The following is a 112859-nucleotide window of genomic DNA, read 5'->3' on the forward strand; positions in this document are numbered from 1 at the left end:
ATACATCGACAGGATGATGCAGAACGCCGCCACGAACAGCGCCACGTTGCCCAGGTGGCCCATGTTGGGTACCAGGCTGTAGAGGCCGACGCCCAGGGCGAAGAAGGCGAAGTAGGTGTTCTTGCGGCCGATGTAGTCGGAGAACGACGCCCAGAAGAAGCGGCCACCGATGTTGAACAGGCTCAACAGACCGGTGAATCCGGCAGCAATGGCGGCGATCTGCGCCAGTTGCGCCGCGTTCAACTCACTGAAGCTCAGCTCGTTGCCCAGCAGCTTGCCGGCGAACACCTCCTGCAGCAGCGGCGAGGCCATGCCCAGGATGCCGATACCAGCCGAGACGTTCAGGCACAGCACCAGCCAGACCAGGGCGAACTGCGGGGTCTTCCAGGCGACGCTGACATGCACGTGGCGATCGGTGACCATGCCGTTGCCGACTTTCTTCGCCGGGGCGGTCCAGCCTTCAGGCTTCCAGCCGGTCGGCGGCACACGGTAAGCCAGGGCACCGGCCGTCATGAACACGAAATAGATCGCGGCCATGGCGACGAAGCTCTGCCACACGCCCACTTCATGCGCGTTGCCGAAATGGCCCATCAGCGCGGTAGCCAGCGGTGCGCCAACCATCGCGCCACCACCGAAGCCCATGATCGCCATGCCAGTGGCCATGCCGCGCTTGTCCGGGAACCATTTGATCAGGGTCGAAACCGGCGAAATGTAGCCCAGGCCCAGGCCGATACCACCGATCACCCCGGAACCCAGCCACATCAGCCACAGCTGGTGGGTCTTCACGCCGATCGCCGAGATCAGCATGCCGCCACACCAGCACAGCGCTGAAACCAGGCCAGCCTTGCGTGGGCCGGCGTGTTCCAGCCAGCCACCCAGCACCGCTGCCGAGCAGCCGAGGAAGACGAAGAACAGGGTGTAGATCCAGCTCAGCATCGAGATCGGCCAGTCGCATTCGGCACTGAACATGCGGGCGATGAAGCCCATGTCTGCCGAACAGGCGACAGGCGCGGTAATGCCGATGGCTTGCGACAGTGGCAGCCAGAATACCGAGAAGCCATAGGCCATGCCGATGCACAGGTGAATGGCCAGGGCGGCTGGCGGGACCAGCCAGCGGTTGAAGCCCGGGCGGGCGATGATGCGCTCCTTGGACAGGAAGCTCGGCGCGCTGGCCAGCCCCCCTGCCGCGATTGTACTGCTCATGGATTCAATCCTTTTGTAGGTAGACAGTGCTGGCGGATAGCGTCCCAGGCTCTTGTTCTCGCACGCAGGGCGAACTGGCCTTGTCCCTGGGCAACGGCCCGCGACAATGGGTCGCGGCCGCTCCGCAAAGCGGCACAAGGGTACCAGCTCGCAGATGACATGAAAGCAATTTGATATCGTTATTTTTCGCGCAGCTGAAACGGTATTTCTGCGCCGTCTGCACTGGTCTCTTCGCGGGCAAGGCCGCTCCCACAGGTACAGCACAGCGTTCGAAAGCTGGGCAGATCCTGTGGGAGCGGGCTTGCCCGCGAAGCATCCAGCACAAATGGAACTGCCGAAACCACAACGGTCGAATCCCGCAATCATCGGAAATGTCCTGCATCGCTAGTCGAATACGCAGGGCCCACCCATGCGGCGCTATACTCAGCCGTTCGGAATTCACACTACGGACTACAAGGACTCGCCCATGAAAGCGTTCGGCAAAATCCTGGGACTGGGGCTTCTCGGGTTGCTGCTGATCATCGTGGCGCTGGGCTTCGCCCTGACCCACCTCTTCGATCCCAACGACTACAAAGACGAGATCCGCCAGTTGGCACGTGACAAGGCCCACGTCGAGCTGACCCTCAACGGCGACATCGGCTGGAGCCTGTTCCCCTGGCTGGGCCTGGAGCTGCACGAAGCCAGCATCGCCACCCTGACCAAACCCAAGGAACCCTTCGCCGACCTGCAGATGCTCGGCCTCTCGGTACGTGTGCTGCCATTGCTGCGCCGCGAAGTGCAGATGAGCGATGTGCGCGTCGAAGGGCTCAACCTGACCCTGGCACGTGACGAGAACGGCCACGGCAACTGGGAAGACATCGGCAAGCCGCTACCGGCTCCGACCGAAGGCGCTGCCAATGCCCCGGCCCAGGCACCTGTCGAGCAACCCGCAAAACCTGCTGAAAGCAGCAGTGAGCGCGCGGTCAAACTGGACATCGACAGCCTGACCGTGAATAACGCCCGGGTTTACTACACCGACGCCAAGAGCGGCCAGAGCTACAGCGCCGAAAGCATCCAGCTGAGCACCGGCCCGGTCCACGAAGGCACCAATATCGCCGTCAAAGCCAGCGCCTTCCTCAGCGCCAGCCAGCCGGCCATCAAGGCCCGCACCGAGCTGGCAGGCGAACTGCGCTTCGACCGCAAGCTAAAACGCTACAACTTCGAAGACATGCGCCTGACCGGCGAAACGTCGGGCGAACCTACCGCTGGCAAGACTGTCACCTTCGGTGCCCAGGGCCAGCTGCTGGTCGACATGGGGGCCAATGTGGCCTCGTGGAACGGCCTGAAAGTTTCGGCCAACCAACTGCGCGCCCTCGGCGAGCTGAACCTGCGCGACCTCGACAAGGCACCGCAACTGAGCGGCGGCCTGTCCATCGCCCAGTTCAACCTGCGCACCTTCCTCGACGGCATCGGCCACCCGCTGCCCGCCACCCAGGACCCGGCCTCGTTCGACAAGCTGGAGCTGGTCACCCGCCTGCAAGGCACGCCGACCAGTCTGACCTTGGCCGACCTTGCCTTGAAACTGGACGACAGCACCTTCACCGGCCGCGTCGCCATCGAAGACTTCGCCAAGCAGGCCCTGCGCCTGCAGCTCAAAGGCGACAAGTTCGACGCTGATCGCTACCTGCCAGCCAAGAGCGAACAGGCCAAGGGCGCCACCGCCGCGCGCCAGGCCGAGGTCCAGCAACAGGAAGCCACCGCCGTGGCCGGTGCCGGCAGCACACCGCTGCCCAACGCCCCGACCCAGGTGGCCTGGAGCGACGACAAGCTGTTGCCGGTCGACCGCCTGCGCGTGCTCGACCTGCAAGCCGACCTGGCCTTCGGCTCGCTGACCCTGGACAAACTGCCGATCAGCGACGCCCAGCTGCAGGCCACCGGCCAGGGCGGCCTGCTGACCTTGCAGGCCCTGCGCGGCGGCCTCTACAACGGCACCTTCGAAGCCAAGGGCAACGTCGACGTGCGCCCTGCCGTGCCGCAGATCGGTATCAACACCAGGATCAACCGGGTACCGGTCGAGCACTTCATCAAGGCCGAAGGCAAGGAGCAGACGCCGCCGGTCAAGGGCCTGCTGACCCTGGCCAGTGATCTGACCGCCACCGGCAACAGCCAGAAGGCACTGGTCGACACCCTCAATGGCAGCGCAAACTTCACCATCAACGACGGTGTACTGGTCAACGCCAACCTGGAACAGCAACTCTGCCAGGCCATCGCCACCCTCAACCGCAAAACCCTGAGTGGCGAGCCTCGTGGCAAGGACACCCCGTTCGAAGAACTGCGCGGCAGCCTGGTGATTCGCAATGGCGTAGCCAGCAACCCGGACCTCAAGGCACGCATCCCGGGCCTGACCGTCAACGGCCATGGCGACCTCGACCTGCGCGTGCTGGGCATGGACTACAACGTCGGCGTGATCGTCGAAGGTGACCAGCGTGCGATGCCCGACCCGGCGTGCCAGGTCAACGAACGTTTCGCGGGCGTGGAAGTGCCGCTGCGCTGCCGTGGCCCGCTGGAGCTCGGCGCCAAAGCCTGCCGCCTGGACCAGGACGGCCTGGGCAAGGTGGCGGCCAAGCTGGCCGGCAACCGCCTGAAAGACAAGATCGATGAAAAACTCGGAGAGAAAGTGAGCCCAGAACTGAAAGACGCGCTCAAGGGGCTGTTCAAGCGATGACCCCCACGCAGTTCTCCAGCGCCGTGCTGGACTGGTACGACCAGCACGGTCGCCACGACTTGCCCTGGCAACAGGGCATCACCCCATACCGGGTATGGGTTTCGGAAATCATGCTGCAGCAGACCCAGGTCAGCACCGTGCTCAACTACTTCGACCGCTTCATGCAGGCCCTGCCGACCGTGCAGGCCCTGGCTGAAGCGCCGGAGGACGAAGTGCTGCACCTGTGGACGGGCCTTGGCTACTACACCCGCGCACGCAACCTGCAGAAGGCGGCGAAGATCGTCGTCGAGCAGCATGGTGGCGAATTCCCGCGCAGCGTCGAACAGCTCACCGAACTGCCGGGCATCGGCCGCTCCACCGCCGGCGCCATCGCCAGCATCAGCATGGGCATCCGCGCGCCGATCCTCGACGGCAACGTCAAGCGCGTGCTGGCACGCTACACCGCCCAGGCCGGCTACCCCGGCGAGCCCAAGGTGGCCAACCAGCTGTGGGCCACCGCCGAGCGCTTTACCCCACAGCAGCGGGCCAACCACTACACCCAGGCGATGATGGACATGGGCGCGACGCTGTGCACGCGCAGCAAGCCCAGCTGCCTGATCTGCCCGTTGCAGCGCGGCTGCGAAGCGCACCTGCACGGCGAAGAAACCCGCTACCCCGAGCCCAAGCCACGCAAGGCGCTGCCCCAGCGGCGCACGCTGATGCCGTTGCTGGCCAACCACGAAGGCGCCATCCTGCTTTACCGACGCCCATCCAGCGGCCTGTGGGGCGGCTTGTGGAGCCTGCCGGAGCTGGACGATATCGCCCAGCTCGACGACCTCGCCTACCAGCACGGCCTGCGCCTGGCCGACAGCCGCGCGCTGGACGGCCTGACCCACACCTTCAGCCACTTCCAGCTGGCGATCGAGCCCTGGCTGGTGCGCGTCGACCCGGTCGGCCAGCACGTGGCCGAGGCCGACTGGCTCTGGTATAACCTCGCCACCCCGCCGCGCCTGGGCCTCGCCGCCCCGGTCAAGAAGCTGCTCAAACGCGCGGCCGACGAACTGATTGCAGGAGAAGCCCGATGACCCGCACCGTGATGTGCCGCAAGTACAAAGAAGAACTCCCAGGCCTGCCCCGCCCGCCTTATCCCGGCGCCAAGGGCCAGGACATCTTCGACCACATCTCGGAGAAAGCCTGGGAAGACTGGAAGAAACACCAGACCATGCTGATCAACGAAAAACGCCTGAACATGATGAACGGCGAGGACCGCAAGTTCCTCCAGGGCGAGATGGACAAGTTTTTCGCGGGCGAGGAATACGCCCAGGCGGAAGGCTACGTTCCACCCGCCGAATGACCCCACGAATCGTAAGCGACGGAATTAATTTAAAATTTTTTCAAAAAGTCGTTGACGGGCCGTCAGAAAATCTATTTAATTCACCTCGTCGCCCAGATAGCTCAGTCGGTAGAGCAGAGGATTGAAAATCCTCGTGTCGGCGGTTCGACTCCGTCTCTGGGCACCACCTTCAAGCTTCTGGTGGTTGCAAAGTTACCCGAAGCGACAACAAGAAACCCGCCTAGTGCGGGTTTTTTGTTGTCTGCATTTTTTGCTTTTGGGATGAGCAGCATCGATAGCTGCCACCCCACATCTCTAGCCCTACCCCGCAGTTCGCGGACACACCACCTCGGCATGTAGCCTCAGACCGAGTGCCGCCATCACTTTCATGATGGTCGCCAGGCTAGGGTTACCCTCCGCCGACAAGGCCTTGTATAGCCCTTCGCGAGTCAAGCCCGTATCACGCGCCAGTTGCGCCATGCCACGAGCACGCGCGATATCGCCCAAGGCAGCGGCAAGCAGCACCGGATCGTTTTCTTCAAGGCAGGCCTCAAGGTACAGAGCCATGTCTTCCTCTGTCTTGAGGTGATCTGCGGCATCCCACTTGGTCAATTTGGTATCAGTCATGGCGGCCTCCTAAAGCTCGCGTGCCAGCTTGAGGGCTGATCTGATGTCCCAGGCCTGAGTGGACTTGTCGCCACCCGCCAGAAGGATGATCACCTCGTAGCCTCGCTGAACGAAATACACCCGATAGCCCGGACCGTAATCGATCCGCAGCTCGGATACTCCTTCACCCACCGGCTTACAGTCCCCAATCACTCCAAGCTCAACCGCCGCAGGCGCACATTGATATGAGCCTGTGCACGAGCATCCCGCAACGCGGCGAACCACCTTCTGTAGGTGTCGGTTTGTAATAGTGTGTGCATGGGAAAAATGTAAACCGTAGTTCACACTACATCAATCTGGACGTGTTTCAAACTATTTGAATGCGCAGCGCCGCACCCTCCGCCCACCGGCATTGATCAGCATCAACGACCTCCCCCACACCCAAACTCACAATCAAAAGTGGACATTCGACCCAACCTCGCAAGGACCTCCATGAGCGAAGAAGCCACCCTCCTGCTCCCCGCCCCCGGCGAATCCTCTTCCCCCGCCCCTGCCGCACCTCGCACGCGCCGCCCTCGCCAACGCAAACCTGAACCCTCCATCACCCAGGTCAGCCAGGCCCCGGCCGCGCTGGAAGTGGCCAGCGCACCGAAAGGCAGTAACGAAAACAGCACCTCGGCGCGCCTGCCGGCCAGCTACCCGTACCGCACCCGTCTGCGCCGCCAGGATTACGAGAAGGCCAAGCATGCGCTGCAGATCGAACTGCTAAAGGTGCAAAGCTGGGTGAAGGAAACCGGCCAGCGTGTGGTCATCCTGTTCGAGGGGCGTGACGCGGCAGGCAAAGGCGGCACCATCAAGCGCTTCATGGAACACCTGAATCCGAGGGGCGCACGGATCGTCGCACTGGAGAAGCCCTCCGAGCAGGAACTGGGGCAGTGGTACTTCCAGCGTTATATCCAGCACCTGCCCACGGCGGGTGAAATGGTCTTCTTCGACCGCTCCTGGTACAACCGCGCCGGGGTCGAGAAGGTGATGGGTTTCTGCTCACCACTGCAGTACCTGGAATTCATGCGCCAGGCGCCCGACCTGGAGCGAATGCTGTGCAACAGCGGCATCCTGCTGTTCAAGTACTGGTTCTCGGTGAACCGCGAAGAGCAGCTGCGCCGCTTCATCTCGCGCCGGGACGACCCGCTCAAGCATTGGAAGCTGTCGCCCATCGACATCAAGTCACTGGACAAGTGGGAGGACTACACCGCCGCCAAGGAAGCGATGTTCTTCCATACCGACACCGCCGATGCGCCGTGGACGGTGATCAAGTCCGATGACAAGAAGCGTGCGCGGATCAATTGCATCCGGCATTTCCTGCATTCGCTGGATTACCCAGGGAAGGACCATCGCGTGGCGCATGCGCCAGATGAGCTGCTGGTCGGCCGGGCATCGCGAGGGTTCGAGGAGGATGAGCCGGCGGTGGTAGCCAGTTAGATGGCCGGGGCTGCTGTGCAGCCCATCGCCGGCAAGCGCGGCTCCCACAAGCATGGGAGCTGGCTTGCCGGCGATGGGCCGCACAGCGGCCCCTTTCAGCAACACTTGGGTTTCCCGGGCAACTGCGCTTCAATACGCGCACTTTTCAGCCACACCCCCAGGATGAGCCATGGCCACCACTTCCAAGCAACAGAAACGCGCCAAGCGCGCCGCCAGCAAGGCCAAGCAGAACCGCATGGTGCGCAGCGGCCAGGCGGTCAAGGCCAGCGCCGGTGACAGCGCCAGCATCGAGCAAGTATTCAACAAGGCCATGGAGACCGACAGCTACAAAGAGCTGTTCGCGAAGATGAAAACCGCCCAGGAAACCAGCCTGGTGGCGATGATCTCGGTATTCCTGGTCGACCCGCTGCTGGCCCTGGTACTCAAGGGCCACAAGGAAGAGCACGCCACCGACTACATCGTGCTGGTATTCAACGCCTACCGCACCTGGCTCGACGGCGCCGACGAAGACACCACCATGGCCTGGCTGGAAAGCGATGAATTCCAGGAAGCCTATATCGCGGCTTCCGAACTGGTGGCCAAGCAGCAACAGCAGCAGAAGCAGTTTGGCTGAACCGGCTGCATAACCTGCTCCGGCCCTTTCGCGGGACAAGCCCGCTCCCACAGGGGCCGCGCTACCCTCAGGCCTGTGGTTAACCTGTGGGAGCGGGCTTGCCCCGCGAAGAGGGCCGCACAGGCAATAAAAAAGGCCGCGCCCTACACAGGACGCGGCCTTTTCATTTCAAGCAGCGCGGATCAGTTGTCCAGCGCCACCCGCCCGGCAGCTTCACGCTTGCGGTGCACCAGCAAGCCCGCCGCCACCACACCAATGCTCAGCAGTGCAGTCGCGATGATTTCGGCACGGTGGTCTTCACGCAGCGCCATCACCGCCAGCACAGCAACGATGAAAGCGATGGTCGCCCAGGTCAGGCCAGGGAACAGCCACATCTTAAAGGCGATTTTCTCGCCACGGGCTTCACGCTGGCTGCGCATGCGCAGCTGCGACACGGCAATCACCAGGTACACCAGCAGCGCAATGGCGCCAGAGCTGGCCAGCAGGAACTCGAACACCTGGGCCGGGGCCACGTAGTTGGCGAACACGCAGAGGAACGCGGCAGCGGTCGACAGCAGCACGGCCACATGCGGGGTCGCCGCCTTGGTGGTGCGCTGGGCGATGGCCGGGGCGTCGCCACGCTTGCTCAGCGAGAACAGCATGCGCGAGGAGGTGTACAGCGCCGAGTTCAGGCAGCTGGTCACGGCAACCAGGACGACGATGTCGACGATCAGCTTGGCGTTCGGCACGCCAATGCGGCTGAGCACGGTCTGGTAGGAGCCGACTTCGGCCAGCGCCGGGTCGTTCCACGGCACCAGGGCCACAACCAGGAAGATCGACACCAGGTAGAACAGGCAGATACGCCAGATCACCGAGTTGGTGGCACGGCTGATCTGCTTGCCTGGGTCTTTCGATTCGGCCGCCGCGATGGTGACGATTTCGGTACCCATGAACGAGAACATGGTGGTCAGCATGGCCGCCAGCACCGCGCCCAGGCCGTTAGGCATGAAGCCCTGGGTATCGAACAGGTGCGCAGCACCGCTCACCTGGCTGCTTGGCACGAAGCCGAACATGGCGATACAGCCGACGACGATGAAGCCGATGATCGCCAGCACCTTGAGCAGGGCGAACCAGAACTCGAACTCACCGTAGTTTTTGACGCTGCACAGGTTGGTCAGGGTCAGCGCCAGGGTAATAAGGAGGGAGAAGGCCCACAGGTCCACGGACGGGAACCAGGCGTGGAGGATGGCCGCGGCGGCGTTGGCCTCCAACGGGATGACCAGCACCCAGAACCACCAGTACAACCAGCCAATGGTGAAACCGGCCCAGCGGCCAATGGCGCGGTCGGCATAGGTAGAGAACGAACCCGTATCCGGCGAGGCGATCGCCATTTCGCCGAGCATGCGCATCACCAATACCACAAGGGTACCGGCGGCGGCGTAGGCCAGCAGCACGGCCGGGCCGGCAGCTGCGATGGCATGGCCAGAACCCACGAACAGACCGGCGCCGATAACGCCAGCAATGGACAGCATGGTGACATGCCGTTGTTTGAGCCCCTGAGCGAGGTCATTGGAATTGTTACCGCTCATTAAAACTACCTTTGTAAGGAGTGGACCACTCCGACTGCGGAACCAGAGCGCGCCTGGGGTTGACCTAGGCGTCACTGCAATCGGCGGTTTCCAACTGGCAATAAGCGCGCCACATTCTGAATACATTCGTCAGATTGATACCACGACCTGTAAACGGCGCGGGTTGCAGGGCATTCGGCCAACCTCTGACCAAAAGGCCGCCAAATCTCCATGCCAAGTCCGGATTACGGAAATACCCACTTACAAACGCACCAAAGGTGCTCCCCGGTAACACCTTTGCACCAGTGCAACGCACAAAAGTGCAACCCAGCGGTACAACCCGAATACCCCTCAGGCACCACCCCAAGTCGCACCCGTTGCGGCAGGTTTCATCATCGCCAGGCCAAAAGCGCTTCCAACCACTGCGCAAAGCTGGCACCATCGCGCCTTTTTTCATCAAGGCTATGGAGCTGGGAGAGCCGCATTGCGGACATCTGCGCGACGTTGCGCTGCAGCGATGCGACAAACTGCCCCGGCAAGGCCTTGAGCCCCTGCGCCCCTGTTGGCCGTCACATTACCGCTATGCTAGCTTGGCGCTCGCCAGGAAGGCCGCCAACAGCTGGGAACGCACCCGATCACATGAGGACCGCACATGGCCCAGGCCACGCCCGCGCTGGAAATCCGCAATCTGCACAAACGCTACGGCGAGCAGGAAATTCTCAAGGGCATTTCGCTGACCGCGCGCGACGGTGACGTGATCTCCATCCTGGGGTCGTCTGGCTCCGGCAAGTCCACCCTGCTGCGCTGCATCAACCTGCTGGAAAACCCGCACCAGGGCGAAATCCTCGTTGCTGGCGAAAGCCTCAAGCTCAAGGCCGCCAAGAACGGCGACCTGATCGCCGCCGACAACCGCCAGATCAACCGCCTGCGCAGCGAGATCGGCTTCGTCTTCCAGAACTTCAACCTGTGGCCACACATGTCGATCCTCGACAACATCATCGAGGCGCCACGCCGCGTGCTCGGCCAGAGCAAGGCCGAGGCCATCGAAGCCGCCGAAGCGCTGCTGAACAAGGTTGGCATCTACGACAAGCGCCACAGCTACCCCGCCCAGCTTTCCGGTGGCCAGCAGCAACGTGCTGCCATCGCCCGCACCTTGGCCATGAAGCCCAAGGTCATCCTGTTCGACGAGCCGACCTCGGCGCTCGATCCGGAAATGGTCCAGGAAGTGCTTAACGTTATCCGCGCACTGGCCGAAGAAGGCCGTACCATGCTGCTGGTGACGCACGAGATGAACTTTGCCCGCCAGGTGTCCAGTGAAGTGGTCTTCCTGCACCAGGGCCTGGTTGAAGAGCAAGGATCGCCGCAGCAGGTCTTCGAGAACCCGACCTCGGCGCGTTGCAAGCAATTCATGTCCAGCCACCGCTAACGGAGCAATACATGCACACTTACAAGAAGTTCCTCCTGGCAGCCGCTGCCACCCTGGTGATGTCGGCAAACGCCATGGCCGCGGAAAAACTGCGCATGGGTATCGAAGCCGCCTACCCACCGTTCAACAACAAGGACGCCAGCGGTAACGTCGTCGGCTTCGACAAGGACATCGGCGACGCCCTGTGCGCCAAGATGAAGACCGAATGCTCGGTAGTGACCTCCGACTGGGACGGCATCATCCCGGCCCTGAACGCCAAGAAGTTCGACTTCCTGGTGTCGTCGCTGTCGATCACCGACGAGCGCAAGCAGGCTGTCGATTTCACTGACCCGTACTACTCCAACAAGCTGCAGTTCATCGCGCCGAAGAACGTCGACTTCAAGACCGACAAGGCTTCGCTCAAGGGCAAGGTGATCGGCACCCAGCGCGCCACCCTGGCGGGCACCTGGCTGGAAGACAACTACGGCAACGACGTAGAGATCAAACTGTACGACACCCAGGAAAACGCCTACCTGGACCTGGTCTCCGGCCGCATCGACGGCATCCTGGCCGACAAGTACGTGCAGTACGAGTGGCTCAAGAGCAAGGACGGCATGAACTTCGAGTTCAAGGGCGAGCCTGTGGTCGACAGCGACAAGATCGGCATCGCCGTGCGCAAGGGTGACCCGCTGCGCGAGAAGCTGAACAAGGCCCTGGCAGAAATCAAGGCCGACGGCACGTACAAGAAGATCAACGACAAGTACTTCCCATTCAGCATCGAATGATCCGCTTGACCTGCGCGCCCTCGCGGCGCGCAAGTCCCTAGAATGACCTGCCCATGAATATCGACCTGCACGGATTCGGTCCGGCCATGATGGCCGGCACCCTGATGACCGTAAAACTGGCGCTTTGCGCCCTGCTGCTGGGGCTGGTCCTGGGCCTGCTCGGCGCCCTGGCCAAGACTTCCTCGATCAAGCCATTGCAATGGCTTGGTGGCTTCTACTCGACCCTGGTGCGCGGCGTGCCCGAACTGCTCTGGGTCCTGCTTATCTACTTCGGCACCGTCGGCCTGATGAACAGCCTCGGCGAAGCCCTGAACATGCCTGGCCTGGAGCTGAGCGCCTTTGCTGCGGGCGTCATTGCCCTGGGCCTGTGCTTCGGCGCCTACGCCACTGAAGTGTTCCGTGGCGCGATCCTGGCGATCCCCAAGGGCCACCGTGAGGCAGGCCTGGCGCTGGGCCTGTCCAAGGGCCGCATCCTGTCGCGGATCATCCTGCCGCAGATGTGGCGCATCGCCCTGCCGGGCCTGGGCAACCTGTTCATGATCCTGATGAAGGACACCGCGCTGGTGTCGGTGATCGGCCTGGAAGAAATCATGCGCCACGCACAGATCGGCGTGACCGTGACCAAGGAGCCGTTCACCTTCTACATGGTCGCCGCCTGCATCTACCTGAGCCTGACCATCATCGCCATGACTGGCATGCACTTCATGGAAAAACGCGCCGCTCGCGGCTTTGCGAGGGCCGAATAAATGAATTGGGAAGTCATCATCAAGTGGCTGCCGCGCCTGGCCCAGGGTGCGACCCTGACCCTGGAGCTGGTGGCCATTGCCGTGGTCGCCGGGCTGATCCTGGCCATCCCGCTGGGCATCGCCCGCTCCTCGCGCCACTGGTACGTGCGCGCCGTGCCGTTCAGCTACATCTTCTTCTTCCGTGGCACGCCCCTGCTGGTGCAGCTGTTCCTGGTCTACTACGGCCTGGCGCAGTTCGACGCGGTGCGTTCCAGCTCGCTGTGGCCGTACCTGCGCGATCCGTTCTGGTGCACCGTGCTGACCATGACCCTGCACACTGCCGCCTACATCGCCGAGATCCTGCGCGGGGCGCTGCAGTCGATCCCCAAAGGCGAGATCGAAGCAGCACGGGCGCTGGGCATGTCGCGCGGCAAGACGCTGTTCTACATCATGCTGCCACGCGCCTCGCGCATCGGCCTGCCGGCCTACAGCAACGAAGTGATCCTGATGCTCAAGGCCAGCGCCCTGGCCAGTACCGTGACCCTGCTGGAACTGACCGGCATGGCCCGTACCATCATCGCCCGGACCTACCTGCCGGTGGAGATCTTCTTCGCTGCCGGGGTGTTCTACCTGGTGATCTCGTTCGTGCTGGTGCAAGGCTTCAAGCTGCTGGAGCGCTGGTTGCGCGTGGACGCCAGCCAGGGCCGCTGAACCCTACTGGCCTCTTCGCGGGTAAACCCGCGAAGAGGCCCTCGAAAACACCACACACCTCAAGCCCCGCCCCCATGTCCACCTACCTCCACAGCCACCAGTTGCACGACCGCTTCCAGGCCCTCGACCAGTTCCTGATCGAGCACCAGCCGCTGTGGAAACCTAGGCCATTCACCGCCCTGCGCCTGGACTGGGAAACTGAATACGCCGCACTCTCCGCTCACCTGCGCCAATGCACCCTGGCCGATGCCGAAGCCGACATCGACCCGCAAGGCCTGCCCGCCCCGTTCCCGCATCTGGCCGCGCAAGCTGCGCAGCTGTCGGCACTGGGCGAGCTCCCCGACGCCGGCCTGCCCAGCGCCGGCCACCGCCTGGACGTCAACGTCCCGGGCCGCAAATGGCAGCAGATCGAAGCCTTCAGCCGCCGCCTGGGCTTTCGCGAACAGACCCGTCATTGGCTCGACTGGTGTTCCGGCAAAGGCCACCTCGGCCGCCGCCTGCTGCAACCCGGCCAGCAGCTGACCTGCCTGGAGTACAACCCCGAGCTGGTCGCCGCCGGCCAGGCCCTGAGCGATCACCATCACCTGCCCGCGACCCACATACACCAGGATGTGATGGCAGCCGGCATTACCCAGCACCTGAACCAGGAGAAAAGCGTTGTCGCCCTGCACGCCTGCGGCGAACTCCACGTGCAGCTGTTGCGCCAGGCTAGCCGGCAAGGCTGCCGCCATCTGGCCGTGGCCCCTTGCTGCTACAACCGCATCACCGGCGAGCACTACCAGCCGTTATCCACCGCCGCGCAGCGCTCGCCACTGCAACTGAACGTGATCGACCTCGGCCTGCCACTGAACGAAGCCGTTACCGCCAGCGCCCGCGTGCGCCATCAACGTGATTGCTCCATGGCCCGGCGCCTGGGCTTCGACCTGCTGCAGCGCGAGCAGCGCCAGTGCGATGAATACTTGCCCACCCCTTCGCTGCCGATCGCCTGGCTGGCAAAGCCTTTCGAGCAGTACTGCCGTGATCTGGCCGTCCTGCGCAAGGTCGAGCTGCATGGCAACCCGGACTGGGCCGCGCTAGAGGCTGCCGGTTGGCAGCGCCTGGCCGAGGTGCGCAACCTCGAGCGCCTGCAGAAGCTGTTCCGCCGTCCGCTGGAGCTGTGGCTGGTACTCGACCGCGCGCTGTTCCTCGTAGAACAAGGCTATGACGTTCACCTGGGCACCTTCTGCGATTACCCGCTCACACCACGTAACCTGCTGCTGCTGGCTGAACGTGACCGTTAGCCGCAGTACAACCTGTGGATAACTCTGTGAACAAGCTTTTGATGAATGGATGGACCCAAGCGCTATTTCAAGCGTTTGGCTTATTCCAGCATCCGCCTCAAGCCCAGTAAAAACAGGTGTTTGCGCAAAGACCGGCGGTATGCGGCGGCGGCATGCCTTTCGCGCACGGCGACAATGCCTCTTGTGCATAAACAAAATTTCGATTAGGTAACGGCTCCCACAGAACTGCCCAGAAATGCGACTTTCATTGCATCCTCTGTGGGAGCAGGCTTGCCCGCGAATGGCCTCGAATCAACGCACCTTGTTCTTGCCCAATTCGATGTCATTCATCAGCGCCTTGGCCAGGGCCAGCAAATAGTCGGCAGCGCCTAATAGCTTGTGGTCGTCCTCTGCGTCCCCCTCACGTACAAGGTGTTTGATATAGCCGAGCAACACCGACACATGCTCGTAGGCATGGTCGATCGGGATACCCGGCTGCACGCGCAACAGATCGACTGTTGGGTTACCGGCTTCCAGGAAGGTCTGCACACCTGCGGTGACGATGGTTTCAACGGCCTCACTCATGGGCTGCCCCCTTTTCATCGCTCAAGCTCGCCAGTGCATGCTGGAACAGGATCAATGCCGAATCGGCCGCGTAGGCGGCATTGGCCAGCGTGTTCAAACCGGGCTCGCCGGCGTGGAGACGGCAATGTTCATCGATGGTTTCGGCGACGCCGCGGATAAGCTCGGCGCCGTGGGTGATGGCATCTTCGGGAGAGATATCGCTGTGGACGGAGAAGTACGGCGTTTGGATTAGAAGATGGGGTGGATCAGGAACGATCTTTTTCATAATGGAAATCCCTATGTTCATAGAGGGATTGCCACTCTCATTCTTTCTCACGGAACAAAGGCGGCAACCGTACACGGGGTGAGAAACCGAGTGAACATAGGAAGCTCGGCCAGACCGAAATCTGCCCGCGCACGGTCGCCATAACGCAGCCGCTACATTCAAATCGGGTTCTCACACCCGGTCACCAGAATTGGCGACCCGAGAACGTTAGCCCCGGGGCATTTCCCCGCCAACAGTGAACGGTCGACTGCGCTCGTAGGATAATTCCCAAATACCCAAATCCTGAAGCATTTGGTCTCAAGTTCAGAAATCCCTCACAAAATCACCACGGTCTCTGTGGGAGCGGGTTCACCCGCGAAGAGGCCCGACGGTGTATCATCCAAGCCCCAAATCATTAAAAAGCTACGTCGCACGCTGCCCGCCAGCCCTGCGACCGTCTGGCGTTGCGCCAGATTCGACAATGGACTAACGGACTACACCATCGTGACCTACACCAAACCCCTTGCCCTGCTGGCCTTCGCCCTGACCCTCGGCGCCTGCAGCAACAGCCCTGCCCCACACCCTGCCAGCAACCTGGACTGGAACACCCCGGGCATGCAACTGGGCGGCGACAACGGCCTGCCCCTGCGCGTCGAAAGCCCCTGCCGCAATCGCGGCTGCGACAACGACAAGCTGTTTTTCAACCCCGGGCAGACCGAGCCAAACGTCAACACTATCCACCGCGGCTGGTAGGAAAATTCTCCTTTCAGGCCGGTGACTTAGCTCATTTGCGCAGAATCGCAAGGAAGTGGTTTACAGGCGCCAACCGATCGTTATAATGACGCCCCATTGCCGGTATAGCTCAGATGGTAGAGCAACTGACTTGTAATCAGTAGGTCCCGGGTTCGATTCCTGGTGCCGGCACCATACGCAGTATCAAAAATGGCTCACCGCAAGGTGGGCCATTTTTGTTTGGGCAACCTACCCCTGCAGCATGTAGCGCCCAGCTTGTCCCGCCGTCATGACGTCACAGGAGCACCTCGATGCGCATCATGGATTGGTATTGGAATCGCTGGATTCGCCGGCACGGATGCAAGGTCAGCATCGCGCTGTCGCAGTTCCGCAAGAAAGCCACCCTGAAGCTTGAAGAACAGGTCAGGCTCGGCGAGGTGCTGCTAGATGCCCAAGCGCTCACGATCGGTGCCAGTACCTATATCCGCAGCGGTTGCCACCTGCAGCAGGTCGGTTCGGTGGGGCGCTTCTGTTCGATTGGCTCCGACGTCGTGCTCGGGCAAGAAAAGTACACCCATCCTTCGGACTGGCTGAGTACCCATCCCTTCCAGTACACCGATACGGGCCTGGAATATATCGCTCCCACAGAGCCCGCCACGATTGGCCATGATGTCTGGATTGGCCACAGCGCCATGGTCATGGAAGGTGTGACTGTTGGCACGGGTGCAATCATCGCGACCCGTTCGGTAGTAACTCACGATGTTCCCCCCTACGCCGTGGTCGCTGGCGTGCCTGCGAAGGTCATCCGATACAGGCATTCAGCAGAATTGATCGAGCAGCTGCTGGCCTCCAAATGGTGGGAGCGGGATCTTCAGCAGTTGAAAACCCTGCCGCTCAACGATCCCGCCGCGTGCCTGGAAGCACTCAAGCAGGTGCCCACTGCCCGCTATCGCCAGCTCCAGATCACGCGCAAGGGCTGCAAAGTGCTCTAGAGCGGGCCCCATCGATCAGAACGCAGTACTGACCGTCAGCGACATGTTCCGCGGATCGCCATAGATCGCCCCGGCATAGAACCCGTACTGGGTGTAGTAGTGCTTGTCGAACAGGTTGTCGACGTTGAGGCTCACCGAAGTGTCGTCGGTCAGTTGGTACTTGGCCATGGCATTCCAGATCGCATAACCGGACCAGTTCACATCGGTGGCCCCCGCACTCACACCATTCACTGGCTGCCCTGCCGGGCTGGAGATGGCGCGGATGTTGGTCTGTGCCTTCACCCCGGCGCCGAGGGTCAGGCGGTCAAGCGGGCCGGACAGGCGATAGGTGGTCGAGGCCTTGAACAGGTGCGACGGATCGCTGCGCCCGTCGCTGTCGACGCGGCGGAAGTGCAGGTAGGTATAGCCGGCGTAGATGTTCCAGTTCGGTGTCAGGGCACCGGCGATTTCCAGATCGATACCGTCGGTTTCCTGGCCGGTACCCGCCTTGTAGGCGTCACCACCGGTTGGCGTGGTCAGGCCGTCATCGAGTACCGCTTTGTTCTGCTGCTTGGTGCGGAAGTACGCCGCCGACGCATTCAGGCGCCCGTCCAGCCACTCACCCTTGATGCCGGTCTCGTAGCTCTGGCCACGAATCGGTTCGACCTTGGTACCGCTTTCGGTCTCGGCCGTCTGCGGGTTGAAGATGTCGGTGTAGCTGGCGTACAGCGAGTAGTTGTCGTTGAGGTCGTATACCGCGCCCAGGTACGGGGTGACGATGCCGTTGTTCTGCTGGTTGCTGCGCACGCCGGCCACGCTGTTGGTGGTTGCCGAATAATCGGTGGTGCGTACGCCGACGATCACCGACAGCGGGTCGGTGATGCTCAGCCGGGTGGCGGCGTACATGCCCTGCAAACGGGTGGTGGTCTTGCTGTGGCGGCCAGTGCGCGAGGCGATCATGTCGTAGTCGCTGTCCACGCCGTTGTGCCAGTCGGTGAGCGGGAAGCCGTTGTTGGCGCGGAACTGGCAGCCGACCGAGGGGGCGCTGACGCGGTCGTCGCTGACCATGGTGCAGCTGTATTCCGGCGACCAGGCCACGGTACGGCTGTCGTTGTAGCCGACCATCGCCTGGTGGGTGCGGCCGAACAGTTGGAACGGGCCGGACAGGTCGATCTGCGCAGACTGCTGGGTGGTGTCGCTGGAGCTGTGCAGGCCATTTAACACCGCACCGCTGCCGTCCTGGTCCCAGTAGCCGCCGTAGCTGCCACGGCCGGCCGAGTTGACCTTGGCCAGGCCACGGTGGTTGAGCACTTCGGCAGTGCTCTGGGCAGCCTTCAGGTCGAGAGTCCAGTCGTTGTCAAAACGGTGCTCCAACGAGCCAAAGGCGGTACGGGTGGTGTACTCGCCAAAGCTCCAGCTCGGCACCAGGTTGGTGCTGCGCGGCAGATCGGTCTTGCTGCCGTCCTTGTACCAGATCGGGATGTTGGCGCCCCAGCCGCCACCGACCACCTTGTTGTATTCGTACTGGTAGCCGGCGCCGAGGGTGGTCGCATCGTCGATGTCGAATGCGAAGCTGGCCAGGGCTGCGCGCGAGCGTCCGGACTGGTTGTCGCGGAACGAGTTGGCATCTCCCTGGGTCATCACGAAGCGCGAACGCAGGCGACCGTCTTCGGACAGCGGCAGGTTGAGGTCAGCGCCCAGGCGGCGCTTGTCCCAGCTGCCGTAGGTGGCGTAGGCACTGCCGCCAAAGGTCTTGGTCGGCGCCTTGCGGATCAGGTTGACGGTGGCAGATGGGTCTCCGGTGCCCCCCAGCAGGCCGTTGGCGCCGCGGACGATGTCGATGCGCTCGTAAAGGTCCATGTTCAGTGCATTACCGCCACCACTGAAGTCGGAGCCGCCCTGGAACTGCAGGCCGTCGACCTTCCAGTTGCTGATCGAGTAGCCACGGGCACGGAAGTCGGTACGCCCGCCCACTTCGGACTTGGTGGCACTCACGCCTGGCGTGGTGTCCAGCGCCTGCTCGATGGAATGCACATCGCGGTCATCCATCTGCTGCCGAGTGATGGTGGTGACCGACTGCGGCGTCTGCCGTGGGGTCAGTTTCAGGCCGGTGGAGCTGCGGGTACTTTCCACCGTATAGCCGAGTTGGCCGGTTTCATCTGCGGACACCAGCGCACTGTCCTCGATCTGTGTGGCATCCAGCTCCAGGGGCTGGCTTTCGGCAGCCAATGCGCTGCCACTGATGGCGACGGCAACGAAGAAGGCAAGCGGGTGCAGGCGGCTGCCGCCCCGGAAAACAGGCGTGAAGTCGTTCATGGCGCTCTTATGAATCATTTGGGAAGTCTTCGTATTTGCAGATGATTTTTTGTTACGATTCTAGGGATCCGCCCTTTGGGCTCCATACCCGGCTTGTACGGGGATGTAATTGAACGTAACGAGCGCTGCCGGCCCTCCCCGAACAGGTGTTTTCCCGATGAGCACGACCTTGCTGGTTGTCGACGATGACGACGAGATCCGCGAACTTCTTTGCGATTACCTTACCGATGCCGGCTATACCGTACTGGCGGCAGCAGACGGTGAAGGCATGCGCGAACAGCTGGCCGCGAGCAAGGTCGACCTGGTGGTGCTCGACCTCATGCTGCCCGGCGAAGATGGCTTGAGCCTGTGCCGCCAGCTCCAGGCAACGCCCGGCCTGGCGGTGATCATGCTGTCGGCCAAGGGCAGCACGCTGGACCGCATCATCGGCCTGGAAGTGGGCGCTGATGACTACCTGGCCAAGCCCTTCGAACCGCGTGAGCTGATCGCCCGTATCAAGGCGGTGCTGCGCCGCCCGCAGCGCCTGGATATCGCTGCCGAGGAGGTGGCTGCCGAAGCCCAGCGTTTCGCCGGTTTCAGCCTCGACCACGTCAAGCGGCTGCTGACTCGCCCGGACGGCGCAACCCTCACCCTGCCCCGCTCCGACTACCGGGTTCTGCGTGAACTGCTGGAGGCCAACAACCGCGTGGTCTCGCGCGATCAGCTGACACGCAGCGCGTTTGGCCGCGATCACCACCCCGACGATCGCTCGGTGGACATGTGCATCAGCCGCCTGCGCCAGCAACTGCGCCGTGCGCCGGCCAGCGACATACAGATCCTGACCATCCGCAACGAAGGCTATCTGCTGAGCATTGCCCGCGCCGAGGCAGACAGCTGAGATGCGTTGGCTCCATCGCCTGTGGCCACGCACGCTGTTTGGCCAGCTGCTGCTGATCATGGTCAGCGGCACACTGGTGATCCAGTTGATGTCGAGCAGCATCTGGTTCGATGTGCGTTTCGCCCAGGTGCTCGAAGCCCCGATCCGGCTCATGGCCGCTCGCAGCGCCCCGCTGATTGCCCAGGCCGATTGCCACACCGCACACCTGCAAGTGCCTGCGCACTATCAGCTGCGTTGCCTCGAAAGCGAACCAGCACAACAAGAGGAGCAGCGGCGCGGGCGGCGGCGCGTCGAGCTGCTGCTGCAACAGGCACTCAAGTACGAACTGGGCCATGCGCAGACGGTGCGCCTGCAGAAGGTGCAGCTGACTGATGAAGCAGGGCAGCCGATCGTCTGGCGCATCCTGTTTGGCCTGCGCACCGCCCAGGCGCACATCCAGTTCGCCGTGCCGTTGCCCGACGGCCACTGGCTGAGCATCGACGGCCAGGAGCTGCAGGGCTGGAGCGGCGAGTCGGCGTGGGTATTGATCAGCGACTACCTGCTGCGGGTCTATGCGCTGCGTATCGTCGCCGTGCTGCTGGTCTGCCTGATCGCCGTACGCCTGTGCCTGCGCCCATTGCGGCGCCTGGCCGACGCGGCGCGCGGGCTGGGCAGCAACCTCGCGCAGCCACCTTTGGCCCTGGACGGCCCGGAGGAAGTCAGACAGGCCGCACAGGCCTTCAATGCCATGCAGCAGCGCCTGATCGCCATGGTCAACGACAAGGCCTACTTCCTGGCCGCCGTGTCCCACGACCTGCGCACCCCGCTGACACGCATGCGCCTGCGCCTGGAGCGGCTGCCGGACGACGAGCAGCGCGAACGCCTGCGGCAGAACATCACCCAGATGGACAACATGATCGGCCAGGTACTCGACTACCTGCGTGCCGGCGAGCAGCAGAACCTTCAGCTGGTCGACCTCGACCGCCTGGTGGCGCGGCTTTGCGCCGACCTTGCCAGCAGCGCGGAGCCCTTGCCTGTGCATGGCAAGGGCGGCAGCCTGCGGGTCGACGCCTTGTTGCTGCAACGCTGCCTGCAGAACCTGGTGGTCAATGCCCTGCGCTATGCCAGGCAGGTATCGGTGACGCTGGAAACCGCCATTACCGGCGTGTACATCCACGTCGACGACCGCGGCCCCGGTATCGCGCCTGGCCTGCTGGCCACCATCAGCGATCCGTTCGTGCGGGGCGAAGGGTCGCGCAACCAGGCGTCCGGCGGCTATGGCCTGGGGCTGAGCATTGCCCAGCGCATCGCCAGCAGCCATGGCGGCGAATTGCTGCTGCACAATCGCGAGGGCGGCGGTTTGCGCGTCAGTGTATTGCTGCCCCGATGATCCAGCCCCCGTTGTTCGGGTAATAGTCTTTTACCGAAACCCCAGGTTTTCCCGACCCGGGGTTTGCCTATCCTAGGCCGCGTCATCCAGCCTGCGATGGACCCATGAAAGATTCGCTCCCCAGCCGTTATGCCTGCCTGGCCCTGTGCCTGCTGTTCAGCTTCGCCAGCATCCCCTTCCTTGCCCAGCACAGTTGGCTCTGGCCGCTGACGGTGGTCACTACTCTGCTCAGCCTGGTCGGCCTCAACGACCTGCGCCAGAGCCACCACGCGGTGCGGCGCAACTACCCGCTCCTGGGCAACATCCGCTACCTGATCGAAACCATCCGCCCCGAAATCCGCCAGTACCTGATCGAGGGTGACGACGACAAGCTGCCGTTCTCCCGCTCGCAACGCTCGCTGGTGTATGCCCGGGCCAAGAACGAGAGTGCCGAGAAAGCCTTCGGCACGCTCAACGATGCCTACAAGCCCGGTTTCGAATTCATCAGCCACTCGATGTTGCCGGTCGCCACACCCGACCCCGCGTCGTTCCGCATCGCCATTGGCGGGCCGCAGTGCCGCCTGCCCTACTCTGCGTCAATCTTCAACATCTCGGCCATGAGCTTCGGCGCCCTCAGTGCCAATGCGATTGCCGCGCTCAACCAGGGCGCGCGCCTTGGCCGTTTCGCCCACGACACTGGCGAGGGCAGTATCAGCCCTTACCACCGCGAACACGGCGGCGACCTGATCTGGGAAATCGGCAGCGGTTACTTCGGGTGCCGCACCGAAGACGGCCGCTTCGACGCGCAACGCTTCGCCGAGCAGGCGCGCAGCCCGCAAGTGAAGATGATCGAGCTCAAGCTCAGCCAAGGTGCCAAGCCCGGCCATGGCGGGATTCTGCCGGCACACAAGGTCAGCCCGGAAATCGCCGCAACCCGTGGTGTACGCGTGGGCGAGGACTGTATCTCGCCCGCCGCGCACAGCGCATTCCGCACCCCGGTGGAGCTGCTGCACTTCATTGCCAACCTGCGCGAGCTGTCGGGCGGCAAGCCGGTGGGCTTCAAGTTCTGCCTGGGCCACCCGTGGGAGTTCATGGGCATCGCCAAAGCCATGCTGGTCACCGGCATCACCCCGGACTTCATCGTCGTCGACGGCAAGGAAGGCGGCACTGGCGCGGCACCTCGGGAATTCAGCGACAACATGGGCGTGCCGATGCGCGAAGGCCTGATGTTCGTGCACAACACCCTGGTCGGCCTGAACCTGCGCTCGAGCATCCGTATCGGCGCGGCGGGCAAGATCGTCAGCGCCTTCGATATCGCCAGCGTGCTGGCCATCGGCGCCGACTGGGTCAACTCGGCACGCGGCTTCATGTTCGCCATCGGCTGCATCCAGTCGCAGAGCTGCCACACCAACAAGTGCCCGACCGGTGTCGCCACGCAAGACCCATTGCGCCAGCGCGCATTGGTGGTGCCCGATAAAGCCGAGCGGGTGGCCAGCTTTCATCGCAACACCCTGCATGCCCTGGCCGAGATGCTCGCTGCCGCTGGCCTAGAACACCCCTCGGAGCTCAAACCCAAGCACCTGGCACGGCGTATCAGCACCAGCGAGATCAGTCTGTTTTCCGACCTGCACCAATTCCTCAAGCCTGGTGAATTGCTCAGTGGCTCGATTGAAAGCGAATTCTATGCACGGATGTGGCGGATGGCGCGCAGTGACAGCTTTGCACCAGAGACAGGAGAGATACCGGTCACGCCGACAGCAGCCAGCGTGCGGCGCAAAGAAACAGCCCCGGCATAGGCCGGGGCTGCTCGGGACGCTCGGTCAGGATCAGAAGATGCTGATCGGGTACTCGACGAATACGCGGACTTCGTTGCCGTCGTCGTTGTAGCCGTTCTGCTGTACTGCGTTGTTGGTACGCAGCCAGGAACCACGCAGCTTGACCGACAGGTCCTTGGCCGGGCCGTCCTGAACGACGTAGCGCAGCTGGTTGAAGATTTCGCGCTCTTTACCTTCACCGAAGCCGTGGGTGTTGATGTTGTCACCCGCCACGTAGGCGATCTTGTAGGTCAGGCCCGGCACGCCGAAGGCGCCGAAGTCCAGGCCATAGGCGAGCTGCCAGGAGCGCTCGTCTTCGGCGTTGAAGTCGGACCAGTAGGAGTTGGCCAGGTAGATGGTCGAACCACCGTCACCCACGCCACCGCGGTCCTGGTACCAGCCGTAGTTGTAGCCGGTGCTGCCGGTGCTGCGCTGGTGCGCCAGGGTCACCGAGTGCGGGCCGAAGGCGTAGGTCGCCGCCAGGCTCCAGATGGTGTTCTCGTCACCGGTCAGCCCGGCTTTCTGGACGTACTTGCTGTTGATGTCCGACTTGTAGCCGTTGAAGTCCAGGGTCAGGGACTGGTCTGCCGCGATCGGGAAGACGTAGTTCATGCCCAGGTAGTGCTTCTTCATCACGTCTTCGATGTTCGACGTGTAGGCGGAAGCGGTGAAGTTATCGGTGAACTTGTAGCTGCCACCGAATACATCGATCGACTTCAGGTGGCCGCTGTCGCGACCTTCGGCGCTCTTGCGCGCTTGCTCGGTGAAGTGACCGGCATTCAGCTCCAGGCCTTCGATCTCCTTGGAGGTGATGAAGGTACCGGTGTAGCTCTCAGGCAGCAGGCGGCTGTCGTCGTACTGCAGCACCGGCAGCTCAGGCATCATGTCACCGTACTTGAGCACGGTGTTGGAGACGCGGAACTTGATGGCAGCGCCACCGCGGGCCAGGTTGTGCGGCGAATTGGTCGGCGCGGTGTCGCTAGGCTTGAAGAAGTCGATGCCAGCCCCGCCATTACGGCCTTTGCCGCCATCCAGGCGCAGTGCATACAGGCCGAAGGCGTCAACGCCCACGCCCACGGTGCCCTGGGTGAAACCGGAGGAGAATTTGCCGATGAACGCCTGGCCCCATTCGCTCTGATCGTTCTTGCCGTGCTTCTTGTCGCGGTTGATGTAGGCGTTGCGCAGAAGAACGTTGGCGTGGCTGTCCTCGAGGAAGCCCTTGCTGTCGGCCTGATCGTTGGCCTGAGCCTGGGTCGCGGCGATCATCGCCAGGGCGACCAGGCTGATCCTGGTTTTCAACATGTTGTTTTCCTTATTTCTAAATCAAAAACGCTTTGCACAATTACGCCTGGAACCAACGCCCCTTCGTAGGTTCGACGCTATGCGGATCCGAACTGAAAAGCCCGCCGATCAGTGTGTGGCGGGCCTTTCGCAGCAGCATGGCCATGGGTGGCCAGCAAGCGTTGGCCGAATCCTAGCTGTGTGCGATTACAAATGTCAAAAACTCGTGAATTGCAGGTTGATATAACCAATTTCGCAGCCATAGCCGGTGCATTTTCATGGCACCTGCGGCAATCGGCAGGCATTTTGTCTTCTGTGGAATTGTTCGGCATCAAACCGTGGAAAAAGCACAATTTACAAACAGACACATATGTAAAGACAAGTCTTTACAAATACTCAAGCAGCAGTAAATAGTAAGCATTACCATTCGCGCCTGTTTTTCATTTACTACAGTCCGGATGTTCTGATGCCTGCCCCAAACCGCCTGCCCTCACTTGGCCTTGGCCTGTCACTGATGATCAGCGCCAGCCTGGCCAGTGCCTCCAGCACCACACTGCCCGAACTCTCGGTGACTGCCGAGAGCGAGCGCGAAGAAGACAACCCACAGGTCAAGGAAGTCAGCACCGCGACCCGCACGTCGACGCCGGTGCGCTATGTGCCGCAAGCCATCGACACGGTGAAGACCTCAAGCGTGATGGACTACGGCAGCAATACGCTGGGCAAGGCGCTGGAAGGCATTCCCAACGTCAGCAGTGGTGCCGATACGCGCTTCGACAGCGTACGCATTCGTGGCTTCGAGGCCAGCAACGACTTTTACCTGGACGGCATCCGCGACGACAGCCAGTACATTCGCGACCTGCATAACATCGAACGGGTCGAAGTACTCAAAGGCCCGGCAGCCGTGCTTTATGGCCGTGGCAGCCAGGGTGGCATCGTCAACCGGGTGAGCAAGGCGCCAGAGCGCGGCCGGCGCTCTTCGATCGAGGCCCAGGGTGGCAGTGAAGACCTGCGCAGCCTGTATGCCGACCTCAGTGCCGACCCCAGCGACAGCATCAGCCTGCGCCTGAACATGGGCAACCAGGACAACAACAGTTTCCGCGACGGCGTCGACGGTAGCCGGCAACTGTTCGCACCGTCCATGAGCTGGCAGCTTTCACCCGACCTCAACTGGCTGGTGCAGTACGAGTACAGCCGCTACAACCGCACACCTGACCGCGGCATCCCCGGTGTCGACGGGCGCCCGGCGGATGTCGGTCGCAGCACCACGTACGGTGACACCCAGCGCGACTACATCGATGACCGTGCGCAATCGTTGCGCTCTCGCCTGAACTACCAGCTCGACGAAACCTGGCAATTTCGCCACACCCTCGGCCTGTTCAAGCTCGACAGCGAGTTCGACAACACCTACCTGACTGCCTACAACGCCAGCAACAAGACGGTTACCCGCCAGCGTTGGCAACAAGACCTGACCACCCGCAACCTGTTCAACAACCTGGAAGCCGAAGGCGATTTCGCCACCCTTGGCCTGGAACACAAGCTGTTGATCGGGCTGGAGTTCGGCAATCAGCGCCGTGACCCGACGCTGTATACCGCCGCGCCGGTCGCGGCTGGAGGCAGCCCGGTACCCAGCCTCGATGTCTACAATCCGGACCGCAGCCTGCAGCACAATGGCCGCATGGTGGTGTCGAGCGACAACCACACCGTGGTAGACAGCCGCGGGCTCTACCTGCAAGACCAGATCCGCCTGAATGACCAATGGCAATTGCTGGCCGGGGTGCGTTTCGACCAGTTCGAGGTAGAGACCACGAACAAGCTGCGCAACCTTTCCGAGAAACAGGACAGCAACACCACCAGCCCGCGCCTGGGCGTGGTCTACACCCCCTGGCGCGAACATTCCTTCTATGCGTCGTGGAGCAAGACATTCTCGCCAGTCGGCGGTGGCTTGATCGGCATTACCCCAGGCGCACCGGGCAACAGCAACGACACCAGCCCGGAGCTAACCCGGCAGAAAGAGATCGGGGTAAAGAGCGACTGGCTGGACGAACGCCTGAGCACCACCCTCGCCATTTATGAACTGGAGCTCTACAACCGCCGCACGCGCGACCCGAACAACCCGGAGATCACGCTGCTCAGCGGCCTCCAGCGCTCACGCGGCATCGAACTGACCGCCACCGGCAATGTCATCGGCAACTGGTACGTACGTGGCGGCATTGGCTTGCAGGACGCCACCATCGTCAAGGACAACAATGGCCTGGAAGACAATCGCATCAACGATGTAGCAAAACGCAACGCCAGCCTGTTCGTGACCTGGAAACCAGAACTGGGCTGGTATGCCGAGACCGGGCTGACACTGGTCGGTGAACGTTACGCCGATAACCAGAACACCACGGTCTTGCCAGGTTATGGCCGTTGGGATGCGCTGGCAGGGTTCCGTACCCATGACTGGGATGTGCGGGCAGCGCTGAGCAACATCACCGACAAGACCTACTACAGCTCGGCGACCAGCGCCGCGCAAATCCAGGTTGGCGACCCGCGCAGCCTGGTGGTTACCGGTACTTACCGTTTCTGATCCACTGTTTGCACCCTTCACAAACGAAAACGCCACCGCAATCACGGTGGCGCTTTTTCTTGGGGCGGGCTCCTGCCCTGGTCAGTGCCAGACCCCCAGCAGCGCATCCAGCTCAGCATCGCTGATCAGCCCTTGAGGATAGCGGCCGTCAAGCAGACGTCGAGGGTCGGTCGTCCTGACCCGTTTGCCTCCATGGTGTTTCAACCACTGCGCCAGAACCCTGAGCGATTGATGATTGACTGCCGATGGGCGCAAAGCCGTCTCACTTGCTGCGTTCATGTCCACACGTACTCCCTGGGCCCGTGAGCGGTTAATCTACGTCGTGATTGTTACAGTACGGTGTGCCCGGCCTGCTCAGTTAACTCCCTGAAAAACAATACAAAACCTATGCCATCCGGCCTTCCGGATATCGTCGGAGCAAAAAAAAGCCCGTCATCTGACGGGCTTCTTGGTTGGCATCTATCAGCGCTTGACCGGCGCCGGCTGCTGCTGGGTAAGGCAATGGATGTTGCCACCGCCGAGCAGCAGTTCGCGACCCGGGATCATCACCACTTCGTGGTCCGGGAAGACTTTGGCAAGAATCGCTCTGGCCTGAGCATCTGCCGGGTCGTCGAAGCTCGGCGCGATGATGCCACCGTTGACGATCAGGAAGTTCACGTACGAACCGGCCAGGCGCACCGACGGGTCGCGCTCCTGGCTACCGGCCACCTGATCGACACCGGCGCATTCTTCTTCAGTGGCAAACAGCGGGCCAGGGATCGGCATTTTGTGCACCACAAACTCGCGGCCTTTTGCGTCACGCGTGTTTTTCAGCACCTCGTAGGCAGCGTGGCAGCGGGCATAGTTGGGGTCGTTGGAATCATCGGTCCAGGCCAGTAACACTTCGCCAGGGCTGACGTAACAGCAGAAGTTGTCGACGTGGCCGTCGGTTTCATCGTTGTACAGGCCTTCGGGCAACCAGACGATGGTTTCCACCGCCAGTTGTTCGCGCAGGATCTCTTCGATCTGTTCGCGGTTCAGGTGCGGGTTGCGGTTGCGGTTGAGCAGGCACTCTTCGGTGGTGATCAGGGTGCCTTCGCCGTCGACGTGGATCGAACCGCCTTCGAGTACGAAGCCTTCGGTGTGATAGCGCTGGCAGCGCTCCATTTCCAGCACCTTGGCCGCCAGTTCCTCATCCCGGTTCCAGGGCGCATACAGGCCGCCGTCGAAGCCGCCCCAGGCATTGAAGCCCCAGTCCACGCCACGTACTTCACCGTGGTCGTTGATCACGAAGGTTGGACCGGTGTCGCGCACCCAGGCGTCGTCGTTGCTGATTTCCACCACACGAATGTTCGGCAGGTCGAGCTGGCGACGGGCGTTTTCGTACTGACCGGCGGAAACGGCCACGGTTACGGGTTCGAAGCGGGCAATTGCCTTGGCCAAGGTGACATGCGCTGCCTGGGCCGGTTTGCCGCCCAGGCGCCAGTTGTCCGGACGCTCGGGCCAGACCATCCAGACCTGGCTTTGCGGGGCCCATTCGGCGGGCATGTGGAAACCGTCGGCGCGGGGGGTGGAGTTGAGGGTCTTCATGGATAACCTCTGCAAAGGCACTAGGCCGATGGTCAATGGATAGCAAGTGAATGCGACATTTCCGAAGGTGTGTGATGCCCGCGGCGAATGGCTAATTTATAACCGATAGATATCGACATTAGAAGCCTTTACAACGATCAATACCTGCAAAACATCTATTTTTTACCGATATTGATCGACAAACGGTCTATCAAGATCAATCCTGACACGACGTTCGATATAATCGCTTCGCAGGCTGCGTCACTGTGCCAAAAAGCTTCAAGATGAAACCTGTTTCATTTTTCTGCTTGGGAACCCGGCCCTGTGGCCGATAACCCGGTGCAAACATGAAATCAGCAGGTGGGCTCGTGCTGGCTCACCGCCAGCCGATCTAGGCTCAGTTAGCCAGGGCGGCGGACTTAGAGCGGACCTTTCAAGGTCGGACCTTCAGCACACTGACCGAAGAATTTCCATGAATATCATAGCGACCGAGATACCCGACGTAGTCATCATCGAACCTAAGGTCTTCGGCGACAGCCGTGGCTTCTTCTTTGAAAGCTTCAATGCCCGCGAATTCAAGAAACAGACCGGCTTCGACGGCCATTTTGTCCAGGACAACCATTCGCGCTCCCAGCGCGGCGTGCTGCGCGGCCTGCATTACCAGATCGACAACCCTCAGGGGAAATTGGTGCGCGTGGTACATGGCGAAGTACTGGACGTAGCCGTGGACATCCGCCGCAGCTCGCCGACCTTTGGCCGCTGGGTGGCCCGTCGCCTTTGCGCCACTGACCACCTGCAGTTCTGGATCCCGCCCGGGTTCGCCCACGGTTTCCTGGTACTGAGCGAAACGGCCGACTTCCTGTACAAGACCACCGACTACTACAACCCCGCCGCCGAGCGCTCGATCCGCTGGGACGACCCTGATCTGGCCATCGACTGGGGCATCGAAAACCCGACCCTGTCAGCCAAGGACCAGGCTGCCGTGCTTTTGAAAGACGCGGACCTGTTTCCATGAAAATTCTCGTCTGTGGCCACCACGGCCAAGTCGCTCAGGCGCTGCAGGCGCAGTTGAACGGGCTTGGCGAAGTGCATGTGCTAGGCCGCGAACAACTGAACATGGCTTGCCCCGAGGACCTGCGCGAGCCACTGCGACGCCTGGCCCCGCAGCTGATCATCAACGCCGCCGCCCACACTGCGGTGGACCAGGCCGAAAGCGAACCTGACCTGGCCTTCGCGATCAACGCCGAAGGCCCAAGGGTGCTGGCCGAAGAGGCGGTTCGCCTGGGCGCGCCGCTCATCCACTACTCCACCGACTATGTCTTCGATGGTGAAAAGGCCCTGCCTTACACCGAACTCGACCACCCCAACCCGCTGGGTGTCTACGGGCGCAGCAAACTCGCCGGGGAGCAAGCCATAGCCGCAGTGGATGGCGAGCACCTGATACTGCGCACCAGCTGGGTCTATTCGCTGTACGGGCGCAACTTCCTGCTGACCATGCAGCGCCTGTTGCAGGAAAAACCGCAACTGCGTGTGGTCAACGACCAGATCGGCGCCCCCACCTGGGCCACGACCATCGCCGTCGCCACCCGGGCGCTGATCGAGCGTTGGCAAGCCGGGCAGCGCGGCGCCTGGGGCACCTATCACCTGACGGCCCAAGGCGAAACGTCCTGGTTCGGCTTCGCCCAGGCTATCGGTGAACAACTCAAGGCGCGCGGCCTGCCCTGCGCCGAACTGCTGCCGATTCCTTCCAGCGAGTACCCGACCCCAGCCCGCCGCCCGGCCAACTCTCGCCTGGATTGCTCGCGCCTGACCAAGGAGTGGGACGTACACCTGCCGCACTGGCAGCAAGCGCTGATCGACTGCCTCAAGTAGCGCATAATTGCGCCAGACCCATCTGGCGCATTTACGCGATGATTGCAAAACCCACACCCCCTCGCCGCCCCCGCTGGCGCAGCCTGGCCCTGCTGGCCCTGTGCCTGGCGCCCCTGCTATGGCCACTGCACCACCTGGCCGAGCGCTACTACCAGGAAGAACTGGCCTCGCAGAACCGTCAGACCCTCGACCTGTACGTCGCCAACCTGCTCGGCACCCTGCACCGATACGAAACCCTGCCGCAGATCCTCGGCGACCTGCCGGCGCTGCGCGGCGTGCTGGCCGACCCGTTCCGCCTCGAGGCGGTCACCAATGCCAACCGCCTGCTCAAGGACATCGTCCACCAGACCGGTGCCGAAGTGATGTACCTGATGGACGTCAGCGGCAACACCCTGGCCGCCTCCAACTGGGACAAGCAGGACAGCTTCGTCGGCCGCAATTTCTCCTTCCGCCCGTACTTCAACGAAGCGATGGCCGGCCACCTTGGTCGCTTCTTCGGCCAGGGCACCACTTCGGCCAAGCGCGGCTATTTCTTCGCTGCCGCCGTACGCGACAGGGAACGTATCGTTGGCGTGCTGGTGGTCAAGGTCGACCTCGACCACACCGAAACCCTCTGGGGCCGTACCCCCGAGCAATTGCTACTGACCGACCACAACGGCGTGGTGATCCTCACCTCGCGCCCCGACTGGCGTTTTCGCGCCACCCGCGCGCTGACCGAAGCCGAGCGCCAGGCGATCATCGCCATCCAGCCCTACCCGACCCAGGCGCCGCAGCCGCTGGTGCTCAACCAGGACGCCTGGCTCACCCAGACCCGCGACATCAAGGAAACCGGCTGGCAGGTGAGCATCCTCGCCCCACGCCTGCTGGTCGATCGCTCGGTGCAGACGGTCATGGCCATCGGCGCCGGCGCCCTGCTGGTGCTGATGCTGTTCGCCGGCCTGGTGATGCAGCGGCGCCGCCACTACATAGACCGCATCGACTTCGAGGCCCGTGGCCGCCAGGAACTGGAGTCACGCGTGGCCGAGCGTACCGCCGCACTCGAAGGCCTCAACACCCGGCTGAAAAGCGCCGTGCTTGAACGTGAGAACGCCCAGCAGGAGCTGGTACGCGCCCAGGACGAACTGGTCCAGGCCGGCAAGCTGTCGGTGCTCGGCACCATGTCGGCAAGCATCAGCCATGAGCTCAACCAGCCACTGGCGGCGATCCGCAGCTACGCGGAAAACGCCGAAATCCTGCTCGACCACCAACGCACCGAGGATGCCCGCGGCAACCTCAAGCTGATTGGCGAACTGACCGGGCGCATGGCCTCGATCATCGCCCACCTGCGCGCCTTCGCCCGCCGCGACCGCCACGCCCCGGAAAGCGTGGCCCTGCAACCGGCACTGGATGATGCCCTGGCCCTGCTCGCCAAGCGCCGCCGGGCAATGGCCGTGGAACTGATCCGTGACCTGCCCGAGGCCACCCTGTGGGTGCAAGCCGGCGAAACCCGTCTGCGCCAGGTGCTTGGCAACCTGCTGGCCAACGCCCTCGACGCCCTGACCGAAAAGGCCAACCCCCGGCGCCTGTGGCTGAGTGCCGAACAGCGCGATGACTACGTCTACCTGTACATTCGCGACAACGGCCCAGGCTTCAGCCGCCAGGCCCTGGAGCACGCCAAGGAGCCGTTCTTCACCACCAAGACCCGTACCCAGGGCCTGGGCCTGGGCCTGGCCATCTGCGAGAGCCTGATGCGCGCCCTGGGCGGTGAACTGCTGCTGGCCAACCACCCCGAAGGTGGCGCCCTGCTCACCCTGCAACTGCGCGTGGCCGCACCCGGCGCTACCTTGCCCACTTCGGAGGACCCCTCGGCATGACGACCGAGCCTTACATCGACAGCCAGGCCCAGGTGATTCTGGTCGATGATGACCCGCACCTGCGCCAGGCCCTGAGCCAGACCCTCGACCTGGCCGGGCTCAAGGTGGTCACCCTGGCCGACGCCCAAGGCCTGGCCGAGCGCATCGAGCCCGACTGGCCGGGCGTGGTGGTCAGCGATATCCGCATGCCAGGCATCGACGGCCTGCAGTTGCTGGAGCAGTTGCACGGCCGCGACAGTGAACTGCCAGTGCTGCTGATCACCGGGCACGGCGATGTGCCGCTCGCGGTACAGGCCATGCGCGCGGGCGCTTACGACTTCCTGGAAAAGCCCTTCGCCAGCGACGCCTTGCTCGACAGCGTGCGGCGCGCCCTGGCCTTGCGCCGCCTGGTGCTGGACAACCGCAGCCTGCGCCTGGCCCTGAGCGACCGCCAGCAACTGGCCACCCGGCTGGTCGGCCATTCACCGTCGATGCAGCGCTTGCGTGAACAGATCGGCGCCCTGGCGGGCACCCGGGCCGATGTCCTGATCCTCGGTGAAACCGGTGCCGGCAAAGAGGTGGTCGCCCGCGCCCTGCACGACCTGTCCAGCCGCCGTACAGGCCCGTTCGTGGCGATCAATGCCGGCGCGCTGGCCGAATCGGTGGTCGAAAGCGAGCTCTTCGGCCACGAGCCGGGTGCCTTCACCGGTGCGCAGAAGCGCCGTATCGGCAAGTTCGAGTTCGCCAACGGTGGCACGCTGTTCCTCGACGAGATCGAGAGCATGAGCCTGGACGTGCAGGTGAAGCTGCTGCGCCTGCTGCAGGAGCGGGTGGTCGAGCGGCTCGGTGGCAACCAGCTGATTCCGCTGGATATCCGCATCATCGCGGCCACCAAGGAAGACCTGCGCACCTCCGCCGACCAAGGCCGCTTCCGCGCCGACCTTTACTACCGCCTGAACGTGGCGCCGCTGCGCATTCCACCCTTGCGCGAACGCGGCGACGACATCCTGGTGCTGTTCCAGCACTTCGCCGACGCCGCCAGCCAGCGCCACGGCCTGCCGCCGCACAACCTGCAACCCGCCCAGCGCGCCATGCTGCTGCGTCATGATTGGCCGGGCAATGTGCGCGAACTGCAGAACGCTGCCGAACGCTTTGCCCTGGGCCTGGAGCTGGCCCTCGATGGCCAGGCGCCAGCTGCCCCCGCCCCTGCTGCGCCGATCCTGCTGGGCAATCTCAGCGAACAGGTCGAGCAGTTCGAACGTTCACTGATCGCCGCCGAACTGGCCCAGCCACACAGCTCCATGCGCAGCCTCGCCGAAGCCCTCGGCATCCCGCGCAAGACCCTGCACGACAAGCTGCGCAAGCACGGCCTGCATTTTGAAGGCGGTAGCAGCGGCAGCGACGACCACGAGGAAAATCGCCCATGAGTTCCGATAGCCAATACCTGCAGTCCGTGCTGCACGGCGACATTCCACTGACCCGCGAAATGGGCCTGGAAGTCATCGATTGGCAAGCCCAGACCCTGCGCCTGCAACTGCCGCTGGCCGCCAACGTCAACCACAAGAGCACCATGTTCGGCGGCAGCCTGTACTGCGCCGCAGTGCTGGTGGGTTGGGGCTGGCTGCACCTGCGCCTGCGTGAACTGGGCATCGGTGACGGGCACATCGTTATCCAGGAGGGCCAGATCAGCTATCCACTGCCGGTAACCGGCGCGGCGCTGGCGCGTTGTACGGCGCCGGACGAAAAGACCTGGGAGCGGTTCCTGACGATGTATCAACGCCGTGGCCGGGCCAGGTTGACGCTGGAAACCACGGTCAGCAATGTTGGCAGCGACGAACCCGCCGTCACCTTCAGCGGGCAGTACGTCCTTCACCGCTGACAGCGGCTGGCGCGATCCCTGTGGGAGCGGGCTTGCCCGCGAAGAAGACACCGCGATGGATGGCACGGGCTTCGCCCGTGTTCGCGGGTGAACCCGCTCCCACAATGGAGCTTCATATCAGGTCAAGGAACGCCTGGCGCCAGCTAGCGTTGGCAGGCAACGCGAGGAAGAACGGGTTTAACAGCGACTCGCGCGCCGGGTAACGGAACGGCTGGCCATCGACTTCGATCACCTCACCACCGGCACCTTCCAGCACGCCTTGGGCCGCTGCCGTGTCCCACTGCGAAGTCGGCGCCAGGCGCGGGTAGCAGTCGGCACTCCCTTCAGCCAGCAGACAAAATTTCAACGAGCTACCAATATTCGCCAGCGCCAGCTCACCCACTGCAGCGCTCAGGCCAGCCAGCAACGCCTCCTGCTGGGGGCTGGAATGGCGACGGCTGGCCACGACGGTGAACCGCCCATCGGCAGGCGGTGCGTTGCGCACCTGGATCGGCATGGCCTCACCGCCAGCCTCGGCACGCCAAGCCCCCAGCTCGCGACCGCCGAAATAGCAGCGCCCGCTGGTCGGCATCGACACCACGCCAAACACCACCTCGCCGTTCTCGACCAGCGCGATGTTGACGGTGAATTCCTCACTCCCGGCAATGAACTCCTTGGTGCCGTCGAGCGGATCGACCAGCCACCAGCGGCTCCAGCCCTGGCGCTCGGCCAGCGGGATATTGCAGTCCTCTTCGGATAGCACCGGAATCTGCGGTGCCAGCGCCAGCAAGCCATCGGCAATGACCCGATGCGCAGCCAGGTCGGCAGCCGTCACCGGCGAATCGTCGGCCTTGTTGGTCACCGCCACGTCGGCGCGCCAGAACGGCAGGATGGCCTCGCCGGCCAACAGGGCGAGCTTGACCACTTCGTGCATCAGTTGCAGGTCGTTCATGCTTCGAGCAGCCCCCGCTGGATCAGCAGGTCGCGGGCCAGGTACAGCGCCGCCAACGCCCGCCCCTCGGTGAACTGCGGGTGCATGGCCAGGGCCGAAAGCTCGCGCAGGTTGACCTTGTCGACCCGCATAGGCTCCGGCTCGTCGCCCTCCAGGCGCTCCTCGTAAAGGTCGCTGGCCAGCACCACCTGGATCTTCTGGCTCATGTAGCCAGGCGACAGTGACAGCTCGGTCAGGTGCTCCAGCTGGCGAGCGCCAAAGCCGGCTTCTTCCTTGAGCTCACGGTCGGCGGCGGCCAGCACGTCCTCACCCGGCTCGATCAGGCCTTTGGGCAACGACAGCTCGTATTCGTCGGTGCCGCCGCAGTATTCCTCGACCAGTACCGCATGCTCGGCGTCGAGCATGGCCACGATCATCACCGCACCGTAGCCATTGCCACGGCCAACCAGGCGCTCATAGGTGCGCTCGTTGCCATTGCTGAAGCGCAGCTGTACGGCCTCGACCCGGAACAGGCGGCTGCTGGCGACGATTTCGCGGCTGAGGACGGTGGGTTTCTGGCGCATGGGGCGGCTCCTTGGCGTGAACGCGTTACTATACCGTGGCTTGCCGACTGATCGAGAATTTCCCATGCCTGTTCTTCCCTGGTCTGCCATCGATACCGTCCTGCTGGACATGGACGGCACTCTGCTCGACCTGCACTACGACAACCGCTTCTGGCTCGACCACCTGCCCCAGCGCTACGCCGAGCTGCACGGGGTCAGCCGGGCCATGGCGGAAATGGAGCTGCTGCCACTGTTCGAGCGCAATGCCGGCACGCTCAACTGGTATTGCCTGGACTTCTGGAGCCGCGAGCTGAAGTTGCCGATTCGCGAACTCAAGCGCGAAATCGCCGACCTGATCGCCCTGCGGCCGGATGCCGACACCTTCCTCGCGGCCATCCGCAAGGCGGGCAAACGTGTGGTGATGATCACCAATGCCCATCGCGATTCCCTGTCGCTGAAGCTGGAGCGGGTGGAACTGGCGCCGTATTTCGAGCGGCTGATCAGTTCGCACGATTACGGCTACCCGAAGGAAAACCCGCAGTTCTGGGATGCGTTGCAGGTGGATATCGGCTTCGACCCGGCGCGCAGCCTGTTCATCGACGACACCCTGGCCATCCTGCGCAGTGCGCGGCGCTTTGGCGTGGGGCATCTGCTGGCAGTGCGCCAGCCTGACAGCCAGGCGCAACCGCGTGATACCGAAGAGTTTGCAGCGGTCGAGGATTACCGGGAATTACTGGTTGGCCTGTGAGGACCCTTCGCGGATAAATCCGCTCCTACAGAGATTCGCAATCTCCTGTAGGAGCGGATTTATCCGCGATCAGGCCGGACCAGGCAGCAGAGATCAGTCAGGAATGCGCAGCACCTGCCCCGGATAGATCTTGTCCGGGTGCTTGAGCATCGGCTTGTTGGCCTCGAAGATCTTGTTGTACTGGTTGGCATTGCCGTATACGACAACCGAAATGGCCGACAGTGTGTCTCCTTTTTTCACGGTAACGAACCTCGCTGCCGCCACTACCGGCCCGGTCACGGTGATCTGGTCATCGACGCTGGCCACTCCCTCGATGTTGCCGGCGGCGAGAATGATCTTCTCTTTCTCCTCCTGGCTGGCCACCTCGCCCTTGAGAATGACCTTGTCACCCTCTACAGTGGCCGAGATGTTCGGGTTGCCCAGGCCGACACTTTCCACGTGTTTCTTCAACTGCTCCTCGGCGTTGGCATTGCCGGGAGTCAGCAGGTCGATCAACTTCTCGCCGGCTTCCTTCACGAAACTGAACAGGCTCATGACGCGCTCCTTGTTGACGTTAACCTCGGAGCCAGGAGTCTAGGCCAGGATCTCCCTTACCGCCCCTCTGCGACCAATCGACGCGCTCTATCAAGGCATAGACCCTAGCGATTAGACGCGCCCGGCCCTGCGGCCTAGGCTTGTGCTATCAAACAGCCGCCAAGCGTCAGCCTTCCGATGCCAAGCAAACCTCCGGTGTGCGCAGCCTCCATGCCTCTGGCCCTGCCCGCCGCCAGCAACACCTACGACTACGTCCAGCTCAGCGACGGCGAACGCGCCTGCACGCCGCTGGCCGAAGAAGTCGCCCTGGCCATTGCCTACAACGGCCTGAACCAGGCGGTGATGCTGGTCAGCCCCACCGACCTGGAAGACTTTGCGGTCGGTTTCAGCGTCGGCAGCGGCATCGTCGAAGGCACGACAGAAATCTATGACCTGAAGCTTTCCGGCAGTGGTTCGGCGATGTACGCCGACCTGGAGATATCCAGCCGTGCGTTCTGGAACCTGAAGAACCAGCGCCGCCAGCTGGCCGGCACCAGCGGTTGCGGCCTGTGTGGTGTGGAAGCCCTGGAGCAGGCGCTGCCGGAACTGAGCGCGCTGCCGGGTGCACCGTTGCCGCCGGCGCAATGGCTGGCGGGCCTGCGTGAGCGCATCGATGCGTTCACACCGCTGGGCCAGCACTGCGGTGCCGTGCACGCTGCCCTGTTCATGAACGCCCAAGGCGAATTGCTGATGGGCCGCGAAGACATCGGCCGGCATAACGCCCTGGACAAGCTGATCGGCGCCCTGCTGCGCCAAGGCATCAGCAGCAAGGGCGGCCTGGCCATCGTCACCAGCCGCTGCAGCCTGGAGCTTATCCAGAAAGTGCTGCGCGCCGGCATCCAGACCCTGGTCAGCCTCTCGGCTCCCACCGGCCTTGCCCTGCAATGGGCCCGCAAGCACAACCTCAACCTCATTCATCTGCCCAAACACAGTGCACCGCGGGTCTACAGCCCAGCGGCGGAGTCGTAACAGTCGTGACCTCGTACCAGCAACTCCCGGACAACGCCCCTGCCTCCACCCCTCGCTACCAGCCCTACCACGGCCCCGCCGGTGGTTGGGGCGCGCTGCGCAGCGTAGCCAAGGCCTGGGTCGGCAGCGACAACGCGCTGAAGAACATCCGCGCCCTGCTCAAGACCAACCAGAACGGCGGTTTCGACTGCCCCGGCTGCGCCTGGGGCGATTCGCCCGAAAGCGGTATGGTCAAGTTCTGCGAGAACGGTGCCAAGGCGGTCAACTGGGAGGCCACCAAACGCCGTGTCGATGCGGCGTTCTTCGCCCGCTACAGCGTCAACGCCCTGCTGCAACAGAGTGACTACTGGCTTGAGTACCAGGGCCGCCTGACCGAGCCGATGGTCTACGACCCACAAAGCGATCGCTACCAGCCGATCGCCTGGGATGCCGCCTTTGCCCTGATCGCCCGCGAGCTGAACAAGCTGACCAGCCCTGACCAGGCCGAGTTCTACACCTCCGGCCGTGCCAGCAACGAAGCGGCCTACCTGTATCAGCTGTTCGTGCGCGCCTATGGCACCAACAACTTCCCTGACTGCTCGAACATGTGCCATGAGGCCAGTGGCGTGGCGCTGGGGCAGAGCGTTGGCGTCGGCAAGGGCACCGTCACCTATGATGACTTCGAGCACGCCGATGCGATCTTTGTCTGGGGCCAGAACCCGGGCACCAACCACCCGCGCATGCTCGACCCACTGCGCGACGCGGTCAAACGTGGCGCCCAGGTGGTCTGCGTCAACCCGCTCAAGGAGCGTGGCCTGGAGCGCTTCCAGCACCCGCAGAACCCGCTGGAGATGCTGACCAACAGCGACCGCCCGACCAACACCGCGTTCTTCCGCCCGGCGCTGGGCGGCGACATGGCGCTGTTGCGCGGCATGGCCAAGTTCGTCCTGCAATGGGAACGTGAAGCGCAGGCCAAGGGCGAGCCGGCAGTGCTCGACCACGTGTTCATCGCCGAACACGGCCATGGCGTGGAGGAATACCTGGCAGCGGTAGACGCCACCTCCTGGTCGCACATCCAGGAGCAATCCGGCCTGACGCTGGCCGACATCGAGTTGGCAGCACGCATGTATTGCCGTGGCAAGCGGGTGATCATGTGCTGGGCGATGGGCATCACCCAGCACCGCCATTCGGTGCCGACCATCCAGGAAATCGTCAACCTGCAGATGCTGCGCGGCAACATTGGCGTGCCGGGCGCCGGCCTGTGCCCGGTACGTGGCCACAGCAACGTGCAGGGCGACCGTACCATGGGCATCAACGAACGCCCGCCGGTGGCCCTGCTCGACGCCATCGAAAAGCGCTTCAACTTCCCGGTGCCACGGCACAACGGCCACAACACCGTCGAGGCGATCCACGCCATGCTCGACGGCCGTTCGAAAGTCTTCATCGGCCTTGGCGGCAACTTCGCCCAGGCCACCCCGGACACTGAACGTACCGCACAGGCCCTGCGCAACTGCGAACTGACCGTGCACATCAGCACCAAGCTCAACCGCAGCCACCTGATCCACGGCAAACAGGCACTGATCCTGCCGTGCCTGGGCCGCACCGACATCGACCTGCAGGCCGACGGGCCGCAGGCAGTTACCGTGGAAGACTCGTTCAGCATGGTGCACGCCTCCAATGGCCAGCTCAAGCCGCTGTCGTCCCAGATGCGCTCAGAACCGGCCGTGGTTGCCGGCATCGCGGCCGCCACCCTGGGCAAGCACCCGGTGGACTGGCACTGGCTGGTGGCCGATTACGACCGCATCCGCGACCTGATCGGCGACACCATTGCCGGTTTTGCCGACTTCAACCAGCGCCTGGCCCACCCAGGCGGTTTCTACCTGGGCAACAGTGCCGGCAGCCGCCAGTGGAAGACCACCACGGGCCGCGCCAACTTCAAGGCCAACCTGCTGCCTGACACCCTGATCGACGAGCGCGTGCGCGCCAGCGGCCAGTTGCCGGACCTGATCATGCAGTCGATGCGCTCCCACGATCAGTACAACACCACCATCTACGGCCTGGACGACCGTTACCGCGGCGTGCGCGGCCAGCGCGAGGTGCTGTTCGCCAACGAGGCCGACATCATCCGCCTGGGCTTCCAGCCTGGGCAGAAGGTCGACATCGTCTCGTTGTGGGGTGACGCGCATGTGCGCCGTGTGCATGGCTTCACATTGCTGGCGTTCGATATACCTGCCGGGCAGGCGGCGGCGTACTATCCAGAAGTGAACCCGCTGATTCCGCTGGAAAGCATTGGCGACGGCAGCCATACGCCGACGTCCAAGTTCGTGGCCATCAAGCTTGAACGCGCCCGGGACGACGGCCGAATCCTCTAAGCGAAAGTGCCCCGCAAAAACCAAAAAAGCCCTGAACCGCGAGGTCCAGGGCTTTGTCACAATAAGCTCAGACAAGCGAAAATCGATAAAGTTTCATAGAAAATACAGTAACTTAGAGAATTGTGTACAACTCGTGTTACTCGTCGGATTTTCGTTGCCAGTTGGCTCGCGTAGCCTCAAATTCGCCCTCGTCATCTCTATGAGGCTTTCTCGATGAAGAAGTACTCCTCGATTCTGTTGTTGTCTTTCAGCTTGCTCAGCGGCGTTGCCATGGCAGGCGGCAATACCGAGGCTGGCATTGGCGGCGCATTGGGTGGGGTACTCGGCTCCGTAGTGGGCAACTCCATCGGTGGTAGCACTGGCGGTGCCATTGGTGCCGGCCTGGGCGGTGCAGCCGGCGGCGCCCTGGGTGCCGACAAGCGCCAGCGTGGCGAGGCCGCCATCGGTGGCGCGCTGGGCGCTGCAGGCGGTAACGTGGTCGGTCGTTCGATGGGCGGCACCACCGGTAGTTACATTGGTGCGGCCGCAGGCGGCGGTGCCGGTGGTGCGCTGGGTAACTACATGGGCAACAAGGCCGATGAAGACGAGCGCCATGACGAGCGCCGCTACCGTCGCGACTACGACGACCGTCGCCACTACGACCGTGGCCACCACTATGGCCACCGCAAGCACAAGCGCCACTGGCGCGACTGATACCTGAGGCCCAGCCCCTCGGGTAAAAAAAGCCCTGCCCTCACCGGCAGGGCTTTTTCATGCCTGCGGATCGAGCTGCAGGCCGGCCAGGATCACCTGCAATGCCTCCGGCAGTGGTACTGGCCTGCCGCTGGCGCGCTCGATGAAAACCTGCACCACCGTCCCCGCCGCGCACGCATCGGCCTCCCCCGGACGGTAGAGCGCCAGGCGGTACTCCACCGTACTGCCCGCCAGCCGTGCCACCCCCAGCCCCACCTCCAGCACATCCGGAAAGCCCGGCAAGGCGAAGAAGTCTGCCGCCGAACTCACCACGAAAGCCGCCAGCTCGCCATCGCGCAGGTCCACATTCGCCTGTTCGACGAGGAAGGCCTGGATAGCGGTTTCGAAGAAGCCATGCACGGTTGCGCCCGCGATGTGGCCGTTGACGTCGTTGTCCTGGGGGCGGGTGAGGATCGGGTGGAAGTGGGAGAAGGCCGTGCGGTTGGGGGCTTCGGTCATCTTGTGGTCCCGTATCTTGGAAATGGATGCAGACAGTGAAACAGAAATTCCAGAGATGTGTCGTTTGGGCTGGCCCATTCGCGGCTAAAGCCACTCCCACAGGAAGCCCGCTGTACCTGTAGGAGCGGCTTTAGCCGCGAAAGGGCCGGCAAGGGCAGCCATAAACAAAAAAGCCGCCCCAAGGGGCGGCTTTCTCGTTACGGCTGGGGTCAGCTTACAGCTGCGGGCCAGCGGCCTTGATGGCGTCGGAAACTTCGAACTTCTTGAAGTTTTCGATGAACAGCTTGGCCAGGCCTTGTGCGGCCTCGTCGTAGGCAGCTTTGTCAGCCCAGGTAGCGCGTGGGTTGAGCAGCTCGGTGTCAACGCCCGGAACGGCCTTCGGCACGTCCAGGTTGATGATGTCCAGGTGCTCGGTTTCGGCGCCGACCAGAGCACCGCTCTGGATGGCAGCGATCACGCCACGGGTGGTCGGGATGCTGAAGCGCTTGCCAACGCCGTAACCACCGCCGGTCCAGCCGGTGTTGACCAGGTAGACCTTGGAGCCGAAAGCGTTGATACGCTTGATCAGCAGCTCGGCGTACTCGCCAGCCGGGCGCGGGAAGAACGGTGCGCCGAAGCAGGTGGAGAAGGTCGACTTGATGCCGCCGCCCGAACCCATTTCGGTGGAACCGACCAGCGCGGTGTAGCCGGACAGGAAGTGGTAGGCCGCCTGCTCGTTGTTCAGGATCGAAACCGGAGGCAGAACACCGGTCAGGTCGCAGGTCAGGAAGATGACTGCGTTCGGCTCACCACCCAGGTTGGCTTCGGCGCGCTTGGCGACGTGCTCCAGCGGGTAGGCGGCGCGGCTGTTCTGGGTCAGGCTGACATCGGCATAGTCGGCGTGCTTGTTGGCGTCGAGAACGACGTTTTCCAGCACGGCGCCATGCTTGATGGCTTTCCAGATGACCGGCTCGTTCTTCTCGGACAGGTCGATGCACTTGGCGTAGCAGCCGCCTTCCATGTTGAAGACAACGCCTTCGCCCCAACCGTGCTCGTCGTCACCGATCAGGTAACGGCTTTCGTCGGCCGACAGAGTGGTCTTGCCGGTGCCGGACAGGCCGAAGAACAGGGTCACGTCGCCTTCTTCGCCGATGTTGGCAGCGCAGTGCATCGGCAGCACGTCAGCGGCCGGCAGCAGGAAGTTCTGCACCGAGAACATGGCTTTCTTCATTTCACCGGCGTAACGCATGCCAGCGATCAGCACCTTCTTCTGGGCGAAGTTGATGATCACGCAACCGTCGGAGTTGGTGCCATCACGCTCAGGCTCGCAGACGAAGTTGGCGACGTTGAGGATCTGCCACTGGTCGCGACCGGCCGGGTTGAACTGGCCTGGCTCCGGGTTGATGAACAGGCAACGACCGAACAGGTTCTGCCAGGCAGTCTGGGTGGTCATCTTCACCGGCAGGTAGTGCTCGGCAGCAGCCCCTACGTGAACGTAGGAAACGAAGTGATCCTGAGCGTTGTTGAACGCCTCGACGCGAGCCCACAGGGCATCGAACTTGTCGGCCGGGAACTTGCGGTTGATCGGGCCCCAGGCGATGGCGGCCTGGGTGGAAGGTTCTTCGACGATGAAACGGTCAGCCGGCGAGCGGCCAGTACGGTGGCCAGTTTCGACTACCAGTGCGCCAGTATCGGCCAGCACGCCTTCACCGCGTTGCAGCGCTTCTTCAACCAGCTTATCGACGCTCAGGTCGGTGTACACGGTGTTGTTGGCTTGCGTCATGAGATACCCCATCCGGCCCGAGGCCGAGTGCTCCAAACGTTTTGTAGTCGTCTCGAAAAAACTACTACAGCGAAAAAAGTGGCCGGATTATGCCAGAAACGCCCAAAAAAAGTAGGCCCCTCCTGTCAGAACTGCGCTTTTGCGCAATTCGACAGAAAATTCCCCTGAAATTAAACGTTTCAGTGGCGAGTTTCTGACGCTGCTTCCGTGCCACCACCGGCAAACAGTTGCGCCACATCGCTGGCATCGAAGAAATAGCGCTGGTTACAGAACTGGCAATCGATCTCCACCGTACCACCGCACTCCTCGACCAGCGCCTTGGCATCGTGCTCGCCCAAACTGACCAGCGCATTGCCGGAACGTTCGCGCGAGCAGCTGCACTTGAAGCGCAGCGGCTGGATGTCGAACAGGCGTACCGCGTCCTCGTGGTAGAGGCGGTGCAGCAGGGTTTCGTTGTCTTCCGACCACTCTTCGGGCTTGAGCGTCTTGGCCAGGGCAATCACGTGCTGCCAGCTGTCCTCGCGTTCTTCATCGTCCGGCTGGCGGTCGCGTGGCAGCTGCTGCAGCAGCAGGCCACGGGCCTTTCCACCTTCGGCGTTGAGCCAGAAACGGGTGTTGAGCTGCTGCGACTGCACGAAGTAGTTGGTGAAGCACTCCGACAGGTTGGCACCATCCAGGTCGACAGTGCCCTGATAGCGCTGGCCCTTGACCGGATCGATGGTCAAGGTCAGGTGGCCGCCGGGCATCAGCTGCTCCAGGGTGGCATCGGCCGGGATCTGCTCCGCTTCGTAGCGGGCCATGCCACGGATGTCACGCTCGCCCGAGCACTCGACCATCAGCAGCGGGATCGGCCCTTCGGAACGCGCCTGCAGAATCAGCAGGCCGTCGAACTTAAGTGCGCCGACCAGCAAGGCGGTGGCAGCCATCAGTTCGCCGAGCAGTGCCTGCACCGGCTGCGGGTACTCGTGACGCGCCAGCACCGCGGCATAGCTGTCATCGAGAGACACCCACTCGCCGCGCACGTCGCGCTCGTCGAAGATGAAACGTTGGGTGAAATCGGTATCAGGCAAATCGCTCATAGGTTTTGGCTATCTGAAAATGATGACAAAATAGTTACACGGGATGTCGCACTACTGCGAGACCCCGTGGGAGAGCGCTCACGAGGCGCTCTTGTTCCTGTTTGCAATAGAGGTATTTTATGGACAATCGACCACTGTTCCAAGCAAGGTGGTCCTGGGGGCCATTGGCAGCCTGTACGCTGCTTCCCATCGCTCTACTGTGTTTCTGGTTATGGCCTATTGGCCAGATCCTGTGCCTGACTTTCGACGAGTGGCTATTCCATAGCCTCAATACGCCGTTGGCCGACAACACGACCTGGCGTTACATCTGGACCGTCGGCAGCCTGCGCCCCTTCGACATCGTCGTTGGCCTGACCCTTCTGGCCGTGCTGATCCGTGGCGATTGGGTGTTCAAGGCCAGCCAGGTTCGCGAAGCCTTCTTTGGCTTTCTGGTCACGCTGCTCCTATTAGTGGTGATTCGCGCGCTGTTTTCCAAGTGGGTGGATGCAATGGGCTGGCAACATGACAGCCCTTCGATGACGTTCGACCACGTGGTGCACCTCAGCAGCTACTACCCGAACCTGGAAAAAGCCTGGGAGCTGAAGGACCGCTCGAGCAACAGTTTCCCTGGCGATCACGCCTCGGTGCTGTTGGTGTGGGCCTTGTTCATGAGCTTGTTCAGCCGCCGCCTGGTGCAGCACCTGGTGGTCTGGGGCCTGGCATTTCTGTTCATGATGCCGCGGCTGGTGGCTGGGGCGCACTGGGGGCAGGACGACTACATCGGCGGCCTGCTGATGGCGGTGCTGGCGTTGGGCTGGAGCTGCCACACGCCGCTGGCGGCCAAGGGCAGTGCCTTGCTGCTGCGCTGGACGGCGCCATTGTTCGCCATTGCGAAGAAGGTGCCGTTGGTCGGACGGTTGGCGGTAATCCGCTAGAGCACAGGGGCTGCTTTGCAGCCCATCGCAGGCAAGCCAGCTCCCACAGGTATTGCGCAAGTTCCGAGATCTTTGCCGTTCCTGTGGGAGCTGGCTTGCCTGCGATGGGCCGCGCAGCGGCCCCGGCTATTCAAAGCTCCCATGCAGCTGGTGAATCTGCCGCCGCTGCTTCTTGTTCGGGCGGCCATCGGTGGTCACCCCCATCGCCCCCGCCTTGCGCATCTCGGCCGCCTGCTCGCGACGGCGCACGCTCTCTTCTGTCTCTGCATACAGCGTCTGCGCTTCAGGCGCCCCGCGCCGCACCACCGACAGCGCCTTTACCACGACCGTGCGCTCGTCGAACCCGGTGCGCAACACGAACTCATCGCCCACCCGCGGCTCCTTGCCCGGCTTGCAGCGCTCGCCCCGGCAATGCACCTTGCCGCTCTCGATCGCCGCCTTGGCCAGCGCACGGGTCTTGTAGAACCGCGCCGCCCACAGCCATTTGTCCAGGCGGACCTTGTCGTCGTCTTCGGCTTTTTGTGCCATCTCGTTACCTCGAATTCTGTCTTTCATCGAACTGTACTACCGTAACTGACGGATGCAAAAAGTCCCCGCCGTGCTTACAGTTCACCACCTTATCCGCAGGGTGTGCTTCGTGAAGAAATTTGACCATCTGACAGTGATCGGCCTGCGCGAGTGGGTGGCCCTTCCCGACCTGGGCGTGGCGGGCCTGCGCGCCAAGATCGACACCGGCGCCAGCACCTCCAGCCTGCATGCCACCGAAGTCGAGCCGTTCGAGCGCGACGGCCAACCCTGGGTACGCTTCACCGCTCACCTTGGTTCGGTGGTGCAGTTGCGTCACCGCCGCTGTGAAGCGCCGCTGGTGACCATGAAGACCATCAAGAGCTCCAACGGCCAGGCGCAGACCCGTTACGTGATCCGCACCACGCTCGCCCTGGGCGATGCGGTCTGGGAAGTGGAGTTCACCCTGGCCTGCCGCAAGAACATGCGCTATCGCCTGCTGCTTGGCTCCAAGGCGCTCATACACGGCCAACTGGTGGTCAACCCCGGCCTGAAATACGTGCAAGACAAACCGGCCTATCCGGCCACTCTCTCCCCTGTCACAGGTGCTGCATGAAGATCGCTGTGCTGTCGCGCAATCCGCGTCTGTATTCCACCCGCCGTCTGGTCGAAGCCGGTACCCAGCGGGGCCATGAAATGGTGGTGATCGACACCTTGCGGGCCTACATGAACATCGCCAGCCACAAGCCGCAGATCCACTACCGCGGCAAGCCGCTGGAGGGCTTCGATGCGGTGATCCCGCGCATCGGTGCCTCGGTGACCTTCTACGGCTGCGCGGTACTGCGCCAGTTCGAGATGATGGGTGTGTATCCGCTCAATGAATCGGTGGCCATCGCCCGCTCACGGGACAAACTGCGCTCGCTGCAACTGCTGTCGCGTCGCGGTATCGGCCTGCCGATTACCGGTTTCGCCCACTCGCCGGATGACATCCCCGACCTGATCCAGATGGTCAATGGCGCGCCACTGGTGATCAAGGTGCTGGAAGGCACCCAGGGCATCGGCGTGGTGCTGTGCGAGACCACCAAGGCTGCCGAGTCGGTGATCGAGGCCTTCATGGGCCTGAAGCAGAACATCATGGTTCAGGAGTACATCAAGGAGGCCGGTGGTGCGGATATCCGCTGCTTCGTGGTGGGCGACAAGGTGATCGCCTCGATGAAGCGCCAGGCCAAGCCGGGGGAGTTCCGCTCCAACTTGCACCGCGGCGGGGTGGCGAGCCTGATCAAGATCACCCCCGAAGAGCGCATGACGGCCATTCGTGCCGCCAAGGTGATGGGGCTGAGCGTTGCCGGTGTGGATATCCTGCGTTCGAATCACGGGCCGTTGGTGATGGAGGTGAACTCGTCGCCGGGGCTGGAAGGCATCGAGGTGACCACCGGCAAGAACGTCGCCGGGATGATCATCGAGCATCTGGAGAAGAACGGCGGGCCGAATCAGACCCGCACCAAAGGCAAAGGCTGATTCAAGCCTGTACCGGCCTCTTCGCGGGCAAGCCCGCTCCCACCAGGGTGCTCCAAAGGCATCAGGACATGTGAATCACCTGTGGGAGCGGGCTTGCCCGCGAAAGAGCCGGTAGAGCAGAAACACATTCAGACGGCATTGCGCGGCAACAACAGCCCCAACGGCAACCGTACACGCGCTTCGATCCCACCACCGGAGCGGTTGCGCAACTCGACATTGCCGCCATGCTGCGCCGCGATCCGCTTGACGATCGCCAACCCCAGCCCGGTCCCCTTGCCCCCGCGGGCACGGTCCCCGCGAATGAACGGGTTGAAGATGGTTTCCAGCTCCGATTCATCAATCCCGGTACCCCGGTCCAACACACTGAGCACCACATACGGCGCGCTCTCGTCACCGGACACATAGGCCGCCACCTCAACGCCCTTGCCTGCGTGATGCAGGGCATTGCCAATCAGGTTGCCAAGCATGCGCTTGAGCGAAACCCGACGCAGCGGGAACGGCGGAATCGGCTCCAGGCACAGGCGCACGCGCTCTTGCGGCTGGTTGTAGGGCGCCACCACTTCACGCACCAGGTCAGCCAGGTCGACCTCCTCGACCGGCTCGTCCCGCCCATCGCGGATGAAGGCGAGGAACTGGTCAAGAATCGCGTCCATGTCCTCGATATCGCGGACCATGTCGTCACTCAGCTCGCTGTCGCTGTTCAACAACGATAGCGACAGGCGCAGGCGCGTGAGCGGCGTACGCAGGTCATGGGAAACTCCCGCCAGCATCAGCTCGCGCTCACGACCGGCCTGTTCTACGTCCTCAGCCATCTGGTTGAAGGCGCGGTAAACCTCGGTCATCTCGCTGGGCGTGTCACTGATCGGCAGGCGCACGCTGCGCCCCTGGCCCACCTGCCGGGCGGCGAATACCAGGCGCTTCAAGGGTTGGTTGAGCTGACGCACGAAGATCCACGCCGAGGCGGTCGACAACAGACCGATGGCCAGGAACCAACCCAGCACGTTCCAGATCTTCTGCCCACGCAGCGGGTGCGGGTACAACGGCACCTTCAGCCAACCCGGGCCCAGGCTCGGTGCGTTCACCCACAGCGCCGGTGGCGCATGGATGCGCAGGCGCACCTCGGTGTCTTCACCCAGCTCGGCCTGCATCTGCCGCTGGTAGATCTCGCTGTATGGCCAGTGCTGCTCGCCCTCCGGCACGCCGGAACCGGTGACCCGGATCAGCCCTGCGGCTTCGGCGATCTTGTCACGGTTCTCTTCATCCGCCGCCCAATAGGCGCGCAGGGTCAGCGCCACACCGTGGCTGTACTGCCGATCGACCAGCACGTCCTCGTTCATCAGCAGATAGACCAAGGTCAGTGCCTTGGAGAACAGGACAACGATCAGCACCAGCCACAACGTGCGGGCGAAGAAGCTTTGCGGAAACCAGAGCGGTGTTTTCATCGAAGACGAAACATCATTTGCCGGCGTTTCCGTCTGGTACGAACACGTAACCTACACCCCACACCGTCTGGATGTAGCGTGGCTTGGACGGGTCCGGCTCGATCATGCGGCGCAGACGCGAGATCTGCACGTCGATGGAGCGCTCCAGGGCATCCCATTCGCGGCCACGGGCCAGGTTCATCAGCTTGTCGCGGGTCAGGGGCTCACGGGCGTGCATCACCAGTGCCTTGAGCACGGCGAACTCGCCGGTGGTGAGCATGTGCACTTCGTCGCCACGCTTGAGTTCGCGGGTCGCCAGCGACAACTCGTAGTCGCCGAAGGTGACCGACTCGTCCTCGCTGCCGGGGGCGCCCGGTACGCTCGGCGACTGGCGACGCAGCACGGCCTTGACCCGCGCCATGAGTTCGTCCGGGTTGAACGGCTTGCCCAGGTAGTCGTCGGCACCCAGCTCCAGGCCCTTGATGCGGCTGAGCTCGTCACCCTTGGCGGTGAGCATGATGATCGGGATCTGGTTGTTCTGCTGGCGCAGGCGCTTGCACGCGGACAGGCCGTCCTCGCCCGGCAGCATCAGGTCTAGCACCACCAGGTTGAACACCTCACGCTGCAGCAGGCGGTCCATCTGTTCGGTGTTGGGCACCGCGCGGGCGCGGTAGCCCTTGCTGGTGAAGAAACGTTCCAGCAGGCTGCTGAGCCCCGGATCGTCGTCGACGATGAGAATCTTTTCACCTTCAGCGGTGTTTGGGGTGCCGGTCATGAATAACTCCTCTGATATCGCCGCGCATTATGGCGTAGCCATTGCTGCACGTTGCGTGAGCATTGTTAGCAGATTTTTCCCCGGGCGCCAGTTCCGGCTGGCCGGGCGCCATCACCGCAAGCCGTTTGCGATGGGTATAATGCGCGGCTTTCATCCAGCGCCACCGGGCCGAAGGCCCACCGGCGACCCCCGTATTCACAAATGTCAGGTGGTTTACATGGACAGCATCAACAGCCGTATCGCCGAGGAACTGGGCGTACGCCCCCAGCAGGTCGAGGCGGCCGTGGGCCTGTTGGACGAAGGCTCGACCGTGCCCTTCATCGCCCGTTACCGCAAGGAAGTGACCGGTAGCCTCGACGATACCCAGCTGCGCCACCTGGAAGAGCGCCTGCGCTACCTGCGCGAACTCGACGAGCGCCGCGCCAGCATCCTGTCCAGCATCGAGGAACAGGGCAAGCTGACCCCGGAACTGGCCCGCGAGATCAAGCTGGCCGACACCAAGACCCGCCTCGAAGACCTCTACCTGCCGTACAAGCAGAAGCGCCGCACCAAGGGCCAGATCGCCCTGGAAGCCGGCCTCGGCGAGCTGGCCGACGGCCTGTTCAACGACCCGAACCTGGCGCCGGAAAGCGAAGCCGCGCGCTTCGTCGATGCCGAAAAAGGCGTGGCCGACGTCAAGGCTGCGCTGGAGGGCGCCAAATACATCCTCATGGAGCGCTTCGCCGAAGACGCCGCCCTGCTCGACAAACTGCGCAACTTCCTCAAGCAGGAATCGGTGCTCAGCGCCCGCGTGGTGGCCGGCAAGGAAGAGGAAGGCGCCAAGTTCCGCGACTACTTCGCCCATGACGAACTGCTGCGCACTGCGCCTTCGCACCGCGCCCTGGCGATCTTCCGCGGCCGTAACGAAGGCGTGCTGACCGCCTCGCTCAAGGTCGGCGAAGAGCTGCCCGGCACCCTGCACCCGTGCGAACTGATGATCGGCAACCACGTCGGCATCGAAAACCGCAACCGCCCGGCTGACAAATGGTTGGGCGAGGTGGTGCGCTGGACCTGGAAGGTCAAGCTCTATACCCACCTGGAAACCGACCTGTTCGGCGAGCTGCGCGACAATGCCGAAAGCGAGGCGATCAACGTCTTCGCCCACAACCTGCACGACCTGCTGCTGGCCGCCCCGGCCGGCCCACGTGCCACCCTGGGCTTCGACCCGGGCCTGCGCACCGGCTGCAAGATTGCCGTGGTCGATGCCACCGGCAAGTTGCTGGACCACACCACGGTCTACCCGCACGCGCCCAAGAATGACTGGGACCGCACCATCGCCATCATGGCCGCCCTGTGCGCCAAGCATTCGGTGGAGCTGATCGCCATCGGCAACGGCACCGCCAGCCGCGAGAGCGACAAGCTGGTGGCCGAACTGGTCAAGAAATACCCGGCACTGAAGATCACCAAGATCATGGTCTCCGAAGCCGGTGCTTCGGTGTACTCGGCGTCGGAACTGGCCGCCCGTGAGTTCCCGGACCTGGATGTGTCGATCCGTGGCGCCGTGTCGATCGCCCGTCGCCTGCAGGACCCGCTGGCCGAGCTGGTGAAGATCGACCCGAAATCCATCGGGGTCGGCCAGTACCAGCACGACGTCTCGCAGATCAAACTGGCCCGCGGCCTGGACGCCGTGGTCGAGGACTGCGTGAACGCCGTGGGCGTCGACGTCAACACCGCGTCGGTGGCGCTGCTGACCCGCATTTCCGGCCTGAATGCCACCCTGGCCCAGAACATCGTTGCCCACCGCGACGCCAACGGCCCGTTCGCTACCCGTGCAGCGCTGAAAAAGGTCAGCCGCCTGGGCGAGAAAACCTTCGAACAGGCTGCGGGCTTCCTGCGCGTGATGAATGGCGACAACCCGCTCGACGCTTCCGCCGTGCACCCTGAAGCCTACCCGCTGGTGCAGCGCATCGCCGCCGGCACCCAGCGCGATATTCGTTCGCTGATCGGCGACAGCAGCTTCCTCAAGCGCCTGGACCCGAAGCAGTTCACCGACGAAACCTTCGGCCTGCCGACCGTCACCGACATCCTGCAGGAACTGGACAAGCCCGGCCGCGACCCGCGCCCCGAGTTCAAGACCGCCACCTTCCAGGATGGCGTCGAGGACCTCAAGGACCTGGAGCCGGGCATGATTCTCGAGGGCGTGGTGACCAACGTCACCAACTTCGGCGCCTTCGTCGACATCGGCGTGCACCAGGACGGCCTGGTGCACATCTCGGCGCTGTCGGAAAAGTTCATCAAGGACCCTCGCGAAGCGGTCAAGGCCGGCGACGTGGTCAAGGTCAAGGTCATGGAAGTGGACATCCCGCGCAAGCGCGTCGGCCTGTCCATGCGCATGAGCGACACCCCAGGCGAAAAGGTCGAAGGCAACCGCGGTAGCAACCGTGGCAATGGCGGCAACCGCCAGCAACAGGCGCCGCGCCAGCGTGAAACCACCAGTGCAGCCCCGGCCAACAACGCCATGGCCGCGCTGTTCGCCAACGCCAAGACGCTGAAGAAGAAGTGATGGATATCCCCAAGGAACTGGTCCAAAGCGCCTACAGCCAGCTCCTTGGCTGCCGCGTGCAACGCCTGGGTACAGGCGTTGCCGAGGTGGCCCTGGCGCTCGAACCGCAGCTGCGCAACCGCGGCCAGAAGCTGCACGGCGGGGCGATCTTCAGCCTGGTGGACATCGCCATGGGCCTGGCCTGCTCGGCCAGCCACGGCTTCGACCAGCAAAGCGTGACCATCGAATGCAAGATCAACTACCTGCGCGCCGTCAGCGACGGTGAGGTGCTGTGCACGGCCCGCGTGCTGCATGCCGGGCGCCGCACCCTGGTGGTCGACGCCGACGTAGTTCAAGGCGACAAACTGGTGGCGAAAGCGCAAGGAACCTTCGCGGTTCTCTAGCTCACCAAGCTGTATATGCGGTATTTTCGGCAACAGCCGGGGCTGCGAAGCGGCCCCCAAAGTCGGCGCTGCCCACTGCCGGAACCGCGTAAACCAGGCGACAACGCCAGTTCCTTTTCCAACTACCCTTGTAGACCGTCTTTGCTACCCCCATATTGGGGCGACTGACGCGTGAAGGAATACATCTTGAGCGACCTCCTCAACCGCCGCCTGAGCCTGCTCGGCGCCAATCTCCCCCTGCTCAAGCAGTGCCTGCACGGTATTGAGCGCGAATGCCTGCGCGTGACCGACGAAGGTCGCCTGGCCCAGACCCCGCATCCGGAAGCACTGGGATCGGCGCTGACCAACGAGCAGATCACCACCGATTATTCCGAGTCGCTGCTGGAGTTCATCACCCCGGCCCTGGCCGACCCGGCCAAGGTGCTCGAAAGCCTCGAACAGACCCACCGCTTCGTCTACAGCAAACTTGGCGACGAATACCTGTGGAGCCCTTCGATGCCCTGCACGCTGCCGGCCGAGGAGGACATCCCGATTGCCGAGTACGGCACCTCGAACATCGGCAAGCTCAAGCACGTCTACCGCAAGGGCCTGGCCCTGCGCTACGGCCGCACCATGCAGTGCATCGCCGGCATTCATTACAACTTCTCGCTGCCTGAAGCGCTGTGGCCGCTGCTGCGCGATGCCGAAGGTGGCGAGCAAAGCGACCGCGACTACCAGTCCTCGGCGTACATCGCGCTGATCCGCAACTTCCGCCGCTACAGCTGGCTGCTGATGTACCTGTTCGGCGCCTCGCCGGCACTGGACAAAGGCTTCCTGCGTGGCCGCCCGCACCAGCTCGAAGAGCTGGATGCCGAAACCCTCTACCTGCCCTACGCCACCAGTCTGCGCATGAGCGACCTGGGCTACCAGAGCAACGCCCAGGCGGGCCTGACGCCCTGCTACAACAACCTCGACAGCTATACCGACAGCCTGCGCAAAGCCGTGGGAACGCCCTACCCGCCCTATGTCGAGATAGGCACTCACAAAGATGGCGAATGGGTGCAGTTGAACACCAACATCCTGCAGATCGAGAACGAGTACTACTCGAACATCCGCCCGAAGCGCGTCACCTACACCGGCGAGCGTCCGATCCAGGCCCTGACCTCGCGCGGCGTGCAGTACGTCGAAGTGCGCTGCCTGGACATCAACCCGTTCCTGCCGGTCGGCATCGACCTGACCGAGGCGCGCTTCCTCGACGCGTTCCTGCTGTTCTGCGCCCTCGAAGAGAGCCCGCAACTGGACAACGGCGAGTGCGGCCAGTGCACCAGCAACTTCCTCACCGTGGTCAAGGAAGGCCGTCGCCCGGGCCTGGAACTGCACCGTAACGGCCAGCCTGTCGGCCTGCGTGAGTGGGCCAGCGAACTGATCGGCCGCATCGGCCAGTTGGCCGACCTGCTCGACAAGGCCCAGGGTGGCGACGAACACGCCAAGGCCCTGGCGGCACAACAGGCCAAGGTTGACGACGCCTCGCTGACCCCATCGGCCCAGGTACTGGCGCGCATGACCGAGCACGACGAAACCTTCGTCCAGTTCTCCCTGCGCCAGAGCCGCCTGCACGCCGAGACTTTCCGCGAGCAGCCGCTGTCGGCCGAGCAGCAACAGGCCTTCGAGACCTTGGCTCGCGAGTCGCTGGCCAAGCAGTCCGAGCTCGAGCAGGAGGAAGTCGGTGACTTCGACCTGTTCGTCGGTGCCTACCAGGCCAGCATCCTGGCAATCAGCAACTGATGAACCGCACCGCCCCCCAGCGCAAGCCGCGCGCCAGCAGCCAGGCCAGGATCGAGGCGATCCTGGTCGCCGCACGTGAACTGCTGGCCGAACAGGGGGTGACGGGGCTTTCGATCTACAGCGTGGCCGAGCGGGCGCAGATCCCGCCGTCGTCGGTGTATCACTTCTTCGCCAGCGTGCCAGCCTTGCTGGAGGCACTGACGGCTGATGTGCACCGGGCTTTTCGCGGGGCCTTGAGCGCGCCAATCGACAGTCGCGCGTTCGCCACCTGGCACGAGCTGTCGCGGCTGATCGAGCAACGCATGCTCGACATCTACAACGAGGATGCGGCCGCGCGGCAATTGATTCTGGCCCAGCATGGGCTCAGTGAAGTGGTGCAGGCCGACCGGCAGCACGACATGGAACTGGGCGAGCTGATGCACAAGCTGTTCGACCAGCATTTCCACCTGCCGGTGATGCCGGCCGATGTGGATGTGTTTGCCCTGGCCATGGAGCTGAGCGACCGGGTGTATGCGCGCTCGGTGCAGCTGCACGAAGCAATCACCCCGCGCATGGCCGAGGAAGGCAAGCGGGTGTTCGAGGCGTACCTGGGGCTTTATCTGCCGCCGTTTCTGGCCAAGCGTTCCAGCTGAAGATTTTGGGGCCGCGTTGCGGCCCCATTCAACACCAGGCTCACAGCTTGGCGATGGACACTTCAGTCGACTTCACGAAGGCAATCACTTCGCTGCCGACCTGGAGCTCCAGCTCTTTCACGGAGCGGGTGGTGATCACCGAAGTGACGATGCCCGAAGCGGTCTGCACGTCGATCTCCGACAGTACCGGCCCTTCGAGGATTTCTTTCACGGTGCCTTTGAACTGGTTGCGGACGTTGATGGCTTTGATGGTCATGGCTTGATTCCTTCTCGTTGGCTTCAGTCTGGTAAGTGAGTGTTTCAGTGCGCCCAACGCAACTGCGTGGGCAAAGGGGCTACAGGGTCCGGCTCGGGCGGGGTGCCCGGTACCGACAGAACACGGTTGAGCACTTCGCTTTCCAGCGCAGCCAGGCGGTGCGAACCACGCGCCCTTGGCCTTGCCAGGTCTACGGTGAGGTCCAGGCCGACTTCGCCGTCTTCGATCAGGATCACCCGATCAGCGACGGCCACCGCTTCGTTGACGTCGTGGGTCACCAGCAGCACGGTAAAGCCGTGCTGACGCCACAGGCGTTCGATCAGTTGCTGCATCTCGATGCGGGTCAGCGCATCCAGCGCACCCAACGGCTCGTCCAGCAGCAGCAGACGCGGTTGGTGGATCAAGGCACGGGCCAGGGCCACGCGCTGCTTCTGACCACCGGACAACGCCGCTGGCCATTCATTGGCGCGATCAGCCAGGCCAACCGCCTCCAGCGCATCCAGTGCCCGCTGGCGCCAGTCACCACTGAGGCCCAGGCCGACGTTGTCGATCACCTTCTTCCAGGGCAGCAGGCGCGCCTCCTGGAACATCAGGCGCGTTTCCTCGCGGGCCTCGTTCAGCGGTGCGGCACCGGCCAGCAACTGGCCGGCGGTCGGCTGGTCGAGACCGGCCAGCAGGCGCAGCAAGGTGCTCTTGCCGCAACCACTGCGACCGACGATGGCAACGAATTGGCCTGCCGGGATATGCAGATCGATACCTTTCAACACTTCCCGCTGGCCGAAGGCCTTGCGCAGGCCGTTGGCGGCCAGCGGGATGCCACGCAGCAGGCGTGGCGGCTGTTCTTTGAGCACGGTCATGCGCCCTCCTTCTTTGCCACCTGGTAGGCCGGGTGCCAGCGCAGCCACACCCGTTCCAGGCCGCGAGCGGCGAGGTCGGCAAGCTTGCCAAGCACGGCGTACAGGACGATGGCCAGTACCACCACGTCGGTCTGCAGGAATTCACGGGCGTTCATGGCCAGGTAACCGATGCCGGCGTTGGCCGAAATGGTCTCGGCGACGATCAGGGTCAGCCACATGAAGCCCAGGGCGAAGCGCACGCCGACCAGGATCGATGGCAGCGCACCGGGCAGGATCACCTGGCGGAACAGGCCGAAGCCGGACAGGCCATAGCTGCGGGCCATCTCCACCAGGGCCGGGTCGACATTGCGGATGCCGTGGTAGGTGTTCAGGTAGATCGGGAACAGCGTGCCCAGCGCGACCAGGAAGATCTTCGCCGACTCGTCGATACCGAACCACAGGATCACCAGCGGAATCAGCGCCAGGTGTGGCACGTTGCGGATCATCTGCACCGAGCTGTCGAGCAGGCGTTCGCCCCAGTTCGACAGGCCGGTGATGAAGCCCAGCACCAAACCGATGCTGCCACCGATCACGAAGCCCAGCCCGGCTCGCCAGCCGCTGATGGCCAGGTGAGTCCAGATTTCACCGCTGCGTACCAGTTCGATACCGGCGCTTACCACTGCGCTCGGCGCAGGCAGGATGCGGGTCGAAAGCCAGCCGGCGCCGACCGCCAACTGCCAGGCCGCCAGCAGCAGCACCGGCAGTGCCCACGGCGCCAGGCGCTGGCTCAGTGTGGTGGAGGTTGCACGACTCATGGCCCGACCCTCAGCTCTGCGCGACGGATTTGGGCAGGATGTCGTTGGCAACCATTTCGCCGAACGGGCTCACATAGCCGCCCGTCTTGGGCTGCTCCGGGCGTTGCACATCGAGGTGCGGGAACAGCAGTTCGGCAACCCGATACGACTCTTCCAGGTGTGGATAACCGGAGAAGATGAAGGTATCGATACCCAGCTCAGCGTATTCCTTGACCCGTGCCGCCACGGTCGGGCCATCGCCGACCAGCGCGGTGCCCGCACCGCCACGCACCAGGCCGACACCGGCCCAGAGGTTGGGGCTGACTTCCAGGTTGTCGCGGTTGCCCTTGTGCAGGGCTGCCATGCGCTGCTGGCCGACCGAGTCGAACCGCGCCAGCGAAGCCTGGGCACGGGCGATGGTATCGTCGTCCAGGTGCGAGATCAGCTTGTCGGCTGCAGCCCAGGCTTCTTCGTTGGTTTCCCGCACGATCACATGCAGGCGAATGCCGAAGCGTACTTCGCGCCCCTGGGCGGCGGCTTTCTCACGCACCTGGGCGATTTTCTCGGCAACGGCACTTGGTGGCTCGCCCCAGGTCAGGTACAGCTCGACTTGCTCTGCGGCGAGGTCCTGTGCCGCTTCCGAAGAGCCACCGAAGTACAGCGGCGGGCGCGGTTGCTGGATCGGCGGGTAGAGCAGCTTGGCGCCCTTCACCTGGATGTGCTTGCCGTCGTAGTCGACGGTTTCACCTTCGAGCACCTTGCGCCAGATGCGGGTGAACTCGACCGAGGCTTCGTAGCGCTCCTGGTGGTTCAGGTGCAGGCCGTCGCCGGCCAGTTCATCCGGGTCGCCTCCGGTCACCAGGTTGAACAGCGCGCGGCCGTTGGACAGCCGATCGAGGGTAGCGGCTTGGCGTGCGGCCACGGTCGGCGAAATGATGCCTGGGCGCAGCGCCACCAGAAACTTCAGCCGCTGGGTCACCGGGATCAGCGACGCTGCCACCAGCCAGGAGTCCTCGCAGGAACGCCCGGTAGGAATCAGCACCCCCCCGAAACCAAGGCGGTCGGCGGCCTGGGCGATCTGTTGCAGGTAACCGTGATCGACCGCGCGAGCACCGTCGGAAGTGCCCAGGTACTTGCCGTCACCGTGGGTAGGGAGGAACCAGAAAATGTTAAGGCTCATTGGAGTTGTCTCCTCAAGGGTGGCTCAGGCCGAGGCGGCGCCCCGGCGCAGGCGAATCAATCAAGGCGCAGTGGCGACCTTGGCCGGGGGTGTCCAGATCACGTCCTTGATGCTCAGCGGCTTGGGAATCAGCTTGAGCGCCTGGAAGGTGTCGGCAATCTTCTGTTGAGCAGCCACCACTTGCGGGGTGAGCGGCTGAGCACCGTAGCCTTGGCGTTTAACCGAGGTCAGGGTGATGTCGGCTGGCAGGCCGAGCAGTGGCGCGACCTGATCGGTGACTTCCTGCGGGTTGGCCTGGGACCACTTGCCCACGGCACGTACTTCGTCGATCAGGGTGCTGATCACTGCCGGGTGCTGGGTGGCGTAGTTGCGGGTAGCCAGATAGAACTGGTGGTTGTCGACCAGATCCTTGCCGTCACGCAGGGTACGGGCCTGCAGCTGTTGCTCGGCGGCAGCCTGGTACGGATCCCAGATCACCCAGGCATCGACGCTGCCACGCTCGAAGGCGGCGCGGGCATCGGCAGGTGGCAGGTAGACGGGCTGGATGTCGCTGTACTTGAGGCCGGCGTCTTCCAGGGCACGGACCAGCAGGTAGTGAACGTTGGAGCCTTTGTTGAGGGCGACTTTCTTGCCTTTGAGTTCCTTCACCGACTGAATCGGCGAGCCCTTCGGCACGAGGATGGCTTCGCTGTGCGGCGCCGGTGGCTCGTAGGCAACGTAAAGCAGGTCAGCACCAGCAGCCTGGGCGAACACAGGCGGCGTTTCGCCGGTGACGCCGAAGTCAATCGAGCCGACGTTCAGCCCTTCGAGCAGTTGCGGCCCGCCGGGGAATTCGGTCCACTGCACTTGCACGCCCTGCTCGGCCAGGCGCTTCTCCAGCGTGCCCTTGGCCTTGAGCAGCACCAGGGTGCCGTATTTCTGGTAGCCGATACGCAGGCTCTCGGCCTGGGCTTGAGTGATGGCGCCGAAGGACACAGCCGCCGCAAACAGGGCGACCAGACCACGACGCAAGAAGACTGGGCGCATGGCGCTCTCCTGTGCGTTTGAGGTTCGGGTTGCACCTGCTTGCCTCGTTGGCGGGCGAGTAAGGTGGTGGAGCGATGGCTAGGCCGGTCAGTGGTTTCGGCGTTGCCTTGTGTTCTGTTGGAGTGACATTAACAGGCTGTTCATATATCTAGAAATCATATTTTTTCATTTGTTTATTCATTTTTAGCCTATAGATTTTGAGGGCCCTTTCTCGGGCAAGCCCGCTCCCACAGGCTCGGCACAGAGCCTGTAGGCTGTGGGAGGAGCTTGCCCGCGACCGAAGCCACCACTTTTCCTGCAGGCATAAAAAAGGGCCGTCGAAACGGCCCGAAAATCCCTGCTATGGCTAAGAGCAATGCAACGAGGAATTCATCAACGGTTAGGTTGCGGGGTCAGCCGCAGATAGGGCTTCACCGCCCGATAACCTTTCGGGAAGCGCTGCTTGATCTCGTCTTCGTCCTTCAGCGAAGGAACGATCACCACCTCGTCGCCGTCCTGCCAGTTACCTGGTGTGGCGACCTTGTGGTTGTCGGTGAGCTGCAGCGAATCGATCACCCGCAGGATCTCGTTGAAGTTGCGCCCGGTACTGGCCGGATAGGTGATGGTCAGGCGCACCTTCTTGTTCGGGTCGATAACGAACAGCGAGCGTACGGTGAGGGTATCGCTGGCATTGGGGTGAATCAGGTCGTACAGGTCGGATACCTTGCGGTCGGCGTCGGCGATGATCGGGAAGTTGACCACAGTGTTCTGGGTCTCGTTGATGTCCTCGATCCACTTGTGGTGCGAGTCGACCGGGTCGACCGACAGGGCGATGGCCTTCACGCCGCGCTTGGCGAAGTCGTCCTTGAGCTTGGCGGTCAGGCCCAGTTCGGTGGTGCACACCGGGGTGAAGTCCGCCGGGTGGGAAAACAGCACACCCCAGCTGTTGCCCAGCCACTCGTGGAAGCGGATCTTGCCTTCGCTGGATTCCTGCTCGAAGTCGGGGGCGATGTCGCCGAGTTTGAGGCTCATGGGGTGCGGCTCCTGTGCTGTGTGCTGTCTGATGGGTTCAATGTGCCTGCATTCGATGAGAAACAAAAAGAATAAATAACGATTTATTTATAACTTTTACGCATACGAAATCGCGGCCACAAAAAAGCCTCGCACTAGGCGAGGCTTTCTGTGTGGCTACGGCTTACAGGAAGCTGTAAGTGTAGTTCACGATGAAGCGAGTCTGGTCCTGGTCGGCGCTGGCTTCGTTGCTACCACCACGGTAGACGCCCTGACGCAGGCTGAAGCCCAGGCCCTTGAGGGTGCCTTCCTGAATGGTGTAGTCGACGCGTGCGTCACGTTCCCATTCGTTGTAGGTGCCATGACCGCTCTTGTAACGAATGTCGTCACCGCGCAGGTAGGCAACCGAAGCCTTCAGGCCCGGTACACCCAGCGAGGCGAAGTCATAGGAGTACTGGCCGAAGTTGGTGTTTTCACCAGCACGGGCGAACTGGTTGATCATGCTGTCGGTGAACAGGTAGAAGCTCGAACCGCCAGCACCTTCTGGGCGGCCATTGCCATCAACCACGTTACCCTGGTTCAGCCAGACGAAACCGCCGTCATCGCTGACTTGCTGGCGACCCAGCATGAGCGCATGGCCACCGAGGGTATAGGTGAACATGGCAGTCCAGGTCTTGTTATCGACCTTGCCAGTGTTCTTGGCATAACCACCGTTGTTGTTGAAGTTGTAGCCGCCACCGTGGCCGTTATTACCATCGCTGCTGCTGTCGAAATAGCGCAGGTCGGTCTTGAACGACTGGTTGTCAGCGATCTTGAAGACGTGGGTTGCACCCAGGAAGTGCTGCTTGTAGAAGTCTTCCAGGTTCGAGTAGTAGTACTGCAGGGTCAGGTCTGGAGTGAGCTTGTAGTCCAGGCCACCGTAGCGGAACTTGTTGCTGTCGGCAGTGGCGCCAGCGACCGACAGGCCGGTGCGGTTGCTCGAAGCACGGCCCATGGCGTGGGTCAGCTGACCGGCATTGACGGTCAGGTTGTCGATTTCCTTCGACTGGATGGTGCCGCCTTCGAAGGTTTGTGGCAGCAGACGACCGTCGTTGGCAACCAGGATCGGCAGGTTCGGCGCCAGGGCGCTACCGAAGTGAACCTCGGTCTTGGAGAAGCGGGCCTTGGCGTTGGCACCGAAGCGTGCCCACTGGTCTACGGCCGAACCGTCGCTATCGCTTGGGAAGAAGGTGCCGACATCAGGGTGGTGGCCTTTGCCGCCATCCAGGTGAATACCCCACAGTGCCTGGGCGTCGACACCAAAGCCAACGGTGCCTGGCGTGAAACCGGAGATGTAGTCGAGCTTGAAGCCCTGACCCGATTCACGGTTGTCGGCGCCGCCATCACGGTTGTCGTTGTTGAAGTACATGGTGCGCGAGCTCAGCGCGAGTTTGCTGTCTTCAACGAAACCGGCGGCACCTGCTGCTTGGGCGAAAACCCCCACTGCCACGGCCAGAGCCAGGCTGGACTTGTACATGTTTTGCTCCTCTACGTTCTAATTCTTGTGTATCTCTGGCGGCAGGATCTGTTGCCCTGCTCAACCGTGGATGGGCGATTAGCCCCAAAGCGTGACCATTAAGTCAATCGTTTCTAAACGTTTCTCGACTTTGGTCTAAGACGCCCCCTGCGCTACAGGATAATGACAATCCTATAAATCCAAAATGACCGTTTTATGAATTCGTAAGATTTTTAAGGAATATGGTAGGAACCTTTACTGCCAAAAGTTGTATCGGCGCCGTCAATCATACCTTTAGGTTATTTGCAAACGTTTGCCGACCGACAGCTACTCACTTCGCCTGTGAGGGAAAAATAGACTAGCAGCGAATCGCGGTTACGCCAGCCACCCTTACGGGCTTTACAGCGTTAAAGCGTTTGGCTCCTAAGCTAATTCTAAAAAGTTATTTATTTTTGATTTCTTAGATCATCTAGTCTTCTCGCCATCCAATACATCCATTGCCTGACGAGAGGTTCACCATGATCCCGCATGCTCCGCTGCGCCTGTTCGCCGCCCTGACCCTCGCCAGCGCCAGCTGGCTGGCCCAGGCCGCGGACCTGACCGTTGCCTACCAGACCACGGTCGACCCGGCCAAGGTGGCCCAGGTCGATGGCAACTACGAAAAAGCCAGCAAGGCCAGCATCGACTGGCGCAAGTTCGATAACGGCGCCGACGTGATCACCGCCGTGGCCAGCGGCGACGTGCAGATCGGCTACCTCGGTTCCAGTCCGCTGGCTGCCGCCGCCACCCGCAAACTGCCTGTCGAGACCTTCCTCATCGCCACTCAGATCGGTGCCGGCGAGGCCCTGGTCGCCCGCGACAGCATCAAGACCCCGCAGGACCTGATCGGCAAGAAAGTCGCCGTGCCGTTCGTTTCCACCGGCCACTACAGCCTGCTGGCCGCGCTGAAAAACTGGAACATCGACCCGTCCAAGGTGCAGATCCTCAACCTTGCGCCACCGGCGATCATCGCCGCCTGGAAGCGCGGCGACATCGATGCCACCTACGTCTGGGACCCGGCCCTGGGCGTGGCCAAGGAAAACGGCAAGGTGCTGATCACCTCGGGTGAACTGGCCGAAAAAGGCGCACCGACCTTCGATGCCTGGATCGTGCGCAAGGACTTCGCCGCCAAGCACCCGGACGTGGTCAAGGCCTTCGCCAAGGTCACCCTCGACGCCTACGCCGACTACCGCAAGGACCCACAAGCCTGGCTGGCCAACCAGGACAACGTGGCCAAGCTGGCCAAGCTGTCCGGCGCCAAACCGGCTGATATCCCGGTGCTGCTACAGGGCAACGTGTACCCGCTGGCCGCAGACCAGGCCAAGGAACTGGGCGCGCCAACCACCCAGGCGCTGACCGACACGGCCACCTTCCTCAAGCAGCAGGGCAAAGTCGAAGCGGTACTGCCGGACTACTCGCCGTACGTCAGCGCCCAGTACATCCCCAACTAAGACAGCAATCGCACGGAGCCTGCCATGGCCTTGCTCGAACTGGAGCGCATCAGCGCACAGTACCCCGGCGCCACCGCCCCGGTGCTGGCCGACATCAACCTGAGCCTGGGGCCACGCCAGTTGCTGGTGGCCCTGGGGCCATCCGGCAGTGGCAAGACCTCGCTGCTGAACCTGATCGCCGGCTTCGTCGCCCCCAGCGCCGGGCGCATCACCCTCGACGGGGTACCGGTACAGGGCCCGGGTGCCGAGCGTGGCGTGGTGTTCCAAGATGACGCCCTGCTGCCATGGCAGAACGTGCTGGGCAACGTTGCCTTCGGCCTGGAACTGGCCGGAGTGCCCCGCGCCCAGCGTGAGGCCAAAGCCCGCGAGATGCTGGCCCTGGTCGACCTCGACGGCTTCGGCGAGCGGCGCATCTGGCAGCTGTCCGGCGGCCAGAAACAGCGCGTGGGCCTGGCCCGGGCACTGGCTGCCAACCCACGGGTGCTGTTGATGGACGAGCCGTTCGGCGCCCTCGACGCCTTCACCCGTGAGCAGATGCAGGAGTTGCTGCTGCAGGTCTGGCAGCGCACCGCCAAACCGGTGTTTCTGATTACCCACGACATCGAGGAAGCCGTGTTCCTCGCCAGCGAGCTGGTACTGCTGGCGCCCAACCCCGGCCGCGTGGTCGAGCGCCTGCAACTGGACTTCGGCCAGCGCTATGCAGCTGGCGAGTCGGCCCGGGCGATCAAGTCCGACCCACGCTTCATCGAAACCCGCGAGCATGTCCTGGCCCGCGTGTTCTCCCAACGCCAAAGCCTGCAGGAGCGCGCATGAGCAGCCTGGATCTGCCGGTCGCCGGCAAACGCGACGACCACTCGCGGCCCGCCCCCCAGGTGCGCCGCCCATTGTCCACCCGCTGGATCAGCACCCTGACCCTGGCCAGCCTGCTGCTCGCCTGGTGGCTGGTGACGGCCGCCGGCTGGATCGAGCCGCTGTTCCTGCCCTCGCCGGGCGACATCCTGGCCAAGGCCTGGACCCTGCTTACCCAGGGCTACATGGACGCCAGCCTGTGGCAGCACCTGGGCGCCAGCCTGGGCCGTATCGGCCTTGCACTGGCCGCCGCGACCCTGACTGCCATCCCGGTCGGCATCGCCATCGGCTACAACCGCGTGGCCCGCGGCATCCTCGACCCGCTGATCGAGTTCTACCGGCCGATCCCGCCGCTGGCCTACCTGCCACTGATCGTCATCTGGTGCGGCATCGGCGAGCTGTCCAAGGTGCTGCTGATCTACCTGGCGATCTTCGCCCCGATCGCCATCGCCACGGCCACCGGCGTGCGCACCGTCGACCCGGCCAAGCTGCGTGCGGCGCAATCGCTGGGCGCAACCCGGGGGCAGCTGATCCGCCACGTGATCCTGCCCAGTGCCCTGCCCGACATCCTGACCGGCGTGCGCATCGGCCTCGGCGTCGGCTGGTCGACCCTGGTCGCCGCCGAACTGATCGCTGCCACCAGCGGCCTGGGCTTCATGGTGCAGTCGGCGGCGCAGTTCCTGGTCACCGACGTGGTGGTGCTGGGCATCCTGCTGATCGCCCTTATCGCCTTCGCCCTGGAGATGGGCCTGCGCGCCCTGCAACGCAAGCTGGTGCCCTGGCACGGGCAGAGCCACTGAATTCCTGTTGACCACGCCAGCAGCCTGGCGCCTGATTGAAGAGACCGACATGAGCCTGACCATCACTCCCCTCAGCCCGGCGCTCGGCGCGCAGATCAGCGGCGTGGACATCAGCCGTGACATCACCGCCGAACAGCGCGATGCCATCGAACAAGCGCTGCTCCAGCACCAGGTGCTGTTCTTCCGCGACCAGCCGATCAATCCGCAGCAACAGGCACGTTTCGCCGCCCGTTTCGGCGACCTGCACATCCACCCGATCTACCCCAACGTGCCAGAGACGCCGCAGGTGCTGATCCTCGACACGGCGGTGACCGATGTGCGCGACAACGCGGTGTGGCACACCGACGTGACCTTCCTGCCGACCCCGGCGCTGGGTGCGGTACTCAGCGCCAAGCAGTTGCCCGCCTATGGTGGCGATACCCTGTGGGCCAGCGGTATCGCGGCGTTCGAGGCCTTGTCGGCGCCGCTGCGCGAGATGCTCGATGGCCTGACCGCCACCCATGACTTCACCAAGTCGTTCCCGCTGGAGCGCTTTGGCACCACGGCCGAAGACCTGGCCCGCTGGGAAGCGACCCGGCGCAACAACCCGCCGTTGTCGCACCCGGTGGTGCGCACACATCCGGTAAGCGGGCGCAAGGCGTTGTTCGTCAATGAAGGGTTCACCACGCGCATCAATGAATTGAGCGAGCTGGAGAGCGAGGCGCTGCTGAAGCTGCTGTTCGCCCATGCGACGCGGCCGGAGTTCAGCATTCGCTGGCGTTGGCAGGAGAATGACGTGGCGTTCTGGGACAACCGCGTGACCCAGCACTTTGCAGTGGATGACTACCGGCCCAACCGGCGGGTGATGCACCGGGCGACCATCCTTGGGGATGCACCGTTCTGAAGTGTTTTCCAGTACCGGCCTCTTCGCGGGCTTGCCCGCGAAGAGCCCAGCGATCATCTAGCGGACCAGGTGCAAGAACTGCATGTGCCGTTCGTACTGGTCGAGGATGTCGTTGATGATCTGCTCCTTGCTGTAGCCCACCAGGTCATAGTTCTGGCTGCCTTCGCTCAGGTGCACCTCGGCCCGGTAGTAACGGCGGTTCTTCAACTCCTGGGTACCCAACCCACCCAGTGCGAACGATGGCGTGAAGTAGCCGCGCATCTGCACCTGGTAGATGAACGGCTGCTCCTCGCCATGGCCAACCTTCAGGCTGACATTGTCATGGCTCGGGTCGTCCTGGGTCACCAGCACCAACCCCTTCTGCTCGAACACCTCGCGCACTTCGGCAATCGCCGGGCGCACCACATCATCCATGAAGCGGTACACCTCATCGCGCGACGGGAAGTGCACGGCCTGGCTCAGGCGCTGACGCCAGCCGCCACGGCCACGGCGTGACTGGGCGAACGGCGCCAGCGAGTGCATCTGCGCAATCTGCCGCTGGCTCTCCAGGTAGAAGGCCTTGTGCAGCCCCCACATCATGCACAGCAGAATCAGCGAGAACGGCAGCGAAGTCAGCACCACCGCCGACTTCAGCGAGTCGATGCTGCCCGCGAACAGCAGGCCGCTGGTGATCAGCGCAGTCATCGCGCCCCAGAAGATGCGCAACCAGTTCGGCCCGTCTTCGTCAGCACCTCCGCCCTTGGCGGACAGGGTCGACAACACCACTGTGCCGGAGTCAGCCGAGGTGACGAAGAACACGAAGCTGATGAACACCGTCACGGCGATCACCGCCTTGCTCCACGGGTAGGTTTCCAGCAGCAGATACAGGCTCATCGACGGGTTGTCCAACGCCGACTGGCCGAGCGCGGTCATGCCGTGGTTGATGACCTGGTCCAGCGCGCTGTTGCCGAAAATCGACATCCACGCCAGGGTGAAGCCCAGCGGGATCAGCAACACGCCGAAGACGAACTCACGGATGGTGCGGCCGCGCGAGATACGCGCGATGAACAAGCCCACGAACGGCGCCCAGGCAATCCACCAGGCCCAGTAGAACACCGTCCAGCCACCCAGCCAGTCACGTTGCTCGCCATAGGCGTAAACGTCGAAGCTCTTGCGCGGCAAGGCGCCGAGGTAATCGCCGAGGTTCTGGATCAGGGTATTGAACAGGTGCTGAGTGGGTCCGGCGAACAGCACGAACAGCAGCAGCGCGCAGGCCAGGAACAGGTTGATGTCGCTCATCACCCGCACGCCCTTTTCCACCCCCGCCACGGCTACCGCCACTGCCGCGCCCATCATCAGCGCGATGAGGATCACCTGCACCCACTGGCTGTGGCTGATGCCGAACAGATAGTCGAGGCCGGCATTCAGGTGCAGTACCCCAAAGCCCATGTCGGCGCCCAGGCCGAACACCGTGGCGATGATGCCGAATCCATCCACGGCATAACCGATCGGGCCGTTGATGCGTTTGCCGATCAGCGGATACAGCGCCGAACGCAAGGCCAGCGGCAGGTTATGCCGGTAGGCGAAGTAGGCCAGGGCCATGCCGACGAAGGCGAACACGCCCCAGCCATGCAGGCCCCAGTGCAGGAACAGGATCTCCATCGCCTGGCGCCCGGCCTCGGCCGTGCCCCCTTCGCCCTGGGGCGGGGTGAGCATGTGGGTCAGCGGTTCGGACACGCAGAAGAAGAACAGCGTGATGCTGATGCCGGCGGCGAACAGCATGCCGGCCCATGACAGGTAACTGAACTCGGGCTCGTCGTGGTCGGCACCCAGCTTGATCTTGCCGTAGCCGGACAACGCAGTGACCACCACGAACACCAGGTACAAGGTCATGGCCAGCATGTAGTACCAACCGACCGTGTTGGCCGCCCAGTTCTGCGCCGCCAGCAGCCACTCGCCGGACGCCTGCGGGAACAGGATGACCACCAGGCCGAACAGGAGAATGAAACTTGCCGCGAAGTAGAACACCGGCGGGTTCATGCGGATCTTGCCAGTGGCAAGGGATGGGGACGGTGCACTCATGAAACAGGCACCTCGTCGATCGACGTGAGGTTCGGAATGAACGGGTTCAGCAAAGGAATCCTCCTGTTGAACACCGGCAGCGGACCAGCGTTTTTCATTGAACAAGCGTTCAAGTTAAACATGGATCGGCTTTCAATGCGAACCGGGGCGCCGATTGGCGCCCTCCTGTTCCGGCCCTTTAGCGGGCAAGCCCGCTCCCACAGGGGCATCACAAATCTTGAACTCTGCGAGTCACTGTGGGGGCGGGCTTGCCCGTGAACAGGCCGGAACAGGTATAGGTCAGTTCTTGTCCTGGCAATCCAGCTGCAGGTTGGCCTGGGTGATGTTGCTTTCGGCCGGCACGCTGCGGGTCAGCCAGACATTGCCGCCAATGGTCGAGCCTTTGCCGATGGTGATCCGCCCCAGGATCGTCGCCCCGGCATAGATCACCACGTCGTCCTCGACGATCGGGTGGCGCGCCAGCCCTTTGTGCAACGTCCCCGACTCGTCGCTTGGGAAGCGCTTGGCACCCAGGGTAACCGCCTGATAGATGCGCACCCGCTCACCGATGATCGCGGTTTCGCCAATCACCACGCCGGTACCGTGGTCGATGAAGAAGCTCTGGCCGATCTGCGCGCCTGGGTGAATGTCGATACCCGTGGCCGAATGCGCCAGCTCCGAGCTGATCCGCGCCAGCAGCGGCAAGCCCGCTCGATAAAGATGGTGAGCCAGGCGGTGATGGATGATCGCCAGGATCCCCGGATAGCACAGCAATACCTCGTCTACGCTGCGCGCCGCCGGGTCGCCGTGATAGGCCGCCAGCACATCGGTATCGAGCAGCACACGAAGGCCCGGCAAGGCCGCCGCGAAGTCCTGGATCAAACGCAGGGCCTGGGCGTCGATGCCCTCCAGTTCCGCCTTGCTTTGACGCGCGGCATAACGCAGTTCCAGCCGCGCCTGCACCAGCAATGCGGTCAGCGCTGCGTCGAGGGTATGGCCGACGTAAAAGTCTTCGCTCTCTTCCCGCAGGTCTACCGGGCCCAGGCGCATCGGGAACAATGCCCCGCACAGCTGTTCGAGAATCTGCCGCATGGCCTCGCGCGAAGGCAGTTCGCGCCCGCCCTGCTCGCCGCTGCTGCGGCCATTGCGGCTGCGCCATTGCTCGCGGGCACCGCGCAGGCCGCTGACGATGCTGTGCAGTTGCCAGTGCCCAGATGAAGGTTGTTCGCTCACGCTGTTCTCCTGCCGAAGGTGGCCAATCTGTCGTTATGCAATCCACTCTACGGCAAATCCGCCCCTTGGAAAAAACAACGCTTTATTCCATCCTGCGCTATGTCGGGCATAAGCCGCGATGACGGCCGCAGTATCCTGGCCTACCCTCAAAGCAGCCAAAACCTGGCCCAGATCAAAATGGAAATAACAAAATAAGTTTTTATTATTTCCTGGCCTATGCAGCCAACTCTATAGTCGCCACCCACTACTTCAACAACAAGCGCGGGCTCTGACATGTCGAAATTCGCCAAACCGCTTCTCAACGCCAGCCTGGCCATCCTGCTGGGTGCCGGCCTGCTCGGCCAGGCCTTCGCCGGCGAGCAACTGAAGACCATCCAGGAAAAAGGCGTGATCAACGTCGGCCTTGAGGGTACCTACCCGCCGTTCAGCTTCCAGGATGAAAACGGCAAGCTGACCGGCTTCGAGGTCGAGCTGTCCGAACTGCTGGCCAAGGAGCTTGGGGTCAAGGCCAAGATCCAGCCGACCAAGTGGGACGGCATCCTTGCTGCGCTGGAGTCCAAGCGCCTGGACGTGGTGGTCAACCAGGTGACCATCTCCGAGGAGCGCAAGAAGAAGTATGACTTCTCCGAGCCCTACACCATCTCCGGCATCCAGGCACTGATCCTGAAGAAGAAGGCCGAGCAGCTGAATATCAAAAGCGCGCAAGACCTGGCCGGCAAGAAGGTCGGCGTAGGCCTGGGCACCAACTACGAGCAATGGGTCAAGCAGGACGTGCCGAAGGCTGATGTGCGCACCTATGAAGACGACCCGAGCAAGTTTGCCGACCTGCGCAACGGTCGCATCGACGCCATCCTGATCGACCGCCTGGCGGCACTGGAATACGCCCAGAAGGCCAAGGACACCCAACTGGCCGGCGATGCATTCTCGCGCCTGGAAAGCGGCGTGGCCCTGCGCAAGGGTGAGCCTGAGCTGCTGGCAGCCATCAACAAGGCCATCGACAAGCTCAAGGCCGACGGCACGCTGGCCAAGCTGTCCGAGAAATACTTCGGTGCCGATGTCACCAAATGATCGCTGAAAGCCTGCAACTCGTTGCCGACTCCACGCCCTTCCTGCTGAAGGGCGCGGGTTATACGGTGCTGCTCAGTGTTGGCGGCATGTTCTTCGGCCTGGTGCTGGGCTTTGCCCTGGCGCTGATGCGGTTGTCGAAGATCCTGCCGCTGAACTGGCTGGCCCGGGTCTATGTGTCGTTCTTCCGTGGCACGCCGCTGCTGGTGCAGCTGTTCGTGATCTACTTTGGCATGCCGCAGATCGGCATCGAACTCGACCCGATCCCGGCCTCGCTGATCGGCCTGTCACTGAACATGGCGGCCTACATCTGCGAAATCCTGCGTGCGGCGATCTCCTCGATCGACCGTGGCCAGTGGGAAGCCGCCGCCAGCATCGGCATGACCCGCACCCAGGCCATGCGCCGGGCGATCCTGCCCCAGGCCCTGCGCACCGCGCTGCCACCCCTGGGCAACAGCTTCATTTCGCTGGTCAAGGACACCGCACTGGCCGCGACCATTCAGGTGCCCGAGCTGTTCCGCCAGGCACAGCTGATCACCGCGCGCACCTTCGAAGTGTTCACCATGTACCTGGCCGTTGCAGTGATCTACTGGATCCTCTGCAGCATACTCGCGCACTTCCAGAACCGCATGGAAGCGCGGGTCAACCAGCACGACCAGGAGCAATGAGATGATCGTAGTCAAAGGCCTGACCAAGCAGTTCAAGGGCCAGACCGTACTCAACGGTATCGACCTGACCGTGCAACCCGGTGAAGTGGTGGCCATCATCGGCCCCAGTGGCTCGGGCAAGACCACCTTCCTGCGTTGCCTCAACCTGCTGGAAACCCCGGATGCCGGGCAGATCCAGATCGGCGACATCAGCATCGATGCCAACCGCCCGCTCGGCGGCCAGCAAAGTGCGATCCGCCGCCTGCGCCAGCAGGCGGGCTTCGTGTTCCAGAACTTCAACCTGTTCCCCCACCGCACGGCCCTGGAAAACGTCATCGAGGGGCCGGTGATCGTCAAGAAGACACCCCGCGAACAAGCGGTCGAACTCGGCCGGCGGCTGCTGGCCAAGGTCGGCCTGGCGGGCAAGGAAGACGCCTACCCACGGCGCCTGTCCGGCGGCCAGCAGCAGCGCGTGGCGATTGCCCGCGCGCTGGCCATGGAGCCTGAGGTGATCCTGTTCGACGAACCCACCTCGGCCCTCGACCCGGAGCTGGTTGGCGAAGTGCTGGCGACCATCCGCGGCTTGGCCGAGGAGAAGCGCACCATGATCATCGTCACCCACGAGATGAGCTTTGCCCGGGATGTCGCGAACCGGGTGATCTTCTTCGACAAGGGCGTGATCGTGGAACAGGGTGAGGCCAAGGCACTGTTTGCCAATCCGAAGGAAGAACGTACCCGGCAGTTCCTGCGCAAGTTCCTGGGAACCGCCGCTGCGCAAGACTGAAGATCCCTGCTGGGCTCTTCGCGGGCAAGCCCGCTCCCACAGGGAATTGCACAGGCTTCAAGACCTGTGCAATTCCCTGTGGGAGCGGGCTTGTTCGCGGAAAGGCCGGCACTTCTATAATTATTCCAAAAAGTTAGTTCATAAACTTTTGATAAGCCATTAGGGTATATAGACCGGACCACCGGACCAGCAAACGTTTGTCGCCATCAGCTGAAGCGACGCATCCACTTTGTGAGGTTCGGTTCTGATGACCACCCAGCCAAATACGCCATTCCACAGCGACCTCGACAGCTCGCCCCTGCTGCTGCCGGCCAAGGTACTGCGCACCGACGCCGAAGCCCTGCAAGCCGCCCGTGAGCTAGCCGCGAGCGCCCGTGAGCAGGCCGCCCGTCGTGACCAGCAACGCAAACTGCCCTGGGCAGAAATTGAACAGTTCACCCGCAGCGGCCTAGGCAGCATCAGCGTACCCAAGGCCTACGGCGGCCCGGACGTCTCGTTTGCCACCGTCGCCGAGGTGTTCCGCCTGATCAGCGCCGCCGACCCGGCTCTGGGGCAGATCCCGCAGAACCAGTTCGGCATGCTGCAACTGCTGCGCCTGACCGCCACCGAAGCCCAGCAGGCGCTGATCTTCCGCAGCGTGCTGGACGGCTGGCGCATCGGCAACGCCGGCCCCGAGCGCGGCACCAAAGACACCCTGACGCTCAAGGCCAGGATCACCCGCAGCGGCGACGGCTATCGCATCAGCGGTGAGAAGTTCTACTCCACCGGCGCACTGTTTGCCCATTGGGTGGCGGTCAAGGCCCTGGACGACGAAGGCCGCCAACGCCTGGCCTTTGTCCGCCGCGGCAGCCCGGGGCTGCGCATCGTCGACGACTGGTCCGGCTTCGGCCAACGCACCACCGCCAGCGGTACCGTGTTGCTCGACCAGGTACCGGTGGACGCCGAACTGGTCATCGATAACTGGCGCCAGCGCGATACCCCCAATATCCAGGGTGCGGCTTCGCAGCTGATCCAGGCGGCCATCGATGCCGGCATCGCCGAGGCAGCCATCGACGACGCCATCACCTTCGTCCGCGAAAAGTCCCGGCCCTGGATCGAAGCCAAGGTCGAGCGCGCCAGCGATGACCCTTACGTGATTGCCGACATCGGCCGCCTGAAGCTTGAGCTGCATGCCGCCGAGGCACTGCTGCGCAAGGCCGCGCGTGTGCTCGACGAGGTCAATGCCGGGCCGATCGATGCTGCCGCCGCCGCGCGGGCGTCGATTGCCGTGGCCGAGGCCAAGGTGCTGACCACCGAGATCTCGCTGCAGGCCAGCGAGAAGCTGTTCGAGTTGGCGGGCAGCCGCGCGAGCCTGGCCGAGTTCAACCTCGACCGCCACTGGCGCAATGCCCGGGTGCACACCCTGCACGACCCGGTGCGCTGGAAGTACCACGCAGTTGGCGCCTATCACCTCAACGGCACCCTGCCCGCCCGGCATTCCTGGATCTGATTTAAGGGCCTCGGGGGCTGCCTTGCCCCGCGTATGGGCCGCACAGCGGCCCCATGGCCCCGGAGAACAGCATGACAACATCAGTTATCACCAACGACAGCCAAGCCCTGGCTGTCGCCGAGCAAATCGCCCAGCAACTCAAACGCGACAGCGCCCTGCGCGACCGCGAGCGCCGCCTGCCCCACGCCGAACTGGAGCTGTTCACCCGCTCCGGCCTGTGGGCCATCAGTGTCCCGAAGGCCTTCGGCGGCGCTGGCGTGTCCAACGTCACCCTGGCCCAGGTCATCGCCCGCATCGCCCAGGCCGATGCCTCGCTCGGCCAGATCCCGCAGAACCACTTCTATGCCCTGGAAGTGCTACGGGTAAACGGCAGCCCCGAGCAGCAGCGGCGCCTGTACGCCGAAGTGCTGGCCGGCCGCCGCTTCGGTAACGCCTTGGCCGAACTGGGCACGAAAACCGCACACGACCGCAGCACCCGCCTGACCCGCGACGGCACCGGTTACCGCATCAACGGTCGCAAGTTCTACGCCACCGGCGCGCTCTACGCCCAGCGTATCCCGACCTCGGTGATTGACGATCAAGGCCGCCAGCAGTTGGCTTTCGTCCCCGCCGACAGCCAGGGGCTGCAGGTAATCGACGACTGGAGCGGCTTCGGCCAGCGCACTACCGGCAGCGGTTCGGTGACGTTCGACAACGTCTGGGTCAATGCCGACGACGTCGTGCCGTTCCAGAGTGCCTTCGAGCGCCCGACCCCGGTCGGCCCGCTGGCACAGATTCTTCACGCTGCCATCGACACCGGCATCGCCCGCGCCGCCCTGGAGGATGCCCTGCACTTCGTGCGCACACGCAGCCGGCCATGGGTCGACTCCGGCCTGGACAAGGCCAGCGACGACCCGCTGACCCTGAAAAGCTTCGGCCAGCTGGTGATCCGCCTGCATGCCGCTGAAGCGTTGCTCGAACGCGCCGGCGAATTCCTTGACCGCGCCCAGGCCGACAGCCAGGCCGACAGCGTGGCGGCAGCCTCCATCGCCGTTGCTGAAGCACGGGCGATCAGCACGGAAGTCTCCCTCGCCGCTGGCACCACACTGTTCGAACTGGCCGGCAGCCAGGCCACCCTGGCCGAGCACAACCTCGACCGCCACTGGCGCAATGCCCGCGTGCACACCCTGCACGACCCAGTGCGCTGGAAGTACCACGCCATCGGCAACTACTACCTGAACAACGAAAACCCACCACGCCGGGGGACCATCTGATGGCCAAGCAGATCCTGCTCAATGCCTTCAACATGAACTGCATCGGGCACATCAACCATGGCCTGTGGACCCACCCGCGGGACACCTCGACCCAGTACAAGACCCTGGAATACTGGACCGACCTGGCGCGCCTGCTGGAGCGCGGGCTGTTCGACGGCCTGTTCATCGCCGATATCGTCGGCACCTATGACATCTACGGCAATTCCGTCGACGTGACCCTCAAGGAGTCGATCCAGCTGCCGGTCAACGACCCGCTGCTGCTGGTCTCGGCCATGGCTGCCGTGACCCGCAACCTGGGCTTCGGCCTCACCGCCAACCTGACCTACGAAGCGCCTTATCTGTTCGCCCGGCGCCTTTCCACCCTCGACCACCTGAGCAACGGCCGGGTCGGCTGGAACATCGTCACCGGTTACCTCGACAGTGCCGCCCGCGCCATGGGCCTGGAGCAGCAGCCAGAACACGACCGCCGCTACGACCAGGCCGACGAATACCTGCAGGTGCTGTACAAGCTGCTGGAAGGCAGCTGGGCCGATGATGCCGTGGTCAACGACCGCGCACGCCGGGTGTACGCCGAGCCGGGCAAGGTGCGCAAGGTCCGCCATCAGGGCGAGTTCTACAAGGTCGATGGCTACCACCTGTGCGAACCCTCGCCACAACGCACGCCGGTACTGTTCCAGGCGGGCAGCTCGCCGCGCGGCCTGGCGTTCGCCGGCAACCATGCCGAGTGCGTGTTCATCAGCGGCCAGGACAAGGCCGCCACCCGCGCCCAGGTCGACAAGGTCCGCGCCGCCGCCAAGGCCGCCGGCCGCGATCCGCAAGCGGTGAAGGTGTTCATGGGCATCACGGTGATCGTCGCGCCCACCGAGCAACAGGCCCAGGCCAAGTACGCCGAGTACCTGCAGCATGCCAGCGCGGAAGCCGGCGTGGCGCACTTCGCAGCGTCTACCGGCATCGACTTTGCCGCCTACGGGCTGGACGAGCCCATCGGCGCCAGCAAGGGCAACGCCATCCAGTCAGCCACACGCCAACTGCAGGAAAACGCCTGGACCCGCCGCCGCCTGCTGGAACAGCACGCCCTGGGCGGGCGCTATGTAACCCTGGTCGGCGCGCCCGACCAGATTGCCGAACAGCTGATCGCCTGGATCGACGAAACCGGCCTGGACGGCTTCAACCTGACCCGCACCGTCACCCCAAAAAGCTATGCAGACTTCATCGACCTGGTGGTCCCGCAACTGCAGCGGCGTGGCCGCTACAAGACCGCCTACGCCGACGGCACCCTGCGCGAGAAGCTGTTCGCCAGCGATCACCCGTATCTCCCGGCCGATCACCCCGGCTCTACCTACCGCAACATCCCTGTCCCTGCCCCGACTGGAGCCCCGCACCATGCTTGAGAAACTGATCCGGCCCGTCGCGGCCATCGCCATTACCCTCGGCCTGAACACCAGCGCGTTCGCGGCCGAACCACTGAAGATCGGTACCACGGCCGCCTTCGCCATTCCCTTGGAAGCAGCGGTGGAAGAAGCCCACAAACAAGGCCTGGAAGTGAAGCTGATCGAGTTCAGCGACTGGATCGCGCCGAATGTCAGCCTCAACAGCGGCGACATCGACGTGAACTACTTCCAGCACATCCCCTTCCTGGAGAACGCCAAGGCTGCAGCCGGCTTCAACCTGGTGCCCTACGCCCCAGGCATCATCAACAACGTCGGCCTGTACTCGAAAAAGTACAAGAGTTTTGCCGAACTGCCCGAGGGCGCCAGCGTGGCGATCGCCAACGACCCGATCAACAGCGGCCGTGGCCTGCAGTTGCTGGCCAAGGCTGGCTTGATCACGCTCAAGCCGGGTGTCGGCTACAAGGCCACCGAAGACGACATCGTCGCCAACCCGAAGAAGCTGAAGATCCTGCAGGTCGAAGCGGTGCAACTGGTGCGCGCCTACGACGACGCCGATCTGGTTCAGGGCTACCCAGCCTACATCCGCCTGGCCAACAGTTTCGATGCCACTTCGGCGCTGCTGTTCGATGGCCTGGAAAACAAGGAATACGTGATCCAGTTCGTCATCCGCCCACAAAGCAAGGACGACCCGCGCCTGGCCAAGTTCGTCGATATCTACCAGCACTCGCCGGCCGTGCGCGCGGCGCTGAACAAGGCCCATGGCAGCCTGTACCAGGCCGGTTGGGAAGGCTGACATGAGCCAGGCCAACGCGCTCAGGGCGCCCACCGCACAACCATCGCCGCCAACGGCCAGGGAGCAGGCCCTGCGCCCGGAGGTCAACGAAGCCCATGTCCGTTTCATCGGGCTGGGCAAGACCTACCCTGGCCAGCAGCAACCCGCACTGCAAGGCATCGACCTGAACATCCGCCGTGGCGAGATCTTCGGCATCATCGGCCGCAGCGGCGCAGGCAAGTCGTCACTGCTGCGCACCATCAACCGCCTCGAGCAGCCGAGCCAGGGCCGCGTGCTGATCGACCAGGTCGACATCGCGCCGTTCGACGAGGACCGCCTGGTGGCGCTGCGCCGGCGCATCGGCATGATCTTCCAGCACTTCAACCTGATGTCGGCCAAAACCGTATGGCAGAACGTCGAGCTGCCGCTGAAGGTGGCGGGCGTAGCCAAGGCCGAGCGCCAGCGCAAGGTCCGCGAACTGCTGGAACTGGTCGGCCTGCAGGAAAAGCATCACGTCTACCCGGCCCAGCTGTCCGGCGGCCAGAAGCAGCGGGTCGGCATCGCCCGGGCGCTGGTGCATGACCCAGAGATTCTGCTGTGCGACGAAGCCACCTCGGCGCTGGACCCCGAGACCACGGCTTCGATCCTGGAACTGCTGCGCGACATCAACCAGCGCCTGGGCCTGACCGTGGTGCTGATCACCCACGAAATGGCGGTGATCCGCGACATCTGCCAGCGTGTGGTGGTACTGGAACGTGGTGCGGTGGTCGAACAGGGCGATGTCTGGCGCGTGTTCGGCAGCCCACGCCATGAAGTCACCCGCACCCTGCTCGCGCCGCTGCAGACCAAGCTGCCTGCGGCTTTGCAGGCAAGCCTGCGGGCCAGCCCAGTGGGCCGTGACAGCGCAGTGGTGCTCAAACTGACCCTGCTCGGCGAGCCTGCGTTGTCCGACCTGTTCGCTGAGTTGGGCGGGCGCGTGCGCCTGCTCCAGGGTGGCGTGGAAACCATCGGCGAGCATGCTCTGGGGCAGCTGATCCTGTCGATACAGGGCTCGCCGCACGATACGCATCAATTGCTCGAACGCGCCCGCCGCTGGGCCGAAGACGTGGAGGTACTGGGCCATGTGGTTTGATCGCTTGCTCGAAGGCCTGCTCGACACCCTGCTGATGGTGGGCGTGTCTTCTTTGATCGCGCTGCTGGTGGGTGTGCCGATGGCAGTGCTGCTGGTCACCAGCGACAAAGGCGGCATCTTCGAGGCACCGTTGCTGAACCGGGTGCTGGGTGCCTTCGTCAACCTGTTCCGCTCGATCCCGTTCCTGATCCTGATGGTCGCGCTGATCCCCTTCACCCGGCTGGTGGTGGGTACCACCTATGGCGTTTGGGCCGCCGTGGTGCCGCTGACCATTGCGGCCACGCCGTTCTTCGCGCGCATTGCCGAGGTCAGCCTGCGCGAGGTCGACCACGGCCTGGTGGAGGCAGCGCAGGCCATGGGCTGCCGGCGTTGGCACATTGTCTGGCATGTCCTGCTGCCCGAGGCACTGCCGGGGATCGTCGGTGGGTTCACCATTACCTTGGTGACGCTGATCAACTCGTCAGCGATGGCCGGAGCGATTGGCGCGGGGGGGCTGGGGGATATTGCCTATCGGTATGGGTATCAGCGCTTCGACAGCCAGATCATGTTGACCGTGATTGCCATGCTGGTGGCCTTGGTGGCGTTGATCCAGCTGGGTGGGGACCGGTTGGCGAAAGGTTTGAACAAGCGTTAGCCCTGGGGCCGCTTCGCGCCCCATCGCCGGCAAGCCAGCTCCCACACCGACCGGGCAGCTCTCAAGACTTGCTCCGTACTTGTGGGAGCCGCGCTTGCCGGCGATGGGCCGCAAAGCGGCCCCGGCTGTCTCAGCCCCAGTGCAGATCCCCAGCCGGCACCGGCCGCCCGAACCAGTACCCCTGCCCCAGCTGGCACTGCTGCTCCAACAGGAACCGCGCCTGCTCAGCCTGTTCGATGCCCTCGGCATGCACCTGCATGCCCATGCTCCGCGCCAGGGCAATGATCACCCGCACTATCGCGATATCATCATCATCCAGCGGCAAACCGGCCACGAAGCCCTGGTCGATCTTCAGCTTCTGCACCGGCAAGCGCTTGAGCCGCAGCAGCGACGAGTAACCCGTGCCGAAATCATCGATGGCCAGGTTCAACCCCAGCTCACGCAGGCGATGCAGCTGCTCCAGCGCCACCTCCGGGTCTTCCATGACCGCACTCTCGGTCACTTCAAGTTCCAGCAACGCCGGGTCCAGGCCAGTCTCTTGCAGCACATCGGCCACCTGCCGATACAGCTCGCGCTGGCCGAACAGGCGACTGGAGATGTTGACCGCAACGAACGCCAGCATGCGCCCATCCTCCTGCCAGCGGACCATCTGCCGACAGGCCTCACGCAACACCCAGGCATCGATCTCGGCAATCAGCCCGGTGCGCTCGGCAATCGGAATGAATTCGCCCGGTGGCACCAGCCCGCGCTCCGGGTGTTGCCAACGGACCAGCGCCTCGACGCCGACCATCTGCGCCGTGAACAGGTCATGCACGGGCTGAAAGAACACCCGTAGCTCATCCTTGGCCAGCGCCCGGCGCAACTCGCTGGCGGTTTCCACCCGGTGCTGGGCGTGGGCGGTCAGTTCCTCGGTGTACAGCGCGTAGCAGGCACGGCCATTGCCCTTGGCCTTGAACAGCGCTGAATCGGCATTGCGCAACAGTTGCTCGGCGCTCAGAGCGTCATTGGGGAACAGGCTGATCCCGACACTGGCACTGATGAACAGGCGGTGGCCATCGAACTCGAAGGGCTCGCGCATGCGCTCGATGATGCCCTGCGCCAGCTTGCCAGCCTGGCCAACCTGCTGGCAGTTCTCGGCCAGCACGCCGAACTCGTCACCGCCCAGGCGCGCCAGGGTCACGTTGTTGCCCACGGTTTCACGCAGGCGCTCACCGACCAGCTTGAGCAACTGGTCGCCGATGGTGTGGCCAAGGCCATCGTTGATGCTCTGAAAGTGATCGAGGTCGAGCAGCAGCAAGGCACAGCCGCGCTTGTTGGCCTGCGCCGCAGCCAGCGCCTGCTCGGCGCGATCGTTGAACAACAGGCGGTTGGGCAGGCCGGTGAGCGGGTCATGGTGGGCCAGGTACGCCAGTTCCTGCTCGGTATGCTTGATCGCACTGATGTCGCTGAACACCGCCACGTAATGGCTCAACTCACCGCTGTCATCGCGAATGGCGCAAATCGTTTGCCATTGCGGATAGATTTCACCGCTTTTACGCCGGTTCCAGATCTCGCCGCTCCACTCACCCTTGTCGGCCAAAGCGGCATAGATCTGCTGGTAGAACGGCACGCCGTGGCGCCCCGATTTGAACTTGCTGGGGCGCTGGCCCAGCACTTCTTCCTGCTGGTAGCCGGTGATGCGCATGAAGGCGCGGTTGACGTGCACGATCAGGCCTTGGCGGTCAGTCACCAACACGCCTTCCAGGGTGCTGTCGAACACCGCAGCGGCCATGCGCAGGCGCTCGCGGTCCTCGCTGCGCAGGCGCGCGCCGATTCCGATGAAGTTGAGCAGGCGGGCGCGGGATACAAAGATCAGCAGGGCACTGACCAGGACCCACACCACCACGTTGATCTGCCGGCCCACGGTCAACGCCAGGGGGTCGTCAGACATACTGCGCAGGACCACCTCGGCCAGCACCAGCCAGAGGAACGAGAGCACCACATACAGCGCGGCCATGCGCAAGGCGTCGCGAACGGAAACAGACATGTCGGGGGGGAAAGCCCATGAAAAAGGATGGGGCATTATAAAGGCTGAAACATGCCGTGACTTCCTATCTGAAAGGGTGACTGGTTTTATTTCCCTGCCAAGGGATAATCACACCCTTCTCCCTGCATTCCCGAGGGCTTCTACACCTATGTGGTACAACGGTCTGCTCGATTTGTCGGCCTGGCAACTGGTGGGCGTCACCCTGCTGATGACCCACGTGACCATCGTCAGCGTCACCATTTACCTGCATCGCTACTCCGCCCATCGCGCCCTGGAACTCAATGCCGCGCTCAAGCACTTTTTCCGCTTCTGGCTGTGGCTGACCACGGCACAGAACACCCGCGAATGGACGGCCGTGCACCGCAAGCACCACGCCAAGTGCGAAACCCCGGACGACCCGCACAGCCCGGTGTACAAGGGGCTGGGCACGGTGCTGCGCAAAGGCGCCGAACTCTACCGCGAAGAGGCACGCAACCCCGAGACCCTGCGCATCTACGGCAAGAACTGCCCTGAGGACTGGATCGAGCGCAACCTCTACTCACGCTACAAGCTCGGCGGCATCGTGCTGATGGCGGTCATCGACCTGCTGCTGTTCGGCACCATTGGCATCACCATCTGGGCGGTGCAGATGATGTGGATTCCATTCTGGGCCGCCGGCGTGGTCAATGGCCTGGGTCACGCGGTGGGCTACCGCAATTTCGAATGCCGCGACGCCGCCACCAACCTGGTGCCGTGGGGTATCGTCATCGGTGGCGAAGAGCTGCACAACAACCACCACACCTACCCCAACTCGGCCAAACTCTCGGTCAAACGCTGGGAGTTCGACATGGGCTGGGCGTGGATCCGCCTGTTCTGCCTGCTGCGCCTGGCCAAGGTGCAGCGTGTGGCCCCCATCGCCCACCGCGTCGAAGGCAAGGCCAGCCTGGACATGGACACGGCCATGGCCATCCTCAACAACCGTTTCCAGATCATGGCCCAGTACCGCAAGCTGGTGATCGGCCCGCTGGTCAAGCAGGAGCTGGCCAAGGTCGATGCTTCGGTACGTCACCGCTTCCGCCGTGCCAAGCGCCTGCTATCGCGGGAGACCAGTCTGCTGGAAGACCGCCACCACGTGCGCATCGAGAGCATGCTTGCCCACAGCCAGGCACTGAAGACCATCTACGAGAAGCGCCTGGCCCTGCAACAGATCTGGGCCCGCACCAGCGCCAACGGCCACGACATGCTGGCAGCCATGAAGGACTGGGTACACGAGGCCGAGGCCAGCGGCATCCATGCCCTGCGCGACTTCGCGGCACAGCTGAAAACCTATTCGCTGCGCCCCACTGGCGCCTGATAGCCGCTGATCGGCACGCCCTGCAACGGGGCGTGCCTGCTGGAACTTCCCCCCTGAAAATCCACTCAAACCCGCCATATCGCACGCGTGGCGGGCCGGTTCGTGGCCGCGCGCCTCATCAATGAGAACTGCTCCGTGCTCATGGCCAAGAACCCTCCTTCGTCGTTGTCAGGTACCCCGCCTCCCGCAGCCGCTCAAACCTTGCTAGCCCTGCTCCACGCCCAGGGCGAGGTCGCTCGCCTGAGTGAACGCGAACAGCTCTACAGCTCGCTGCTCGACAGCGTCAACGCCGTGCTCTGGGCCTTTGACTGGGAGACTCGCCAGGTGCTCTACGTCAGCCCCGCCTACGAACGCATCTTCGGTCGCTCGGCCAGCCTGGTGCTGGCCGACTACAACGAATGGCGCGACAGCATCTACCCCGACGATCTGGAATTCGCCGAACGCAGCCTGGCCCAGGTGTTGCTCAAGGGTGCGGTAGAAGACCGCGAATACCGCATTCTCAACGCCAGCGGCCAAGTGCGCTGGCTCAGCGACAAGTGCTACATCAACCAGCAGAGCGACGGCGACCGGGTGATCATCGTCGGCATCGCCGAAGACATCACTGAAAAGAAGCAGCTCGAAGGCGAGCTGCAGCGTCTGGCCACCACCGACGTGCTGACTCAGAGCAGCAACCGCCGGCACTTCTTCGAATGTGCCCAGCAGGCCTTCGACAGTGCCCGTGAAGACGGCACGCCGCTGGCCTTCCTGCTGCTGGACATCGACGACTTCAAGCGCATCAACGACAGCTACGGGCACCAGGAAGGCGACCAGGTGCTGCAACGCATCGCCGACAGCGGCAAGGCCGTATTACGCCGCGGCGACCTGTTCGGGCGTATCGGTGGCGAGGAGTTCGCGGCAGTATTCCCGGGCTGCAATGCACAAGTGGCCGAGCAGATTGCCGAACGCCTGCAGCGGGAGATTCAGCGGCAGGGCTTCAGCCATGGCGATGAGACGTACAGTGTTACGGTGAGCCAGGGGCTGACCGTGCTGACGGATGAAGACGAGTCCCTGGACAGCTTGTTTGCCCGTGCCGATGCGGCGATGTACCGGGCCAAGCGGCAGGGCAAGAACCAGATAGTGCGAGGCTGATTGGGGCTGCTGCGCAGCCCTTCGCGGGCAAGCCCGCTCCCACAAGTACGGCGCCGCCTTCTAGAGTTCTAGAGTTCTACCATCCCTGCGGGAGCGGGCTCGCCCGCGAAGGGCTGCAAAGCGGCCTCTCAAGTCGAAGCTGGCTCTTCAGGAGCAGGTGGTTCCTCACCCTGCGGTTTCACCTCAGGGTTCTCCACCTTGCGCAACCGGCTGAGCTCAGGCAGCCCAACCTTCAACAAGCGCGCAGTCTTGCTGCCAGCCACTTTCTCCAACCCCTGATCCGCCGGCAAGCGCGCCAGTTGCCCGGCCAGATTCAAGGCCAGGATCTCCCGCGAATAAACCCCGCCCCCCAGCTGGTAGATCGCCGCGATCAGCTCGCGCAGGCTCAGCGGCAAACGCCAGCGGGTACGCAACGCCGAGCCGAATGCCGCGCCGAACTCGTTGAGCGACAGCTGCACCCGGTCCTCATCGAGTTCACCGCCAGCCAGGCGCCACTCCTGCAGGCAGCGCAACACCGCCAGGTCGCCCAGGCAATGCAGCAGGCCGGCGCAGTAGCAGCGCTCCTGATCCAGCTCGAGCATGCGTGCCAGCGAGCGGGCGTATTCGGCCGTATGCAGCGACAGGTTCCAGTAATGCGTGGCATGTTGCGTCAGCAGCGGGTCGCTCAGGCGCGCACTGCGCTTGAGGGTGAGGCCGAGGATCAGGTTCATGCTCTGGGTGCTGCCGAGCTTGTTCAGCGCCTGCATCAGCGTCTGCACCGGTGCGTCACGGTGCAGGCTGGCACTGTTGGCAGCGGCGATGAGCACCGCCGTGATCTGCGGGTCGTCGCGCACTTCCTCTTCCAGCACCTTGAGGTTCAGGCCCTGTGGGTTGAGTGCGCGCTTGATCGCCACCTGCACGTCGGCGAACAGCGGACCGCCATCGGCGGTGGCGCGGCGTTGTTCGAGGTAGGCCGGCAGGTTGGCGCCAGGCTGCAACGGCGGCACCGGGCAGGCGATCTGCTCGCCCACGGCCAGCAGCAGCTCTTCCAGGCTCTTGCGCAGCTTCTCCAGATTCAGCGGCTTGCTCAGGTATGCCGTGGGGTGCAGCGGCAACGCTTCGCGCACGCTGGCGCTATCGCTGCGGTTGCTCATGAGAATGAACGGCAGCCCCGGGCCCTTGGTGCGAACCTTGCGCAGCAGGTCGAGGCCATCGAAGCCAGCCAGTTCGCGGGCAGCGATGATCAGGTCGGGCTTGCTGGCTAGCGCCGTGAGCGCTTCAGTGCCGTCGGCACAGACCTGCAAGCGGGCGTCACAACGCACGCTGAGCAACATTTCGCTCAACATTTCGCGTACCCAGGGGTCGCCTTCGGCAATCAATACACACGGCGGCGTGGGGTCTGCAGCACTCATGGCCAACTCCTGAATATCCCTGACACACAGTCCTTCGCAGCTTCCAAGGCGAATCCTCCCACAACCATAGCGTCACGCGGCTTTTCTGGGCACAAAAAAAACCCGCCGAAGCGGGTTTTTTTTAGAAGCGCGTCACATCAGGCGAGTTCAGCGAAGCACTCTTCGATGATAGCCAGACCTTTGTCCAGCAGCGTGTCTTCGGCGGTCAGCGGAACCAGGATACGCAGGACGTTGCCGTAGGTGCCGCAGGACAGCAGGATCAGACCCTTGTCGCGCGCCTTGGCCACAACCTGGGCAACGGCAGCAGCGTTAGGGGTGTGGGTGCCTTTTTCGAAGACTTCCACAGCGATCATCGAGCCCAGACCACGGACGTCGCCGATGATCGGGTGCTTCTTCTGGATTTCGCGCAGGCCAGTGGTCAGGCGCTCACCGACAGCCTTGCTGCGATCCAGCAGTTTCTCTTCCTCGAACACCTGGATAACGGCCAGGGCCGCAGCGCAGGCAATCGGCGAACCGGCGTAGGTACCGCCCAGGCCGCCCGGAGCGATGGCGTCCATGATCTCGGCCTTGCCGCACACACCGGCCAGCGGGAAGCCGCCAGCGATGGACTTGGCGAAGGTGGTCAGGTCAGGCGCAACGCCCATCTGTTCCATGGCGAAGAAGGTGCCAGTACGGCCAGCGCCGGTCTGCACTTCGTCGGCGATCAACAGGATGCCGTGCTTGTCGCACAGCTCGCGCAGGCGCTTCATCAGCTCTTTCGGCGCTGGCAAGAAGCCGCCTTCGCCTTGTACCGGCTCGAGGATGATCGCGGCGATGTCGCGCGGCTCGGCGTCGTTCTTGAAGATGCGCTCGACCGAAGCGATGGCGTCGTCAACGCTCACACCGTGCAGTTCGCTCGGGAACAGGGCGCGGAAGATGCCGCCTGGCATCAGGCCCATGCCAGCGGAGTACGGCACGACCTTGCCGGTCAGGCCCAGGGTCATCATGGTACGGCCGTGGTAACCGCCGGTGAAGGCGATCACGCCAGCGCGGCCAGTGGCGGCGCGGGCGATCTTGACGGCGTTTTCAACCGCTTCGGAGCCGGTGGAAACCAGCAGGGTCTTCTTGGCGAAGTCACCTGGGACCAGCTTGTTGATCTTTTCGCACAGCTCGACGTAAGGCTCGTAGGCCAGCACCTGGAAGCAGGTGTGGCTGACTTTGGTCAGCTGCTCTTGCACAGCTGCAACCACTTTCGGGTGCAGGTGGCCAGTGTTCAGTACTGCGATGCCGCCGGCGAAGTCGATCAGTTCGCGGCCTTCAACGTCGATCACCGTCGAGTTCTTCGCCGATTCGACGAAGATCGGGTGAATTTGGCCGACGCCACGTGGGACGGCGGCTACACGACGTTGCATCAAGGATTCGTTGGTCTTGCTCATAGTGCCCTCATTTGCGCCGATCAGCGGCGCTTTTATTCGGGGGTGGCTGGGTGTGCTCGCGAACAGTATTCGTTGATCGACTGCCGTGAACGCCCTGGCCACCAGGTACTGCGATGTCAAAAAGGCCAGCGAGACGTCGCTCTCGCGCCCCGCTGGCAGAGGTAAAACCGTTTACCCGGCGATCAGACGCTGATGCACAGGTATTTGATTTCGAGGTAGTCCTCGATACCGTACTTGGAGCCTTCGCGGCCCAGGCCAGAAGCCTTGATGCCGCCGAATGGCGCGACTTCGTTGGAGATCAGGCCGGTGTTGATACCCACCATGCCGTATTCCAGGGCCTCGGCAACACGGAACACACGGCTCATGTCACGGGCGTAGAAGTACGAGGCCAGGCCGAATTCGGTGTCGTTGGACATGGCGATGACTTCGGCTTCGTCTTTGAAGCGGAACAGCGGCGCCAGTGGGCCGAAGGTCTCTTCCTTGGCCACAGCAGCGGTTTTCGGCACGTCGACCAGAATGGTCGGCTCGAAGAAGTTGCCTTCGATGACCTTGCCACCGGACAGCACCTTGGCGCCTTTGCCAACGGCATCGTCGATGTGTTCCTGAACCTTGGCGACAGCCTTGCCATCGATCAGCGGGCCAGTGGTGGTGCCTTCTTCCAGGCCGTTACCGATCTTCAGCTTGGCGACTGCAGCGGCCAGCTTCTGGGCGAACGCGTCGTAGACGCCGTCCTGCACGTAGATACGGTTGGCGCAGACGCAGGTCTGGCCGTTGTTGCGGTACTTGGAGATGATCGCGCCCTCGACCGCCTTGTCCAGGTCGGCGTCGTCGAACACGATGAACGGGGCGTTGCCACCCAGCTCCAGGGAAACCTTCTTGATGTCCTTGGCGCATTCTTCCATCAGCTGGCGACCGATTTCGGTCGAGCCGGTGAAGGACAGCTTGCGTACCAGGGAGTTGCCGGTCAGCTCGCCGCCGACTTCGCCAGCGCTGCCGGTAACGACGCTAAGCACACCAGCCGGGATGCCGGCGCGGGTGGCCAGCTCGACCAGGGCCAGGGCGGAGTAAGGGGTCTGCGAAGCTGGCTTGAGCACCATGGTGCAGCCAGCGGCCAGGGCCGGGCCGGCTTTACGGGTGATCATCGCGGCCGGGAAGTTCCACGGGGTGATGGCCGCGGTAACGCCGATTGGCTGCTTGATGACGATCAGGCGCTTGTCTGGCTGGTGGCCTGGGATGGTGTCACCGTAGACGCGCTTGGCTTCTTCGGCGAACCACTCGATGAACGAGGCGGCGTAGGCGATTTCGCCCTTGGCTTCAGCCAGCGGCTTGCCTTGTTCGGTGGTCATCAGGCGAGCCAGGTCGTCCTGGTTCTCGATCATCAGTTCGAACCAGCGACGCAGCTTGTTCGAACGCTCCTTGGCGGTCAGTGCGCGCCAGGCCGGCAGGGCCTTGTCGGCAGCTTCGATGGCGCGGCGGGTTTCCGCGGTGCCCATCTTCGGCACGGTACCGATGACTTCACCAGTGGCCGGGTTGGTCACATTGATGGTCTGGCCGCTGTCCGCATCCAGCCACTCACCGTTGATGAAGGCTTGCTGGCGGAACAACTGAGCGTCTTTGAGCTGCATGTCGGCTTCCCGAATTGTTGATTGTTTGAAAAGCGCCCAAGGCAGGGCATCGAGCGTTTGAAATCTCAAACGAATGCTAAGCGGCTGCTGGGGTGTTGGACAATAGGCTGTTCGAAAAAAAGAACGAATGGTTGAACAGCCCGTCTGGAAATGCCGACAGAGGTTAGACGATCTGGGGGAGGGAAATGTGAAAGGCGGCGGCCTGGCGTTGCATTTTTCAGCGCCTGCGAGACCGAGCGCCGCCCGCGCGGCGCATCGCGGATAAATCCGCTCCTACATTTGTTGCAACGTGGCCATGCCTGTGAGGCCATGGTTGTCAGCCAGTTTGCACGACTCAAGACATGCGCCAAGGCTGGCAACCATGGCGTAACAGGTTCGGCACGTTGCAACAAATGTAGGAGCGGATTTATCCGCGATGCGCCGCGCGGGCGGCGCTCGATTTACGCGTCAACACACAATCTACGTCAGGCCCATCAAGCTCAGAAGGCCTTGGCCAGGTCGATCACCAGGGCCCGGTAGCCAACCGAGCCCGGCTGGCGGCTGTGGACCTTGAGTTCCACCAATACCTCCTGGGTGCCACGACGCACCTCATTGAGCACCGTGGTGGTCAGCTTCTCCGGTGTGAGGAAATTCACCGAAGCCGAATAGATGAACTGCGTGTCGGTCTCCGGCCGGTAGGCGACCACCGAGGTCACCGGGCTGTACCACTCGTCGCCACGCTCCTTGCCGTACTCCCAGACCTGCTCCACCGTGCCCTTGGCTTCATCGATCTTGTACTCGACCGCCCGGCTGTAGTTTCCGCTGAGCTTGGTTGGCGCAAAGTCGCGGCCCCAGCCGTTGTCGAACACCGTCAATGTGCCCTTGCCGGTGAGCCAGGCGGTGTGCTGGGTCCATGACCAGTCGAAGCCTTCACTCTGGACGGGGGTCAGCACTTTCTCGCGCAGGTGCTGCGGCCAGCCTTGTGGGGAAGCGAGAATCCATTTCACCTGCTTGTCGCGACCGATCTTCACCACCCCCTGATGCCGAGCTGAAACGATAATGCTGTCGTCATCGGCATCGTAGTCGATAGCATTGACGTGCGCCCAGTTACGCCCCGTGCCCACGCCCGGGGTGTCGCCGAACGGCAGGTTGCCTTCAGCCAGTTCATTGGCCAGCCGGTCATCCTGTTTTTGCACACCTTCGGGCAGCTGGATGGCCGCCTTGCCCAGGGTTTCCAGCAAGTCGCCACGATAGGGATCGAGAATCTGGTTCAGGTCCCAGAAGTCCAGCACGTCGCCTGCTTCGCTGACCTCGATGATGTGGTCACGGATCGAGCGCACCCGCTTGCCATCCGGGCGACGGTAATCGCTAGTGCCGACTCGCAGCAGGTAGGTGCCGTTGCTGGTTTCGCGGATCTCGTGGGAGAAGTCGGCGAACTTGTCCGGCAGGTTGCGCTGCCAGATGCGCCGGCCGAGCAGGTCGTACTTGGAGTAGGTCTGGCCCTGGCCCCAGATCAGTTTGCCGTCGCGGGTCTGCTGGAAGCCCATGGTCCCGCCCAGGCCATCACGGCGGTTGGAATCATGGATCTGCTCGATGTCCAGGTACCAGCGCACATCGCCGTTGCTGTCGGCGATCCAGTTGTTGCCGACCTGGTCCCACTCGGCAGCGCCGCCCAGGCCATTCCACTTGAAGGCGCGAGCACCGGGGATGTCACCTTGCAGGTGGTTGAACAGGTACAGGCGCTGCTCGAAGCCTGGCGCCACCTTGACCGGTTCTACATGCGGCAGTGCCGCAGTCTGTTTCGCCACCACCGGCAGGCGCACGGCCGGGGCATAGATCTGGTACTGCTCACGGATGCGCTCGCCATCGAGCTTGTAGGTCACTTCCACCTGGTTGACGTGATCCGGGTACAGGCCGAATACCGGGATGCCGCCATAGGTCCACAGCGAACGCTCGGACACCTCGTAGGTAATGTCCACACCGCGCTCGCCCTTGCCGCGCACCCGCACATGGGCGGCACTCAGGCTGCGCCCACCGTCGCGGATGATCGCGGTCAGCGGTGCCAGGCGGTACGGGTTGACCACCACATCGCCGAGCAGCGCCTCGTTGCGCTCGGGGACCTTGGCAGTGAGGCAGGCGCCTTCAGGCAGTGCGGGGGTTTCGGTCTTGGCATTCATGGCAAAGCTCCTTGTGCTCAGAAGTCGTAACGGGCGGTGGCGCCGAAGGTGCGCGGGGTACCGAGCACGCCGGCATATCCACCGTTGGCGGAGTTCCACAGGCTGGTGAAATAGGTCTTGTCGCCGGCGTTCTTCACCCACAGCGACAGGTCGACCACGCCGTCGCCCTGGTCCAGGCGCACACCGGCGGAGAGGTTGACCAGCGCGTAGCTGGGGATCTGGCCGAAGTCGGAATCGTCGATGGTGCCCACTGCTCTTGAGCGGAACGCGTAGCTGGCGGTGACGTAGGGCTCGACGTGCTGGCTGGCCTGCCACTTGTATTCGCCGTTGAGGTTGGCGATGTACTTGGAGGCGCCCACCACCTGGTGGCCGGACAGGTCGCAGGTGGCGGTGGCATTGGCCAGGCTCACCTCAGGCGGGCAAGGAGCATCCTTGTACTCGGTGTAGCGCACGTCGTTCCACGAACCATTGAAGTTGACCGTCAAGCCGCGGATCGGCAGCGCCGTGGCTTCGAACTCCAGACCGCGTGAGCGCACGCTGCCAGCGTTGGCCAGGTACTGCACGCGGTTGATCTGGTCATAGACGTTGGCCTGATAACCGTGCACCTGGGCCCAGAACAGGTTGGTATTGAGCTGCAGGCGGTCGTCGAACAGCGAGCTTTTCAGGCCCAGTTCGGCGTTGTTGACCCGCTCGGTACCGACCAGCAGCGAGTCGGTACCCAAGCGTGGCGCGGCGCCAACCGTAAGGTTGATACCACCGGATTTCTCACCATGGGTGAGGGTGGCATAACCCAACAGTTGCTCGTTGAAGCGGTAGCTCAGGCCAAGCAGACCGGAGGGGCTGAAGCTGTACTGGTTGAGGTCACCCGAATCGTACGCCCCTACCCGGCCCTGGCGCGCAGCGGCGGCGGCACCGGTCACGGCAGCACCACCGGTTGGCGCATCGCGGGTGACCCAGGCGCTCTTTTCCTCGTAGGTGCCACGGATGCCGGCGGTGAAGTCCAGGCGGTCGGTGAGGTGCCAGGTGCCTTGGGCGAACAGCGCGTAGCTGTCGGTATCGATATGGCCGTTGCCGATGGTATTGACGTTGGCCAGGGCGCCCGCCGGGGTGATGTTCCAGATGTCGGCCTGGGGGCCGTAATAGGTGAAGGACTTGTTGTCCAGGTCCTGCTTGAAGTAGTAAGCGCCGAGCACATAGTCGAAGAAGCCACCGGTAGGCGAAGCCAGGCGGATTTCCTGGGAGTATTGCTTGTCGCGCACTGACACCCCGGCGCTGTAGAACACCGGCACATTGAGGCCGTCGTCGTTGCGCGGGGTGAAGTCCCACCAGCGATAGGCGCTGATCGAAGTCAGGGTGAAGTCATTGGGCAGGGTCCAGTTGGCCTCCACCGAGGTCCCGCCCTGGAACACCGTCACCTGCTGGTCGGCATCGAAGTTGACCTTGCGGTCCTTGCCTGACACCAGCGTCGCGCCCGCCTGGGCGGCCAGGCTCTCGTAGCGGTTGACGCCGTTGATGGTCGGTCCGGTGCTGTACAGGCTGAGGATGCCGTTGTTGGAGTCTTCCTCGTTGTATTCGCCGATCCAGCGCAGGTTGAAGGTTTCGCTCGGCTTGAACAGCAACTGGGTACGAAAGCCCTGGCGCTTGCCGCCGTTGAGCTCGTCGCCGTTGTGGATGTTCTTCACATAGCCGTCGTCCTCGGTGTGATAGGCACTGATGCGCCCAGCCAGCGTCTCGGTGATCGGCCCGGAGTAGCTGCCCTGGGTCTGCAGGTAGCCATCCTCGCCAACCGATTGCTGGATGCTCCCTTCCGGCTGGAAGGTCGGTTTTCGCGAGGTGATGTTCAGCACGCCTGCCGTGGTGTTCTTGCCGAACAGCGTGCCCTGCGGGCCGCGCAGCACTTCCAGCTGCTCGACGTCGAGCAGGTCGAACACAGCCATGCCTGGGCGGCCAAGGTAGACGTTGTCCAGATAGATGCCGACGCTGCCTTCCAGGCCGTCGCTGGCCGGGTTGTTGCCCAGGCCCCGAATCGAGATGCTCGACTGCCGTGCATGCACATAGGCGACGTTGGTGCTTGGCACCAGCTGTTGCAGATCCTGCACACGGTAGATGCGCTGGGTTTCCAGGGTTTCGCTGCTGAGCACGCTGATCGGCGTGGGCACGCTCTGCGCGGTTTCTTCGCGGCGGCGGGCATTGACCGTGACCGTGCCGAGCTTGGCTTCCTGTTCCACAGCCGGGGTAACGCTGACGGGTTCTTCGGCAAAGCTACCGTTGGATGCCGCCAGCAACACGCCGGCGGCCAAGGGTTGCAAGGTGAAACGCGACGCGCGCGCAGGCCAACGGGAAAGTCCGGACATGCAGATGCTCCTTGAGGCATGGGCCCTGGGCGAGCATTTCCGTTGGCGGAACCGAATCGCGGTCAGTTGGGCTTATATTCTTTTAAGAGATATAAATATTTGTAAATCATATTTTGTGGAATAAGTAACACCCTTTATAAGGTGGCTAACCCTTGTCAGCAATTGCATTCGACCGAAAGTTTTCATGTAGAAAATGCATATCGACCTCCGCCAGCTCCGCCACTTCATCGCCCTTGTCGAGCACCGCAGCTTCGTCGCCGCGGCGGCTGCGGTGAACCTGTCGCAATCGGCCTTCAGCCGTAGCATCCAGACCCTGGAGCACAACATCGGCTGCCGCCTGGTCGACCGCGCCAGCAAGGAACTCTCCCCCACCCGCCAGGGGTTGCTGGTGCTGGAGCACTCGCGGCGCCTGGTGCATGGCGCGCATAACCTGGTCAACGAGATCCATCAGTTCAATGGCGCCACCACCGGCGTGGTGCGCTTCGGCTCCGGCCCGGCACCCGCCGGCGGCCTGGTGCCACGGGCGGTGGCACGCTTCGTCGCTGAGTACCCGGCGGCACGCACCTGCTTCCAGGTGGATAACTGGCAGGCGCTGAACCGCAAGCTGATCGCCGAGGAGATCGAGTTCTTCGTTGCCGACACACGCCAGTTCGAGTCCGACCCGGACTACCGCGTGCACAAGCTGGCGCCCCAGCGCTGGCACTTCTGCTGCCGGGCCGGGCATCCGTTGACCGAGCAGGCCGAGGTACGTGCACGGGATGTGTTCGACTACCCGCTGGCGACCACTTTCCGCCCGCCGAACATCCGCAAGATCCTCAGCGACCTCAGCGGGCGCCAGGACTTTCTGCCGACGGTGGAGTGCGAGCATGGCTATGCATTGCTGAACGTGGTGATGCATTCGGACACCATCGGCATCGCCTGCAATGCCAACTTGCGGCCTTACCAGATGGAGCGGGGACTGGTTGCATTGAAACTGGTGGACCTGGCACCGGAGCAGGAAGAGGCGTTCTATACCCGCTATGGAGTGGTGAGCCGGGTGGGGTATGGCTTGTCGCCGTTGGCGCAGGGGTTGGTCAGGCAGCTGATTGCCTGCGATACCGAGATCTGAGGGGCCAAAAGGCCCCTGTGGGAGCGGGCTTGCCCGCGAACACCGGCAGAGCCGGTGCCATCCACCGCAGTGCCTGCTTCGCGGGCAAGCCCGCTCCCACAGAAGTACCCTACAGAGCTCAAGCCTTGTGGATAGTCCGGCTCAATTGCCCATCCACCCCAACCGGCACTTCACCGGCCAAGGTCACCCGACGCACCACCCGCGGCTGGGTACCGTAGTCATCCACCGCATAATGCTGCGTGGCGCGGTTATCCCAGATCGCCACATCCCCCGCCTCCCAACGCCAGCGCACGGTGTTTTCCAGCCGCGTCACATGCCCCTGCAGCACCGCGAACAGGTGCTGCGAATCGGCCAGCGAATAGCCTTTGATGCGCTTCACGAAATGCCCCAGCTGCAACACCCGCTCGCCACTGATCGGGTGCACCCTTACTACCGGATGCTCGGTCTCGTACACGGTCGAAGTGAACACCTTGCGATAAAGCTCAAGCTTCGCCGGGTCGACATCGGGCTTGATGCTCGCATAATCGTATTCATTGCTGTGCACCGCCCACAGCTTGTCGGCCAGCTCGCGCAGCGGCTCGGGCAGTTCCAGGTAGGCCGCCGCCGTGTTGGCCCACACGGTATCGCCACCGGAAGCCGGCGCCACCACGCTGCGCAGGATCGAGGCTTTGGGGTAGGCATCGACGAAGGTCACATCGGTGTGCCAGGAGTTGGCCCGCTGGCCTTCGGCGCCGTCCAGCTGCAGCAGGTAGCTGGTGCCGTCCACCACAGGCACGGTGGGGTGGGCGACCGGTTCGCCGAGCAGCTTGGCAAAGCCTTCCTGACCCCGGTCGTCCAGGTGGGTCTGGCCACGGAAGAAGATCACCTTGTGTTTCACCAGGGCGGCCTGGATGGCGTCAACGGTGGCGGCATCCAGGTCGGCGGACAGCTTCACCCCACGGATTTCGGCACCGATACGGCCGGCAACCGGATGGATATCGAGTTCGAGGGCGTGTGGCGCGGAGGCCAGTGCGGCATTGCTCATGGTCGTGGTCCTTGCGGTCATGGTCGGGTTGTGGGTTCAGCGGGCGGCCTGCACGGCCTGTTCGTGCTGCAGAGCGGTATCGAGAAAGCGCGGCTCGATCCAATCGGAAACCTGGAAGCCTCGGCGGATCAGGCGCTCGCGGGCGGCCAGGTCGACGCCCTGCTGCAACTGGGCGACAAAATCGGCGTCCAGCCGCGGATCGAAGTAATGGGCGAGGTCTTCCTGGGCCAGGTCATCGCTGAGGATGCTGCGTGGCCAATTGGCATTGCTCGCCACGAGGTCGACGTAGGCATCGCGGTTGTGCTCGTCGCGCAGCCAACGGGTGGCCTGCTCCTGGGTATTGACCAGGCGCTGCACCAGCTCTGGGTATTTGCGGATGAAATCGCCCGTGCCGAGCAATACCGCCTGGGTGCTGCCGGCACCTGCCAGGTCGCGGGAATTGACCGGCAGCTCGACCAGCCCACGCTCACGCAGCGACAGCAGGTTGGACAAGCCCCAGGTAGCGTCGATCTGTTTGGCGGCCAGTGCCGCGTTGGCGGCGTTGAAATCCAGGTTGATCACTTTCAGGTCGCGCTCCGACAGCCCTTGGCTGGCCAACGCGCTGGCGAATGACAGCTGGTTGGCGGTGCCGCGGAACACCGCCACGCGCTTGCCCTTGAGGTCGTGCAGCGTCTTGATGCCGGAGCCCGGTACCACGCCCAGGTAGCTCTTCACCCCACGCACGCCGGCTGAAAGCACGCGGGTGTCGAGGCCATTGGCCTTGCCGACGATCGCCGCCAGGTCGCCCAGGTAGGCGAAGTCGGCCTGGCCGTTGGCCAGGGCTTCGTTGACCACCGGACCTGCGCCCTTGAAGAAGTGCCAGTCGATACGGATGCCGTCTTTGGCGAATTCCTTTTCCAGCAGTTGCTGGTCACGCAGTACATCGACCACGCCGCCAGCACTGTGCTTGCTGCCAGCGCTCAGGTCGGGCACGGCGATGCGGATGCTCTCTGGCTTGGCCAGCTCGGCCGCGTGACCGCTCAGGGTGAAGGCCAGACCGAGGGCGGTGATCAGGTGGCGCAGTGGGGTTTTCATGGCAAGGCTCCTTGGCAGGCTGCCACCGGCGATGGCCGGCGCTTTGGCCAGAAGCTAGGCAGGTCTGGTTAGAACCTACAAAGATCAAAACTTCATTTTTTAGTAACTGAAAGATATAAATCAGCATCCATGCGGGGCGCGGAGGGGCTTGCGGGAAACGCATGGAAAATATGAGCAAAACGCAATGATGAGGGGGTTCCGCATGCATGGCTTGCATGCTCTTATCTCTTGAAACTCGCTTTAGTGAATTTTTAATTCCATAAGAGCATAACATTGGAACGCTTCGAGAGATGGCCGATGAATGGAGTTCTGAGCAGGATTCGAGGGGGGCCGCTGCGCGGCCCATTCACGGCGCGAGGCCGCTCCCACAGGGACCGCGTCCTCTCCGGGGAGCGGGCACTGCCTTGGTTGCTGCCGGCGTTGATTGCGCTGCTGTGGGTGGTTGCGAGCCGGCAGCACTGGATGAGCGAGCAGATCCTGCCAGCACCTTCACTGGTGTGGCAAAGCGCGCTGGAGTTTGGCTCCGGTGAGCTCTGGGGGCACTTGTGGATAAGTCTGCAGCGGCTGTTCTGGGGCTTGTTGGCGGGCATCAGCAGCGGCTTGCTGCTCGGCAGCTGGCTGGGCACCTCTCGTCATGCGCAGACCTTGGTGCTGCCGACCTTCGTGGCCCTGGCGCAGATCCCCACCCTGGCCTGGATCCCGCTGTTCATGCTGTTCTTCGGTATCGGCGAGCTGCTCAAGCTGGTGGTGCTGGTGAAGGCGGTGGTGGTGCCGGTCACCCTGCACACCCTGGTTGGCGTGCGCGATGCCCAGCCCAAGTTGCGCGAAGCCGCCACCGCCCTGCGCCTGCCACGCCATCTTTTGTTCCTGCGCCTGCTGCTGCCGGCCGCCCTGCCCGCCTTCCTCACCGGCGTTCGCCTGGCCCTGGCGACTGGCTGGACCTCGTTGCTGGCCGTTGAATTGCTTGCCTCCAGCGAAGGCATCGGTTACCTGATGGTCTGGGGCCGGCAGCTGTTCATGCTCGACCTGGTGCTGCTGTGCATCCTGGTGATCGGCCTGGTCGGCGCGCTGCTGGAGCGTGGCTTCTCGACCTTGGAAAAGCGCCTGCTGTACTGGCCGCAACCGGCCACTGGCGAACAACAGCGCGGGCCCATTCCACGGGGCTGGCAAAGCCTGCTGCTACCGGCGGCACTGCTGGCGCTGTGGCAAGCCAGCAACAGCTTCGGCTGGGTCGACCCGAACATCCTCACTTCGCCGCTGAACGTATTGCACACACTGTTCGGCGGCCTGGCCGATGGTTCGCTGCCAGAGGCCATGCTGCTGAGCCTGCAGCGCACCCTGACCGGCCTGCTCCTGGGCGGCGGCGCCGGCTTGCTCAGCGGGCTGTTGCTGGGGCTTTCCCACCACGCAGAACGCCTCTTCGGGCCAAGCCTTTCAGCCCTGCGCCAAGTGGCGCTGTTCGCCTGGGTCCCCTTGCTCACCGCCTGGTTCGGCCTGGGCGAAGGGGCCAAGAACGTGTTCGTCGGCCTGGCTGCATTCTTTCCGCTGCTGATCGCTACCCAACGAGGTATCGCCAGCCTCTCGCCGCAACTGGGCGAGGCGGCCCGCACACTTCGCCTGAACCTGTGGCAACGCCTGCGCCTTCTGGTGTTGCCGGGTGCTGCACCGGCCATCTTTGCCGGCCTGCGCCTGTCGCTGATCTATGCCTGGCTCGGCACCATCGGCGCCGAGTACTTCATGCCCTCGGACGGCGGCATCGCCAGCCTGATGATCGGCGCACAACAACTGTTCCGCATGGACCAGGTGATGGCCGCGATGGTCCTGATCGGCCTGGTCGGCGCCCTGCTCGGCGCCCTCGGTCAACGCCTCGAATCGCGCGCCACGCGCTGGAGAACCGCATGAACGCCTTCAATGCCTCGCACCTGCTCGCGGCCAATCAGGCCGACACCACGCCACCGCTGGTCAGCTTCGAAGGCGTCGGCAAGACCTTTAGCGTCGATGGCCAGCCCTTCGAGGCCATCCGCAATTTCAACCTGGCCATCAACGAAGGCGAGTTCATCGCCATCGTTGGCGCCTCGGGCTGTGGCAAGTCGACCCTGCTGCGCCTGCTGGTCGGGCTGGATACCGAATACAGCGGCAGCATCCGCGTCGATGGCCAGGCGGTCAGCGGCATCGGCGGCGAGCGTGGCATCGTGTTCCAGGAGCATCGCCTGTTCCCTTGGCTGACGGTGGAGCAGAACATCGGCCTGGGTCTGGTCAACGAAAACCTGACCCAGGGCGAGCGCGCCCGGCGTGTGCACGAGTTCGTGCAACTGGTGGGCCTGGTCGGTTTCGAATCGGCCTACCCGCACCAGCTGTCCGGCGGCATGGCCCAGCGCGTGGCGATTGCCCGTGGCCTGGTGGCCAGCCCACGCATCCTGTTGCTCGACGAGCCGTTCGGTGCGCTCGATGCACTGACCCGCCAGCAGTTGCAGGACGAACTGCTGGCTATCCGCGAACGCGCCGGCATCACCACCTTGCTGGTGACCCACGATGCCGAAGAAGCCACCTACCTGGCCGACCGAGTCGTGGTGCTGGAGCCGCGCCCCGGTCGCATCAAGTCGGTGGTGGAAGTCGACCTGCCGCACCCGCGCCTGCGCTCTGGTGTGGCATTGCATGGGCTGCGCGAAAAGATCCTGCACCAGATCACCGGTGACGGCGGCTACCTGCCGCCGCCAACACGCCGGGTAGAAGGGTTGCGGCCAGAACTGATCGCCCTCTAGGTCCAAGCCGATGCCGGGAAGAAACGCTCGACCACAGCGTCATGCTGCACCAGCTGCTGGTAAGCCTGGCGGTCGAAGGGCAAGCCGGTGCGCATGGCGTAAACCGGCTTGCCCGTGGGCTTGGCGACCTCACGCAAGCGGATGCGCAGGAAACGGTAATGGGCACCGCTGACCTCACCGGCGGACTCGATCTGGAAGTAACGCCCCGGCGTGAACAGTACCTCAGCCTCCTGCCAGTTCAACGACAGGGAGGCCACCGGCACACCACTGGCCTGGCCATCGGCGAGCAGCTCGTACAACACCGTATTGTCATCGAAATGCCCCGCCACCTGTTCCAGCGGCAGGTTGGCCGCCTCCTTGGGCAGCATGAACCGGCGCGGGATGAACGGGCTCTCGGTAAACGACGTGATGTCGGTGCTGACCAGCACATCACCCTGGCGAATTGCGCCAGCCCGCCAGCGCGCCGCGAGCGTCACCTGCGGGCCACGTCCTCCGCGCCAGAGTACCTTGGCATCACTGGCAGGCAGTTGCTCCATCGAGTCGAACAGGTTGTCGAGGTATGCCCGCAGCTCGTCTTCAGGAATTGCCGCCAAGCGTTGCCTGCCGAGACTGAACACATCGTTGGCCTTGGCCATGTGGCTGCTGTATTGCTCGATCAGGTTGTTGTGCACTTCACCTTCGTGCTTGAAGCTGTAGAAGCGCTTGCCCTGCCTTTCGACATGCGGCGTACCGAATTCATCCATTGGCGCCATGTGCCCTTCGAACTCAGGCAAGTCGGCCTGGTTCAGCAAGTCTCTGTGACGCTGGCGCACAGCACGCGAAACAAGGTCGCTGGAGGTGTCATCCACCGCCATGAAGGTATCCCACTGTTCAGGTGCCCCCTTGGGCAGCACCGAGAACACCGAAAACGCTATCACCAGCACGTCGCACAGGGCTGAAGTGAACGCTTCAATGCGTTGAGCCTTGGCAGGAGCATGCACCAACGCATCGATATCCAGCGCCAGCCGAACGCTGCCGAGCACGAACAGCACCATGCCGAAGGGCTGCCACGCCAGGGTGAACACGCTCAGTACGGTGATCGCGATACCCAGCTCATGGCGCCAGAGCTGCTTGCGCAGGTCGCTGTTGGAGACCAGAACACGGTGGCTGGCCTCGATGTCATCCTTGACCCATTCAGCCATCTGCTCGAACAGCGGCCGAGAGACTTCGGCGCCCAGGCCAAACGGCCAGTGTGGCACCGGGCCCGTGCCACTGCGCTCACGCAGTATCTGCAGCCCCGCCTTGCGCGTGGCTTCGTCAACCTGGGCGTAGGGCTGGTGCAGGGCGTCGTACCATCGCAGCCCATCTTCCTCGTGCAAACGCCTGGAGACCCAGCTGCGCAAAGCGGCTACGTCATCGAATGCCCGCAGTACCACGTCCGCCGTCGGGGTATAGAGAAGAAAGCGGCCACTGGGGACAGCGAAGGTCAGCAGGTGCCCCCCACCGTGCATCGGGTAGTGGCGAACAGAATAGTCTCCGCCGCCGCCTGGGCCTTGCAAACTGGCCAGGCTCAGGCGCTTCCCGGCCTCCAGCCCCATCCAGGTCCATAGCCGCTGGCGATCCTCGGTGCAGATATGACCATCGGCGAGGCTGCTTTCGATGGCGGCGATGAAACGAACCTTGAGCAGCAGCGGCAAGTCCTTGCCTTCACTGCGCCAGAATCGATCCGTGCGCTCACGCACCACGCTGGCAAAGTCGAGTTCCCAGAAATGACTCCTGACCTGCACCGGGTCAAGCTTCACTTCATTCTCTGCACCGTAAGCCCTCGCGTCAGGGCCTTCATGGTAAAACCCATTCAAGCGGAAGATCGCGTCGGCATCTTCATCCTGCACCTCCACATCAAGCCGCCTGATCCACAACTCGGTAAAGGTCAGTGAGCTGACCGGAGCATGGTGGTGTGTCCAACCGGTGAAGCAGCGGCCTCGCCGGTTGTCCCCCATACGGAAGTGGTGCCACCACACTTGGTCGGGGTCCAGCGCCAGGCCGGTCTGCGCCGACAGATAAGCGCTTGCCTGCTCGTGCGCGAGCGAGTGCAGGTCAGGAAATGCCTCCCGGTATCGCCGGGCCTTCTCCACAATGACCTTGGCGTCCTTGAGCCACTCGAGGCTCTGCTCGTAGGGGTCGCTCATGCTCATGTTCCTCGGATTGAAAGCGTTGAAACTGCTCCGCCCCGAGGTGATGAATGGGGTACTGCTATGCCACCCCCAGCCCGCGCAAGTATTCCCAGGGGTAGATACCCCGTTGATGTCCATCGTTGAACAGCAATTGCACGCCGTAACCCTGCGGCTCAATGCGCTCTACCCGCACATCGTCCTGCACCACGCCAATTGCACCGCGCCAATGGGCGGCGCGGCATTGCGAGCACGGGCAGGCACCGCGCAAGCGCGCATGGCTGATGACCTGCTCGCCATCCTGCCAGCGCACGGTCAGTTGCCCTGCCTCGCGTTGATTGCGTATTGCACTGGGGCTGTTCATCAAGCAGCCCCGCGCAGCTGCGCCAAGGCGATGCGCACGGCCTTGCGCACTTCTGGATCGCTGTCCGCCTCAGCCGCCTGCAACACCGGCAAGGCACGGGCTTGCCCCAGTTCGCCGAGCGCAAGCGCGGCTTCCTTGCGCAGGTTGGCAATGCCATGGCCGAGCAAGTCGGCCAGGGCATCCAGCGCCTCGCCATGACGCAAGCGGCCCAATGAGCGGGCAGCGCGCAGGCGTACTTGCCAGAAGCCATCGCCAAGCGCCGCCACCAGTGCCGGCCCCGCCTGAGCATGGCCCACCTTGCCCAGCGTCGTCGCGGCTTCTTCGCGCACTTGCCAGGCGGCATCGCGCAGGGCGCCAACCAGCGCCGGCAACACAGCAAGATCACGCGCAAGCCCCAAGGCGCCAATCGCGGCACGGCGTACCTCGGTGTCGGGCTCGTGCTCGGCCAGTTTCGCCAAGGCAGGCAGCGCGGGCTCGTGCTTGAGCCAACCCAGAATACCCACGGCTTCGCGCCGCACCGCCGCGTCCTGGTCCTCCAGCGCCCGCAGCGCAGGCCCTGCGGCGTCGCCCAGGCGCAACTCACGCAGGGCGCGCAAGGCACTGGCCCGGACAAAGGCATCGGCGTGGGTCGTCCACGGCAGAATCAACTGGCCGGCTTCCGGGCTCTTCAACTCGCTGAGGCTCTGCGCAGCGGCCAGGCGCACCGCCTCGGCACCATCCGCCAGTGCGGCGCACAAAGCCTGAACCACTTCCGGCTCCTCCCAGGCTTCCAGCAGGCGCGCGGCCTCGGCGCGCACGTCGTCGGCGCCATCGACCAACAGGGCATCGGTCAGCCACGGCAAGGTATCGGGATCTTCCAGGTCGGCCAGTTCGATCAAGGCAATGCGCCGCACGCCGGCGTCATCGGCGCCGAGGCGTGGCAGCAGTTCAAGAATTTCGGGGTTGTCGGTGCTTCGTTCAGTCATAGCGCGATCCTGAGCGGCGGATGGTCGGTGGCTGGCAGGCCAAGTGGCGTCAGGCGCGGCAGTTCGCGGCCTTCTTCATGGCGCAGCAAGGCCAGGCAATGGCGTTTGAGGTGGGTGAATTCAGGGCTGGTCAGCAGGCTGGCGCGGCGCGGGCGCGCAAAGTCCAGGCGCAGGTCCTCGATGAAGCGACCGGGGCGCGGGCTCATCACCAGAATGCGGTCAGCCAGGAACAAGGCTTCATCGATATCGTGGGTGACGAACACCACGGTGGTGCGGATGCGCGCCCAGATATCAAGCAGCAACTCCTGCATGCGCGAACGGGTTTGCGCATCCAGGGCGCCGAAAGGCTCATCCATCAGCAGCAGGCGCGGGTGGTTGATCAGCACCCGGGCGATTTCGGCACGCTGCTGCATGCCGCCGGACAACTGGCTGGGCCAGCGCTCGGCGAAGTCGGCCAGGCCCACCAGCTGGAGCATTTCGCGGGCCTGCTGGTGGCGTTCGGCCTTGCCCAGGCCTTGCATCTTCAGGCCGAAGCCGACGTTGTCGAGCACGCTGCGCCACGGCAGCAAGGTGTGGTGCTGGAACACCATGCCACGCTGCGGCGACGGCCCGGTGATAGCCTGGCCGTCCACGCTCAACTGGCCGCTGCTGGGCACAAGGTGCCCGGCCAGGGCACCGAGCAAGGTCGACTTTCCGCAACCCGATGGCCCAAGGATGCAGACGAACTCCCCCGGCGCCACGGCAAAGTCCAGGCGCTGCACCGCCTCGAAGGCTTCTCGGCCCTGCCCCAGCCGAATCGACAGGCCATGCCCATCGATCCGCCCGGGCGCCTGTTGATAACGGTTCATCAGCTTGCCCTCCGCGTGCGGTACCAGGGCGTGGCGAATGCGCCGAGGCGCTTGACCAGGGCGCTGCTGCCCATGCCCAGCATGCCAATCAACAGCATGCCGACAACGATGTCCGGGTAGTTCTGCAAGGTGTACGACTCCCAGGTGTAGTAACCGATGCCGAACTGCCCGGCGATCATCTCGGCAGTGACCAGGCAGAACCACGAGGTGCCCATGCCGATGGCAAGGCCCGTGACGATGCTCGGCAACGCGCCAGGCAGTACCACTTCACGCAGGATCGACCAGCGCCCGGCACCGAGGCTGCGCGCCGAGGCGACCAGGCGCGGGTCGACAGCCTCCGCGCCATGGACGGTGTTGAGCAGGATCGGGAACAGCGCACCGGTGAAGGTGATGAACACCATCGACAGCTCCGACGACGGGAACATCAGGATCGCCAGCGGGATCCACGCCACCGCCGGTATCGGCCGCAGCACTTCGAGTGGCGGCAGCAAGGTGTCCTCGGCCCATTTCGAGCGGCCGATCAACAAGCCCAGGGCCACCCCCAGCAGTGCCGCAGCGGCATATCCGGCAAACACCCGTGACAGGCTGCTGCCCAGGTGAGCCAGCAGGGCGCTGGAGGTCAGCAACTGCCAGGCTGCCGCCAGCACCGCCTGCGGCGTGGGGACATAGGTGAAGGTCAGCAGGCCAAGGTCCAGCTTGACGCTGGCCGCTACTTGCCAGAACAGCAGGCAGGCCAGCAGCGAAGCCAGGCGCACGGGCCAGCGCTTGAGGTGGCGAGTCATCTCGGTGCCTCCCGGTCAGCGCTGGGCGACCAGCTTCTGGTTGGCACTGACGAAGTCCAGCGCTTCACCACCATGGGCCTTGGCGTACTGCTCGGCCTGGTCCTTGAGCAGGAATGCAGCCAGCTCGCCGTGGGCATTGCGCACGAACCAGGCCTGGTTGGCCAGCAGCTTGATGCCGCTGTCGGCAGCCTGGGCGTAGATCGCGCGGATGTCCTTGCCTTCCTGCTCCAACTGGGCCAGCGCGCCAAGGGCGGCTTCCGGCGAGGCGTAGTGGCGTACCTTGTCTTCACCGCGCACCCAGATCTGCGCCAGGCGGCTGAAGTCGGTGATCGGCTTGCCGGTGAGCGCATCGTTGGCCTTGAGCGGCAGCGGGCCGTAGTTCTTCAGCGCCTTGTCGTAATCCACGCTGGCCTGCTTGAAGGCTGCGCGGATGTACTGGTCGTCGATGAACTGGTCGGTGTCGAGGCCGCGGTCGGTCTTCTTCAGCAGCTTGAGCGTGTCGATGGAGGTCGTTACCGCCTGGCGGTATTCAGGCTTCCAGGTCAGGTCGCGGGTCTGCAGACCGAGCGGGCCGTGGAACAGGTAGTTGACCTCGGCCTCGATGCCGGTGACCTTCTCGATCAGTTCGCTGTATTTTTCCGGTTCTGCAGCGATCAGACGGTCAGCTTCGAGGCTGGCGCGCAGGTAGGCGGTGACCACTTCCGGGTACTTCTTCGCATAGTCGGCGTCCACCAGCGCGCCATGGAACGTTGGCGCGTTGGCCTGGGCACCGTCGTAGATCTTGCGGGCAAAGCCGCGGTTGGGGAACAGCTCGGCGAACGGCACGAAGTCGGCGTGGGCCTCGATGCGGTTGCTGCGCAGGGCGGAACCGGCAATCTCCGGCGCCTGGGCGATGATTCGCACGTCCTTCTGCGGGTCCCAGCCCTGGGCCGCGACGGCGCGCAGCAGCATACCGTGGGCGGTGGAGGCGAACGGCACGGAAATGGTCTTGCCCTTGAGTTCAGCCAGTGACTGCACCTTCGACGCTGCCGGTACGACAATACCGTTGCCGCTGCCGTGCACACTGCCCGACAGCACGCTGATGAACAGGCTGCGCTTGCCGGCATCCAGGTGCGCGACGCCGTTGAACGAGCCGGGGAAATCGGCCATGGCGCCGAAATCGAGCTTGCCGGCGACCATCTCGTTGGTCAGCGGCGCGCCGCTGGTGAAGTTCTTCCACTCGATCTGGTACTGGGCATCCTGGTACTTGCCATCGTGCGGCAGGTACTTGTCGAGCAGGCCCAGCTCGCGGATCAGCAGGCCGCCAGTGGCGCAGTTGATGGTGGTGTCCTGGGTGCCGATGGCGATGCGGATGGTTTCGGCGCTGGCGTTCAGGCCGGTGAGCGCCAGCGCGAGGCCGGCCACGGTTGCTACAAGGCGCATGGGTGTTTCCCCTCGAATCGTTTTGAGTTGTGTAATCGTCTCCGCCACCGGGCTTGGGTGGTGGGAAACGAGGGGGCATTGCAGGAGGCGCGTCCGGTGGCTCGCCGGATGGCGGGGATCAATCAGCGCAGCAGGTACGGGATATCGACCTTGACCGCGCCGGTGGGGCAGTCTTTCTCGCAGGGCATGCAGTACCAGCACTCGTCGAAGGCCATGTAAGCCTTTTGCGTGGCCGGGTTGATCGCCAGCAGGTCCATGGGGCAGACCTCGACACAGACGGTGCAGCCTTTTTCGGCGATGCATTTGTCTTCGTCGATGGTCACCGGGGCGCTGCTGCGAAAGAAGATTTCCTGGGGCTGGTAGGCCATTTCACGGGGTCCTTGGGGCCTTCATGGGCACCCTTTCATCTAGAGGCTTGCACATTTCCCTGTGGGAGCGGGTTTACCCACGAAGAATCCAACACGGTGGATGGCACCGGCTTCGCCGGTGTTCGCGGGTGAACCCGCTCCCGCAAGGTGAGGTGTCGCTCAGGCGGCATTGGCTTTGACTCGCAACCGGTCATAGGCAGTCTGCTCTTCGGCATCCAACGCGATCAGGTACGGCTCGACGGCTTTCTTGAAACTGGTCATTTCACCGTTTTCGCCTTTTTTTAGATGGCAGTGGCAGAACCACTCGCCATCGTTGCGCTCGGGGAAGTCGACCCGGTGGTGGTACAGGCCCCAGCGGCTCTCCTCACGGAACAACGAGGCCCGCGCCGCCATTTCGGCACAGTCGCGGATCACCGAGACCTCCATGGCCCGCATCAGCTCATGCGGGTTGCTGGCCTTCATCTGCTCGAGATCACGCTCGATCTCGGCAAAGCGCGCCAGGCCGATTTCCATTTTCCTGGTCACCTTCGGCGGCTGCAGGTAATCGTTCACCATGCGTCGCAGCTTGTATTCCACCTGCGCCGGCGGCAGACCATGCTCACGCTGCAACGGCGCGAACACCCGCGCGCGTTCGCGCTCGACCTGCCCGGCATCGACCTCGGCCAGTTCCCGCCCGGCCACGTACTGTGCGGCATTCATACCGGCAAACCAGCCGTAGGTGAACGCGCCAAGCATGTAGTTGTGCGGTACCGCAGCCATGTCGCCTGCGGCGTACAGGCCTTTGACGCTGGTCTCGGCCTTCTCGTTGACCCACACCCCCGAGGCCGAATGCCCCGAGCAGAAGCCGATCTCGGAGATATGCATCTCGACCATGTGCTGGCGGTAGTCGGTGCCACGCCCGGCATGGAACTGGCCACGGCTGGGGCGCTCGTTGCTGTGCAGGATCTCTTCGATGTTCTGGATGGTTTCCTCGGCCAGGTGGTCGAGCTTGAGAAACACCGGGCCGTTGCCGCCTTCGAGCTCCTGGTGGAACTCCCACATCATCTGCCCGCTCCAGTAGTCGCATTCGATGAAGCGCTCGCCCTTGCTGTTGGCGGTGTAGCCGCCCAGCGGGCCGGTAACGTAGGCGCAAGCCGGGCCGTTGTAGTCCTTGATCAGCGGGTTGATCTGAAAGCACTCGAGGTTGGCCAGCTCGGCGCCGGCATGGTAGGCCATCGCATAGCCGTCGCCGGCATTGGTGGGGTTCTCGTAGGTGCCCATCAGGTATCCCGACGACGGCAGGCCCAGGCGCCCGGCAGCGCCACAGGCGAGGATCACCGCCTTGGCCCGAACCACGCGGAACGCGCCAGTGCGGCAATCGAAACCCAGTACACCGGCAGCGGCGCCTTCGGCATCGAGCAGCACACGGGTGCAGACCATGCGGTTGCTGATCTCGACCCGGGCACGTTTGAGCTGGCGATACAGCACCTTCTTGATGTCGTGCCCTTCAGGCATGGGCAACACGTAGGCGCCCATGTGATGGACCTTCTTCACCGCGTAGTCGCCGGTCTCGTCCTTTTCGAACTTCACCCCCCAGCGATCGAGCTGCTCGATGGTTTCGAAACTGTGGGTGGCGTAGGCATGCACGGCGGCCTGGTTGACGATGCCGTCGTTGGCCACGGTGATTTCCTTGGTGTACTGCTCGGGCGTGGCATGGCCGGGGATGATGGCGTTGTTCAGCCCGTCCATGCCCATGCTGATGGCACCGCTGCGCTTGACGTTGGCCTTGTCCAGCAGCAGCACGCGCAACTGCTTGTCGTGCTCCTTGGCCTTGATCGCCGCCATTGGCCCGGCAGTGCCGCCGCCGATGACGATGATGTCGTAATCCTGGGTCTCGATACTCATGCCTTGCTCCCCTTCTGGCGGTCGATGCGCAGGCGGTACTGGAAGGCATCGCCGCGGTAATACAGGTGTTCGAAGTCCAGCGGCGTGCCGTCGGCGGCATGGGTCAGGCGTTCGATGCGCATGATCGGCGCACCCTCCTCCACCTCCAGCGCCTGGGTCAGGTCGCTGTCGGCCAGCACCGCGTCGATGGCCAGGTCGGCGTGGCCGAGGGCGATACCGCAGTCGTTTTCCAGCAGCAGGAAGATGTCGCGAGTGACCAGGTCGGCCTTCTCCAGCTTTTCGCCGACGGTCTTGGGCAGCCAGGTCAGTTCCAGCGATACCGGCTCGCGATTGATCAGCCTTACCCGGCGGATCTCGGTGACCGGGCTGCCCTCCTCGACCTGAAGCCGCGCGGCCACCAGAGCACTGGCCGGCACATGGCGGAAGCTGCGCAGGCGGTTGATCACCTCGTAGCCCATCTGCGTCATCGACTCACCCAGGCCCTGCAGGGTGCTGACGTTCTGGAACGCCTTGGGCTTGGCGACGAAGGTGCCTTTGCCGTGGATCTTGAAAATCAGCCCTTCTTTCTGCAGATCGCCGAGCGCCTGGCGCACGGTGATACGGCTGACATCGAAAGCCTTGCCCAGCTCGCTTTCCGAGGGCATGCGGCTATGCGGTGGGTACGTACCGTCGAGGATGCGCTCGCGCAGCAATTCCTTGAGCTGGGTGTAAAGCGGTACCGGGGACAGGGGGAGCAGTTCGGCCATGGGTCTCTTCGCTGATCGATGACTTGTTATAACAAGTTGTGACCAGATCATAGAGGGCATAAGAAGAGGTAAGGAAATACTGATATCGCATATGGATAGACGGATTTGGGTTGGCCTGTACAGGCCCTTCGAGGCTGACGCCGCTCCGGCAGACCGCGCAGAAGCTGTGGGAGAGGCTTCAGCCACGAACGGTCAACCGAGAAAAACAGCCTTAGATCAAGGCGATGGACGCCGCCGAATCAGATGGGTATCATGCGTGCGCGTTGCACTCGTAGCTCAGCTGGATAGAGTACTGCCCTCCGAAGGCAGGGGTCGTGGGTTCGAATCCCGCCGAGTGCGCCATATCAGAAAGCCCTGGGATCACTCCCGGGGCTTTTTCATTTGTGCGACATGTCGCGTTTCTGGCACTCCCGTGCCATGGGTCATTGATGTTAGCGTGGGCCCCTTCCCGTATCCGACGGGCACCCAACAACAATGATTCGCGAAGGAATGCGCGCGCATGCACCTGAAAAAGCTCACCTCCACCGCCTTGCTACTGGCCAGCATCGGCCTGTTCACCCAACCGGCCCAGGCCAACCTGACTCAGCAACAGTCCGCCGCCATCGTCAAAGCCTTCGAGGGCAGCAACCCGGCCGACTTCAAGCAATTCCTCGGCAAACTCAAAAGTAGCGAACTGTCCAAGGCCGACAACCTCGCTGCCACGCTCGACGCCTACCTGGCCGGCAAGCCGCTCGCAACCGAGCAGCAGAACGAGATCAACCGCCTGCTCGGCCTGTACACCCGCATCAAGTACGCCAAGGCCGCCACAGAGAACCTGCGCGAGCTGGTCGCTATCCCCACGTTCAGCGTCGACGGCGTGCCGCAGCACGAAAACCCCGAGTTCCTCAAGATCGCCGACAAGATCAAGGCCCTGGCCGAGGGCTTCGGCCTGACCTTCCGCAATGTCGACAACCGCGTCTACGAGATTTCGCTGGGCGAAGGCAAGGAAGTAGTGGGCATCCACGCCCATGCCGACGTGGTACCGGTCAACCCGGACAACTGGAAACTGGCCGACGGCACCCGCCTCGACCCGTTCAAGGTCACCCAGGTCGGCGACCGCATGTACGGCCGCGGCACCGAGGATGACAAGAACGGCATCATCGTCGCGCTGTATGCACTGAAAGTGGCCAAGGATGAAAACCTGCCCCTGGCCCGGCAGTTCAAGCTGCTGATCGACACCACCGAAGAAACCAGCGGCGACGCCATCCCCTACTATTTCGAGCGCAACCCTACGCCTGACTACAACCTGGCACTCGATGGCGGCTACCCGGTGGTGATTGCCGAGAAGGGCTACGGCACGGTCATGGCCAGCTTCAGCAAACGCCCGGCCACCGGCCAGGGAGCGGAAATCATCAACCTGACCGGCGGCTTGGCGACCAACCAGATTCCGACCACGTCGGTGGCCACCTTGGTTGGCGACAACCCGCAAGCGCTGGCCAAAGACCTGAAGAATGCCGGCGCCGATTATGTGAAGCGCAATGGCGGCGACTTCAGCATCGATGCCAAGGCCGATGGCAAGAACGTGCTGCTCACCGTGACCGGCGTTTCTGCCCACTCTTCGGAGCCAGAGTCCGGCATCAACCCGGTGGCGCGCATGCTCGACTTCCTCAATGGCCTGGGCCAGCAGGTGCCGCTCAAGCACAACCACTTCACCGATGCCGCCCGCTACGCCGCCGACAACTGGGGCCTGGACTACCTGGGCAAGCAACTGGGCATAGGCTTCGAAGACCCGTTCATGGGCCCGTTGACCACCTCGCTGACCTTCGTCGGCGTGGATGACAAGGGCCTGAAGCTGGCCGTGAACCTGCGTATCCCCAAAGGCAAGCCGCTGGCTACGCTCAAGGACCAGTTGGCCGACAAGCTCGGCAAATGGACCCGCCAGAGCCACACCTCGGTGGCCTTCGACTACAGCCTCGACGAGCCGATGTTCCGCAACCCCGAGGGCGAATGGGTCAAGGCGCTGCTGGATGTGGCCAGCGAGAACCTGGGCATGAAGCACGAATTCGGCACCTCGGCTGGTGCCACCTCGGTGCATGACCTGCCCAACGGCGTGCAGTTCGGCCTGGCCATGCCGGATGTGAAGTACACCGGGCACAACGACAACGAGTTCAAGACCGTGGAACAGTTCATGCTCGACTTGCAGATCGTGAGCGAGATGGTGGCGCGGATCGGGCAGATGCCGAAGCTCTGAGTCAGCTGTACCGGCCTCTTCGCGGCTAAGGCCGCTCCCACAGGTACTGCGGCGCATTTGCGGGCTGTAGAAATCCTGTAGGAGCGGCTTTAGCCGCGAAGAGGCCGGCACGGGCAACACCCATGACGTTTTTCAATCGACTCCATGCCGTTTCCTGCATTGCCGTGCAGGCCGGCTTGCCGGATGCTTTATTTACTCGGAGAGCTCGTCTTATTCACCCGCAGAGGCCCGTATGAAGAACGTCGAACAACTCCTCAAGACCAAGTCCCAGCACCAGACCGTGTACACCATCGGCCCGGATGACTCGGTGCTCGACGCCCTGAAACTGCTGGCGGAGAAAAACGTCGGTGCGCTGCCTGTGGTCGAAAACGACAAGGTAGTGGGGATCGTCAGTGAACGGGACTACGCACGCAAACTGGTGCTCAAGGGCCGCTCCTCCGCCGCAACGCCGGTGCGCGAGATCATGAGCGCGCCAGTGATCACCGTTGAGCCGAAGAGGAATCTGGATTACTGCATGCAGCGAATGACCGACCTCCACCTGCGCCACCTGCCAGTGGTCGACAACGGCAAGCTGCTCGGGCTGCTGTCGATCGGTGACCTGGTCAAGGAAACCATCGCCGAACAGGCCAACCTGATCAATCAACTGGAGCAGTACATCCGCGGCGAATGATTGCGCCTCAGTGGTAGGCGCGCTCCAGTTCGTCCAGCTGATGGTCGAAGCTGCGCAGGCGCGCCGACCAGGTGTACACCAGCACCTCCAGGTCACGATTGAGCACGGCGGTATTGCCATGGCCATTGCTCGACGGCTCGCACAAGTCCAACTGATAACGCTCGCGGGCCATGGCCGTGGCCACGCTGGACAGGTCGCGGGCATTGGCCAGCCAGTGATGGTGATGGTCGTGGATTTCCCGGTCGAGCGCCCGGCACTGGCGTTTCAGGGCATCCAGGCTCTGCTCCAGTGGGGTGCCCTTGAGCTCGCCCATGACCTCCTCGAAGGTGCGACCGGAATGCCAGTAGCTGCCCCAGAAATAGCGGTCGAACACTGTCTCGACGCGGCGTAGCGCGACCTTGGTGTTCCAGATGGTCAGCAATGTTCGCCCCTGGACCACTTCACGCTTGTTCAGGCGCAACTGCTGCCAGGCAATCCAGGTCAGCGCCACCAACGCGACCGCGCCAGTCACGGCGGCGGCAGCGTAGAGGAACTGTATCGCCTGGTTCATCTGCTGGGTGTGGCGGATACCGTAGAAGTAACTGGCCGTCAGGGTGCCCAGGATCGTCACGGAGCACCAGAAACCTGGTGCGTAGGGATCTTTCATCACGCTATCCCCTCTTGTTTTTTCCTGAGCATAGCAACGGCCAATCACTCGTCAGGTGCCGCTCGGCACTTTATTTTCGGGGGCGGCGCAGCGCTTCGTTGAGTTGATCGAAAGGCACCGCCCAATCGGCATCTTCAATGATGCTTTCCTTCAGGAAAGCGCGCTGGGACTCGGTCCAGAACGGTGCATCCACCAGCTTGGTCTCGTTCTTCAAGGGCGAATGGCTGGTGATGAACTGGTCGATGCTCTGCGCATCGTCGGGCAGGCCCAGTTGCTTGAACAGCTCGGCGAATGGATGGATCGGTGCGTCCATGGTTCCTCCTGTGTGCCGGGCTGGCCGTCCACGACGCCGGCCCGGCATTGGCTTGAAAACATCAGCACAGCTCGCGTACTTCGGCTTGCGGCACCAGTTTAAGGTACTGCTCCATGCTCATGTGGATCAGGTGATCGTGGTCACCCGCCTCCAGGTAGACATCGCCTTGGCGGGTAAGACTCGAATCGAGCAGCATCTTGATCTGGTAGGCGTCACCCATCGCCGGGATGGCACCCCGCTCGCAATCGCCGAACAGCATCGGCAAGGCGCTTTCGCGGGTCAGCTGCCAGGCGCCGGACATGCGCACCTTGCTCATGTCCATGTGCCGGTTGGCCGGTAGTACGGCCATGATGTAGTTGCCATGGCGGTCGTCGAGCATGACCGACTTGGCGACCCGCTCTGCGGGCACCCCGGCCGTGCGCGCCGACTCCAGGCTGGTGGCCGAGTGTGGGTGGGGAATGATGTCGTAGTCGCAGTTGGCCTGGTCCAGGCGCTGCTGCAGGGTTTTGGCCATACGCATGATGCACCTCCGGTTTCGCCCCCCAATTTCCAATTTTAGGCCTTGGGCCGGCAGGCATGGCTAAACTTCAAGCAGAGAGGTCGACGAGGTGACGACAGGTGATCACTCGATGTTGCCGCTGCTTGCTGCTGTTGCTTCTGCTTGGCCTTGCCCAGGCCGGTCAGGCGGCGCCCGGCAGCGTCTGGGTGCTGGGTATCGATGATGCCATCGGCCCGGCCAGCGCCGACTACCTGCTGCGCAACCTCGAACAGGCCAAGGCCCAGGGCGCCCAATTGGTGGTGCTGCGCCTGGACACTCCCGGCGGGCTGGACAGCGCCATGCGCCAGATGATCAAGGCGATTCTCGCCAGCCCGGTGCCGGTCGTCAGTTTCGTTGCCCCCAGCGGCGCCCGTGCCGCCAGCGCCGGCACCTACATCCTGTATGCCAGCCACGTCGCGGCCATGGCCCCGGGGACCAACCTCGGCGCCGCCACGCCGGTGCAGATCGGTGGCCTGCCCGGTACGCCAAAGGACGACAAGGCCAAGCCGAGCGACGAGGAACAGACCCTGGCGCGCAAACAGGTCAACGATGCCACCGCATACATCCGAGGCCTGGCTCAGCTGCGCGGGCGCAATGCCGACTGGGCAGAGCAGGCGGTGCGAGAGGCAGTCAGCTTGCCTGCCAGTGAAGCGCTACGCCTGAAAGTGATCGACCAGGTGGCCAACGACCTGCCCGACCTGCTGCGCCAACTCGACGGCAAGACCTTGGTCGCCGCCGGCCAACCACGGCTGCTGCAAACACGGGACGCGGCGCTGGTCGAGCACCTGCCGGACTGGCGCACGCGCCTGCTGGCCGTCATTACCAACCCAAGCGTGGCGCTGATCCTGATCATGATCGGGGTGTACGGCCTGTTGTTCGAGTTCATGAACCCCGGCTCAGCGCTGGGCGGCGTGGTCGGTGGTATCTGCCTGCTGCTGGCGCTGTACGCCCTGCAGCTGCTGCCGGTGAGCTTCGCCGGCGTGGCACTTATCCTGCTCGGCATCGCCTTCATGATCGCCGAGGCGTTCCTGCCCAGCTTCGGCGTGGTCGGTTTCGGTGGCATCGTGGCCTTCGTGGCCGGCGCGGTGATCCTGATCGACACCGATGCACCGGGCTTCGGTATCCCGCTGCTGCTGATCGGCACTCTCGCCGTGCTCTCGGCGCTGCTGATCGGCGGTGTGCTGGGCATGGCCATCAAGGCGCGGCGGCGGGCGCTGGTCAGCGGTGACGCCGGCCTGGTCGGCAGCCTGGTGACGGTCACCCACGTGCTGGCGGACAACCCGTTCTGTGGTTCGGTACAGGCCCAGGGCGAACAATGGCAAGTCCAGTGCTCAACGCCGCTTCAGACCGGGCAGAACGTTCGGGTCACGGCGCGCCATGGCGTGATTCTGGAAGTGAGCGCCGCCGCACCGGCGGCGCAAGGAGACCGATGATGTTCATGCAAGTGGGTTTCGGCGCGGTGCTGATCGTGCTGGCGATGCTGTTGCTCTCGGCATTTCGCATCCTGCGCGAATACGAGCGCGGCGTGGTGTTCCAGCTGGGGCGCTTCTGGCAGGTCAAAGGCCCGGGGCTGATCCTGCTGATCCCGGTGATCCAGCAGATGGTCCGGGTCGACCTGCGCACCGTGGTGCTGGATGTACCGCCGCAGGATGTGATCACCCGCGACAACGTATCGGTGA

General features: G+C 63.3%; 101 protein-coding genes, 3 tRNA genes and 1 pseudogene (2 of these 105 running past the window's edge). 57 read left to right on the plus strand and 48 right to left on the minus strand.

What is annotated here, in order from left to right; all coding sequences use genetic code 11:
- Positions 1–1203: the 5' portion of an OFA family MFS transporter gene (locus ACIPZ5_RS04125; RefSeq protein ID WP_343594341.1), read on the minus strand. 459 nt of this gene lie to the left of the window's left edge; the window shows 1203 of its 1662 coding nt (coding positions 1–1203); it begins with the start codon at positions 1201–1203; the stop codon falls past the left edge of the window.
- Positions 1204–1669: 466 nt separating this feature from the next.
- Here ACIPZ5_RS04125 and ACIPZ5_RS04130 point away from each other — a divergent pair, with 466 nt between their 5' ends.
- From ACIPZ5_RS04130 to ACIPZ5_RS04145, 4 genes are all read left to right on the plus strand, one after another.
- Positions 1670–3907, plus strand: a complete 2238-nt coding sequence (locus ACIPZ5_RS04130) for an AsmA family protein (RefSeq protein ID WP_400806855.1) — start codon at positions 1670–1672, stop codon at positions 3905–3907.
- Entirely contained in the window at positions 3904–4971 is a 1068-nt protein-coding gene (gene mutY / locus ACIPZ5_RS04135; protein WP_313710233.1) for an A/G-specific adenine glycosylase, read from the plus strand. The genes ACIPZ5_RS04130 and mutY overlap by 4 nt, the downstream gene beginning before the upstream one ends.
- Positions 4968–5240 (plus strand): oxidative damage protection protein, encoded by a 273-nt coding sequence (locus ACIPZ5_RS04140; protein ID WP_313710234.1) that lies wholly within the window; start codon positions 4968–4970, stop codon positions 5238–5240. Before mutY ends, ACIPZ5_RS04140 begins: the two co-directional genes overlap by 4 nt.
- A gap of 90 nt (positions 5241–5330) precedes the next feature.
- Positions 5331–5406 (plus strand) — tRNA-Phe (locus ACIPZ5_RS04145).
- Positions 5407–5540: 134 nt separating this feature from the next.
- Here the strand turns inward: ACIPZ5_RS04145 and ACIPZ5_RS04150 are convergent.
- On the minus strand, positions 5541–5846 hold the full coding sequence (locus ACIPZ5_RS04150; protein WP_400806858.1) for an addiction module antidote protein: 306 nt from the start codon (positions 5844–5846) through the stop codon (positions 5541–5543).
- Positions 5847–5855: 9 nt separating this feature from the next.
- Positions 5856–6145 (minus strand): annotated as a pseudogene (locus ACIPZ5_RS04155) (type II toxin-antitoxin system RelE/ParE family toxin).
- Positions 6146–6317: 172 nt separating this feature from the next.
- On the opposite strand from ACIPZ5_RS04155, the gene ppk2 reads away from it, so the two are divergent.
- Both ppk2 and ACIPZ5_RS04165 read left to right on the plus strand, forming a co-directional pair.
- Entirely contained in the window at positions 6318–7307 is a 990-nt protein-coding gene (gene ppk2 / locus ACIPZ5_RS04160) for a polyphosphate kinase 2 (RefSeq protein WP_400806860.1), read from the plus strand.
- A 169-nt stretch (positions 7308–7476) separates the two neighbouring features.
- Positions 7477–7920, plus strand: coding sequence for a hypothetical protein (locus ACIPZ5_RS04165; protein ID WP_261941892.1), 444 nt, complete (start codon positions 7477–7479; stop codon positions 7918–7920).
- Between the two features lie 182 nt (positions 7921–8102).
- On the opposite strand, the gene gabP is transcribed toward ACIPZ5_RS04165, so the two are convergent.
- Complete coding sequence (gene gabP, locus ACIPZ5_RS04170; protein ID WP_261941893.1) at positions 8103–9488, minus strand: GABA permease; 1386 nt, start codon at positions 9486–9488, stop codon at positions 8103–8105.
- Positions 9489–10119: 631 nt separating this feature from the next.
- Here gabP and ACIPZ5_RS04175 point away from each other — a divergent pair.
- From ACIPZ5_RS04175 to ACIPZ5_RS04195, 5 genes are all read left to right on the plus strand, one after another.
- Complete coding sequence (locus tag ACIPZ5_RS04175) at positions 10120–10893, plus strand: ABC transporter ATP-binding protein (RefSeq protein ID WP_085677911.1); 774 nt, start codon at positions 10120–10122, stop codon at positions 10891–10893.
- An 11-nt stretch (positions 10894–10904) separates the two neighbouring features.
- Positions 10905–11657, plus strand: coding sequence for an ABC transporter substrate-binding protein (locus tag ACIPZ5_RS04180; protein ID WP_261941894.1), 753 nt, complete (start codon positions 10905–10907; stop codon positions 11655–11657).
- A 53-nt stretch (positions 11658–11710) separates the two neighbouring features.
- Entirely contained in the window at positions 11711–12403 is a 693-nt protein-coding gene (locus tag ACIPZ5_RS04185) for an ABC transporter permease (RefSeq protein ID WP_085677909.1), read from the plus strand.
- Complete coding sequence (locus ACIPZ5_RS04190; RefSeq protein WP_343594346.1) at positions 12404–13093, plus strand: ABC transporter permease; 690 nt, start codon at positions 12404–12406, stop codon at positions 13091–13093.
- A 74-nt stretch (positions 13094–13167) separates the two neighbouring features.
- Complete coding sequence (locus ACIPZ5_RS04195) at positions 13168–14373, plus strand: methyltransferase (protein ID WP_400806867.1); 1206 nt, start codon at positions 13168–13170, stop codon at positions 14371–14373.
- A 291-nt stretch (positions 14374–14664) separates the two neighbouring features.
- Here the strand turns inward: ACIPZ5_RS04195 and ACIPZ5_RS04200 are convergent, their stop codons facing one another.
- Positions 14665–14937, minus strand: a complete 273-nt coding sequence (locus ACIPZ5_RS04200; protein WP_400806869.1) for a DUF3077 domain-containing protein — start codon at positions 14935–14937, stop codon at positions 14665–14667.
- Complete coding sequence (locus ACIPZ5_RS04205; RefSeq protein ID WP_343594349.1) at positions 14930–15202, minus strand: hypothetical protein; 273 nt, start codon at positions 15200–15202, stop codon at positions 14930–14932. Before ACIPZ5_RS04205 ends, ACIPZ5_RS04200 begins: the two co-directional genes overlap by 8 nt.
- A gap of 483 nt (positions 15203–15685) precedes the next feature.
- Here ACIPZ5_RS04205 and ACIPZ5_RS04210 point away from each other — a divergent pair, with 483 nt between their 5' ends.
- The 3 genes from ACIPZ5_RS04210 to ACIPZ5_RS04220 all read left to right on the plus strand — a co-directional run bounded on the left by ACIPZ5_RS04210 (position 15686) and on the right by ACIPZ5_RS04220 (position 16905).
- The gene (locus ACIPZ5_RS04210) at positions 15686–15934 is read left to right on the plus strand and encodes a hypothetical protein (protein ID WP_400806871.1); all 249 of its coding nucleotides are present in this window, start codon (positions 15686–15688) and stop codon (positions 15932–15934) included.
- A gap of 98 nt (positions 15935–16032) precedes the next feature.
- Positions 16033–16108 (plus strand) — tRNA-Thr (locus ACIPZ5_RS04215).
- Positions 16109–16224: 116 nt separating this feature from the next.
- Positions 16225–16905 carry a CatB-related O-acetyltransferase gene (locus ACIPZ5_RS04220; protein WP_343594351.1) on the plus strand — a complete coding sequence of 227 codons (681 nt, stop codon included), beginning with the start codon at positions 16225–16227 and terminating at the stop codon, positions 16903–16905.
- 15 nt (positions 16906–16920) lie between these two features.
- On the opposite strand, the gene ACIPZ5_RS04225 is transcribed toward ACIPZ5_RS04220, so the two are convergent.
- Complete coding sequence (locus ACIPZ5_RS04225; RefSeq protein WP_400806874.1) at positions 16921–19218, minus strand: TonB-dependent siderophore receptor; 2298 nt, start codon at positions 19216–19218, stop codon at positions 16921–16923.
- Between the two features lie 139 nt (positions 19219–19357).
- Between ACIPZ5_RS04225 and ACIPZ5_RS04230 the strand changes: the two genes are divergently transcribed.
- From ACIPZ5_RS04230 to ACIPZ5_RS04240, 3 genes are all read left to right on the plus strand, one after another.
- Complete coding sequence (locus ACIPZ5_RS04230) at positions 19358–20077, plus strand: response regulator transcription factor (RefSeq protein ID WP_343594353.1); 720 nt, start codon at positions 19358–19360, stop codon at positions 20075–20077.
- Between the two features lies 1 nt (position 20078).
- Positions 20079–21446, plus strand: a complete 1368-nt coding sequence (locus ACIPZ5_RS04235; RefSeq protein ID WP_400806877.1) for an ATP-binding protein — start codon at positions 20079–20081, stop codon at positions 21444–21446.
- 104 nt (positions 21447–21550) lie between these two features.
- Entirely contained in the window at positions 21551–23221 is a 1671-nt protein-coding gene (locus ACIPZ5_RS04240; RefSeq protein WP_400806880.1) for an FMN-binding glutamate synthase family protein, read from the plus strand.
- Between the two features lie 30 nt (positions 23222–23251).
- Here ACIPZ5_RS04240 and ACIPZ5_RS04245 read toward each other — a convergent pair whose 3' ends face one another.
- Positions 23252–24541, minus strand: coding sequence for an OprD family porin (locus ACIPZ5_RS04245; protein WP_400806882.1), 1290 nt, complete (start codon positions 24539–24541; stop codon positions 23252–23254).
- A 445-nt stretch (positions 24542–24986) separates the two neighbouring features.
- On the opposite strand from ACIPZ5_RS04245, the gene ACIPZ5_RS04250 reads away from it, so the two are divergent.
- Positions 24987–27089, plus strand: a complete 2103-nt coding sequence (locus ACIPZ5_RS04250; RefSeq protein WP_400806885.1) for a TonB-dependent receptor — start codon at positions 24987–24989, stop codon at positions 27087–27089.
- Positions 27090–27170: 81 nt separating this feature from the next.
- Here ACIPZ5_RS04250 and ACIPZ5_RS04255 read toward each other — a convergent pair whose 3' ends face one another.
- Both ACIPZ5_RS04255 and aguA read right to left on the minus strand, forming a co-directional pair.
- On the minus strand, positions 27171–27368 hold the full coding sequence (locus ACIPZ5_RS04255; protein ID WP_261944365.1) for a hypothetical protein: 198 nt from the start codon (positions 27366–27368) through the stop codon (positions 27171–27173).
- 183 nt (positions 27369–27551) lie between these two features.
- Positions 27552–28658 carry an agmatine deiminase gene (gene aguA, locus ACIPZ5_RS04260; RefSeq protein ID WP_343594357.1) on the minus strand — a complete coding sequence of 369 codons (1107 nt, stop codon included), beginning with the start codon at positions 28656–28658 and terminating at the stop codon, positions 27552–27554.
- Between the two features lie 451 nt (positions 28659–29109).
- Here aguA and rfbC point away from each other — a divergent pair, with 451 nt between their 5' ends.
- From rfbC to ACIPZ5_RS04285, 5 genes are read left to right on the plus strand one after another with little or no spacing between them, the layout of a single operon-like run.
- On the plus strand, positions 29110–29652 hold the full coding sequence (gene rfbC / locus ACIPZ5_RS04265; protein ID WP_343594358.1) for a dTDP-4-dehydrorhamnose 3,5-epimerase: 543 nt from the start codon (positions 29110–29112) through the stop codon (positions 29650–29652).
- The gene (gene rfbD / locus ACIPZ5_RS04270; protein WP_400806888.1) at positions 29649–30509 is read left to right on the plus strand and encodes a dTDP-4-dehydrorhamnose reductase; all 861 of its coding nucleotides are present in this window, start codon (positions 29649–29651) and stop codon (positions 30507–30509) included. The genes rfbC and rfbD overlap by 4 nt, the downstream gene beginning before the upstream one ends.
- 38 nt (positions 30510–30547) lie before the next feature.
- Positions 30548–32362, plus strand: coding sequence for an ATP-binding protein (locus ACIPZ5_RS04275; protein WP_400806890.1), 1815 nt, complete (start codon positions 30548–30550; stop codon positions 32360–32362).
- Positions 32359–33768 (plus strand): sigma-54 dependent transcriptional regulator, encoded by a 1410-nt coding sequence (locus ACIPZ5_RS04280; RefSeq protein ID WP_343594361.1) that lies wholly within the window; start codon positions 32359–32361, stop codon positions 33766–33768. Before ACIPZ5_RS04275 ends, ACIPZ5_RS04280 begins: the two co-directional genes overlap by 4 nt.
- Positions 33765–34220 (plus strand): YiiD C-terminal domain-containing protein, encoded by a 456-nt coding sequence (locus ACIPZ5_RS04285; protein WP_343594362.1) that lies wholly within the window; start codon positions 33765–33767, stop codon positions 34218–34220. Before ACIPZ5_RS04280 ends, ACIPZ5_RS04285 begins: the two co-directional genes overlap by 4 nt.
- 112 nt (positions 34221–34332) lie before the next feature.
- On the opposite strand, the gene cysQ is transcribed toward ACIPZ5_RS04285, so the two are convergent.
- Entirely contained in the window at positions 34333–35151 is an 819-nt protein-coding gene (cysQ, locus tag ACIPZ5_RS04290) for a 3'(2'),5'-bisphosphate nucleotidase CysQ (protein WP_261941921.1), read from the minus strand.
- Positions 35148–35714 (minus strand): ADP compounds hydrolase NudE, encoded by a 567-nt coding sequence (gene nudE / locus ACIPZ5_RS04295; protein WP_015268611.1) that lies wholly within the window; start codon positions 35712–35714, stop codon positions 35148–35150. The genes cysQ and nudE overlap by 4 nt, the downstream gene beginning before the upstream one ends.
- Positions 35715–35778: 64 nt before the next feature.
- Here nudE and yrfG point away from each other — a divergent pair, with 64 nt between their 5' ends.
- The gene (gene yrfG / locus ACIPZ5_RS04300; protein WP_400806893.1) at positions 35779–36441 is read left to right on the plus strand and encodes a GMP/IMP nucleotidase; all 663 of its coding nucleotides are present in this window, start codon (positions 35779–35781) and stop codon (positions 36439–36441) included.
- Between the two features lie 93 nt (positions 36442–36534).
- Here the strand turns inward: yrfG and lysM are convergent, their stop codons facing one another.
- Positions 36535–36975, minus strand: coding sequence for a peptidoglycan-binding protein LysM (lysM, locus tag ACIPZ5_RS04305; RefSeq protein WP_261941923.1), 441 nt, complete (start codon positions 36973–36975; stop codon positions 36535–36537).
- A gap of 177 nt (positions 36976–37152) precedes the next feature.
- Between lysM and fdhD the strand changes: the two genes are divergently transcribed.
- From fdhD to ACIPZ5_RS04320, 3 genes are all read left to right on the plus strand, one after another.
- Positions 37153–37983 (plus strand): formate dehydrogenase accessory sulfurtransferase FdhD, encoded by an 831-nt coding sequence (fdhD, locus tag ACIPZ5_RS04310; RefSeq protein WP_400806896.1) that lies wholly within the window; start codon positions 37153–37155, stop codon positions 37981–37983.
- Positions 37984–37988: 5 nt separating this feature from the next.
- Positions 37989–40334, plus strand: coding sequence for an FdhF/YdeP family oxidoreductase (locus tag ACIPZ5_RS04315; protein WP_400806899.1), 2346 nt, complete (start codon positions 37989–37991; stop codon positions 40332–40334).
- A gap of 213 nt (positions 40335–40547) precedes the next feature.
- Positions 40548–41027 (plus strand): glycine zipper domain-containing protein, encoded by a 480-nt coding sequence (locus ACIPZ5_RS04320; RefSeq protein WP_054885905.1) that lies wholly within the window; start codon positions 40548–40550, stop codon positions 41025–41027.
- 57 nt (positions 41028–41084) lie between these two features.
- Here the strand turns inward: ACIPZ5_RS04320 and ACIPZ5_RS04325 are convergent, their stop codons facing one another.
- The 3 genes from ACIPZ5_RS04325 to hslO all read right to left on the minus strand — a co-directional run bounded on the left by ACIPZ5_RS04325 (position 41085) and on the right by hslO (position 44366).
- A complete protein-coding gene (locus ACIPZ5_RS04325) occupies positions 41085–41525 on the minus strand; it encodes an acyl-CoA thioesterase (RefSeq protein ID WP_400806903.1) in 441 nt (146 codons plus the stop codon).
- A 214-nt stretch (positions 41526–41739) separates the two neighbouring features.
- The gene (locus tag ACIPZ5_RS04330) at positions 41740–43287 is read right to left on the minus strand and encodes a phosphoenolpyruvate carboxykinase (RefSeq protein WP_085678665.1); all 1548 of its coding nucleotides are present in this window, start codon (positions 43285–43287) and stop codon (positions 41740–41742) included.
- A gap of 179 nt (positions 43288–43466) precedes the next feature.
- Positions 43467–44366 carry an Hsp33 family molecular chaperone HslO gene (gene hslO, locus ACIPZ5_RS04335; RefSeq protein ID WP_085678662.1) on the minus strand — a complete coding sequence of 300 codons (900 nt, stop codon included), beginning with the start codon at positions 44364–44366 and terminating at the stop codon, positions 43467–43469.
- A gap of 119 nt (positions 44367–44485) precedes the next feature.
- Between hslO and ACIPZ5_RS04340 the strand changes: the two genes are divergently transcribed.
- Positions 44486–45280, plus strand: a complete 795-nt coding sequence (locus tag ACIPZ5_RS04340; RefSeq protein ID WP_400806905.1) for a phosphatase PAP2 family protein — start codon at positions 44486–44488, stop codon at positions 45278–45280.
- 126 nt (positions 45281–45406) lie between these two features.
- Here the strand turns inward: ACIPZ5_RS04340 and ACIPZ5_RS04345 are convergent, their stop codons facing one another.
- Positions 45407–45808, minus strand: a complete 402-nt coding sequence (locus ACIPZ5_RS04345; protein ID WP_313710268.1) for a S4 domain-containing protein — start codon at positions 45806–45808, stop codon at positions 45407–45409.
- Positions 45809–45917: 109 nt separating this feature from the next.
- Here ACIPZ5_RS04345 and ACIPZ5_RS04350 point away from each other — a divergent pair, with 109 nt between their 5' ends.
- Together ACIPZ5_RS04350 and rimK are read left to right on the plus strand one after the other, a co-directional pair.
- Positions 45918–46400 carry an ATP-dependent zinc protease gene (locus ACIPZ5_RS04350; RefSeq protein ID WP_085678653.1) on the plus strand — a complete coding sequence of 161 codons (483 nt, stop codon included), beginning with the start codon at positions 45918–45920 and terminating at the stop codon, positions 46398–46400.
- Entirely contained in the window at positions 46397–47302 is a 906-nt protein-coding gene (gene rimK, locus ACIPZ5_RS04355; protein WP_015268602.1) for a 30S ribosomal protein S6--L-glutamate ligase, read from the plus strand. The genes ACIPZ5_RS04350 and rimK overlap by 4 nt, the downstream gene beginning before the upstream one ends.
- Positions 47303–47430: 128 nt before the next feature.
- Here the strand turns inward: rimK and ACIPZ5_RS04360 are convergent, their stop codons facing one another.
- A complete protein-coding gene (locus ACIPZ5_RS04360; protein WP_261941932.1) occupies positions 47431–48744 on the minus strand; it encodes an ATP-binding protein in 1314 nt (437 codons plus the stop codon).
- A gap of 13 nt (positions 48745–48757) precedes the next feature.
- Positions 48758–49498: a two-component system response regulator OmpR gene (gene ompR, locus ACIPZ5_RS04365; protein ID WP_261941933.1), complete on the minus strand. Its 741-nt coding sequence runs from the start codon at positions 49496–49498 to the stop codon at positions 48758–48760.
- 217 nt (positions 49499–49715) lie between these two features.
- Here ompR and ACIPZ5_RS04370 point away from each other — a divergent pair, with 217 nt between their 5' ends.
- The 4 genes from ACIPZ5_RS04370 (at position 49716) to ACIPZ5_RS04385 (ending at position 54819) form a co-directional block, all read left to right on the plus strand.
- On the plus strand, positions 49716–52040 hold the full coding sequence (locus tag ACIPZ5_RS04370) for a Tex family protein (RefSeq protein ID WP_343594370.1): 2325 nt from the start codon (positions 49716–49718) through the stop codon (positions 52038–52040).
- The gene (locus ACIPZ5_RS04375; RefSeq protein ID WP_400806910.1) at positions 52040–52423 is read left to right on the plus strand and encodes a PaaI family thioesterase; all 384 of its coding nucleotides are present in this window, start codon (positions 52040–52042) and stop codon (positions 52421–52423) included. The genes ACIPZ5_RS04370 and ACIPZ5_RS04375 overlap by 1 nt, the downstream gene beginning before the upstream one ends.
- Before the next feature lie 186 nt (positions 52424–52609).
- Entirely contained in the window at positions 52610–54187 is a 1578-nt protein-coding gene (gshA, locus tag ACIPZ5_RS04380; RefSeq protein ID WP_261941936.1) for a glutamate--cysteine ligase, read from the plus strand.
- Positions 54187–54819, plus strand: coding sequence for a TetR/AcrR family transcriptional regulator (locus ACIPZ5_RS04385; RefSeq protein WP_400806913.1), 633 nt, complete (start codon positions 54187–54189; stop codon positions 54817–54819). The genes gshA and ACIPZ5_RS04385 overlap by 1 nt, the downstream gene beginning before the upstream one ends.
- A 40-nt stretch (positions 54820–54859) precedes the next feature.
- Here ACIPZ5_RS04385 and ACIPZ5_RS04390 read toward each other — a convergent pair whose 3' ends face one another.
- The 7 genes from ACIPZ5_RS04390 to ACIPZ5_RS04420 form a co-directional block, all read right to left on the minus strand.
- Positions 54860–55075: a molybdopterin-binding protein gene (locus ACIPZ5_RS04390; protein WP_008095172.1), complete on the minus strand. Its 216-nt coding sequence runs from the start codon at positions 55073–55075 to the stop codon at positions 54860–54862.
- Positions 55076–55119: 44 nt separating this feature from the next.
- Positions 55120–55932, minus strand: a complete 813-nt coding sequence (gene ssuB, locus ACIPZ5_RS04395) for an aliphatic sulfonates ABC transporter ATP-binding protein (RefSeq protein ID WP_261941939.1) — start codon at positions 55930–55932, stop codon at positions 55120–55122.
- Positions 55929–56726, minus strand: coding sequence for an aliphatic sulfonate ABC transporter permease SsuC (ssuC, locus tag ACIPZ5_RS04400; protein ID WP_400806916.1), 798 nt, complete (start codon positions 56724–56726; stop codon positions 55929–55931). Before ssuC ends, ssuB begins: the two co-directional genes overlap by 4 nt.
- Positions 56727–56736: 10 nt before the next feature.
- Positions 56737–57885, minus strand: a complete 1149-nt coding sequence (gene ssuD, locus ACIPZ5_RS04405; RefSeq protein ID WP_261941941.1) for an FMNH2-dependent alkanesulfonate monooxygenase — start codon at positions 57883–57885, stop codon at positions 56737–56739.
- Positions 57886–57945: 60 nt separating this feature from the next.
- Positions 57946–58911, minus strand: coding sequence for a sulfonate ABC transporter substrate-binding protein (locus tag ACIPZ5_RS04410; RefSeq protein WP_343594373.1), 966 nt, complete (start codon positions 58909–58911; stop codon positions 57946–57948).
- A 372-nt stretch (positions 58912–59283) separates the two neighbouring features.
- A complete protein-coding gene (locus ACIPZ5_RS04415; protein WP_313710277.1) occupies positions 59284–59922 on the minus strand; it encodes a peroxiredoxin in 639 nt (212 codons plus the stop codon).
- A 163-nt stretch (positions 59923–60085) separates the two neighbouring features.
- Positions 60086–61417 carry an OprD family outer membrane porin gene (locus tag ACIPZ5_RS04420; protein ID WP_343594374.1) on the minus strand — a complete coding sequence of 444 codons (1332 nt, stop codon included), beginning with the start codon at positions 61415–61417 and terminating at the stop codon, positions 60086–60088.
- Positions 61418–61914: 497 nt separating this feature from the next.
- On the opposite strand from ACIPZ5_RS04420, the gene tauA reads away from it, so the two are divergent.
- The 4 genes from tauA to tauD are packed head-to-tail and all read left to right on the plus strand — an operon-like array spanning position 61915 to position 65418.
- On the plus strand, positions 61915–62886 hold the full coding sequence (tauA, locus tag ACIPZ5_RS04425; RefSeq protein ID WP_400806922.1) for a taurine ABC transporter substrate-binding protein: 972 nt from the start codon (positions 61915–61917) through the stop codon (positions 62884–62886).
- 24 nt (positions 62887–62910) lie between these two features.
- Positions 62911–63699, plus strand: coding sequence for a taurine ABC transporter ATP-binding subunit (gene tauB / locus ACIPZ5_RS04430; protein WP_261941946.1), 789 nt, complete (start codon positions 62911–62913; stop codon positions 63697–63699).
- Entirely contained in the window at positions 63696–64535 is an 840-nt protein-coding gene (gene tauC / locus ACIPZ5_RS04435) for a taurine ABC transporter permease TauC (protein ID WP_400806925.1), read from the plus strand. Before tauB ends, tauC begins: the two co-directional genes overlap by 4 nt.
- A gap of 49 nt (positions 64536–64584) precedes the next feature.
- Positions 64585–65418: a taurine dioxygenase gene (tauD, locus tag ACIPZ5_RS04440; protein ID WP_085678699.1), complete on the plus strand. Its 834-nt coding sequence runs from the start codon at positions 64585–64587 to the stop codon at positions 65416–65418.
- Positions 65419–65475: 57 nt separating this feature from the next.
- On the opposite strand, the gene betT is transcribed toward tauD, so the two are convergent.
- Together betT and epsC are read right to left on the minus strand one after the other, a co-directional pair.
- Positions 65476–67437 (minus strand): choline transporter BetT, encoded by a 1962-nt coding sequence (gene betT, locus ACIPZ5_RS04445; RefSeq protein WP_343594812.1) that lies wholly within the window; start codon positions 67435–67437, stop codon positions 65476–65478.
- A gap of 321 nt (positions 67438–67758) precedes the next feature.
- Positions 67759–68691: a serine O-acetyltransferase EpsC gene (epsC, locus tag ACIPZ5_RS04450; protein WP_343594378.1), complete on the minus strand. Its 933-nt coding sequence runs from the start codon at positions 68689–68691 to the stop codon at positions 67759–67761.
- A 273-nt stretch (positions 68692–68964) separates the two neighbouring features.
- Here epsC and tcyJ point away from each other — a divergent pair, with 273 nt between their 5' ends.
- From tcyJ to ACIPZ5_RS04495, 9 genes are all read left to right on the plus strand, one after another.
- On the plus strand, positions 68965–69759 hold the full coding sequence (gene tcyJ / locus ACIPZ5_RS04455; RefSeq protein WP_343594379.1) for a cystine ABC transporter substrate-binding protein: 795 nt from the start codon (positions 68965–68967) through the stop codon (positions 69757–69759).
- Positions 69756–70424, plus strand: coding sequence for a cystine ABC transporter permease (tcyL, locus tag ACIPZ5_RS04460; RefSeq protein WP_027917633.1), 669 nt, complete (start codon positions 69756–69758; stop codon positions 70422–70424). The genes tcyJ and tcyL overlap by 4 nt, the downstream gene beginning before the upstream one ends.
- A 1-nt stretch (position 70425) precedes the next feature.
- Positions 70426–71187, plus strand: a complete 762-nt coding sequence (gene tcyN, locus ACIPZ5_RS04465; RefSeq protein WP_261941949.1) for an L-cystine ABC transporter ATP-binding protein TcyN — start codon at positions 70426–70428, stop codon at positions 71185–71187.
- 247 nt (positions 71188–71434) lie between these two features.
- Positions 71435–72676 (plus strand): SfnB family sulfur acquisition oxidoreductase, encoded by a 1242-nt coding sequence (locus tag ACIPZ5_RS04470; RefSeq protein ID WP_400806930.1) that lies wholly within the window; start codon positions 71435–71437, stop codon positions 72674–72676.
- Positions 72677–72747: 71 nt separating this feature from the next.
- Complete coding sequence (locus ACIPZ5_RS04475; RefSeq protein ID WP_400806933.1) at positions 72748–73929, plus strand: SfnB family sulfur acquisition oxidoreductase; 1182 nt, start codon at positions 72748–72750, stop codon at positions 73927–73929.
- Positions 73929–75320 (plus strand): LLM class flavin-dependent oxidoreductase, encoded by a 1392-nt coding sequence (locus ACIPZ5_RS04480; protein ID WP_400806936.1) that lies wholly within the window; start codon positions 73929–73931, stop codon positions 75318–75320. The genes ACIPZ5_RS04475 and ACIPZ5_RS04480 overlap by 1 nt, the downstream gene beginning before the upstream one ends.
- Entirely contained in the window at positions 75313–76113 is an 801-nt protein-coding gene (locus tag ACIPZ5_RS04485) for a MetQ/NlpA family ABC transporter substrate-binding protein (protein WP_400806939.1), read from the plus strand. The genes ACIPZ5_RS04480 and ACIPZ5_RS04485 overlap by 8 nt, the downstream gene beginning before the upstream one ends.
- Before the next feature lies 1 nt (position 76114).
- Positions 76115–77224 carry a methionine ABC transporter ATP-binding protein gene (locus tag ACIPZ5_RS04490; protein ID WP_343594384.1) on the plus strand — a complete coding sequence of 370 codons (1110 nt, stop codon included), beginning with the start codon at positions 76115–76117 and terminating at the stop codon, positions 77222–77224.
- Entirely contained in the window at positions 77214–77858 is a 645-nt protein-coding gene (locus ACIPZ5_RS04495; RefSeq protein ID WP_008096606.1) for a methionine ABC transporter permease, read from the plus strand. The genes ACIPZ5_RS04490 and ACIPZ5_RS04495 overlap by 11 nt, the downstream gene beginning before the upstream one ends.
- 130 nt (positions 77859–77988) lie before the next feature.
- Here the strand turns inward: ACIPZ5_RS04495 and dibA are convergent, their stop codons facing one another.
- Positions 77989–79884 (minus strand): phosphodiesterase DibA, encoded by a 1896-nt coding sequence (gene dibA / locus ACIPZ5_RS04500; protein WP_343594385.1) that lies wholly within the window; start codon positions 79882–79884, stop codon positions 77989–77991.
- Positions 79885–80032: 148 nt separating this feature from the next.
- Here dibA and desA point away from each other — a divergent pair, with 148 nt between their 5' ends.
- Together desA and ACIPZ5_RS04510 are read left to right on the plus strand one after the other, a co-directional pair.
- Positions 80033–81217, plus strand: coding sequence for a delta-9 fatty acid desaturase DesA (gene desA / locus ACIPZ5_RS04505; protein ID WP_343594386.1), 1185 nt, complete (start codon positions 80033–80035; stop codon positions 81215–81217).
- 141 nt (positions 81218–81358) lie between these two features.
- The gene (locus ACIPZ5_RS04510; RefSeq protein ID WP_343594387.1) at positions 81359–82345 is read left to right on the plus strand and encodes a sensor domain-containing diguanylate cyclase; all 987 of its coding nucleotides are present in this window, start codon (positions 81359–81361) and stop codon (positions 82343–82345) included.
- Between the two features lie 128 nt (positions 82346–82473).
- Here ACIPZ5_RS04510 and ACIPZ5_RS04515 read toward each other — a convergent pair whose 3' ends face one another.
- The 5 genes from ACIPZ5_RS04515 to ACIPZ5_RS04535 form a co-directional block, all read right to left on the minus strand.
- Positions 82474–83736: a response regulator gene (locus ACIPZ5_RS04515; protein WP_343594388.1), complete on the minus strand. Its 1263-nt coding sequence runs from the start codon at positions 83734–83736 to the stop codon at positions 82474–82476.
- 137 nt (positions 83737–83873) lie between these two features.
- Positions 83874–85151: a 4-aminobutyrate--2-oxoglutarate transaminase gene (gene gabT / locus ACIPZ5_RS04520; protein ID WP_400806943.1), complete on the minus strand. Its 1278-nt coding sequence runs from the start codon at positions 85149–85151 to the stop codon at positions 83874–83876.
- Between the two features lie 182 nt (positions 85152–85333).
- Positions 85334–86776, minus strand: coding sequence for an NADP-dependent succinate-semialdehyde dehydrogenase (gabD, locus tag ACIPZ5_RS04525; protein ID WP_261941960.1), 1443 nt, complete (start codon positions 86774–86776; stop codon positions 85334–85336).
- Between the two features lie 479 nt (positions 86777–87255).
- Complete coding sequence (locus ACIPZ5_RS04530) at positions 87256–88932, minus strand: aryl-sulfate sulfotransferase (RefSeq protein ID WP_400806945.1); 1677 nt, start codon at positions 88930–88932, stop codon at positions 87256–87258.
- A gap of 17 nt (positions 88933–88949) precedes the next feature.
- On the minus strand, positions 88950–91286 hold the full coding sequence (locus ACIPZ5_RS04535) for a TonB-dependent receptor (protein ID WP_400806948.1): 2337 nt from the start codon (positions 91284–91286) through the stop codon (positions 88950–88952).
- 193 nt (positions 91287–91479) lie between these two features.
- Between ACIPZ5_RS04535 and ACIPZ5_RS04540 the strand changes: the two genes are divergently transcribed.
- Complete coding sequence (locus ACIPZ5_RS04540; RefSeq protein ID WP_261941963.1) at positions 91480–92394, plus strand: LysR family transcriptional regulator; 915 nt, start codon at positions 91480–91482, stop codon at positions 92392–92394.
- 118 nt (positions 92395–92512) lie between these two features.
- Here the strand turns inward: ACIPZ5_RS04540 and ACIPZ5_RS04545 are convergent, their stop codons facing one another.
- Together ACIPZ5_RS04545 and ACIPZ5_RS04550 are read right to left on the minus strand one after the other, a co-directional pair.
- Positions 92513–93418, minus strand: coding sequence for a TauD/TfdA dioxygenase family protein (locus tag ACIPZ5_RS04545; RefSeq protein WP_400806951.1), 906 nt, complete (start codon positions 93416–93418; stop codon positions 92513–92515).
- Between the two features lie 36 nt (positions 93419–93454).
- Positions 93455–94492: an ABC transporter substrate-binding protein gene (locus ACIPZ5_RS04550; protein WP_261941965.1), complete on the minus strand. Its 1038-nt coding sequence runs from the start codon at positions 94490–94492 to the stop codon at positions 93455–93457.
- Positions 94493–94789: 297 nt separating this feature from the next.
- Between ACIPZ5_RS04550 and ACIPZ5_RS04555 the strand changes: the two genes are divergently transcribed.
- Together ACIPZ5_RS04555 and ACIPZ5_RS04560 are read left to right on the plus strand one after the other, a co-directional pair.
- Positions 94790–96394 (plus strand): ABC transporter permease, encoded by a 1605-nt coding sequence (locus ACIPZ5_RS04555; RefSeq protein ID WP_400806955.1) that lies wholly within the window; start codon positions 94790–94792, stop codon positions 96392–96394.
- Positions 96391–97254, plus strand: coding sequence for an ABC transporter ATP-binding protein (locus ACIPZ5_RS04560; protein ID WP_400806958.1), 864 nt, complete (start codon positions 96391–96393; stop codon positions 97252–97254). Before ACIPZ5_RS04555 ends, ACIPZ5_RS04560 begins: the two co-directional genes overlap by 4 nt.
- Here ACIPZ5_RS04560 and ACIPZ5_RS04565 read toward each other — a convergent pair.
- The 9 genes from ACIPZ5_RS04565 to ACIPZ5_RS04605 all read right to left on the minus strand — a co-directional run bounded on the left by ACIPZ5_RS04565 (position 97251) and on the right by ACIPZ5_RS04605 (position 106783).
- Positions 97251–99422 (minus strand): dermonecrotic toxin domain-containing protein, encoded by a 2172-nt coding sequence (locus ACIPZ5_RS04565; protein ID WP_400806961.1) that lies wholly within the window; start codon positions 99420–99422, stop codon positions 97251–97253. The two genes, ACIPZ5_RS04560 and ACIPZ5_RS04565, sit on opposite strands and share 4 nt — an antisense overlap.
- Before the next feature lie 64 nt (positions 99423–99486).
- Complete coding sequence (locus ACIPZ5_RS04570) at positions 99487–99768, minus strand: DUF971 domain-containing protein (RefSeq protein ID WP_400806964.1); 282 nt, start codon at positions 99766–99768, stop codon at positions 99487–99489.
- Positions 99768–100733 (minus strand): HEAT repeat domain-containing protein, encoded by a 966-nt coding sequence (locus ACIPZ5_RS04575; RefSeq protein WP_400806966.1) that lies wholly within the window; start codon positions 100731–100733, stop codon positions 99768–99770. Before ACIPZ5_RS04575 ends, ACIPZ5_RS04570 begins: the two co-directional genes overlap by 1 nt.
- Positions 100730–101581, minus strand: a complete 852-nt coding sequence (locus tag ACIPZ5_RS04580) for an ABC transporter ATP-binding protein (protein ID WP_343594398.1) — start codon at positions 101579–101581, stop codon at positions 100730–100732. The genes ACIPZ5_RS04575 and ACIPZ5_RS04580 overlap by 4 nt, the downstream gene beginning before the upstream one ends.
- Positions 101581–102363, minus strand: coding sequence for an ABC transporter permease (locus tag ACIPZ5_RS04585; protein WP_261941972.1), 783 nt, complete (start codon positions 102361–102363; stop codon positions 101581–101583). Before ACIPZ5_RS04585 ends, ACIPZ5_RS04580 begins: the two co-directional genes overlap by 1 nt.
- Before the next feature lie 15 nt (positions 102364–102378).
- On the minus strand, positions 102379–103785 hold the full coding sequence (locus ACIPZ5_RS04590) for an ABC transporter substrate-binding protein (protein WP_400806970.1): 1407 nt from the start codon (positions 103783–103785) through the stop codon (positions 102379–102381).
- Between the two features lie 122 nt (positions 103786–103907).
- On the minus strand, positions 103908–104153 hold the full coding sequence (locus ACIPZ5_RS04595) for a ferredoxin family protein (protein ID WP_008096634.1): 246 nt from the start codon (positions 104151–104153) through the stop codon (positions 103908–103910).
- Positions 104154–104312: 159 nt separating this feature from the next.
- Positions 104313–106037 carry a fumarate reductase/succinate dehydrogenase flavoprotein subunit gene (locus ACIPZ5_RS04600; protein ID WP_400806971.1) on the minus strand — a complete coding sequence of 575 codons (1725 nt, stop codon included), beginning with the start codon at positions 106035–106037 and terminating at the stop codon, positions 104313–104315.
- Entirely contained in the window at positions 106034–106783 is a 750-nt protein-coding gene (locus ACIPZ5_RS04605) for a GntR family transcriptional regulator (protein WP_261941975.1), read from the minus strand. The genes ACIPZ5_RS04600 and ACIPZ5_RS04605 overlap by 4 nt, the downstream gene beginning before the upstream one ends.
- A 265-nt stretch (positions 106784–107048) precedes the next feature.
- Between ACIPZ5_RS04605 and ACIPZ5_RS04610 the strand changes: the two genes are divergently transcribed.
- The 3 genes from ACIPZ5_RS04610 (at position 107049) to ACIPZ5_RS04620 (ending at position 109683) form a co-directional block, all read left to right on the plus strand.
- A tRNA-Arg gene (locus tag ACIPZ5_RS04610) sits at positions 107049–107125 on the plus strand.
- Positions 107126–107282: 157 nt separating this feature from the next.
- Complete coding sequence (locus tag ACIPZ5_RS04615; RefSeq protein WP_400806974.1) at positions 107283–109013, plus strand: dipeptidase; 1731 nt, start codon at positions 107283–107285, stop codon at positions 109011–109013.
- A 232-nt stretch (positions 109014–109245) separates the two neighbouring features.
- The gene (locus ACIPZ5_RS04620) at positions 109246–109683 is read left to right on the plus strand and encodes a CBS domain-containing protein (protein ID WP_343594403.1); all 438 of its coding nucleotides are present in this window, start codon (positions 109246–109248) and stop codon (positions 109681–109683) included.
- A gap of 7 nt (positions 109684–109690) precedes the next feature.
- Here the strand turns inward: ACIPZ5_RS04620 and ACIPZ5_RS04625 are convergent, their stop codons facing one another.
- The 3 genes from ACIPZ5_RS04625 to ACIPZ5_RS04635 all read right to left on the minus strand — a co-directional run bounded on the left by ACIPZ5_RS04625 (position 109691) and on the right by ACIPZ5_RS04635 (position 111162).
- On the minus strand, positions 109691–110329 hold the full coding sequence (locus ACIPZ5_RS04625; protein ID WP_261941978.1) for an NADH:ubiquinone oxidoreductase subunit N: 639 nt from the start codon (positions 110327–110329) through the stop codon (positions 109691–109693).
- A 70-nt stretch (positions 110330–110399) separates the two neighbouring features.
- Positions 110400–110642: a DUF2789 domain-containing protein gene (locus tag ACIPZ5_RS04630; protein ID WP_261941979.1), complete on the minus strand. Its 243-nt coding sequence runs from the start codon at positions 110640–110642 to the stop codon at positions 110400–110402.
- 61 nt (positions 110643–110703) lie between these two features.
- Positions 110704–111162 carry an aminoacyl-tRNA deacylase gene (locus ACIPZ5_RS04635; RefSeq protein ID WP_027916942.1) on the minus strand — a complete coding sequence of 153 codons (459 nt, stop codon included), beginning with the start codon at positions 111160–111162 and terminating at the stop codon, positions 110704–110706.
- Between the two features lie 98 nt (positions 111163–111260).
- Here ACIPZ5_RS04635 and ACIPZ5_RS04640 point away from each other — a divergent pair, with 98 nt between their 5' ends.
- Together ACIPZ5_RS04640 and ACIPZ5_RS04645 are read left to right on the plus strand one after the other, a co-directional pair.
- Positions 111261–112613: a nodulation protein NfeD gene (locus tag ACIPZ5_RS04640; RefSeq protein WP_400806978.1), complete on the plus strand. Its 1353-nt coding sequence runs from the start codon at positions 111261–111263 to the stop codon at positions 112611–112613.
- Positions 112613–112859: the start of a slipin family protein gene (locus ACIPZ5_RS04645; protein WP_261941981.1), read on the plus strand. The gene runs 506 nt beyond the window's last position; the window shows 247 of its 753 coding nt (coding positions 1–247); it begins with the start codon at positions 112613–112615; its stop codon lies beyond the right edge, outside the window. Before ACIPZ5_RS04640 ends, ACIPZ5_RS04645 begins: the two co-directional genes overlap by 1 nt.

This window comes from Pseudomonas sp. NPDC089428 (genome assembly GCF_044749325.1).
In the GTDB taxonomy this organism is placed as follows: domain Bacteria; phylum Pseudomonadota; class Gammaproteobacteria; order Pseudomonadales; family Pseudomonadaceae; genus Aquipseudomonas.

Excerpts from the sequence above, each read along its gene's own strand:
- ACIPZ5_RS04130 (WP_400806855.1), top strand. The coding sequence starts at position 1,670 with ATGAAAGCGTTCGGCAAAATCCTGGGACTGGGGCTTCTCGGGTTGCTG.
- mutY (WP_313710233.1), top strand. The coding sequence starts at position 3,904 with ATGACCCCCACGCAGTTCTCCAGCGCCGTGCTGGACTGGTACGACCAG.
- ACIPZ5_RS04140 (WP_313710234.1), top strand. The coding sequence starts at position 4,968 with ATGACCCGCACCGTGATGTGCCGCAAGTACAAAGAAGAACTCCCAGGC.
- ACIPZ5_RS04150 (WP_400806858.1), bottom strand. The coding sequence starts at position 5,846 with ATGACTGATACCAAATTGACCAAGTGGGATGCCGCAGATCACCTCAAG.
- ppk2 (WP_400806860.1), top strand. The coding sequence starts at position 6,318 with ATGAGCGAAGAAGCCACCCTCCTGCTCCCCGCCCCCGGCGAATCCTCT.
- ACIPZ5_RS04165 (WP_261941892.1), top strand. The coding sequence starts at position 7,477 with ATGGCCACCACTTCCAAGCAACAGAAACGCGCCAAGCGCGCCGCCAGC.
- gabP (WP_261941893.1), bottom strand. The coding sequence starts at position 9,488 with ATGAGCGGTAACAATTCCAATGACCTCGCTCAGGGGCTCAAACAACGG.
- ACIPZ5_RS04175 (WP_085677911.1), top strand. The coding sequence starts at position 10,120 with ATGGCCCAGGCCACGCCCGCGCTGGAAATCCGCAATCTGCACAAACGC.
- ACIPZ5_RS04180 (WP_261941894.1), top strand. The coding sequence starts at position 10,905 with ATGCACACTTACAAGAAGTTCCTCCTGGCAGCCGCTGCCACCCTGGTG.
- ACIPZ5_RS04185 (WP_085677909.1), top strand. The coding sequence starts at position 11,711 with ATGAATATCGACCTGCACGGATTCGGTCCGGCCATGATGGCCGGCACC.
- ACIPZ5_RS04190 (WP_343594346.1), top strand. The coding sequence starts at position 12,404 with ATGAATTGGGAAGTCATCATCAAGTGGCTGCCGCGCCTGGCCCAGGGT.
- ACIPZ5_RS04195 (WP_400806867.1), top strand. The coding sequence starts at position 13,168 with ATGTCCACCTACCTCCACAGCCACCAGTTGCACGACCGCTTCCAGGCC.
- ACIPZ5_RS04200 (WP_400806869.1), bottom strand. The coding sequence starts at position 14,937 with ATGAGTGAGGCCGTTGAAACCATCGTCACCGCAGGTGTGCAGACCTTC.
- ACIPZ5_RS04205 (WP_343594349.1), bottom strand. The coding sequence starts at position 15,202 with ATGAAAAAGATCGTTCCTGATCCACCCCATCTTCTAATCCAAACGCCG.
- ACIPZ5_RS04220 (WP_343594351.1), top strand. The coding sequence starts at position 16,225 with ATGCGCATCATGGATTGGTATTGGAATCGCTGGATTCGCCGGCACGGA.
- ACIPZ5_RS04225 (WP_400806874.1), bottom strand. The coding sequence starts at position 19,218 with ATGATTCATAAGAGCGCCATGAACGACTTCACGCCTGTTTTCCGGGGC.
- ACIPZ5_RS04230 (WP_343594353.1), top strand. The coding sequence starts at position 19,358 with ATGAGCACGACCTTGCTGGTTGTCGACGATGACGACGAGATCCGCGAA.
- ACIPZ5_RS04235 (WP_400806877.1), top strand. The coding sequence starts at position 20,079 with ATGCGTTGGCTCCATCGCCTGTGGCCACGCACGCTGTTTGGCCAGCTG.
- ACIPZ5_RS04240 (WP_400806880.1), top strand. The coding sequence starts at position 21,551 with ATGAAAGATTCGCTCCCCAGCCGTTATGCCTGCCTGGCCCTGTGCCTG.
- ACIPZ5_RS04245 (WP_400806882.1), bottom strand. The coding sequence starts at position 24,541 with ATGTTGAAAACCAGGATCAGCCTGGTCGCCCTGGCGATGATCGCCGCG.
- ACIPZ5_RS04250 (WP_400806885.1), top strand. The coding sequence starts at position 24,987 with ATGCCTGCCCCAAACCGCCTGCCCTCACTTGGCCTTGGCCTGTCACTG.
- ACIPZ5_RS04255 (WP_261944365.1), bottom strand. The coding sequence starts at position 27,368 with ATGAACGCAGCAAGTGAGACGGCTTTGCGCCCATCGGCAGTCAATCAT.
- aguA (WP_343594357.1), bottom strand. The coding sequence starts at position 28,658 with ATGAAGACCCTCAACTCCACCCCCCGCGCCGACGGTTTCCACATGCCC.
- rfbC (WP_343594358.1), top strand. The coding sequence starts at position 29,110 with ATGAATATCATAGCGACCGAGATACCCGACGTAGTCATCATCGAACCT.
- rfbD (WP_400806888.1), top strand. The coding sequence starts at position 29,649 with ATGAAAATTCTCGTCTGTGGCCACCACGGCCAAGTCGCTCAGGCGCTG.
- ACIPZ5_RS04275 (WP_400806890.1), top strand. The coding sequence starts at position 30,548 with ATGATTGCAAAACCCACACCCCCTCGCCGCCCCCGCTGGCGCAGCCTG.
- ACIPZ5_RS04280 (WP_343594361.1), top strand. The coding sequence starts at position 32,359 with ATGACGACCGAGCCTTACATCGACAGCCAGGCCCAGGTGATTCTGGTC.
- ACIPZ5_RS04285 (WP_343594362.1), top strand. The coding sequence starts at position 33,765 with ATGAGTTCCGATAGCCAATACCTGCAGTCCGTGCTGCACGGCGACATT.
- cysQ (WP_261941921.1), bottom strand. The coding sequence starts at position 35,151 with ATGAACGACCTGCAACTGATGCACGAAGTGGTCAAGCTCGCCCTGTTG.
- nudE (WP_015268611.1), bottom strand. The coding sequence starts at position 35,714 with ATGCGCCAGAAACCCACCGTCCTCAGCCGCGAAATCGTCGCCAGCAGC.
- yrfG (WP_400806893.1), top strand. The coding sequence starts at position 35,779 with ATGCCTGTTCTTCCCTGGTCTGCCATCGATACCGTCCTGCTGGACATG.
- lysM (WP_261941923.1), bottom strand. The coding sequence starts at position 36,975 with ATGAGCCTGTTCAGTTTCGTGAAGGAAGCCGGCGAGAAGTTGATCGAC.
- fdhD (WP_400806896.1), top strand. The coding sequence starts at position 37,153 with ATGCCAAGCAAACCTCCGGTGTGCGCAGCCTCCATGCCTCTGGCCCTG.
- ACIPZ5_RS04320 (WP_054885905.1), top strand. The coding sequence starts at position 40,548 with ATGAAGAAGTACTCCTCGATTCTGTTGTTGTCTTTCAGCTTGCTCAGC.
- ACIPZ5_RS04325 (WP_400806903.1), bottom strand. The coding sequence starts at position 41,525 with ATGACCGAAGCCCCCAACCGCACGGCCTTCTCCCACTTCCACCCGATC.
- ACIPZ5_RS04330 (WP_085678665.1), bottom strand. The coding sequence starts at position 43,287 with ATGACGCAAGCCAACAACACCGTGTACACCGACCTGAGCGTCGATAAG.
- hslO (WP_085678662.1), bottom strand. The coding sequence starts at position 44,366 with ATGAGCGATTTGCCTGATACCGATTTCACCCAACGTTTCATCTTCGAC.
- ACIPZ5_RS04340 (WP_400806905.1), top strand. The coding sequence starts at position 44,486 with ATGGACAATCGACCACTGTTCCAAGCAAGGTGGTCCTGGGGGCCATTG.
- ACIPZ5_RS04345 (WP_313710268.1), bottom strand. The coding sequence starts at position 45,808 with ATGGCACAAAAAGCCGAAGACGACGACAAGGTCCGCCTGGACAAATGG.
- rimK (WP_015268602.1), top strand. The coding sequence starts at position 46,397 with ATGAAGATCGCTGTGCTGTCGCGCAATCCGCGTCTGTATTCCACCCGC.
- ACIPZ5_RS04360 (WP_261941932.1), bottom strand. The coding sequence starts at position 48,744 with ATGAAAACACCGCTCTGGTTTCCGCAAAGCTTCTTCGCCCGCACGTTG.
- ompR (WP_261941933.1), bottom strand. The coding sequence starts at position 49,498 with ATGACCGGCACCCCAAACACCGCTGAAGGTGAAAAGATTCTCATCGTC.
- ACIPZ5_RS04370 (WP_343594370.1), top strand. The coding sequence starts at position 49,716 with ATGGACAGCATCAACAGCCGTATCGCCGAGGAACTGGGCGTACGCCCC.
- ACIPZ5_RS04375 (WP_400806910.1), top strand. The coding sequence starts at position 52,040 with ATGGATATCCCCAAGGAACTGGTCCAAAGCGCCTACAGCCAGCTCCTT.
- ACIPZ5_RS04385 (WP_400806913.1), top strand. The coding sequence starts at position 54,187 with ATGAACCGCACCGCCCCCCAGCGCAAGCCGCGCGCCAGCAGCCAGGCC.
- ACIPZ5_RS04390 (WP_008095172.1), bottom strand. The coding sequence starts at position 55,075 with ATGACCATCAAAGCCATCAACGTCCGCAACCAGTTCAAAGGCACCGTG.
- ssuB (WP_261941939.1), bottom strand. The coding sequence starts at position 55,932 with ATGACCGTGCTCAAAGAACAGCCGCCACGCCTGCTGCGTGGCATCCCG.
- ssuC (WP_400806916.1), bottom strand. The coding sequence starts at position 56,726 with ATGAGTCGTGCAACCTCCACCACACTGAGCCAGCGCCTGGCGCCGTGG.
- ssuD (WP_261941941.1), bottom strand. The coding sequence starts at position 57,885 with ATGAGCCTTAACATTTTCTGGTTCCTCCCTACCCACGGTGACGGCAAG.
- ACIPZ5_RS04410 (WP_343594373.1), bottom strand. The coding sequence starts at position 58,911 with ATGCGCCCAGTCTTCTTGCGTCGTGGTCTGGTCGCCCTGTTTGCGGCG.
- ACIPZ5_RS04415 (WP_313710277.1), bottom strand. The coding sequence starts at position 59,922 with ATGAGCCTCAAACTCGGCGACATCGCCCCCGACTTCGAGCAGGAATCC.
- ACIPZ5_RS04420 (WP_343594374.1), bottom strand. The coding sequence starts at position 61,417 with ATGTACAAGTCCAGCCTGGCTCTGGCCGTGGCAGTGGGGGTTTTCGCC.
- tauA (WP_400806922.1), top strand. The coding sequence starts at position 61,915 with ATGATCCCGCATGCTCCGCTGCGCCTGTTCGCCGCCCTGACCCTCGCC.
- tauB (WP_261941946.1), top strand. The coding sequence starts at position 62,911 with ATGGCCTTGCTCGAACTGGAGCGCATCAGCGCACAGTACCCCGGCGCC.
- tauC (WP_400806925.1), top strand. The coding sequence starts at position 63,696 with ATGAGCAGCCTGGATCTGCCGGTCGCCGGCAAACGCGACGACCACTCG.
- tauD (WP_085678699.1), top strand. The coding sequence starts at position 64,585 with ATGAGCCTGACCATCACTCCCCTCAGCCCGGCGCTCGGCGCGCAGATC.
- betT (WP_343594812.1), bottom strand. The coding sequence starts at position 67,437 with ATGAACCCGCCGGTGTTCTACTTCGCGGCAAGTTTCATTCTCCTGTTC.
- tcyJ (WP_343594379.1), top strand. The coding sequence starts at position 68,965 with ATGTCGAAATTCGCCAAACCGCTTCTCAACGCCAGCCTGGCCATCCTG.
- tcyL (WP_027917633.1), top strand. The coding sequence starts at position 69,756 with ATGATCGCTGAAAGCCTGCAACTCGTTGCCGACTCCACGCCCTTCCTG.
- tcyN (WP_261941949.1), top strand. The coding sequence starts at position 70,426 with ATGATCGTAGTCAAAGGCCTGACCAAGCAGTTCAAGGGCCAGACCGTA.
- ACIPZ5_RS04470 (WP_400806930.1), top strand. The coding sequence starts at position 71,435 with ATGACCACCCAGCCAAATACGCCATTCCACAGCGACCTCGACAGCTCG.
- ACIPZ5_RS04475 (WP_400806933.1), top strand. The coding sequence starts at position 72,748 with ATGACAACATCAGTTATCACCAACGACAGCCAAGCCCTGGCTGTCGCC.
- ACIPZ5_RS04480 (WP_400806936.1), top strand. The coding sequence starts at position 73,929 with ATGGCCAAGCAGATCCTGCTCAATGCCTTCAACATGAACTGCATCGGG.
- ACIPZ5_RS04485 (WP_400806939.1), top strand. The coding sequence starts at position 75,313 with ATGCTTGAGAAACTGATCCGGCCCGTCGCGGCCATCGCCATTACCCTC.
- ACIPZ5_RS04490 (WP_343594384.1), top strand. The coding sequence starts at position 76,115 with ATGAGCCAGGCCAACGCGCTCAGGGCGCCCACCGCACAACCATCGCCG.
- ACIPZ5_RS04495 (WP_008096606.1), top strand. The coding sequence starts at position 77,214 with ATGTGGTTTGATCGCTTGCTCGAAGGCCTGCTCGACACCCTGCTGATG.
- dibA (WP_343594385.1), bottom strand. The coding sequence starts at position 79,884 with ATGTCTGTTTCCGTTCGCGACGCCTTGCGCATGGCCGCGCTGTATGTG.
- desA (WP_343594386.1), top strand. The coding sequence starts at position 80,033 with ATGTGGTACAACGGTCTGCTCGATTTGTCGGCCTGGCAACTGGTGGGC.
- ACIPZ5_RS04510 (WP_343594387.1), top strand. The coding sequence starts at position 81,359 with ATGGCCAAGAACCCTCCTTCGTCGTTGTCAGGTACCCCGCCTCCCGCA.
- ACIPZ5_RS04515 (WP_343594388.1), bottom strand. The coding sequence starts at position 83,736 with ATGAGTGCTGCAGACCCCACGCCGCCGTGTGTATTGATTGCCGAAGGC.
- gabT (WP_400806943.1), bottom strand. The coding sequence starts at position 85,151 with ATGAGCAAGACCAACGAATCCTTGATGCAACGTCGTGTAGCCGCCGTC.
- gabD (WP_261941960.1), bottom strand. The coding sequence starts at position 86,776 with ATGCAGCTCAAAGACGCTCAGTTGTTCCGCCAGCAAGCCTTCATCAAC.
- ACIPZ5_RS04530 (WP_400806945.1), bottom strand. The coding sequence starts at position 88,932 with ATGAATGCCAAGACCGAAACCCCCGCACTGCCTGAAGGCGCCTGCCTC.
- ACIPZ5_RS04535 (WP_400806948.1), bottom strand. The coding sequence starts at position 91,286 with ATGTCCGGACTTTCCCGTTGGCCTGCGCGCGCGTCGCGTTTCACCTTG.
- ACIPZ5_RS04540 (WP_261941963.1), top strand. The coding sequence starts at position 91,480 with ATGCATATCGACCTCCGCCAGCTCCGCCACTTCATCGCCCTTGTCGAG.
- ACIPZ5_RS04545 (WP_400806951.1), bottom strand. The coding sequence starts at position 93,418 with ATGAGCAATGCCGCACTGGCCTCCGCGCCACACGCCCTCGAACTCGAT.
- ACIPZ5_RS04550 (WP_261941965.1), bottom strand. The coding sequence starts at position 94,492 with ATGAAAACCCCACTGCGCCACCTGATCACCGCCCTCGGTCTGGCCTTC.
- ACIPZ5_RS04555 (WP_400806955.1), top strand. The coding sequence starts at position 94,790 with ATGAATGGAGTTCTGAGCAGGATTCGAGGGGGGCCGCTGCGCGGCCCA.
- ACIPZ5_RS04560 (WP_400806958.1), top strand. The coding sequence starts at position 96,391 with ATGAACGCCTTCAATGCCTCGCACCTGCTCGCGGCCAATCAGGCCGAC.
- ACIPZ5_RS04565 (WP_400806961.1), bottom strand. The coding sequence starts at position 99,422 with ATGAGCGACCCCTACGAGCAGAGCCTCGAGTGGCTCAAGGACGCCAAG.
- ACIPZ5_RS04570 (WP_400806964.1), bottom strand. The coding sequence starts at position 99,768 with ATGAACAGCCCCAGTGCAATACGCAATCAACGCGAGGCAGGGCAACTG.
- ACIPZ5_RS04575 (WP_400806966.1), bottom strand. The coding sequence starts at position 100,733 with ATGACTGAACGAAGCACCGACAACCCCGAAATTCTTGAACTGCTGCCA.
- ACIPZ5_RS04580 (WP_343594398.1), bottom strand. The coding sequence starts at position 101,581 with ATGAACCGTTATCAACAGGCGCCCGGGCGGATCGATGGGCATGGCCTG.
- ACIPZ5_RS04585 (WP_261941972.1), bottom strand. The coding sequence starts at position 102,363 with ATGACTCGCCACCTCAAGCGCTGGCCCGTGCGCCTGGCTTCGCTGCTG.
- ACIPZ5_RS04590 (WP_400806970.1), bottom strand. The coding sequence starts at position 103,785 with ATGCGCCTTGTAGCAACCGTGGCCGGCCTCGCGCTGGCGCTCACCGGC.
- ACIPZ5_RS04595 (WP_008096634.1), bottom strand. The coding sequence starts at position 104,153 with ATGGCCTACCAGCCCCAGGAAATCTTCTTTCGCAGCAGCGCCCCGGTG.
- ACIPZ5_RS04600 (WP_400806971.1), bottom strand. The coding sequence starts at position 106,037 with ATGAGTATCGAGACCCAGGATTACGACATCATCGTCATCGGCGGCGGC.
- ACIPZ5_RS04605 (WP_261941975.1), bottom strand. The coding sequence starts at position 106,783 with ATGGCCGAACTGCTCCCCCTGTCCCCGGTACCGCTTTACACCCAGCTC.
- ACIPZ5_RS04615 (WP_400806974.1), top strand. The coding sequence starts at position 107,283 with ATGCACCTGAAAAAGCTCACCTCCACCGCCTTGCTACTGGCCAGCATC.
- ACIPZ5_RS04620 (WP_343594403.1), top strand. The coding sequence starts at position 109,246 with ATGAAGAACGTCGAACAACTCCTCAAGACCAAGTCCCAGCACCAGACC.
- ACIPZ5_RS04625 (WP_261941978.1), bottom strand. The coding sequence starts at position 110,329 with ATGAAAGATCCCTACGCACCAGGTTTCTGGTGCTCCGTGACGATCCTG.
- ACIPZ5_RS04630 (WP_261941979.1), bottom strand. The coding sequence starts at position 110,642 with ATGGACGCACCGATCCATCCATTCGCCGAGCTGTTCAAGCAACTGGGC.
- ACIPZ5_RS04635 (WP_027916942.1), bottom strand. The coding sequence starts at position 111,162 with ATGCGTATGGCCAAAACCCTGCAGCAGCGCCTGGACCAGGCCAACTGC.